The sequence below is a fragment of the Algoriphagus sp. AK58 genome (genome assembly GCF_014324365.1).
Classification (GTDB): Bacteria; Bacteroidota; Bacteroidia; order Cytophagales; family Cyclobacteriaceae; genus Algoriphagus.
In genome coordinates this window covers 115,343-230,685 of the sequence record NZ_QEIG01000001.1, presented here as the reverse complement: position 1 = coordinate 230,685, position 115,343 = coordinate 115,343, and the positions used below count along the sequence as shown (strand labels likewise).

Annotated in this window: 98 protein-coding genes and 1 riboswitch (2 of these 99 running past the window's edge); of the genes, 48 read left to right on the top strand and 50 right to left on the bottom strand. The window is 43.5% G+C overall.

Features of this window, described 5'->3' with window-relative positions; genetic code table 11:
- The 7 genes from DDT91_RS00965 to DDT91_RS00935 all read right to left on the bottom strand — a co-directional run.
- Positions 1-283, bottom strand: partial view of a BlaI/MecI/CopY family transcriptional regulator gene (locus tag DDT91_RS00965; protein ID WP_187174242.1) — the 5' portion only. The gene continues 89 nt to the left of window position 1, outside the view; 283 of the gene's 372 nt are visible here — the first part of the coding sequence; the start codon lies at positions 281-283; the stop codon falls past the left edge of the window.
- Between the two features lie 361 nt (positions 284-644).
- Positions 645-1,697: an ACR3 family arsenite efflux transporter gene (gene arsB, locus DDT91_RS00960; RefSeq protein ID WP_187174241.1), complete on the bottom strand. Its 1,053-nt coding sequence runs from the start codon at positions 1,695-1,697 to the stop codon at positions 645-647.
- Positions 1,694-2,317, bottom strand: a complete 624-nt coding sequence (locus tag DDT91_RS00955; protein ID WP_187174240.1) for a protein-tyrosine-phosphatase — start codon at positions 2,315-2,317, stop codon at positions 1,694-1,696. Before DDT91_RS00955 ends, arsB begins: the two co-directional genes overlap by 4 nt.
- A gap of 17 nt (positions 2,318-2,334) precedes the next feature.
- Positions 2,335-2,808: a DUF6428 family protein gene (locus DDT91_RS00950; RefSeq protein ID WP_187174239.1), complete on the bottom strand. Its 474-nt coding sequence runs from the start codon at positions 2,806-2,808 to the stop codon at positions 2,335-2,337.
- 46 nt (positions 2,809-2,854) lie between these two features.
- The gene (locus DDT91_RS00945) at positions 2,855-3,193 is read right to left on the bottom strand and encodes a helix-turn-helix transcriptional regulator (RefSeq protein ID WP_187174238.1); all 339 of its coding nucleotides are present in this window, start codon (positions 3,191-3,193) and stop codon (positions 2,855-2,857) included.
- A 74-nt stretch (positions 3,194-3,267) separates the two neighbouring features.
- Positions 3,268-4,104 carry a DUF4249 domain-containing protein gene (locus DDT91_RS00940; RefSeq protein ID WP_187174237.1) on the bottom strand — a complete coding sequence of 279 codons (837 nt, stop codon included), beginning with the start codon at positions 4,102-4,104 and terminating at the stop codon, positions 3,268-3,270.
- A complete protein-coding gene (locus DDT91_RS00935; RefSeq protein ID WP_187174236.1) occupies positions 4,104-6,491 on the bottom strand; it encodes a TonB-dependent receptor in 2,388 nt (795 codons plus the stop codon). The genes DDT91_RS00940 and DDT91_RS00935 overlap by 1 nt, the downstream gene beginning before the upstream one ends.
- A 142-nt stretch (positions 6,492-6,633) precedes the next feature.
- On the opposite strand from DDT91_RS00935, the gene DDT91_RS00930 reads away from it, so the two are divergent.
- The 4 genes from DDT91_RS00930 (at position 6,634) to DDT91_RS00915 (ending at position 10,113) form a co-directional block, all read left to right on the top strand.
- On the top strand, positions 6,634-7,599 hold the full coding sequence (locus DDT91_RS00930) for a VWA domain-containing protein (RefSeq protein ID WP_187174235.1): 966 nt from the start codon (positions 6,634-6,636) through the stop codon (positions 7,597-7,599).
- Positions 7,599-8,243 carry a hypothetical protein gene (locus tag DDT91_RS00925; protein WP_187174234.1) on the top strand — a complete coding sequence of 215 codons (645 nt, stop codon included), beginning with the start codon at positions 7,599-7,601 and terminating at the stop codon, positions 8,241-8,243. Before DDT91_RS00930 ends, DDT91_RS00925 begins: the two co-directional genes overlap by 1 nt.
- Positions 8,233-8,841 carry a hypothetical protein gene (locus tag DDT91_RS00920; protein WP_187174233.1) on the top strand — a complete coding sequence of 203 codons (609 nt, stop codon included), beginning with the start codon at positions 8,233-8,235 and terminating at the stop codon, positions 8,839-8,841. Before DDT91_RS00925 ends, DDT91_RS00920 begins: the two co-directional genes overlap by 11 nt.
- Positions 8,842-8,931: 90 nt before the next feature.
- The gene (locus DDT91_RS00915; protein ID WP_187174232.1) at positions 8,932-10,113 is read left to right on the top strand and encodes an acetyl-CoA C-acyltransferase; all 1,182 of its coding nucleotides are present in this window, start codon (positions 8,932-8,934) and stop codon (positions 10,111-10,113) included.
- Positions 10,114-10,201: 88 nt separating this feature from the next.
- On the opposite strand, the gene DDT91_RS00910 is transcribed toward DDT91_RS00915, so the two are convergent.
- On the bottom strand, positions 10,202-11,221 hold the full coding sequence (locus tag DDT91_RS00910) for an FAD:protein FMN transferase (RefSeq protein ID WP_187174231.1): 1,020 nt from the start codon (positions 11,219-11,221) through the stop codon (positions 10,202-10,204).
- Positions 11,222-11,335: 114 nt separating this feature from the next.
- Between DDT91_RS00910 and DDT91_RS00905 the strand changes: the two genes are divergently transcribed.
- From DDT91_RS00905 to dprA, 9 genes are all read left to right on the top strand, one after another.
- Entirely contained in the window at positions 11,336-12,463 is a 1,128-nt protein-coding gene (locus tag DDT91_RS00905; RefSeq protein ID WP_187174230.1) for a toxin-antitoxin system YwqK family antitoxin, read from the top strand.
- A gap of 58 nt (positions 12,464-12,521) precedes the next feature.
- On the top strand, positions 12,522-13,463 hold the full coding sequence (locus DDT91_RS00900; RefSeq protein ID WP_187174229.1) for a phosphoribosylaminoimidazolesuccinocarboxamide synthase: 942 nt from the start codon (positions 12,522-12,524) through the stop codon (positions 13,461-13,463).
- A 16-nt stretch (positions 13,464-13,479) separates the two neighbouring features.
- Entirely contained in the window at positions 13,480-13,857 is a 378-nt protein-coding gene (locus tag DDT91_RS00895) for an STAS domain-containing protein (protein ID WP_187174228.1), read from the top strand.
- Entirely contained in the window at positions 13,854-14,786 is a 933-nt protein-coding gene (locus DDT91_RS00890) for a ribonuclease Z (protein ID WP_187174227.1), read from the top strand. The genes DDT91_RS00895 and DDT91_RS00890 overlap by 4 nt, the downstream gene beginning before the upstream one ends.
- On the top strand, positions 14,779-15,570 hold the full coding sequence (locus DDT91_RS00885) for a queuosine precursor transporter (RefSeq protein WP_187174226.1): 792 nt from the start codon (positions 14,779-14,781) through the stop codon (positions 15,568-15,570). The genes DDT91_RS00890 and DDT91_RS00885 overlap by 8 nt, the downstream gene beginning before the upstream one ends.
- Before the next feature lie 243 nt (positions 15,571-15,813).
- On the top strand, positions 15,814-17,622 hold the full coding sequence (locus DDT91_RS00880) for a DEAD/DEAH box helicase (RefSeq protein WP_187174225.1): 1,809 nt from the start codon (positions 15,814-15,816) through the stop codon (positions 17,620-17,622).
- 79 nt (positions 17,623-17,701) lie between these two features.
- The gene (locus DDT91_RS00875; RefSeq protein ID WP_187174224.1) at positions 17,702-18,406 is read left to right on the top strand and encodes a 16S rRNA (uracil(1498)-N(3))-methyltransferase; all 705 of its coding nucleotides are present in this window, start codon (positions 17,702-17,704) and stop codon (positions 18,404-18,406) included.
- A gap of 130 nt (positions 18,407-18,536) precedes the next feature.
- A complete protein-coding gene (locus DDT91_RS00870) occupies positions 18,537-18,890 on the top strand; it encodes a MerR family transcriptional regulator (protein WP_187174223.1) in 354 nt (117 codons plus the stop codon).
- A complete protein-coding gene (gene dprA / locus DDT91_RS00865) occupies positions 18,862-19,989 on the top strand; it encodes a DNA-processing protein DprA (protein WP_222718569.1) in 1,128 nt (375 codons plus the stop codon). The genes DDT91_RS00870 and dprA overlap by 29 nt, the downstream gene beginning before the upstream one ends.
- A 1-nt stretch (position 19,990) precedes the next feature.
- Here dprA and DDT91_RS00860 read toward each other — a convergent pair whose 3' ends face one another.
- From DDT91_RS00860 to DDT91_RS00830, 7 genes are all read right to left on the bottom strand, one after another.
- The gene (locus DDT91_RS00860) at positions 19,991-20,542 is read right to left on the bottom strand and encodes a PepSY-associated TM helix domain-containing protein (RefSeq protein ID WP_187174222.1); all 552 of its coding nucleotides are present in this window, start codon (positions 20,540-20,542) and stop codon (positions 19,991-19,993) included.
- 3 nt (positions 20,543-20,545) lie between these two features.
- Positions 20,546-21,397 (bottom strand): hydroxymethylglutaryl-CoA lyase, encoded by an 852-nt coding sequence (locus DDT91_RS00855; RefSeq protein ID WP_187174221.1) that lies wholly within the window; start codon positions 21,395-21,397, stop codon positions 20,546-20,548.
- 132 nt (positions 21,398-21,529) lie between these two features.
- A complete protein-coding gene (metF, locus tag DDT91_RS00850) occupies positions 21,530-22,480 on the bottom strand; it encodes a methylenetetrahydrofolate reductase [NAD(P)H] (RefSeq protein WP_187174220.1) in 951 nt (316 codons plus the stop codon).
- Positions 22,477-25,179, bottom strand: coding sequence for a methionine synthase (metH, locus tag DDT91_RS00845; protein WP_187174219.1), 2,703 nt, complete (start codon positions 25,177-25,179; stop codon positions 22,477-22,479). Before metH ends, metF begins: the two co-directional genes overlap by 4 nt.
- A complete protein-coding gene (locus DDT91_RS00840; RefSeq protein ID WP_187174271.1) occupies positions 25,172-26,227 on the bottom strand; it encodes a homocysteine S-methyltransferase family protein in 1,056 nt (351 codons plus the stop codon). Before DDT91_RS00840 ends, metH begins: the two co-directional genes overlap by 8 nt.
- Before the next feature lie 67 nt (positions 26,228-26,294).
- Positions 26,295-26,394, bottom strand: a riboswitch (SAM riboswitch).
- Between the two features lie 101 nt (positions 26,395-26,495).
- Positions 26,496-27,812, bottom strand: coding sequence for a hypothetical protein (locus tag DDT91_RS00835; protein WP_255501985.1), 1,317 nt, complete (start codon positions 27,810-27,812; stop codon positions 26,496-26,498).
- 55 nt (positions 27,813-27,867) lie between these two features.
- A complete protein-coding gene (locus DDT91_RS00830; RefSeq protein WP_187174218.1) occupies positions 27,868-32,193 on the bottom strand; it encodes a PAS domain S-box protein in 4,326 nt (1,441 codons plus the stop codon).
- A 198-nt stretch (positions 32,194-32,391) separates the two neighbouring features.
- Here DDT91_RS00830 and DDT91_RS00825 point away from each other — a divergent pair, with 198 nt between their 5' ends.
- The gene (locus DDT91_RS00825) at positions 32,392-32,712 is read left to right on the top strand and encodes a YbjQ family protein (protein WP_187174217.1); all 321 of its coding nucleotides are present in this window, start codon (positions 32,392-32,394) and stop codon (positions 32,710-32,712) included.
- Positions 32,713-32,729: 17 nt separating this feature from the next.
- Here DDT91_RS00825 and DDT91_RS00820 read toward each other — a convergent pair whose 3' ends face one another.
- The 4 genes from DDT91_RS00820 to DDT91_RS00805 form a co-directional block, all read right to left on the bottom strand.
- The gene (locus DDT91_RS00820) at positions 32,730-32,972 is read right to left on the bottom strand and encodes a (2Fe-2S) ferredoxin domain-containing protein (RefSeq protein WP_187174216.1); all 243 of its coding nucleotides are present in this window, start codon (positions 32,970-32,972) and stop codon (positions 32,730-32,732) included.
- Entirely contained in the window at positions 32,972-34,225 is a 1,254-nt protein-coding gene (locus DDT91_RS00815; RefSeq protein ID WP_187174215.1) for a DUF819 domain-containing protein, read from the bottom strand. Before DDT91_RS00815 ends, DDT91_RS00820 begins: the two co-directional genes overlap by 1 nt.
- A 58-nt stretch (positions 34,226-34,283) precedes the next feature.
- Positions 34,284-34,823, bottom strand: a complete 540-nt coding sequence (locus tag DDT91_RS00810; RefSeq protein ID WP_255501984.1) for a CoA pyrophosphatase — start codon at positions 34,821-34,823, stop codon at positions 34,284-34,286.
- 88 nt (positions 34,824-34,911) lie between these two features.
- Positions 34,912-35,592 (bottom strand): bifunctional isocitrate dehydrogenase kinase/phosphatase, encoded by a 681-nt coding sequence (locus DDT91_RS00805; protein ID WP_187174213.1) that lies wholly within the window; start codon positions 35,590-35,592, stop codon positions 34,912-34,914.
- Positions 35,593-36,034: 442 nt separating this feature from the next.
- Between DDT91_RS00805 and aceK the strand changes: the two genes are divergently transcribed.
- From aceK to DDT91_RS00785, 4 genes are all read left to right on the top strand, one after another.
- On the top strand, positions 36,035-37,759 hold the full coding sequence (gene aceK / locus DDT91_RS00800; RefSeq protein ID WP_187174212.1) for a bifunctional isocitrate dehydrogenase kinase/phosphatase: 1,725 nt from the start codon (positions 36,035-36,037) through the stop codon (positions 37,757-37,759).
- Positions 37,760-37,835: 76 nt separating this feature from the next.
- On the top strand, positions 37,836-38,960 hold the full coding sequence (locus DDT91_RS00795; protein ID WP_187174211.1) for an alpha/beta hydrolase: 1,125 nt from the start codon (positions 37,836-37,838) through the stop codon (positions 38,958-38,960).
- Between the two features lie 18 nt (positions 38,961-38,978).
- Entirely contained in the window at positions 38,979-40,400 is a 1,422-nt protein-coding gene (locus tag DDT91_RS00790; protein WP_187174210.1) for a M17 family metallopeptidase, read from the top strand.
- A gap of 67 nt (positions 40,401-40,467) precedes the next feature.
- Positions 40,468-41,682: an acetyl-CoA carboxylase biotin carboxylase subunit family protein gene (locus tag DDT91_RS00785; RefSeq protein ID WP_187174209.1), complete on the top strand. Its 1,215-nt coding sequence runs from the start codon at positions 40,468-40,470 to the stop codon at positions 41,680-41,682.
- A 235-nt stretch (positions 41,683-41,917) separates the two neighbouring features.
- Here the strand turns inward: DDT91_RS00785 and DDT91_RS00780 are convergent, their stop codons facing one another.
- The 3 genes from DDT91_RS00780 to DDT91_RS00770 form a co-directional block, all read right to left on the bottom strand.
- Positions 41,918-42,685 carry a TIGR02757 family protein gene (locus DDT91_RS00780; protein ID WP_187174208.1) on the bottom strand — a complete coding sequence of 256 codons (768 nt, stop codon included), beginning with the start codon at positions 42,683-42,685 and terminating at the stop codon, positions 41,918-41,920.
- Complete coding sequence (locus DDT91_RS00775) at positions 42,685-43,239, bottom strand: hypothetical protein (protein WP_187174207.1); 555 nt, start codon at positions 43,237-43,239, stop codon at positions 42,685-42,687. Before DDT91_RS00775 ends, DDT91_RS00780 begins: the two co-directional genes overlap by 1 nt.
- Positions 43,240-43,377: 138 nt before the next feature.
- Positions 43,378-44,568, bottom strand: coding sequence for a LysM peptidoglycan-binding domain-containing protein (locus DDT91_RS00770; RefSeq protein ID WP_187174206.1), 1,191 nt, complete (start codon positions 44,566-44,568; stop codon positions 43,378-43,380).
- 241 nt (positions 44,569-44,809) lie between these two features.
- Here DDT91_RS00770 and DDT91_RS00765 point away from each other — a divergent pair, with 241 nt between their 5' ends.
- From DDT91_RS00765 to DDT91_RS00715, 11 genes are all read left to right on the top strand, one after another.
- Positions 44,810-46,156 carry a nodulation protein NfeD gene (locus tag DDT91_RS00765; RefSeq protein WP_187174205.1) on the top strand — a complete coding sequence of 449 codons (1,347 nt, stop codon included), beginning with the start codon at positions 44,810-44,812 and terminating at the stop codon, positions 46,154-46,156.
- A 27-nt stretch (positions 46,157-46,183) separates the two neighbouring features.
- The gene (locus DDT91_RS00760; RefSeq protein WP_187174204.1) at positions 46,184-46,558 is read left to right on the top strand and encodes a cyanoglobin; all 375 of its coding nucleotides are present in this window, start codon (positions 46,184-46,186) and stop codon (positions 46,556-46,558) included.
- Positions 46,551-47,303 carry a 1-acyl-sn-glycerol-3-phosphate acyltransferase gene (locus DDT91_RS00755; RefSeq protein WP_187174203.1) on the top strand — a complete coding sequence of 251 codons (753 nt, stop codon included), beginning with the start codon at positions 46,551-46,553 and terminating at the stop codon, positions 47,301-47,303. The genes DDT91_RS00760 and DDT91_RS00755 overlap by 8 nt, the downstream gene beginning before the upstream one ends.
- 43 nt (positions 47,304-47,346) lie before the next feature.
- Positions 47,347-47,634 carry an Asp-tRNA(Asn)/Glu-tRNA(Gln) amidotransferase subunit GatC gene (gene gatC / locus DDT91_RS00750; protein WP_187174202.1) on the top strand — a complete coding sequence of 96 codons (288 nt, stop codon included), beginning with the start codon at positions 47,347-47,349 and terminating at the stop codon, positions 47,632-47,634.
- 1 nt (position 47,635) lies between these two features.
- Complete coding sequence (locus tag DDT91_RS00745) at positions 47,636-50,401, top strand: M48 family metallopeptidase (protein WP_187174201.1); 2,766 nt, start codon at positions 47,636-47,638, stop codon at positions 50,399-50,401.
- Positions 50,402-50,478: 77 nt separating this feature from the next.
- Positions 50,479-51,195 carry an ABC transporter ATP-binding protein gene (locus DDT91_RS00740; RefSeq protein ID WP_187174200.1) on the top strand — a complete coding sequence of 239 codons (717 nt, stop codon included), beginning with the start codon at positions 50,479-50,481 and terminating at the stop codon, positions 51,193-51,195.
- A 60-nt stretch (positions 51,196-51,255) separates the two neighbouring features.
- Positions 51,256-51,804, top strand: coding sequence for a cob(I)yrinic acid a,c-diamide adenosyltransferase (locus DDT91_RS00735; protein ID WP_187174199.1), 549 nt, complete (start codon positions 51,256-51,258; stop codon positions 51,802-51,804).
- Positions 51,805-51,880: 76 nt separating this feature from the next.
- Positions 51,881-52,948, top strand: a complete 1,068-nt coding sequence (locus DDT91_RS00730; protein ID WP_187174198.1) for a branched-chain amino acid aminotransferase — start codon at positions 51,881-51,883, stop codon at positions 52,946-52,948.
- 46 nt (positions 52,949-52,994) lie between these two features.
- Entirely contained in the window at positions 52,995-53,507 is a 513-nt protein-coding gene (locus tag DDT91_RS00725; protein WP_187174197.1) for a hypothetical protein, read from the top strand.
- Positions 53,508-53,573: 66 nt separating this feature from the next.
- Positions 53,574-54,678, top strand: a protein-coding gene (gene prfB / locus DDT91_RS00720; protein ID WP_187174196.1) for a peptide chain release factor 2 whose coding sequence is annotated in 2 segments (ribosomal slippage) — positions 53,574-53,633 and positions 53,635-54,678 — 1,104 coding nt in all. Because the reading frame shifts where the segments join, the coding sequence is not laid out codon by codon here.
- Positions 54,679-54,739: 61 nt separating this feature from the next.
- Entirely contained in the window at positions 54,740-55,924 is a 1,185-nt protein-coding gene (locus DDT91_RS00715) for an MFS transporter (RefSeq protein ID WP_187174195.1), read from the top strand.
- Here DDT91_RS00715 and DDT91_RS00710 read toward each other — a convergent pair.
- The 5 genes from DDT91_RS00710 to DDT91_RS00690 all read right to left on the bottom strand — a co-directional run bounded on the left by DDT91_RS00710 (position 55,918) and on the right by DDT91_RS00690 (position 61,129).
- Complete coding sequence (locus tag DDT91_RS00710; RefSeq protein ID WP_187174194.1) at positions 55,918-57,267, bottom strand: M24 family metallopeptidase; 1,350 nt, start codon at positions 57,265-57,267, stop codon at positions 55,918-55,920. The genes DDT91_RS00715 and DDT91_RS00710 overlap by 7 nt on opposite strands.
- 68 nt (positions 57,268-57,335) lie before the next feature.
- Positions 57,336-58,694 carry an MATE family efflux transporter gene (locus tag DDT91_RS00705; protein ID WP_187174193.1) on the bottom strand — a complete coding sequence of 453 codons (1,359 nt, stop codon included), beginning with the start codon at positions 58,692-58,694 and terminating at the stop codon, positions 57,336-57,338.
- Between the two features lie 4 nt (positions 58,695-58,698).
- Positions 58,699-59,241 carry an NUDIX hydrolase gene (locus tag DDT91_RS00700; RefSeq protein ID WP_187174192.1) on the bottom strand — a complete coding sequence of 181 codons (543 nt, stop codon included), beginning with the start codon at positions 59,239-59,241 and terminating at the stop codon, positions 58,699-58,701.
- Positions 59,242-59,296: 55 nt separating this feature from the next.
- On the bottom strand, positions 59,297-59,779 hold the full coding sequence (locus DDT91_RS00695; protein WP_187174191.1) for an Lrp/AsnC family transcriptional regulator: 483 nt from the start codon (positions 59,777-59,779) through the stop codon (positions 59,297-59,299).
- Positions 59,780-59,989: 210 nt separating this feature from the next.
- The gene (locus DDT91_RS00690; RefSeq protein WP_255501987.1) at positions 59,990-61,129 is read right to left on the bottom strand and encodes a lipopolysaccharide assembly protein LapB; all 1,140 of its coding nucleotides are present in this window, start codon (positions 61,127-61,129) and stop codon (positions 59,990-59,992) included.
- A gap of 136 nt (positions 61,130-61,265) precedes the next feature.
- Here DDT91_RS00690 and DDT91_RS00685 point away from each other — a divergent pair, with 136 nt between their 5' ends.
- The gene (locus DDT91_RS00685; protein WP_187174189.1) at positions 61,266-61,913 is read left to right on the top strand and encodes a sulfate ABC transporter permease; all 648 of its coding nucleotides are present in this window, start codon (positions 61,266-61,268) and stop codon (positions 61,911-61,913) included.
- Here DDT91_RS00685 and DDT91_RS00680 read toward each other — a convergent pair.
- Complete coding sequence (locus tag DDT91_RS00680; protein WP_187174188.1) at positions 61,910-62,056, bottom strand: DUF2256 domain-containing protein; 147 nt, start codon at positions 62,054-62,056, stop codon at positions 61,910-61,912. The genes DDT91_RS00685 and DDT91_RS00680 overlap by 4 nt on opposite strands.
- Before the next feature lies 1 nt (position 62,057).
- Positions 62,058-63,524: a deoxyribodipyrimidine photo-lyase gene (locus tag DDT91_RS00675; RefSeq protein WP_187174187.1), complete on the bottom strand. Its 1,467-nt coding sequence runs from the start codon at positions 63,522-63,524 to the stop codon at positions 62,058-62,060.
- A 41-nt stretch (positions 63,525-63,565) separates the two neighbouring features.
- On the opposite strand from DDT91_RS00675, the gene DDT91_RS00670 reads away from it, so the two are divergent.
- The gene (locus tag DDT91_RS00670) at positions 63,566-63,850 is read left to right on the top strand and encodes a TIGR03643 family protein (RefSeq protein WP_187174186.1); all 285 of its coding nucleotides are present in this window, start codon (positions 63,566-63,568) and stop codon (positions 63,848-63,850) included.
- A 54-nt stretch (positions 63,851-63,904) separates the two neighbouring features.
- Here the strand turns inward: DDT91_RS00670 and DDT91_RS00665 are convergent, their stop codons facing one another.
- The 5 genes from DDT91_RS00665 to DDT91_RS00645 all read right to left on the bottom strand — a co-directional run bounded on the left by DDT91_RS00665 (position 63,905) and on the right by DDT91_RS00645 (position 67,895).
- Entirely contained in the window at positions 63,905-65,416 is a 1,512-nt protein-coding gene (locus tag DDT91_RS00665; protein WP_187174185.1) for a DUF4394 domain-containing protein, read from the bottom strand.
- A gap of 140 nt (positions 65,417-65,556) precedes the next feature.
- Positions 65,557-65,892 (bottom strand): rhodanese-like domain-containing protein, encoded by a 336-nt coding sequence (locus DDT91_RS00660; protein WP_187174184.1) that lies wholly within the window; start codon positions 65,890-65,892, stop codon positions 65,557-65,559.
- Between the two features lie 78 nt (positions 65,893-65,970).
- Positions 65,971-66,228: a hypothetical protein gene (locus DDT91_RS00655; RefSeq protein WP_187174183.1), complete on the bottom strand. Its 258-nt coding sequence runs from the start codon at positions 66,226-66,228 to the stop codon at positions 65,971-65,973.
- Positions 66,210-67,085 carry a sterol desaturase family protein gene (locus DDT91_RS00650; protein WP_222718568.1) on the bottom strand — a complete coding sequence of 292 codons (876 nt, stop codon included), beginning with the start codon at positions 67,083-67,085 and terminating at the stop codon, positions 66,210-66,212. The genes DDT91_RS00655 and DDT91_RS00650 overlap by 19 nt, the downstream gene beginning before the upstream one ends.
- A 3-nt stretch (positions 67,086-67,088) precedes the next feature.
- Positions 67,089-67,895: a sulfite exporter TauE/SafE family protein gene (locus tag DDT91_RS00645; RefSeq protein ID WP_187174182.1), complete on the bottom strand. Its 807-nt coding sequence runs from the start codon at positions 67,893-67,895 to the stop codon at positions 67,089-67,091.
- 190 nt (positions 67,896-68,085) lie between these two features.
- Here DDT91_RS00645 and DDT91_RS00640 point away from each other — a divergent pair, with 190 nt between their 5' ends.
- Positions 68,086-68,889: a universal stress protein gene (locus tag DDT91_RS00640; RefSeq protein ID WP_187174181.1), complete on the top strand. Its 804-nt coding sequence runs from the start codon at positions 68,086-68,088 to the stop codon at positions 68,887-68,889.
- On the opposite strand, the gene DDT91_RS00635 is transcribed toward DDT91_RS00640, so the two are convergent.
- A complete protein-coding gene (locus tag DDT91_RS00635; RefSeq protein WP_187174180.1) occupies positions 68,890-69,546 on the bottom strand; it encodes a Crp/Fnr family transcriptional regulator in 657 nt (218 codons plus the stop codon).
- 187 nt (positions 69,547-69,733) lie between these two features.
- On the opposite strand from DDT91_RS00635, the gene DDT91_RS00630 reads away from it, so the two are divergent.
- Positions 69,734-70,996: an FAD/NAD(P)-binding oxidoreductase gene (locus tag DDT91_RS00630; protein ID WP_187174179.1), complete on the top strand. Its 1,263-nt coding sequence runs from the start codon at positions 69,734-69,736 to the stop codon at positions 70,994-70,996.
- Positions 70,997-71,077: 81 nt separating this feature from the next.
- On the opposite strand, the gene DDT91_RS00625 is transcribed toward DDT91_RS00630, so the two are convergent.
- Together DDT91_RS00625 and DDT91_RS00620 are read right to left on the bottom strand one after the other, a co-directional pair.
- A complete protein-coding gene (locus DDT91_RS00625; RefSeq protein ID WP_187174178.1) occupies positions 71,078-75,289 on the bottom strand; it encodes a hypothetical protein in 4,212 nt (1,403 codons plus the stop codon).
- A 28-nt stretch (positions 75,290-75,317) separates the two neighbouring features.
- Positions 75,318-80,621, bottom strand: coding sequence for a hypothetical protein (locus tag DDT91_RS00620; RefSeq protein WP_187174177.1), 5,304 nt, complete (start codon positions 80,619-80,621; stop codon positions 75,318-75,320).
- Positions 80,622-80,935: 314 nt separating this feature from the next.
- On the opposite strand from DDT91_RS00620, the gene DDT91_RS00615 reads away from it, so the two are divergent.
- The 9 genes from DDT91_RS00615 (at position 80,936) to DDT91_RS00575 (ending at position 91,077) form a co-directional block, all read left to right on the top strand.
- Positions 80,936-83,347 carry a TonB-dependent receptor domain-containing protein gene (locus tag DDT91_RS00615; protein ID WP_187174176.1) on the top strand — a complete coding sequence of 804 codons (2,412 nt, stop codon included), beginning with the start codon at positions 80,936-80,938 and terminating at the stop codon, positions 83,345-83,347.
- Between the two features lie 196 nt (positions 83,348-83,543).
- Positions 83,544-84,047, top strand: coding sequence for a hypothetical protein (locus DDT91_RS00610; RefSeq protein WP_187174175.1), 504 nt, complete (start codon positions 83,544-83,546; stop codon positions 84,045-84,047).
- Positions 84,048-84,128: 81 nt separating this feature from the next.
- Positions 84,129-84,350 (top strand): FeoA family protein, encoded by a 222-nt coding sequence (locus tag DDT91_RS00605; RefSeq protein WP_187174174.1) that lies wholly within the window; start codon positions 84,129-84,131, stop codon positions 84,348-84,350.
- 4 nt (positions 84,351-84,354) lie between these two features.
- Entirely contained in the window at positions 84,355-86,487 is a 2,133-nt protein-coding gene (gene feoB, locus DDT91_RS00600; RefSeq protein ID WP_187174173.1) for a ferrous iron transport protein B, read from the top strand.
- A 172-nt stretch (positions 86,488-86,659) separates the two neighbouring features.
- Positions 86,660-88,135 (top strand): lipopolysaccharide biosynthesis protein, encoded by a 1,476-nt coding sequence (locus tag DDT91_RS00595; protein WP_187174172.1) that lies wholly within the window; start codon positions 86,660-86,662, stop codon positions 88,133-88,135.
- A gap of 445 nt (positions 88,136-88,580) precedes the next feature.
- A complete protein-coding gene (locus DDT91_RS00590) occupies positions 88,581-89,504 on the top strand; it encodes a universal stress protein (RefSeq protein ID WP_187174171.1) in 924 nt (307 codons plus the stop codon).
- Positions 89,505-89,696: 192 nt separating this feature from the next.
- Entirely contained in the window at positions 89,697-90,242 is a 546-nt protein-coding gene (locus DDT91_RS00585) for an RNA polymerase sigma factor (RefSeq protein ID WP_187174170.1), read from the top strand.
- A 31-nt stretch (positions 90,243-90,273) separates the two neighbouring features.
- A complete protein-coding gene (locus DDT91_RS00580) occupies positions 90,274-90,627 on the top strand; it encodes a hypothetical protein (RefSeq protein WP_187174169.1) in 354 nt (117 codons plus the stop codon).
- Between the two features lie 12 nt (positions 90,628-90,639).
- Positions 90,640-91,077 carry a Spy/CpxP family protein refolding chaperone gene (locus DDT91_RS00575; RefSeq protein ID WP_187174168.1) on the top strand — a complete coding sequence of 146 codons (438 nt, stop codon included), beginning with the start codon at positions 90,640-90,642 and terminating at the stop codon, positions 91,075-91,077.
- Positions 91,078-91,115: 38 nt separating this feature from the next.
- Here DDT91_RS00575 and mscL read toward each other — a convergent pair whose 3' ends face one another.
- Positions 91,116-91,538 carry a large-conductance mechanosensitive channel protein MscL gene (gene mscL, locus DDT91_RS00570; RefSeq protein WP_187174167.1) on the bottom strand — a complete coding sequence of 141 codons (423 nt, stop codon included), beginning with the start codon at positions 91,536-91,538 and terminating at the stop codon, positions 91,116-91,118.
- Positions 91,539-91,734: 196 nt separating this feature from the next.
- Here mscL and DDT91_RS00565 point away from each other — a divergent pair, with 196 nt between their 5' ends.
- The 3 genes from DDT91_RS00565 to pfkA all read left to right on the top strand — a co-directional run bounded on the left by DDT91_RS00565 (position 91,735) and on the right by pfkA (position 95,580).
- On the top strand, positions 91,735-93,777 hold the full coding sequence (locus tag DDT91_RS00565; RefSeq protein ID WP_187174166.1) for a S9 family peptidase: 2,043 nt from the start codon (positions 91,735-91,737) through the stop codon (positions 93,775-93,777).
- A gap of 446 nt (positions 93,778-94,223) precedes the next feature.
- A complete protein-coding gene (locus tag DDT91_RS00560) occupies positions 94,224-94,604 on the top strand; it encodes a methylglyoxal synthase (protein ID WP_187174165.1) in 381 nt (126 codons plus the stop codon).
- Positions 94,594-95,580, top strand: coding sequence for a 6-phosphofructokinase (gene pfkA, locus DDT91_RS00555; protein ID WP_187174164.1), 987 nt, complete (start codon positions 94,594-94,596; stop codon positions 95,578-95,580). The genes DDT91_RS00560 and pfkA overlap by 11 nt, the downstream gene beginning before the upstream one ends.
- A gap of 182 nt (positions 95,581-95,762) precedes the next feature.
- Here the strand turns inward: pfkA and DDT91_RS00550 are convergent, their stop codons facing one another.
- The 12 genes from DDT91_RS00550 to DDT91_RS00500 all read right to left on the bottom strand — a co-directional run bounded on the left by DDT91_RS00550 (position 95,763) and on the right by DDT91_RS00500 (position 111,063).
- A complete protein-coding gene (locus DDT91_RS00550; protein WP_187174163.1) occupies positions 95,763-96,326 on the bottom strand; it encodes a GNAT family N-acetyltransferase in 564 nt (187 codons plus the stop codon).
- Positions 96,327-96,511: 185 nt separating this feature from the next.
- Positions 96,512-97,102 carry a hypothetical protein gene (locus tag DDT91_RS00545; RefSeq protein ID WP_187174162.1) on the bottom strand — a complete coding sequence of 197 codons (591 nt, stop codon included), beginning with the start codon at positions 97,100-97,102 and terminating at the stop codon, positions 96,512-96,514.
- Positions 97,095-101,339, bottom strand: a complete 4,245-nt coding sequence (locus DDT91_RS00540) for a DEAD/DEAH box helicase (RefSeq protein ID WP_187174161.1) — start codon at positions 101,337-101,339, stop codon at positions 97,095-97,097. Before DDT91_RS00540 ends, DDT91_RS00545 begins: the two co-directional genes overlap by 8 nt.
- A 300-nt stretch (positions 101,340-101,639) precedes the next feature.
- Positions 101,640-102,236, bottom strand: coding sequence for a HEPN domain-containing protein (locus DDT91_RS00535; protein ID WP_187174160.1), 597 nt, complete (start codon positions 102,234-102,236; stop codon positions 101,640-101,642).
- Complete coding sequence (locus DDT91_RS00530; protein ID WP_222718567.1) at positions 102,236-103,303, bottom strand: ParA family protein; 1,068 nt, start codon at positions 103,301-103,303, stop codon at positions 102,236-102,238. The genes DDT91_RS00535 and DDT91_RS00530 overlap by 1 nt, the downstream gene beginning before the upstream one ends.
- A 424-nt stretch (positions 103,304-103,727) precedes the next feature.
- Complete coding sequence (locus DDT91_RS00525) at positions 103,728-104,027, bottom strand: helix-turn-helix domain-containing protein (RefSeq protein WP_009033879.1); 300 nt, start codon at positions 104,025-104,027, stop codon at positions 103,728-103,730.
- A 4-nt stretch (positions 104,028-104,031) separates the two neighbouring features.
- Entirely contained in the window at positions 104,032-104,139 is a 108-nt protein-coding gene (locus tag DDT91_RS20550) for a type II toxin-antitoxin system RelE/ParE family toxin (protein ID WP_255501986.1), read from the bottom strand.
- A gap of 10 nt (positions 104,140-104,149) precedes the next feature.
- Complete coding sequence (locus DDT91_RS20545; protein WP_255501983.1) at positions 104,150-104,368, bottom strand: hypothetical protein; 219 nt, start codon at positions 104,366-104,368, stop codon at positions 104,150-104,152.
- A gap of 65 nt (positions 104,369-104,433) precedes the next feature.
- Positions 104,434-105,984 carry an alpha-amylase family glycosyl hydrolase gene (locus DDT91_RS00515; protein ID WP_187174159.1) on the bottom strand — a complete coding sequence of 517 codons (1,551 nt, stop codon included), beginning with the start codon at positions 105,982-105,984 and terminating at the stop codon, positions 104,434-104,436.
- 70 nt (positions 105,985-106,054) lie between these two features.
- Positions 106,055-107,116, bottom strand: coding sequence for a class II fructose-bisphosphate aldolase (gene fbaA, locus DDT91_RS00510; protein ID WP_187174158.1), 1,062 nt, complete (start codon positions 107,114-107,116; stop codon positions 106,055-106,057).
- A gap of 18 nt (positions 107,117-107,134) precedes the next feature.
- Positions 107,135-109,936, bottom strand: a complete 2,802-nt coding sequence (locus DDT91_RS00505) for an alpha-amylase family glycosyl hydrolase (RefSeq protein WP_187174157.1) — start codon at positions 109,934-109,936, stop codon at positions 107,135-107,137.
- 89 nt (positions 109,937-110,025) lie between these two features.
- Complete coding sequence (locus tag DDT91_RS00500; RefSeq protein WP_187174156.1) at positions 110,026-111,063, bottom strand: SusE domain-containing protein; 1,038 nt, start codon at positions 111,061-111,063, stop codon at positions 110,026-110,028.
- 345 nt (positions 111,064-111,408) lie between these two features.
- Between DDT91_RS00500 and DDT91_RS00495 the strand changes: the two genes are divergently transcribed.
- From DDT91_RS00495 to DDT91_RS00485, 3 genes are all read left to right on the top strand, one after another.
- Complete coding sequence (locus tag DDT91_RS00495; protein WP_187174155.1) at positions 111,409-112,443, top strand: LacI family DNA-binding transcriptional regulator; 1,035 nt, start codon at positions 111,409-111,411, stop codon at positions 112,441-112,443.
- Positions 112,444-112,628: 185 nt separating this feature from the next.
- Entirely contained in the window at positions 112,629-115,067 is a 2,439-nt protein-coding gene (locus tag DDT91_RS00490; RefSeq protein WP_187174154.1) for a glycoside hydrolase family 31 protein, read from the top strand.
- 32 nt (positions 115,068-115,099) lie between these two features.
- On the top strand, positions 115,100-115,343 hold the beginning of the coding sequence (locus DDT91_RS00485; RefSeq protein WP_255501982.1) for an MFS transporter. It continues 1,082 nt past the right edge of the window; 244 of the gene's 1,326 nt are visible here — the first part of the coding sequence; its start codon is at positions 115,100-115,102; the stop codon falls past the right edge of the window.

The window sequence follows — 115,343 nt, the reverse complement described above, 5'->3', positions numbered from 1 at the left end:
AGAGAAAATTCCCCACCGAACCCCCAAAGAAGGTTGAAACCAATCGATTGATGCTTTTTTTGCTGTAGTCTTCCTGATTGACTATCGGCTTGTAGATATTCACCGTGCCATACATACGGTGACTGAGATACCCCTTACGCTCCAAATTCCGAATGGTGGAGGCCAAGGTAGTGTAGGGTGGTTTTGGATCTGCCAACTGATCTAAAACATCCCGTATTAAAAGCTCTCCTTGCTTCCAAAACAAGCTCATGATTTCTTCTTCATGCTGATTTAACTCTTCCATAGGTGATACTTTAAGTGGTTTTCTTGCTATTACGAATATTTAGTAATTCTACGGTTTTGATTTTTCAATTGCAAGAAGTTTTAAAAAAAAATTATGGATATACGGAACTTTGCCAGTAGCTTTCTTCTAAGGTCAATTGAACCCATAAAAGCCAATTCTTTGATTTCTTCGGACTTCCGTCACTCGTGCTGAGCTTGTCAAAGTATCGGAGGCTCTGCTGAGCGTAGTCGAATCATCACCCCCAAAATCAGGGAAATATTCGTCTACTGGCAGAATAGCGTACAATCAGAAAAAAATTATAGCCATCTACTAAAAAAAAACTGAAAATCTCAACCGGCTTTAAGAATTCGATGAGGGAGAATCATTTTTTGATGTTAACGGGGTAAAACCTCTCCTTCCATCGAAATGCAACCTTAACCAAAAAGATTAAGGCCGGAACTTCGACCAAGGGACCAATAACACCTGCAAAAGCCTGTCCTGAATTCAAGCCAAAAACGGCAATAGACACTGCGATAGCCAATTCAAAGTTATTTCCCGCCGCAGTAAAGGAAATGGCTGCATTCTGATCATAAGTTGCTCCCATGGCTTTGCTGAAAAAGAAACCAAGTACAAACATGACCAAGAAATAAACCAACAAAGGCAGGGCAATCCTCAATACATCTCCGGGTATCTGTACGATCAACTCTCCTTTCAGTGAAAACATTACCATAATGGTAAACAACAATGCCAATAAGGTAACTGGCCCTATTTTGGGTAAAAACACCTGCTTATACCAAGTTTCGCTTTTAAGCTTTGGCAATATCAACCTGCTTCCTAATCCAGCCAAGAAAGGAATTCCCAAGTAAATCGCAACACTTTCGGCAATGGTTTCTATGGAAACATCAATGATAGCCCCCTCAAAGCCAAACAAAGGAGGTAGTTTGGTGATAAAAAGCCAGGCATAAAAGCTATATCCAAACACTTGAAAAATACTGTTGAGTGCAACCAAACCTGCGCCATATTCTGAACTGCCTTCTGCCAGATCATTCCAGACCAATACCATGGCAATACACCTCGCCAAACCGATCAAAATCAATCCTACCATATACTCCGGGTAATCACGAAGGAAAATAATGGCCAAGGCAAACATCAACAGGGGACCTACCACCCAATTAAGGATCAAAGAAATGCTCAGAATCTTGACGTTTTTAAACACTTTGGGCAAAAGCCGATAGTCCACCTTTGCCAAAGGTGGATACATCATCAATATCAGGCCAATTGCAATCGGAATATTGGTAGTCCCGCTGCTAAAGGAATCAATTTGGTCAGCAAAAGAAGGGAAGAAGTAGCCTATTCCTACCCCGATACCCATGGCTAAAAATATCCACAGCGTAAGATTCCGATCCAGAAATCCCAATTTCTTCTTTTTACTCATAACGCCTCTTTGACTTTTTGGAAAATCAGAAAAAGCTCAGCTCCAATCTGATGTGAGCGCTCGGAATACATCTTTTCCTCCAGATCGGTACCATCAAACGCTTTGGGATCCTCGAAACGCAAGGGTATTCTTACCTCAGCTCCTGGAATAAAAGGACAGTTTTCGTCTGCATGATCACAGGTCATCACTGCTGCAAATCCTTTTTGAGCATTGATCGCATCATCATAAACTTTTGAGAAAGTAATGATAGGATCCGATTCTTCACCATGAAACACAAAATAGACAGGATTACCTTCTCCTTTTTGCACTACTTTGAACCCATCTCTTCGAATGGCCGACACAGCACGCTCATTGAACGCGGTCACCTCCACTCCTCCTGAGTAGCAGAAAGCCTCTATTCCATAATAATCCGCTGCAGTCTGCGCCCAAATCTGAGAGAATTGACTTCTCCGACTGTTGTGTGTGCAGATAAAATTCAAGCGAAGTTCCTCCCCGTTTTTGATTTTGTCTAAAATATAAGCCACCATGCTTTCAATCACAGGCATTCGTTCGGCAGGAATCGATGCTATGGGCAAAGCCTCAATCGTCTTCTGCAGAGCAGGGAAAAATGATTTTTTCATAGAAACGAGGTTAAAAATTAACAACAGCCTGAATTTGGAGTGCAGCCACCTGCTGCAGCTGCCTGCATATCTGAAAGTCTGATTTTTGGTTTCTGAGCAGGAATCCCGCATTTATCCTTAGCAAGACAATCCGTCATTTTTTTGGTTAACACAAAGGCTTCACCGTTAAATTCAAGACCATATTTCCCGATGGTATCCCCTTGGTATTCTACCTCGACGTCCAAATCTTCCAGTCCTAACACCCGCTCAGAGAGCTCAATGATATCCAATAGTTTCTTGGCCCCCAATCGGTGATCATAGTCTCCATCCTCCCAAAGCTGGAAATTGATGGATTTTTCATCACGGAGAGTTCCTCCGCAATCGATGAATCTTTTATTCACCTGGCCGATTTCTGTAATGTGGAAATGTGCGGGTACAGAAGTACCATCAGGCAATAAGAAGGTCAATTGGCTCAAGGCCGGAAGCTGGGATTTGATTTGAGAAAGTTTCATAAGGATTGAATTATTGCAATATTACGATTGATTTGAATAAATTTTTTTAGCAGCATTCTCCGGAGGAACAGGACTGAGTAAGCTGGTCAAAAAGACCATTAAAATAGCCCCTGACTTCCTCCCATTTTTCTTCATTAAGACAATAATTAATGGAAACCCCTTCAATGGACCCTTTGATCAACCCCAACTCTTTCAATTCTCTTAAATGTTGGGAAATGGTGGCTTGAGCAAGACCTAGCTCCTGAACCAAAGTCCCGTTGATACAAGATTTGGACTTTGCCAAATACTGCAAAATGGCAATCCTCGCCGGATGGGCAAAGGCTTTTGCCAGTTGAGCCAATTCATTTTGCTCTGAGGTGAAAAGATCTGTTTTTGTGATCCCCATAATTACATTGCAATATTACGATGAATAAAAATAAGTATCCAAACACATTCGATGTTTTTTTATTATTTTATTCCTCAATCGTATTTTGCTTGAATCACTATTGTTCTGCTCAACACGGGAGATACCACAAAATATCCTAGAACTTGAGAATCCCCTTGAACCACTTTGATGTTGGACTCGGGATTTTGAGGAGGTGGACTAAACAAGCCTCCGTCATTGAAAAGTAAATTCACGAGCTGATTGAGGTAATCAAAAGCATCCCTGTTTAACCGGTAAAGCTCGAGCCTGACGCGATCATTTTCCTGAAACGCATAGCCCAACTCCAATCCCTCTTCAAAAAACCTCAGACCAAAGGTATCATCGAAAAGTAAGTAATCCTCTCTCTGATTTTTCAAAGTATCATTTTCGATGACCCGGATTCGATAGTTGTTATTTTCGGTAAAAGGAATTTTCCCATACACCTTGATGTAATATCCTTCCTCTCTGAACAATCGTTCCTCTTCAAACTTCCAGGTGACGCTATCCACAATGGGAGCTTCCAACATCACACCTGAGGATTGATATACCTGATCCTGCCATAAGACATTTAGTTCATAAGTCTCCCCTACTCTTGCTCTTTCGGATGGATTTGGCCGGTAGGAGTTTGATGAATCGATGTAACGAAAAGGAATGATCCTTCCGGAGCTTTTCACACGGACAAAAACCTGAGCATCTTTGATGATCTCCTGATCAAGGGAATCATAATAGTTTTTGGAAAGTGCTATTTTCACTTCATTGTAAATGCCTTGATCCGTCCACAAAGCCTCTATCACAGGTATCCTTTGATCCTTCTGGTCCAATGGCAAAAAGACTTCTTCCTGACAGGAAAAGTAGAGCAAACTCAAAAGCAAAAAGGTCCAACTTTTTCTCATCAGAATTGAAAATTGTAAGTAATAGATGGCAGAAAGGTAAATAGGTAAGTCATCACTACTCCGGGGCGGGCGGAAGTAATTTCTCCGTCCGAAATAGAGAAGTTGATGTCGTTATTAAAAATGGTTCGGAACTCATAGGCGAAAGGATTTTTCCTTCCGTACAAATTATAAATGCTAAAATTCCAGCTCCCTCTCCATTTTCTGCCTTTATCGGGATTTTTCCAAGTGACAGAAGCGTCCATCCGGTGATAATCAGGGAAGCGGTTGGTGTTTCTGAAATCAGAATATAAGGGTACCGTCTGATTATCTACCATATAAGATCCTACCGGAAATGAAACGGCCTGACCGATGGTATAAACGAACGTCAAACCTGCCGTCCAAGAGGGAGAAAACTCATGATTGAGCACCAAGGTCACATCATGTGGGCGATCAAAGCGAGGATTGTAAGGTTGGTTGAGACTGATTCCATCAATCTGCCTCCAAGCCCTTGACCAAGTATAAGCCAACCATCCCGTCGTCTTTCCGATATTTTTTCGAAGTAAAAATTCAAGCCCATACGCCCAGCCATTTCCAGTCAAAATTTCAGTTTCCACCTGATCGGTAAATAGCACTTGGGCACCATTTCTTAAGTCAATTACATTTCTAAGGTCTTTGTAATATCCCTCCAAGGAAACTTCCCAGCGGTTTTGATCAAAATTATGAAACAAACCCAGTGAAATCTGATCACTTCGAATCGGCTTCACGTATTTACCGGCCAGTATCCAGCGGTCGATAGGTAGCCCTGCCGAACTGTTGGATGCAATCTGTACATACTGAAAGTTTCGATTGAAAGCCAATTTCATGGAAAACTCCGGATTGATCAGGTATCGAAAGGCAATTCTGGGTTCAAGTCCCTGATAAAATTGCATGTTTTCAAATGAAGCAAAAGCAACCGAATCCACGGCATCTATATCACGGTCAGGAAGGTTGTCCGGATAAAGGTATTGAGTCCCTTTACCCACCTGATTGAAAAGTCCCCATCGAAGCCCAGTTTCCGTGCTTAGGCGGGGTGAAATTTCATAACTGATTCCTGCAAAGAGATTATTCAGGATTCCTTGTACTGGACTGGTAGTAATCGGTGAGATAGCGCTTCCCTCCGCTGGAATAAGGTCTATTGGCGCAAACCGATAAAATTGACTGTGAAATCCCCAATTGACTGTCGCCTTTTTGTCCAAGATCCTAGTCCAATCCGCTTTCAAGCCCGATTCTGAGAGTGCATTTTTCCACTCAAACCCGTTGTCTGGATCCACCAAATCCACTCGGTATTGATATCGGGAGTGATAGGCCTGCAAGTCAAAAAAAGAGGTTTCCGAATTCACCCGATTCCAATTGAGTGCACTTACCCAATTGGTCCAGCCCAAACCGAATTGGTCATCCAGCCCCAGAAAATCACTCCCCTGATAGGTACTCACAGAAAGCTTGTCTTTTTCTCCTAACACAAATGAAAATTTTCCGCTTAAATCATGAAAATTCAGTTTGTTGTTGTTGAGGTTGGGATCAGAGGAAAGCTTCAAAAACAAATCTGCATAGGTCCTTCGGGCACTGACGATGAAACTGGAGTTTTTCCCAAAAAGTGGCCCGTCCAAAGTCAGTCTTGAAGAAATGCTACCAATACCTCCCTCTCCGTGGATTTGATTTTTTCCTCCTTCGCGGAGGCTGACATCGATCAGGGAAGAAGCTCTTCCTCCAAATCGGGATGGCATATTTCCTTTGTACAAGTCCACATTTTTTAAAGCATCCGGATTGAATACTGAAAAAATCCCAAAAAAGTGGGAGGCATTATATACTGGAGCTCCGTCCAGCTGAACGAGATTTTGATCAGCGGAACCGCCCCTTACGAAGAGTCCGGTCGTCCCCTCGCCCGCCGTTTGCACACCTGGAAGAAGTTGAAGACTTCGGAGTAAGTCAACTTCCCCAAAGAGTGCCGGGATATTTTTGATGGTCTCAATAGGGACAGAGGCCTTCCCAATTTCCAGATTTTTTACCTGTTCATCAGGTCTTCGCTCTTGAATGATGACTTCCTGGAGAGAAAGCTCCTCTGGTTTTAAAAAAAATTTAAGTGGTTTATCGGCCTCTTTTGGGTTGATGATCCGCTCGGACCTTTCATATCCCACATAAGAAATGATAAGCTTGGAGGGTAAAACCGTTGATTCAATCTGAAATTTTCCTTCGATATCTGTAATCGATCCTTTTGAGATTTGTCCTTCCCAGTAGACACTTGCTCCGATCAGCGGTTCAGAGTTGACCGCATCCAAAACCTGTCCTTGCACGATTTTCCCTGATTGTGAAAATGCCTGAATTCCAAAGGAAAAGGAAACTAACAAGGTCAAAACTCGCAAAAAAGGCATGAATTGGGTTTTTAATGAGACACAGAAGCCGAACGGCAAAAGGAAATTAATGTTTGTTAATTCTTCTATTTCTTTGGGATGAGAGGAGCCTCTTTGCAGAATTGAGGCTTTCAAAGTTAGGTTTATTTCCTAATTTCAGGCCATGATTTGGGCATACCCTGACCTCAAACTCACCCTTTTGTTTGCCGGGATTTTTATCCTGCTGTACTTCGTTTACATCACTCGCTTTTGGGCCATCAACCGCCGGCTCAAAGTGGAGAAGCAGCGCCTGTTCACCAAGCTGATCGTAAGAACCAGTTATTTTATTCTTTTCCTCATTGCCTTTGCTGGACCTTCGATCGGGAATTCCTTCAAAGAAGTAAAAGAAGAGGGAAAAGACATCTTCATCGCTGTGGACCTTTCCCAGTCAATGGTCGCTACAGACATTGCTCCAAACCGGCTGAGAAGAATTCAATTTGAGCTGAAAGAGTTGCTCAAGTCCTTCCCCTCTGACCGAATCGGATTGATCATTTTCTCCACAGAAGCCTTCTTGCAGCTTCCATTGACCTATGATCAAGCGGTAGCCAACCTTTACATCGACGGACTCAATATCGGTTTGGTACCCAACTTAGGAACTGATCTCAACACTCCTTTAAAAATGGCCTTGGATCGGTTTCAGAATGACCAAAGCCAAGAATTAAAGTCCAGATCAGTAGTCTTAATCTCTGACGGCGAACATTTCGGAGATGATCTGGACGGAATAGCTGAGCAACTGATAGAAAACGGAATTAAGGTATTTTCCATCGGTATCGGTACAGACCAAGGCGGACAGATGCCAAGAGGAAACGGTGTAGTTATTGATCCACAGACAGGAAAACCTGCCCTCACGAAACTCAATCGGGAACCACTTCAATACATCGCCAGTGAAACAGGCGGTCAATACTTTGAAATATCCGATCAAGCACAAGAAATGGGAGGACTCATTTCTGCAATAGAAAACCTGGAAGGTGGTGTAGCCAATACCCGTGTGGTAGAGGCCAGTTCAAACAAGTATTTCTATTTTCTCCTTGCTGCCTTAGGATTGGCACTGTTGGATATGATTTTACCCATCAAAACCATCAAACTCTGATGAGCTGGAGCAAACTGATCCTAGTGACTTTACTTTTTATCCCCTCCTCTTGGACCAGGGTGTCACGATTGAACAATGCGATCAAAACGGCAGAAAAAAGCTATTCAGAGGCTCGCTATGAGGATGCGGTTAGAGATCATCAAGTTCTGATCGATGAGTTTCAGTACGGCTCTTTCGCATTGGATTTTGATCTTGGTCTCAGCAATCACTATGCAGAAAAGACAGAGGAGGCGTTGGCCTTTTATGACCAGGTCACCCAAAGTCCTGATAAAAAACTGGCCTCATTTGCCTATAACCAAGCCGGTGTGATTCTGGGCAATAAGAAAGAGTACCAAGCTGCCTTAAGCAAGTTTCAGTCTGCACTGATCCAAGACCCTCTCAATGAGCAAGCCAGGTACAATTATGAATTACTGGCCCGTTGGCTTAAGAGAGATGAAGAACGAAAGCAACAGGAACAAAACAAGCCCGAGCCTTCAGAATTTGCCAAAAGAAAAAAAGCAGAAGCTGATCGATTGGTGGAACAATTCCGCTTCAAAGATGCTTTGAACCTTATGGAAGAAGCACTTGCTCAGGACTCCACTGTGGCCGCTTACCAAGATTTTATGACCAGCTTAAAAGACGTGGTAGAAATCGATGAAAAATAAACTAATTGGAATCGTAATCGTCTTGGCCTTTCTCTTCACAGAAAAGGTCAGCGCTCAAAGTGCGGGCGACTTCTTCAATCGGGCGGCACGCTCTTATGTCAAAACCGAAAAAGAACAGGCGCTTCGTGAAGTCAACGACGGATTGAGTAAATTCCCCAATGATGCCAAGCTGAAAGCACTAAAGGAAAAACTGGAAAAAGAACAGGAAGAAGAGCAACAGCAAAATCCTCAGGATCAGCAGCAGCAAAACCAGCAAAATCAAAACCAGCAAAGCGAAGGCGAACAGGGAGACTCCAAATCTGAGCAAAAGGACGGAGAGCAAACCAACGAAGACAAAGCTAAAGAAGGCCAAAAAGGGGGAAATCCTTCCCAACAAAGCGAAGAGGCCGGCGAAAATGCGAATGACCAACTAGACGCCAATCTGGCTGACCGCCAAAAGAAATTGGAAGAGATGAGAGAAAGATTGAAGTCCATGAATCTGACTCCTGAACAAGCCTCTCAAATCCTGGAGTCACTCAATGCCGCTGAACTACGATACATTCAGGAAAACAAAAAGAAGCCGACTCAGCGACCTAAAAAAGGATTGCCGGATTGGTAAAAAATTGACCAATGACCGATGCTCGATGTCAGATGAATCATCGGTCACCGGACATCAGACATCAAGCATCAACTAAACCCAAATAGTAACATGAACAAGGAAGTATTTATCGTCTCCGCAGTCAGAACTCCCCTGGGAAGTTTTGGAGGAAAACTCTCCGGAATGACTGCGATAGAACTGGGAAGCATTGCCATCCGTGGCGCATTGGCGAAGTCCGGTGTGAAATCCGATCAAGTCAATGAGGTGTTTATGGGCAATGTGATCTCCGCCAACCTGGGTCAGGCCCCTGCCCGTCAGGCTGCAATCGGAGCGGGAATCGGATACCATGTACCTTGCACCACAGTCAATAAAGTGTGTGCCTCCGGTATGAAAGCCGTGATGCTCGCAGCGCAATCGATCATGCTGGGCATCAATGACGTGGTGGTAGCCGGCGGTATGGAAAGCATGTCCAATGTGCCTTACTATGTGCCAAAGGCAAGATTTGGATACAAATACGGAAACGCCGAACTGATCGATGGATTGGTGAAAGACGGACTTTTTGAAGTGTACTATAAATTCCCAATGGGAAACTGCGCGGAAAATACCGCCAAAGAAATGAACATCACCCGCGAGCAGCAGGATGAGTATGCTATCCAATCCTACAAAAGAGCCGCTGCAGCTTGGGAAGCAGGCATGTTTAAGGATGAAATCGTACCGGTGGAAATGACCGGCCGAAAGGGAGAAACGATCCTGATGGAAGAAGACGAGGAATTCAGAAACGTGATGTTTGACAAAATCCCTTCCTTGAAGCCTGTATTCGACAAAAATGGAACCGTCACTGCCGCCAATGCATCCACCATGAATGACGGCGCTTCGGCTTTGGTCTTGATGAGTAAGGAAAAAATGGAGGAACTTGGGCTGACTCCAGTTGCCAAAATCAGAGGATTTGCAGATGCGGCTACCGATCCGCTTTGGTTCACTACTGCTCCGGCTTTGGCCATTCCAAAGGCCTTGAAACATGCCGGAGTTTCTTCAGACGAGGTTTCCTATTACGAAATCAACGAAGCTTTTGCAGCGGTAGCTATCGCCAATCAGCGTCAGCTTCACTTGGACAATGACCGCCTGAATGTATTTGGAGGAGCTGTTTCATTGGGCCATCCCCTAGGCGCTTCCGGTGCCAGAATCATCACGACGCTCAACTCTGTCCTTCACAAAAAATCCGGTGATATCGGTGTTGCCGGTATCTGCAACGGGGGCGGAGGCGCTTCAGCGATTGTGATTGAGAAGGTTTAATTAAAGCCAAAATTGAGGTCAAAAGACCCTACTTATTAAAAAAAGCCCAAGACTTATCATCTTGGGCTTTTCGATTTGGCTGGAAAACCTATTCAGACTTCTTATTTTCCTTAGTCCTAGGAAAACCCGAGGTAAAGTCCAATTCCAACTTTTCTTTTCCTCCGATCACAAACATGGCTTCCACACCGGGAAGCTTTTCTGCCAAGGCTTTGGCTCGCTCAGATCCCATCGCCATAAAGGCCGTAGCCAAAGCGTCAGCCTCCGTAGCAGACGGAGCCAACACCGAGACCGAAACCATCGAATGATTCACTGGAAACCCGGTAAACGGATCGATCAGATGAGGACGTCTGTTTCCGTCTTCGTCGATGTAAAATTTTCGATAGTTCCCTGAACTGCTGATCGCTCTTCCGTCCAGTTCTACTTTGGTCAGCATAGAGCTACTTACGCCCAATTCTGCCTGCTGAGGATCTTCCACGCCTATAGTCCATACGGTTCCACGAGGGTTCTGACCTTTGGCTTTCATTTCTCCTCCGATTTCCACCATATAATTTTTCACTCCGGCAACTTCCAACACCTCCGCAAGCTTGTCGATGGCATAGCCTTCTCCTATCCCGGTGATATCCAGTTTGACTCCTTCTTCAGCAGCTACATAGCCGGAATCAGAAACAGCGATTTTGGATTCAAAACCCACCAATTTGCGGAGCTCGGCCACTTTCAGGGAGTCCATTTTTTCTCTCTCTTCAAAGGAAAAACCCCATGCTTTCAACAAAGGAAAAAGTGTGGGTTCGTAGAACCCTTCACTCAGACGATGGTACTTCATCGAGGAATCCATCATATCTCTGAAGGTAAAAGAAGGCTGAAGCAACTCACCCGTATTGTTAAAATCAGACACCTCGGATTCTTGGATGTAAGAATTGGATGCCTTATTGATCAGCGCGAAAACCGAATCAAACTGCGGTTGAAAATCTCTTTCAAACTCACCAACCTGAATTCGATAGTAAGTCCCAAAAATCTCCCCCTCATAGGTTTTGAATTCGATCGCTTTTTCCTGAGTGCAGGAAAAAATAAAAATCAGGCTTAACAATAAATAAATAGGCTTAATTGACATAAGATGTGGAATTTGGCAAACCTTGAAAATTAAGATTTGGATATTTTTTGCCCAAAAATAGTCAATTTGACTCCCTTGCTCGTTAATTTTCCAAAATCTTACCAAAGCCTTTTTATGGTATTATTTCTTAGGGTCACCCAACTTCTTAACGAAAAATTCAAATTCCTTACACTGCTGATGCTGTCTGGAATTTTTATATCCGCTTCTTTTTCTCAAGACACTATTCGAACCTATTATGATGAAGAACAAACCCGCATCAAGGAGGTCTTGACCAAAATAAACGGAAAAGCAGAAGGGCCGGTATGGCTGTATGATATCGATGGAAAATTGATCTTGATCGGAAACCTCAAAAATGACAAGCGAAACGGTGCTTTTTATGATTTGGACCCAGAAACGGGTGACACGCTCAGAATCGTCACGTTTAAGGACAATCAGCGGGAAGGGAAAGCCATCAGCTACTTTCCAGGAGGAAAAATCAGTCAGGAATCCTCCTTTGTCAACAATCAACTCGAGGGTGAGGTCATTTCCTATTTCGAAGACGGAAAAATCCAGGACAAAACCACTTTCAAAAGCAATAAACCGGAAGGTGCTTCATTGGCCTTTTTTCCCAATGGAAACCCCAAATCCAAAATCAATTTTCTTGCCGGTCAGTACCATGGAAGTTTTGAGGAATGGGATGAATCTGGCAATCTTTTGTACAAGGCCATTTACAGTAAAGGTGTCCTGAACGGTCCCGAAATCAGCTATTACCCGGATGGGCAACTCAAATCCCAAAGGCAATTTATAATGGGGTCTTTGGATGGTCCTTATGTAAACAACTATCCGGATGGGAAACCGGAGCGAAAAGGAATATTCAAAAAAGGCAGTCCGGAAGGTGAAATGCTCGAATATTTTCCAAGCGGTAGTACCAAAATGAAGGCGGTGTATTCTAAGGGAATTCCTACACAGCCTACCCTGTATTTTCATGAAAATGAAACCCTAAGGCAACGGATCACTTTTGATACCAAAGGCGATAAACTACGGGAAGAAAATTTCTACCCATCTGGCAAGCCTTATTCCATCGTCAACTTTGTCAACGGAGTGGAAGAGGGTGAAGTGAAAATCTATTACGAAAACGGTAACCCTCAGGAAATCAGAAATTACTCCAAAGGAAGGCTCCACGGCAAGCGGGACTATTTCAATGAAAATGGAGAATTAGTCCGCTCAGAAACCTATGAGTTCGGAAATATTATCAATAAATAAAACTTGAGTCTGAGGCTGGGGAAATAGGTTTTTCTATTTTTGCCAAAACGAATTTGAAATGAGCAAGGCCATCAAAGAAACCCACTTTACTTTCCCCGGACAGGTGGGATTTTATAAAGGAAAAGTAAGGGACGTTTATATTTTCGAAGAGGAACTGGTGGTGGTTGCATCAGATAGAATCTCAGCCTTTGATGTTGTTCTTCCCCGTCCGATTCCTTTCAAGGGTCAAGTGCTTAACCAAATCGCGGCAGGTTTTCTGAAAGCCACCGCTGACATCGTACCCAACTGGGTGACGTCCACCCCCGATCCCAATGTCACGATTGGTAAGCGATGTGAACCTTTCAAAGTGGAAATGGTCATCCGCGGCTATCTGGCAGGGCATGCTGCAAGGGAATATAAGGCTGGAAAGCGAGTTCTCTGCGGAGTGGCGATGCCAGAAGGATTGAGAGAAAACGATCCCTTCCCGGAGCCGATCATCACTCCTACCACCAAGGCCGCAGAAGGTCACGACGAAGATATTTCCAGAGAAGACATCCTTGCCAAAGGAATAGTAAGCGAATCAGACTATGTGGTGTTGGAAAAGTACACCAGAGCCTTATTCAAAAAAGGACAGGAAATGGCCCGTGAAAAGGGCTTGATCCTCGTGGATACCAAGTATGAATTTGGAAAATTCGGAGACCAAATCCTTCTGATTGATGAAATCCATACTCCGGACTCCTCCCGATATTTCTATGCAGAAGGCTATGAGGAAAATCAGGAAAAAGGTCTTCCACAGAAACAATTGTCCAAGGAATTTGTGAGACAATGGCTGATCGCTAATGGTTTCCAAGGGAAAGAAGGACAATCTGTACCGGAAATGACCGATGAAATTGTAGATGGTATCTCCGATCGCTATATTGAACTTTTTGAAAACATTATGGGAGAAAAGTTCGTCAAAGCTGAAACATCCGATATCCAATCAAGAATAGAAAAAGCAATTTTGGCTCATCTGGCCAAGTAACCAACTTTAAATGACTATGAAATATACCATTGATAAAAAAGAGCAGTATGTAGTTTTCTCCCCGATGGAAGAAAAAATTGATTCTTTGCTCGCTCCAAAACTGAAGTCAGAGCTCTTGACCATCCATGCCGAAGGATATTCCAACATCGTCTTGGATATGAGTGCTGTAAAATATGTAGACTCCAGCGGATTGAGCGCATTGCTGGTTGGGGATCGTGAATTTGGACGAAACGGCGGGATTTTCTTGATCTCGGGTGTTCAGGAGCATGTCATGAAGCTTTTGAAAATCTCCATGCTGGACAAAAAACTTAACTTGGTGAACAGTCTGGAAGAGGCTGGAGAAGCCATATTTATGCACGAAATCGACGGAGGCGAAGACGAGGAGGAAGCTTGATTCCGGAATTTGAAGTAACAATTCTGGGAAACACCTCTTCCATCCCCGTGCATGGAAGAAATCACACTGCCCAAGTCGTCAGATTTGGGCAGGAGTGTTTATTGCTGGATTGTGGGGAGGCCACACAGATACAGATGCGTAAATTCAAAATCAAATCCTCCAGAATTTCTCACATTTTTATCTCACACCTTCATGGTGATCATTACCTGGGATTGATTGGGGTGCTTTCGAGCTATCATCTTTCCAAGAGAACCCAACCGCTCAAAATTTTTGGTCCTAAAGGACTGGATGAAATCATCACTACCCATTTTCGCTGGAGTAACACACGACTTTCTTATCCTCTTGAATTTGTCCAAACAAATCCCGACGGGCTAAACCTTCTTCTAGATCACCCTAAATTTTCGGTTTATAGTTTTCCTTTGCTTCACAGGATTCCAACCACAGGTTTTTTGATACGGGAAAAAGAAGGACTCAGAAGCTTGATCAAAGAAAAACTTCAGGAAAAGAAAATCCCTTTGGAAGCAATTCACGAGTTGAGATTTGGAAGAAACTATACAGATTCGGACGGTATCACTTACCAAGTAGCAGACTATGCCCATCCCCATCCTCCTTTGAGAAGTTATGCCTTCTGTTCAGACACAATTTTCCATCCTGAAATTTCAAAGTTTATCCTAGGCACGGATTTGTTGTACCATGAATCGACTTTTATGGAGGTGGATTCACAGCGAGCTAAAGATGCCTTTCATTGCACGGCATCACAGGCCGCTGAAATCGCAAAAATGAGCGGTGTAAAAAGACTCCTGTTAGGCCATTTTTCATCCCGATATGTGGACCTAAACGAAATGTTGGCCGAAGCCCAAACAGTTTTCCCCAATTCTGTCTTAAGCGAAGAGGGAAACACCTACCCTATCCTTTCTAGCTATGAATGAAATCCAACACAGTAAAAAAACCAACCTTTTTCTAATTCTGGGTTCCATCTTTTTGACCAATGCCATTTTGGCCGAAATCATCGGGGTTAAGATTTTTTCCGGAGAAAAAACGTTAGGATTCGAACCGGTCAACTGGACATTCTTTGGGGAATATGTGCTTGACTTTAACCTAACAGCCGGAGCAGTAATCTGGCCCATTGTATTCATTACCACAGATATCATCAATGAATATTTTGGAAAAAAAGGAGTCCGAAAGATCAGTTTCATAACGGCAGGACTAATTGCGTACGTATTTCTTATCATCAGTTTGGTTACCGTTTTGGTCCCTGCTGATTTTTGGTTGGATGTCAATTCTACTACTCCTGATGGCTCAAGTTTCAATATCGACTACGCCTTCAATACCATTTTCAGACAGGGTTTGGGCATTATCATTGGCTCTTTGACAGCCTTTTTGCTGGGGCAGTTGATAGACGTATTTGTATTCCAAAAGCTCAGGGCGGTTACCGGCCCAAAAATGATCTGGCTCCGAGCAACAGGCTCCACCCTGGTGTCCCAGTTTATCGATTCTTTTGTGGTGTTGGGGATTGCCTTTTATGTGTTTGGCAATTGGAGCGTGAGTCAGATCATTGCGGTAGGGCTGATCAATTACATTTACAAATTCACCGTAGCAGTCCTTCTTACTCCTGTTTTGTATGTGGGACATAGTTTGATTGACCGTTATTTAGGTAAAGAACTTGCCGAAAAAATGGCAAAGGAGGCTTCGGCTGATCGGTCGTTTTTATGATAGTTTGGAGATTAAAACAGAAAATTTAAATGATTCAAAAAATGAAAACCAAATATTTTTCGCTTTAAACCCCTGATTTTTACAGAATATTCTAAAAACTTTTGAAGAGGGTTTGCTTTTCGGAATTTTTAATTCTACTTTTGCATCGTCAATTTTGACGTAGCTATTTTTCGAGCCGTGAATCCTTACTGTCGCTTGTCTGGGATTTAGGAGTACATGGCAAGAAAAAGTAAGGAAACATTCATGGAAAACACAATTAAATTCTCAGACCTGGGGATTTCTGAAGAAATCTTGCGGGCCGTGGAAGAGATGGGTTACACTCAACCTTCCCCCATTCAATCACAAGCCATTCCTTTCGTACTTGAAGGACGCGATGTCATCGGTCAGGCGCAAACCGGCACCGGAAAGACTGCAGCTTTTGCCATTCCAATCATCGATCTGGTAGATCCTGAATTCAACAGACCTCAGGCCATCATCCTTTGTCCTACCCGTGAACTCGCGGTGCAGGTAGAAGGAGAAATCCAGAAATTGGCTAAGTATCACAAAAAAATCAGTTCTGTGGCCATCTATGGTGGCGAATCTATCGACAAGCAGATTCGCACCCTGAAGAAAGGCGTTCAGATCGTAGTAGGTACTCCGGGCCGTGTGCAAGATCACATGGATCGTGGCACACTAAGGCTGGAAGATGCCGGTATCATTGTCCTTGACGAAGCAGATGAAATGTTGGACATGGGCTTCAGAGATGATATCGAAGCGATCCTACAGGAAATGCCTGAAGAAAGACAGACTGTCTTCTTCTCTGCTACGATGGCTAAGCCAATCATGGACTTGACCAGAAAGTATCAGACCAACCCTGAAATCATTAAAGTCGCTAAAAACGAACTTACCGTTTCCAAAATCGAGCAGGTTTACTACGAAGTAAAGCCTTCCCTGAAAATGGAATTGATGGTTCGTTTGATGAATATCAATAACTATGCACTTAGCGTTGTCTTCTGTAACACCAAGCGAATGACCGACGAGGTGACTGAAGCATTGGGTGCTAGAGGAATTTTGGCTGAAGCGCTTCACGGAGACCTTTCTCAGGCACAGCGTGACAAGGTCATGGGCAAGTTTAGAAAAGGACTTTGCACCGTATTGGTAGCGACAGACGTGGCTGCCAGAGGTATCGACGTGGACAATGTAGAAGCTGTGTTCAACTTCGACATTCCATTGGACGAAGAATATTACGTACACCGAATCGGTAGAACCGGCCGCGCCGGCAAATCCGGAACAGCCATCACGTTTATCACCGGACGTAGAGAATCGATGAAATTGAGAGACTTGGAGCGTTATACCAAGGCTACCATCAATAAAATGACTCCTCCTTCAGTCACTGAACTGGTTGAGTTGAAAAAAGCTCAATTGGTGAAGGACGTTTATCGCGTTCTCAGCAAAGAAGACGACAATCAAATCTTCGAAGCTACTATTCAGCAAATGATCTCTGAAGGCTTGACTGCGGAGCAAATTTCCCTTGGCCTGATGAAAATGGTCATGGGCGATGCCGTGAAGGAATTGAAAGATCAAGATTTTGGTTTGGAAAATTCCTACGCTGACAGAAGAAGAGAAGGCGGACGTGATGGAGGTCGTGAAGGTAGATTTGGAGACCGAAGAGAAGGTGGAAGATCCGATCGATTTGGACGTGGTGAAGGTAGAGGAGATCGTTTTGAAAGAGGCCCTAGAAGTGGTGGAGACCGTTTCGAAAGAGGAAGCCGTTTCGGTGATAGAAAAGAAGGCGGAAGAGACTTCGCTCCAAGAACCGAGCGTACTCGTGATGCCAACATGACTCGTCTATTCCTCAATTTGGGAAATAAAGACAGAATCCGTCCGAATGATATTGTAGGTGCAATCGCCGGAGAAACAGGCGTACCAGGCAAAAGCATCGGCGGCATCGACATATTTGACAACTTCTCTTTCGTGGATGTGCCTCAGAAAGATGCTGAGCACGTAATCCGAGTGATGAAAAACAACACCATCAAAGGAAAGACCGTCAACATGGAAATTTCTAAAGGTTAATTTGGTTATAGGTTAATTTGGTTTAAAGGCACATTTCTGATAGGAATGTGCTTTTTTTGTGTCCACATTCAATCAGGTTATGCAGCTTTTTTTTCAAGACCAGGTTACCGAACCCATTTCCACGCTCACGGAAGAAGAATCCAAGCATTTGATCCGTGTGCTTCGCAAAAAGCAGGGAGATGCCATCACACTGACTGATGGAAAAGGGATGGTCTACGAATCGGTGATTTTGGATGCAAACCCCAAAAAGGCAAGCCTTAAAATTCTAAATAAAACCGAAGCAGAAGAAGATAACTTTTATATCCATTTAGCCATTGCACCTACCAAAAACCCGGATCGTATGGAATGGATGGTAGAAAAAATCACTGAAATCGGATTTCATGAATTGACCTTGATCGAAACCATGAACTCAGAGCGCTCCTATCTCAAAACGGACCGCCTCCAGAAAAAAATCATCTCAGCCTGCAAACAAAGCATCAAGTTTAGAACCCCAGTTCTCAACACCATCACAAAATTCGATGATTTAATCAAATCAAACGAATTCAATGATTTTCAGAAATTTATCGCCTATGTTGATGAGCATCACAGGCACCATTTGATGGACTTGGCAAGACCGGGAAGCAACTACCTGATTTTAATAGGTCCCGAAGGAGACTTTGATCCTAAGGAAATTCAACGAGCCTTTGATGCTGGCTTTCAGGCAGTTTCTTTGGGCAAAAGCAGACTCAGAACAGAGACGGCAGGACTCTCAGCAGTACAGATGCTCCAAAGCATCAACCGATAAATTCACCGTTTTTTTATGTGCTTTGCTTCAAGTGAAGCTTGAACTGATGTACGATTTTCCTATTTTAGTTCGTTTTTAGTATTTACCGGAATCCAGGTGCTTTGTCAACCTATTAAAAATCAATCCTGCTGTGCCTTACAAAGAGCGAGAAATTGAGAAGAAATATTATTCCATCGGAGAAGTGGCTGATATGTTTAAAGTAGCTGCCTCCCTGATTCGCTATTGGGAGGGAGAATTTGATATTATCCGGCCTAAAAAGGACAAAAAAGGAAACCGTCGCTACACCAAAGACGATATCCAAAAAATAAGGTATGTCTATCACCTGGTAAAAGAAAAGGGCTATACGCTTCAGGGTGCTCAGGAAGTGATTGCTTCTGGAAAGCAGCAAGGTTTTGACAAAGTGGCAGCCGTACAGAAACTTCAGGAAATCAAGGACTTTTTAATCAATCTGAAGCATGAACTTAATTCTAGATCCGGATCATGAGCAACTCCGATATCATGTTGCATTAGCGCTTGCACCCAAGGTTGGGCCTACACTTTTTAAAGCCATCGTCGCTTATAGTGGTTCCCCCCAGCACTTTTTCAAGCTTACCAAAGGAAAAGCTTCCAAAATACCCCGAGTGGGCGAAAAACTTCTTGAACTTCAAAAACAAGAATTTTCACTGTTAAAAACTGCGGACGAGGTAATCGAAACCTGCAACAAAAAAGGGTTCCAGATTCACATCTCCTCTTCTTCGCAGTTTCCTCAGCGGCTAAAATCCATCGAAGATGCGCCAGTAATTCTTTTCACACAAGGAAAAGGTGATCTGAACTTTGACCGGAGTATCGGCATCGTAGGGACAAGGAATGCTACGAGTTATGGCAAAACCATTACCAAGAAAATCGTAGAAGACCTCCTTCCTTATCAGCCGGTCATCATCTCAGGATTGGCCTATGGTATCGATATCGAGGCGCACAGGGCTGCTCTCCAAGCAGGCCTCCCCACCATAGCAATTATGGGTTCCCCATTGGATTACATTTATCCTGCTGCCCATAGAAAGACAGCCGAACAACTACAAGAAACCGGACTGCTTATGTCAGAGTATGCACCGGGAAGTAAGATGGTTCCCGGTAATTTCCCCGCCCGAAATCGAATTATTGCGGGGCTTTCGGATGCATTGATTGTGGTGGAAGCCGCAGAAAAAGGAGGCGCTTTGATCACCGCTGAGATTGCCTACAGTTATGATAAAGAAGTTTTTGCTGTGCCAGGAAATTTACAATCCACTTTTTCGGAAGGATGCAATCAGCTGATCAAAAAGATGAAAGCTTCTATCTACACTGGTCCTGGAGACATCGCAGAGGCATTATTTTGGTCTAAGCCTGGAGAGGAAAAGGTGAGCAAACCCACCTTGGATTTGTCAGGAAGAGATGAAGAGGAAAAAGCCATTCTTTGCCATCTGCAGGAAAAAGGTGAATCCGAAATTGATCTTATCTCTTACGCGACGGAAATTCCAATTGGAATCCTTTCCTCCAAACTCCTTTCTTTGGAATTTGAAGGAATCGTCAAATCTCTTCCCGGGAAAAAATTTAAGCTTTTGGTTTAGCCTATTTCCCCTTCAACTTTCTGACCACCTTGGGATAATACCAGAGGTAAAACCCGCTGATTGCCAAAAAGATCAAACCAATAGAAACTAGGGTAGAATAAGTCAACTTGGCCCCTTCGTCTCCGGAGGTATAATAGTCAATTATACTGCCATCATGAACTTTCTCAATCCAGTCAGAATGTCGCGTACCGACAGAAAGGACTTCTCCTGAAAAACCATCCACCTGTACTTCGGTAAAATGGGTTTTAAAGGTCACTTTGGCGGTTCCTTTGTCAGGGCGAATATCAATTCGGTCCACCTCCGGATCTTTTCCAAGCTTTTTCATCTCCTCCTCCCCGATACGGACCATTTCAGAAGGCAAAATCCAAGTTCCGTTTTCAACTTTTGATTCTAAGGTAGGAGGCAAAAGTTCTGCCTTCTTTTTCCAAGCCAGCAAAATGGAAGTAATCCCGATCAATAAGAAAAATACAATCAATGGAATCCCCAGCCATTTGTGGATGCTGCGCAACCATCGAAGTGCCTTGACTTTACTTTGAACCTTAATATCAGACATCAATCAGGAATTAAAGACAAAACGGGCAAGCTTCAAAGATTCAGCAAGTTCTGACTTATTCAATCGAAGCTCAAAACCTTGCTTTTCCAAAGCGTTCACCATGACTTCAGTGGCCATGTTTCCCACAAGTTCATCCTTGGCCATCGGACAACCACCAAATCCTTGGAGTGCTCCATCAAACCTTCGGCAGCCACCTTTCAATGCTGCAATTACTTTTTCCTCTATAGAATCCAATCGACTATGTAAATGTGCTCCAAACTGAATCTGGGGAAATGCCTGGGTCTGCACTTCAAAAAGCTGAGTAATTAATTCAGGAGTAGCCAGACCGATGGTGTCAGAAAGTGAAACCGTCTCAATCTGCAATTGGGCCAATTTTTCCACAAACTCTGCGATCAATTCCGGAGAATAGGGATCACCGTAAGGATTTCCAAAGCCCATACTGAGATATACCACCTGCTTTTTTCCTTTGGCTTCACACAGGTTTTGAATCGCTTCTACGGTCTTTAGCGCCTCTTCAATACTGGCATTCGTATTTCGGTGCTGAAAGGTCTCAGAAACCGAAAGAGGAAAACCCAGATAATCGATTTCCTGAAATTGAAGGGCATCGTCTGCTCCTCTAACATTGGCAACGATCGCCAAAAGCTTGGATTTGGACTTATGCAAATCGAGCATTTCCAACACCTCGGCTGTATCCCGCATCTGTGGAATCGCCTTGGGGCTCACAAAGCTCCCAAAATCAATTGTGTGAAAACCCACCTCTAACAGCTGATTGATGTAAGCTGCCTTGATGGCTGTATCTATAAATTCAGGGATTCCCTGCATGGCATCCCTAGGACATTCGATCAACTGAATCATGCCCGAAGATAGGCAGAATAGAGAAAATGCTCAGAAAAATAGGAAGAGTGGTCAGAACCTTTGGACTTTCGAAAACCCCAAAGGTTCCACTTAATGAACTAAACCTCCGAGGCCATGAAGACCTCAAAGGTTTTAAAAGACCTCTTTAGCCACTTTGTAAGTCGCATCCGCCTTACTCATGGTGTAGAAATGCAAAGAGGGCACTTTTGCATCCACCAGTTCTTTACATTGCTGAATGGCCCATGCAATTCCCACTTCTTTCACCTCTGCATTGGTTTTGCACTTTTCGAGTTCATCCGTCAGGGCATCCGGAAGATCCAAAAAGAAAGTTCTCGGAAGCATGGTAATCTGACTCAACGTGGTAATAGGTTTAATTCCCGGTATGACGGGAACATCAATACCTGCTTCGCGGACTTTGGCCACATAATCGAAGTACTTTTGATTGTCAAAAAACATCTGAGTCACGATGTACTCTGCCCCTTTGTCGATTTTTTCTTTCAAATACTTCAGATCAAACTTAAGGGAAGGAGCCTCAAAGTGCTTCTCCGGATAACCGGCTACACCAACACAAAAATCCGTATGAAAGCTGTTTTCAGTTTCTTCGTGCAGATATTTCCCCTGATTCATTTTGACAATCTGCTCCACCAATTCGCTGGCATAACTATGCCCTGCGGGTTCCGGAGTAAAACGCTCAGCCTTTGGTGCATCACCTCGAAGAGCCAACACGTTATCAACTCCGATAAAATTCAAATCAATCAACGCGTTCTCTGTTTCTTCTTTTGTAAATCCTCCACAGAGCAAATGAGGTACTGCATCCACATGAAATCGGTTCATGATTGCCGCACATATTCCGACTGTTCCCGGGCGCTTTTTGGTACTTACTTTTTCCAAAAGCCCATTTGGATGCTTCTTATAGATATACTCTTCCCTATGGTAGGTCACATCCACAAAGGGAGGTTTGAATTCCATCAAAGGGGCTATTCCTTCCAAAAGTTCCCTGAGACTTTGCCCCTTCAATGGAGGCAATATTTCAAATGAAAAAAGTGTGGATTTTGCGTTTTTCAGGTGTTCGGTAATCTTCATACAGTTTGATTCGCTAATAGGTTGGATGGCGTGTAAGCCAAATTGGGGGATAGCAATCGTTCGGCCTTCTCAATGGAAATTCCCTTTCTCATAGCGTAGCTGGCCACTTGGTCTTCGGCGATTTTGCCCAACCCAAAGTATTTTGACTCAGGGTGACCAAAGTAAAATCCGGAAACAGAACTGGTCGGATACATCGCATAGCTGGATGTAAGGGTGATTCCAACCGTGTTTTCCAAATCTAACAGCTTGGCAATGGTTTCCTTTTCTGAATGTTCTGGACAAGCCGGATATCCCGGCGCAGGCCGGATCCCGAGGTATTCTTCTCGGATCAAGGAATCGTTATCCAAACTTTCTTCTTTGGAATAACCCCAATAATCCTTTCTCACCACCTCATGGACGTATTCTGCAGCTGCTTCTGCCAATCGATCTGCCAATGCTTTGAATAGGATATCATTGTAATCATCACCAGAGGTTTGGAATTCAGCAAGCTTCGCCTCCATACCCAAACCTGCAGTAACAGCAAAACAGCCTAAATAATCTGTTTTTTCAGGGTGCAGGTAGTCTGCTAAGGATCTATTAGGCACTCCCTTTCCTTTTTTGCCTTGCTGACGCAAAAAGTGGAATCTGGCTACTTCCACATTCTCATCATTGGGTTCCAATACCACGGCATCGTCATGGATTCGCTTCACCGGTGAAAGTGTAAACACCGCTTTAGCTGAAAGCCAACGCTCGGCTATGATTCGGTCAAGCATGGTTTGTGCATCTGAGAAAAGACGTTTTGCCTCCTCTCCTACAATCGGATCTTCCAAGATTTTGGGATATTTCCCACTAAGCATCCATGTGCTGAAAAAAGGTGTCCAGTCGATGTATTTCCTCAGCACGGTCAAGTCTAGGTCTTCCAAGACCGTTCTTCCTAACTTATTGGGCTCAACTGGCTCAAAGGAACTCCAGTCAATTTCCACCGGATTGGCTTTGGCTTCCTCATAGCTGACCAGCTGCTTCACGGATTGCTTTGCCTCGTGTTCTTCACGAAGCAAACGGTATGTTTCTTTGATTTCCTTATGGAAAGTCTCTTTGGTTTCTTCGGATATAGCCTCACCTGCGATCGGTACTGACTTACTTGCATCTGTGACATGAACCACCGTTCCGGAGTAGACCGGATCAATTTTTACAGCCGTGTGAATTCTGGAAGTGGTAGCCCCGCCGATCAACAATGGAATCTTTAAGCCCTGGCGCTCCATTTCGGAAGCCACATTGACCATTTCGTCCAATGATGGTGTAATGAGTCCACTCAATCCGATGATATCTACCTTGTTCTTGATCGCTTCGTCAATGATTTTCTGGGCATCGACCATTACGCCAAGGTCAATGATCTGATAGCTATTACAGGCCAACACGACTCCGACGATATTTTTTCCGATATCATGCACGTCGCCTTTTACGGTGGCAAGCAGGATCTTTTTCAAGGAAGAAGCTTCCTGTCCTTCCTCCGGTAAAGGCATAAAGGGCTCAAGATACGCCACTGCCTTTTTCATTACGCGGGCAGATTTCACCACTTGAGGAAGAAACATTTTTCCTTCTCCAAACAAATCACCCACTACGTTCATTCCGTCCATCAAGGGTCCTTCGATGACTTTAAGTGGGTTGACCAGTTCCTGACGGGCTACTTCGGTATCTTCGATGATGTAGTCCAAGATCCCCTTTACCAGCGCATGTTCGATTCGTTTGGCAACAGGCTGTGACCTCCAGGCTTCGTTGACAGCTTCTTTTTTACCGGAAGATTTCACGGTTTCTGCAAAATCCAAAAGTCGCTCTGTGGCATCTTCCCTACGGTCAAAAAGCACATCCTCCACACGTTCCAGCAAATCTTTTGGAATATCGTCATACACCTCCAGCATCGTTGGATTGACAATACCCATGTCCATACCATGATGAATGGCATGGTAAAGGAAGGCAGCATGCATAGCTTCCCTCACCCGGTCATTGCCTCGAAAGGAAAAGGAGACGTTACTAACTCCTCCACTTACCTTAGCTCCTGGAAGGTTTTCCTTGATCCATTTAGTAGCAAGGAAAAAGTCCAGGGCATTTCTGCGATGCTCCTCCATCCCTGTGGCAACGGGGAAAATGTTCGGGTCAAAAATGATGTCCTGTGGATTGAATTTAACTCGATCCACCAGGATACGGTAGCTGCGTTCGCAAATTTGGATTCTTCTCTCGTAGGTGTCCGCCTGACCTTTTTCGTCAAAGGCCATTACGACTACGGCTGCACCAAATTTCTTGATGGTCTTCGCCTGTTGGATAAATTCCTCTTCCCCATTCTTGAGAGAAATTGAGTTGACGATCCCTTTTCCCTGCACACACTTAAGGCCTGCAAGGATAATGCTCCACTTGGAACTGTCGATCATGATAGGAATCCGGCTGATTTCCGGTTCTGAAGCAATCAAATTAAGAAATCTGACCATTGCAAATTCCCCATCGAGCATCCCCTCATCCATACAGACGTCCAATACCTGGGCTCCACCACGAACTTGATCTAAGGCAATTTCCAGCGCATCATCATAGTTGCCACTTAAGATAAGGCGGGCAAATTTCTTAGAACCGGTAATATTTGTCCGCTCACCGATATTAACAAAATTGATTGTCGGGGTGAAAACCAAAGGCTCAAGGCCTGAAAGTTTCAAATAATCTTGCTTAGGCATTGCTTTCCTCCTCTTCTAATTCCTCTTCGATTTTTCTGGGCTGAAATTCAGCTGCCATTTTTGCTAATGCCCGAATATGTTCCGGAGTAGTGCCGCAGCAACCACCAAGAATATTCAGCATCCTTTCCCTTAAGAATTCCCTTACTTGATCCGCCATTTCATTGGCTCCTTGGTCATAAGCGCCAAACTCGTTGGGCAAGCCGGCATTGGGATAAGCAGAGACATAGAAAGGAGATTTCTGAGAAAGAACCTTGAGATAAGGTCTCAATTCTTTGGCTCCCAAAGCACAATTCAAGCCTACTGAAAGCAAAGGCACATGCGAAACTGAAATCAAAAAAGCTTCCGTGGTCTGACCGGATAGAGTCCTGCCTGATGCATCGGTAATCGTTCCCGAAATCATAATCGGCACCCCACCTTCTTTTGGATCCAATGGTATTCCTCTTTCTTCATACACTTCCTGCACAGCAAAAAGCGCGGCCTTGGCATTGAGCGTATCAAAGATGGTTTCAATCAAAATGATATCTGATCCTCCATCCAGCAATCCTCTTACCTGCTCTGAATAAGCCTCCGCCAGTTGGTCAAAAGTAATCGCCCTATATCCGGGATCATTGACATCTGGAGAAATGGAGGCTGTTCGGTTAGTCGGACCAACTGCCCCTGCCACAAATCGTGGTTTGGAGGAATCTTTTGCAGTAAATGCATCGGCCACTTCTCGTGCAAGCTTGGCAGATTCAAAATTGATCTGATAGGCCAAATGAGAAAGCCCATAATCTTCTTGGGCAACGGTCGTAGCGGAAAAGGTATTGGTTTCAATGATATCTGCCCCTGCTTCCAAATATTCCTTATGGATTGCTTTGATGATATCGGGACGGCTTAGAGAAAGGAGATCATTATTCCCTTTCAGTGCCTTGGGATGATCCTGAAGAGCTGGAGTCCTGAAATCTTCCTCAGACAACGTGTAACGCTGAATCATGGTACCCATGGCCCCGTCAAGAATCAATATCCTATGTTGAATAGCTTGGAGTAGGGTTTCCGTTCTGTTTTGCATCTTTTTTATAGTCAATTCAAAAAGCCAATCGAGCAAAACACGGAGAAAAGTACGTGGGTATTCTTTCCGCTCATCTTTTTCCGGCATTTCCGGAACGGGAGTTAGCACCTTGTGTACAGGTTGCTAAGACGTCACAGGGCCCTTCCCTCGGTCTTTCTCGATAAGCCAATCCAAAAGTAATATCAAATCTTCAATAAACAGGGAATTAATCGAATAAAATGAAAATCTTTGACACGACTTTTCAAAAAATTCTTAAATGGAAAGGAAGTTAGGGTCTAACACCTATTCCTAAAGTCAAAAATGGCGCTGATAAATAATCACTCATGGATATTTCCCCTAATTTATAGCTTGGAAAAGCTGCTTCATATCCAGCAGTTGCGGTAAATACCAAGTCGAAAAATTTCCTTTTAGTCATGGGAAGGCCATACTCAAAGAGAATCTCCGGCTTCAGCATAAGACCAGAAGATCTTAAATATCCATCGAAATTCCTTTGCTCGAACAACTCTGGAAAATCAGGCTTTTCTTTGCTTGAAAGCGTGTAACGGATATTTCCATAACCTAAGCCACCCATTGCCCCTATGGCGAAATTTTTAATTTGGAAAAATTTAATTCCGGCATTCCCATAAACCCGAAGGCTGTTCAGGCTGTGATTTTGAGAATTGGTAGCTTGACCTTTCATGGATAAATTAAACACATCTACCCCATAAAGAAGTCCGTCTGTTTCTCCTAGTATTCTCAGTCCCCAGTTGGACGGCCTTCCCTCTAAAGGTTGATAACCATAGTCGGAAAGCACCTTATTGAAATTCTCCGGGCTTGAGAAGTGGATTCCGCTGATCAACGAAATACCCACAGAAGCATCTTTATAGAAAAAGTTCCGGTCTGGAAGGGAAATTCCGGCTCCTACTCTAAAAAAAGCCCCAGCTTGGGCATTGTCAAAGGCAATACCGTTCATGGTCCAACTACCTTCAAAAGGGCTGAAGGAATAGCCTACTTTGGCCAGGATTTCAAGAGATTCTTTTCTGCCGGGAAGATCAAAATCATAACTGGCCTGGAAGCCAATCTCGGTAAGAAAATCTCCAAAATACTGGGTGCCTTTTTGGATGTCGTTTTTCCTTAGTATGAATCCTTCTTTTGGTTCCAAAAGAAACAACTCCAAATTCTTGCTTTGTTCCTCCGGCAACATTTGGAAATTCATATACCCCATTCCCAGTGACATGTAGTGGATCAGTTGGAATTTACCTTCCTCGGTAAGAGAATACCCCACATTTAACAAAGCCCTGGAGGTGCGGTATTTGATCTGAAAGTCATCCAATTCGCTGGATTTGCTTTGATGCTGCGACAGTTCAAATCCTACCAAAAAGTCATTGATTCTTGCCTGATAACCTAGACCATACGACCTGTATCGACTTCTTAGAGGTGAAAGTCCCCTTTCTTCGAGCATTTGATTAAACTGCCGGATATTCGCTCCGGAAGTTCCGGTAAATCCATAGAAAGAGGAACGCTTTTCTATCAGTTTTTGGGCATGAACCGAAACCACTTCCAATGCCAAGAAAAAAATCAGAAGAAGTCTTTTAAGATAAATCATGGTAATTTTTAGGATGGAGAACCCTTAAGGCTGAATCCCATCGGCAAAATTAATGCTAAACCAAAATTTCACCCGGATCTTTTGGGTTTAGAACCTTAATAATTTTTTCATAAAGGATCTCCGGAGAAAATGGCTTTGGAATAAAGTCGTCAATCCCTGCTTTCATCAATTCATCTTTAACTTCATTGTATGAAGCAGCGGTAAGGGCAAGGATAGGGACATTGGCCTTCTGAACAGATTGGTTTTCCCTGATTTTCAAGGCTACTTCAAACCCATCCAATTCAGGCATTTGAAGGTCCAAAAGAACTAAATCAAAATCCTGTTGACCGAATAAGTCCAGCGCCTCTTTCCCATCTCCGGCTATCACCAAATTTCCAGCGTTCCATTTGGTAAGGAATTTTCTGATCAAAATCTGATTCACTATATTGTCTTCGGCCACAAGAATGGAGGCTTTTTCCAATGACTTTGAAATAGTTTGAGCAGCTTTCTCAGCCTCAAGCGCTTTTTGATCGATAAACTCAAAAGGCAAAATAAATTCAAAAACACTCCCCCCTCCTTTTCGGTCGTGGAGTTCAATTTCTCCCCCATGGAGTTCCACCAATCTTTTTACAATGGCTAATCCTAGGCCGGTTCCTCCGTATTTCCTGCTGGTGGAAGAAGAAGCCTGTGTGAAGGCTTCGAAAATACTTTTCTTCTTTTGGTCAGGAATTCCAATTCCCGAATCCTCAAACAAAAAACGGATTTCTGTGAGACCGTTTGCTGTATATTCTCTAAATAAGGAGATACGTACAAAACCCCTGTCAGTGAATTTTACTGCGTTGGACACTAGGTTATTGACAATTTGTCCCAGTCGCAGGGAATCCCCAATCAAGGTTTCAGGAATCGCTTCGTCTATTTCACAGCTGAGTCTAAGGTTCTTTTCATTGGCCTGAAAGCTATGGGAATGGACAATCCTGTGCACCACATTTCTCACATCAAAGGGAGCTTTCTCCAATTCGACTTTTCCAGAGTCTATTTTGTTAAAATCCAAAATATCGTTGATCAGAGCCATCAGATTCTCTGCTGAAAACTGAAGGGTTTTCAAATTTTCCAATTGATCAGGTCTTGGATTTTCTTCCATAAGAAAATGAGCCAAACCGATTACCGCATTCATAGGCGTGCGGATCTCATGACTCATGACGGACAAAAACTGGGATTTCACCAATGAAGCTTGCTCGGCTTTTTCTTTGGCGATTCGCAATTCCTGCTCAGCTTCTTTTAACTTGGAAATATCCCTTGCCACTCCTGTGTAGTACCTGTGGGTTCCGTCCCGGTCAAAAATCAGTCTTCCATTTGAACTAAACACCCGATAAGTGCCGTCCTTGTGCCGGAGACGGAATTCCAAAAACTGTGTGGTGGAAAGAATATCTTTTTTCTCATTCAGCATGATTCTAAACTGATCCAAATCATCCGGATTTAGAAAATCAAAAATGCTTCTTCCGATCACTTCTTCTGAATCATAATCAAGAAACTGCTTCACATTGGGTGACACATAGTTGATCAAAAAAGTCTCTGTAAGAGAAAAAATAATCTCGGTGGATTCTTCGACTAACCTTCTGTACTTTTCCTCTGAATTGATCAAATCCTGCTTAGCCCTATACTCATCCTCGACATCCCTGATAATACTCAGCGCATATTCCACCCTTTCATTCTCAATGATGGGACGAATAACACGATGGTATCTTCTTCCATTTATAGAAAATTCCGATTCTACAATTTCCTGATCAAAAAATACCCTGTCCAAAATCTGATTGACTTCCTCGAAAGGAGTCAGGTAAAAATCGCGCAAATGTTTACCCTCAAAGTCTTCTCTTTTAAGCCCCCAAAATTCAAAATTTGTTCCTTCGGCTAAGATATACCTGCGCTGAGAGTCCAAAAGGAAAATGTTTGTCCTAGGAATATTAGAAGCAAGGATTCTGTATTGTTTATCGCGTTCTTTTTGAATGATTTCCAGCCTTTTCCGGTCCGTGATATCCTGAAACAAGCCTTCATGGAGAATAATATGTCCCTCCTCATTTTCTACATCGGAAGTCCGGTCTTCTACCCAAACAAACGTCCCGTCCGTCTTACGGATCCGATATTCCCCTGAAAACGAACGAATCCCCTCCTTCACGGTTTGCTTTCTAGCGAGGTCCAAAATTAAGGCCCGGTCTTCCGGGTGAACCAAATCCAAGAAGGGAGTTTCATTCTGAATCAGATGAGAGGCATCGTAACCAAACCTGCTGATGTTCTCAGAAATATATTTGATCCGGTATTGGTCACTCGGATCCACTCTGAACAGGATCACCGGACTGTTTTCTACAATCAGTTTGGCTCGTCTGGCTATTTGTTCAGACCTATATTTTTGTTCCAAACTGTGTAAGATTAAGGAGTAGCCTATTTTCTCCTCTTCCTCTGCTTGGATGGGCTGGAGGGTGACTTCAAAGGGAGAAAAGGGAGTGTGACGAGTTTGGATAAACTGTTCAGATTTCCAAACTTGCCCCAAGTCCATCCTGTCTGCTATTTCTTTAAGGTTTTCATTGTTCTTCCAAGAAACGGTCAACAATTCCTCCAAATAACCTCTAAAGCCTCTGGCAGTCTCAGGACTGCAAAGCTGTATGGCAGATTCATTCAGATAAATGACTTCCAAAGACAGGTTGGTGACGATAATGGGATCGCTGACTTGGGCCAGTATTTGTGACTGAAGCCTCAGGTAGCCATCCGTAGCTCTTTTATGGGTGATATCCGTGCAAAACCCGAAGATTTCCAACCCCTGGCTCAAAAAGTCCTTTTTCCCTTCAATTTCGTAGCTGATAAACCGAGTCTTGTGCTCTGCATCGGTGATGGTAAATTCTCCGGATGTCCTTACCAACTGGCTTGATGCCTGTCTGAGATTCCTGATAAAATCAGCACGATGGCTTTTATCAATTTTGTAAATCAGAGAAGTAAAATCCGCCAATATTGGCTGATCTCCCATCCCCAAAAGTCTGGAAAGCCCGCCTGAAAAATGAAAGCGGTTTTGATGGGCTCCAAATCTCCAAGAACCTGAATTGGCAAGGAGCTCGGTATTGGCAAGAAGGTTTTCATTCCTCTGAAGCCTGCTCATCATTTGGCTTCCCAAATAGGCCCCGGCCAGGATATCACCCAATTGCTTGAATACTTGGATTTCCTTCTCGGAATAAGAAAATCTTCCGGATTCAAATTCAAACTGAATGATTCCCAGTAACTTATGAGAGGAAATCAAAGGAATAATCAAAAGCTGCAATTCTGTCCTATATTCATTTCCTTTAATCGATCTGACAGGAATATGAACCTGCTTCACCTTTCCTTTTTCCAAATCTTTCCGGATAGAATTTATTAGAGAGAAGTATCTAGCGCCGTATTCAAAAAAAGAACTGGTGTCACTTACTTTTGACCAGCTATTGAGAATTTCCAATTCTTTGGTATCCCGATTGAAAATTAGAATTTTTGAACCCTCAGCACCCAGCATTTTCCCAAGCTGAATCAAAGTCTTATCGAATTCATCCTCCAGATTGGACCATTTCCCGTTGATCAATTGGGCGGAGATAAGATTGATCAGGTTTTCGATTTCATACCTTCTTTGCAAAGATTGGGAGGTAAGAATGAAATCCGTGATATCTCTTGAACTGAATAGAATTCCCTGAATCTGCGGATGATCGAGCAGGTTTTTGGCAAAACTTTCCAAATAAATCCGACTCCCTGTGGATCTATTAATCCAAAAATCCAAGGCTACTTCTTGCTTTGTATGAAGAATCTCTTCAAAGCTACCTTTGACTATTTCAAAAACTCCTGACTCTACAAATTCCCTGTAATTCCTGCCAAGGAGCTGAGCCACAGGAATTCCTATTTTCTGCTCGACAGACTTGCTGACATACCGATAGTTTCCGTCACGGTCAAAAATGGCAATCAGATCATGACTGTTGTTCAAAATGCTCTGCATGTAGCGGAGCTCTTCGGTGATAGCTCCTTCCGGTTTCAGCAAAACCTCCGGGATATCCTGAATTTCAGAATTGATTTTATTGCCTTTGACAATTAAAAACCGCTCGGTATAACTCGAGGGCAGGTTGATAAAAACCCATTCAAAGGGTACTTTTTGACCGCTATGACCCGTCAGCGATTTGATGAACCGGGATTTTGGAAGTTCTCCTGAAGAAAAAAAGCGGCCCAACTCAGTTTGCAAGTCTTCATGATTCAAAAATTCTCTCCATCTCTCTCCAATCAATTGAAAATGATTTTGGAAATAGTGATTAAAAAATATGATTTCTTCAGAATCCATCAGAAATAGTGGCTCTTGGATTTCATTCAAAAAATCTGAGATGTCGAATTGCTGAAATTGATTCATGGCATACAATTGATCCCAATAGAATATCAGAGGATATTTTCAAGGAGGCCCAATATTTAAAAAGTTTTTAGTAAACACAACATCCTACCCTCCTTTTGTAATTGTCCTACCTGGATTTACCCCATATCGAAAGTATATCTTGAATTTTGAAAACCTTACTCAGTTTAATTTCGTCGGGATTTTATAATTTCAAATTCTATGATCGTCACAACAACAAACAACTTAGAAGGATATCAAATCGACCAATACTTGGGTATCGTATCCGGAGAAACTATCATCGGGGCCAACATTTTCAAAGACTTTTTTGCCAGCATCACCGACATTGTCGGAGGCAGGTCATCCGCCTATGAGCAGGTGCTAAGAGAGGCAAAAGCAACTGCCATGGCCGAAATGGAAATGCAAGCCCGGCAGTTTGGAGCCAACGCTATCATTGGAATTGATTTGGACTACGAAACCATCCGGGAGGGAATGCTGATGGTGACCGTAAGTGGAACAGCGGTAAAAACAAGTAAAATCTAACAATAAGACCCTGAAATTCAGGGCTTTTTCAATTCGTTAAAAACTTTTTCCAACGTGGCTTTTTTACAAAAATGATCGCCCACAATCACTACCGGAGCAGACTTGCACATGTCCATGCATTTGGTCTGGATAAGCTTGACCAAGCCTTTTATCTCTCCATTTTTTGCTGCTTCTTTTAGTTCCTTTCGGATGGACTTGCCTCCGGACTTTTTACAATCCGATCCGGTACAGCAAAAAACCAATTTTCTTGGATGCTTCATCACATGCTATAGATCCACTGCATCATCAATCCACTTAGGTAAGCTCCATAGGTACCCACAGCGTAACCCAAAACTGCCAAGAGAACTCCCACAGGAGCCAAAGAAGCATCAAATGCCGAAGCCACAATCGGTGCTGAGGCTGCGCCACCCACATTGGCCTGTGAGCCCACGGCCACGTAAAAAAACGGTGCCTTGATCAGCCAAGCCACCAAAGTCATGATTAGAATATGAAAAAGGATCCACAGAATTCCGATCAAAAAGAAAATTGGATTGTCTAGCACTGCTCCCAAATCCATTTGCATTCCGATAGTAGCCACCAAAACATACAGCAGAACTGACCCCATTCGTGAGGCACCGGCCCCCTCCAATTCCCTGGCTTTGGTAAAAGAAAGAAGCAGGCCTAAAGTGGTAGCGATGACAACTATCCAGAAGAAGGCTGAATTCAACGAGTATTGATCCAATTCGGGGAAATTGGTCCCAAACCAAGGGGCAAGAAAATCCGCAGCGAGATGAGAAACCCCGGTCACTCCAAATCCAATCCCAAAAATCAGCATGGAGTCTTTGAGACTTGGAATTTTCATGATTCCTTCCCGAAACTTTGCGATCCTGTCCCTCAGCTCATAAATCGCTGAAGTGTCTGCTTTTAAAAATCTATCAAGTTTCTCCGGTTTTGCCGCCCAATACAGCAAAAAAGCCATCCAAAGGTTGGCCACCAAAACATCCACCGCGATCATTTGCCCAAACAGTACCGGACTGGCACCAAACACTTCCAACATGGCCGTCTGATTGGCTCCTCCGCCTATCCAGCTTCCCGCTATGGTAGACAGGCCTCTCCAAAGCTCATCAGGACCAGTACCCGAATAAATATCCGGTTGGACCAATCCCACAGTGATCAAGGCAAGCGGTCCTCCCAACATGATTCCCAGTGTACCGGCCAAAAACATCGTTAAAGCTTTTGGTCCCAATCTTAAAATCCCCTTCAGATCAATACTGATGGTGAATAAAACCAAAGAAGCCGGCAATAAATATCGGGAAGCTACTTTGTATAGATTGGAGGATTCTCCCGAAATCAATCCCAAAGAATTGAACACCGCAGGGATAAAATAGCAAAGCAACACCGTGGGTACATAGGTGTAAAACTTCACCCAAAAAGGATGCTTACTGGCCGAAGTGGCAAAAACAAAGGCCAAAGTAGCCATCAAAAGGCCAAATACCACTGCATCGTTGGTCAGTAAAGGCGTGCTTTCTTCCATAGTTTGGGTTTAATATCTGATTACAACAATACCAACAAAAGCCCAAAAAGACCAATCCTCACCCCTTCTTCTCTTCCAAGAGATCACGCAACTCACTTAAAATCATGGCAGTGGCTCCCCAGACAATCTCCCCATCGATATCAAAATAAGGGGTTTCCAAGCGCACTCCTCCTCCTAATTCCAAGTGAGTTCGCTTAATAATTTCTTGCTGAAAAATAGTCTGGACTCCTGTGGTGATAATTCTGGAAACTTCTTTTTCTTCAGGTACAAATCGAGGGCTCTCCTCTATAAAACCTACCACCGGTGAGACCAAAAAATTACTGGTGGGAATATACAAGTCCGAAAGCCGACCCAATACTTCCACCTTTCCCGCATCGATTCCTATTTCCTCTTCTGCCTCCCGAAGCGCGGTAAAAATGACATCAGGATCTCCAGGTTCGAACTTTCCTCCCGGCAAAGCCACCTGACCACTATGCACTCCGGGATAGACTGGACGCTTGATCAAAGGAAAAAAACTTTTCCCCATTTGTGGATAAAACAGCAACAAGACCCCGCTTTTTCGATGATTCTCCGGGGTTTTTGGTGAGAATCTTCGCATATCTACAGGTTGGGGCGACATCTTAAGATGGGCCTCCTTTCCTGGAAGTGATTGCTGCAGGGCTTGGTGAAGTAGCTCTTTTAACTTTTCAATTTCCATTGGAGGACAAGTCCACGGATTTTAGCTTTTTATTGAGATAAGATTCGGGGGTGTAAGAAATCGAGGTTTTATTGAGTTTGTATTGGCTCAGTTGATGAGAATCAGTGTTAATCAACCATATCATGGGCCGAAAGCCTTCTTCTTCCTGAAAATAGCCCATCACTAAAAACTCACTCGGGCTTAACCATAATCCCTCCTCAAACATTCCCGATGGTCCGATAAACAGGAGTCTTTCTTTCATCCCGTCTGCACGATACCAGATCACTTCAGAATCAGGATTAAGGTAGGGCTTGTCCAATCCATCCTGAGCTTCCACTTTATACGAATAGACATCCATGGTACCATTGCCTTCAGGATGAGGCAACTGATAAGGAAAAAGAGGATCATTTTCCAAAATGGGGTTTTTCTCCGGCATTTCCATGGGATCAATCGAATCGGTAAACATCCATTCGAAATCCTCTACACTAAAATCGCCCAAGACCGTAGCCCAGTGGGATTTCCATGCAGGCTTTTGCCCCATTCCCAGTTCCATTTTCTGAAAGGCTGATTCAGGTGCATTTAGCGCTTGGACTCCGTCTGTTTCCTGCTCATTTTTTGATTCTTGGGTACCACAAGAAGCCAATACTAGGGCAATCAGGAGATAGAAATAAGATTTTTGAATAGACTTCATTGGAAAAATTAAGAGCTATGAAGCTATTGAAAGGGAAGGAAAAAACAAATTTCAGAGGATAGAAATGCCTTTGAGAAAAGTCAAATCATCAAGGGAATGCATGGTCAGATTGTTCCATTTACCCAAAAAACGGCTTGTAGGTAAGTTAAGGATTGAAAGAAAAATAATGGAGATGTTCAAATTAAAAAAGGCCGGGCTATCACCCGACCTTTTCCTGCTCTCAAACCTATTAAACCTATTGTAGATATTCAATTCATGAATACAGTCGAAAAGTAGAAAATGTTTTTTTTCTCTCCAAACAATCGATTGCGAAAAATTTTCAAAATTTTCTTCGGCACTTGACATCCCTTTCTAATTCTCAGAAAATCAAGCTCTTTCCTATAAAAAAAATTTAAGGAATTCATCAAAAAGTCCTTTTTTTACCTTTACTGCCAAATTTCCTATGCCAAACAGAGCCCTACCTCTCGCTACCAAGATCTTTGAAGGCTATTTGACCTACATCGAAACCTTCAATACGTACACCCGCCTGGCTCCACTCTACTTTGCCCAGCGAAACTGGCAGGCCACCCAACTCAATCATAGACAGAGACTTAGACTATATAAGGATTTACTATTCCAACTCGTAAAAGTTTTTCAGGAAATCCTTGGAACGGACAGCACCAATCGAGAAATCTGGAAATTGATCCGAAAAGAATACCAGGAAATGATCAGGGAACGTCCTGATGTAGAACTGGCAGAAACATTTTTCAACTCGGTTTTTAGGAAGACTTTCCCCAACAATCCCCTCGATGAGGAGCTCATGTATGTGATGGAAGGCTACAATTCCTGCGAAATACGGGAAAACTCCGACCTACTTCTCACCTATCCGGCTTCCATGGGATTGGAAAATATCATCCGTCAGATCTTGGAGGATTTCGACTTTGGAGTTCCATTTATGGACAAGGAGCAGGATGTGCAATTCTTGGTAAAGGGAGTAAAAGACGTGATCCTTACCCGCTATCAAGTAGAAGTCGGTACAAAAACCCAGCTGCTCAAGCCTGTTTTCTACCGAAACAAGGCAGCCTACCTGATTGGCCGAACCTATGTAGGCAAAAAATGGATGCCTTTTATCATTCCAATCCTCAATGGCCCAAAAGGAATTTATGTGGACACCCTGATTTTTGATCCCAACCTGATGAGCCATTTGTTTAGTTTTACCCGATCGTATTTTATGGTAGAGGCTGAGGTTCCCTCCCAGATCGTAGGGTTTCTGTACTCCGTCATTTCCCACAAAAAAATCCACGAACTCTACAATGCCATCGGGTTTAACAAACATGGAAAAACACTTTTCTATAGGGATTTTCTCCACCACCTCGCTCACAGCTCCGACCAGTTTGTAGTAGCTCCGGGGATCAAAGGCATGGTGATGACGGTGTTTACTTTACCCTCTTTAAACATTGTCTTTAAGTTGATCAAAGACCACTTTGAGCCTCCTAAAAACATGACAAGGCAGGAAGTACGGGAAAAATACAAACTCGTTTCTCTGCACGACCGAGTGGGACGAATGGCCGATACCCATGAGTTTGAGTATTTCCGGATTCCCCTTCACCGGGTTAGCCCTGAGTTGATGAAAGAATTACGAAACACCACCAATTCCCTATTGCGAGTCGTGGGGGATCAGTTGATTATCAAGCATCTTTACACCGAGCGCAGGATGATTCCTCTCAATATTTTCCTCGAAACCTGCTCCACCCGAGAAGGACTCAAAGTAATTGAAGACTACGGCCGCGCTATCCTACAATTGGCCCAGGCAAATATTTTTCCAGGTGACATGATGACCAAGAATTTTGGACTTACACGTCAAAAACGGGTGATCTTTTATGACTATGACGAGATTGAACTCTTGGAGGACATGAATTTCAGAGAAAAGCCAAAGCCTGAAACCTACGAACAGATCTATGCGGCTGAGCCTTGGTACGAAATTGGAAAACATGATGTGTTTCCGGAAGATTTTAAGCGCTGGATGATAGGAAGGGCCGATTTGAAGCCTCATTTTTTATCGTATCACAGAGATTTATTTGATGCTGCCTTTTGGAAAGGTATTCAAAAAAGGATTCAGGATGGGGAGCTGATCCATGCGATCCCCTATCCGGAGGAGATCCGATTTAGGCCGGGAGAGCCAGATTGAGGTTTAGGATTTCTTTCTTCACCAGTTAAAACTTATTTTTGAAACTTCGGGTTTATCCTAGAATCCACCCCAGCCCATGGTTTCAGAAACTACAGTAATGCTTTCCACCCGAACTCAAACAAAAAAAATCATTCTCCACGCAGAGGAGGATGACAACAGACCTGTATTTCTGTCGGGAAACTTTAACAATTGGGCCACTCAGGATGCCCGATTTAAAATGCAGAAAACAGAGGAGGGCGTCTATGAATATGCATTTCCGGCAGGACCGGAGTTTGAGGGAGAGCTGATTTACAAATTCACCAAGGGTGATTGGTCGGAAGTAGAAATCGATCAACACGGGAACCGTACTCCAAATCGTCACTGGAACGACCACAAAACTGTAAAAGTGGAAAAGGTGGCCAAATGGAGAAAAAACTGGCTCCCCTACCGTCCTTCACAGCTCCCTCAGATTCATCTGATCTCAGAGGAATTTGAAATCCCCCAGCTCAACAAGACCCGGAAAATCTGGGCACTTCTGCCGCACGATTACGATACCAGTACCGAGCATTATCCGGTCCTTTACCTTCAGGATGCTCAGAATCTTTTTAATGAAAATGCAGAATTTGGAAACTGGCAAATCGATAAAAAGCTTGCCGTCATGTCAGACTATGGCATCGGCAAAATCATCATCATCGCCGTAGAGCATGGTGAATCCGAACGGGTACAAGAATACAACGTAGGCAAAACCCTCCTGGGAAAAGGTCAAGGAAAACAATACATCCGCTTCATTACCGATACGCTGAAGCCTTTTGTAGACAGGACTTTTCGTACCAAACCGGATCGAGATCATACCGGCATTGGAGGAAGTTCCATGGGAGGTCTGGTAAGTATCTTTTCAGGACTGATGTATCCGGAGGTTTTTGGCAAGCTGATGATTTTCTCCCCATCCTTGTGGGTGATTCCTAAAATCAAGTTGGGTTTTTTGGATTTTTTCGAGCCGATGGATACCCGGATTTACCTCTATGCCGGAGGTGATGAAAGTGAAACCATGGTAGACCATGTGACAAAATTCCGCAAACGACTCATCAAACGTGAAAGTCTCCAGGGCAAAATGAAAGTCCGGCTTTCCATCAACGAACACGGAAAACACAACGAATCCTACTGGAGCGATGAGTTTCCAAAAGCCATCGAATGGCTATTTTTTAGTGAAAAACCTGAGTAAAATCCTAACTACCATACTATGCAGTTTAAAATAAATCCCAAAACCCCTTCTTCCACCGGATTAAGGGTGATTCCTGTTTTTGAAAACCAGGTCAATGCTGTTTTGACAGAAAAAAATCTTCAAAAAAACATTCCTTCTCCGCTTTTTTCAGCAAAAAAAGACTCTCAGTTCAGCTTTCAGGCAGAAGGCCAATTGGTCCTTCTTTTGGGTTTGGGAGAAAGTCCTGAATATAAAAGCATCGAGAACAGCTTTAGAAGGGTGCTTTCCAAGCATTCATCTTTGATTGAAAAGGAGGTGCTTTTGGATTTTCCGGCCGGGATGGATGCCAGCCAAATAGAAGCCGCATTGGTAGGTTTCCAGTTGGGGGCTTACTCCATTGGATTTTACAAAAAAGAGAAACCGAAAGATTACAGCAAACTCAAAGTGGAAGTAATTTCTTCCCTGAAAAAGTCAAAAGACTTGGCCGAACGAGCGGAAAAAATTGCCTTGGCAAAAATGGAAGCTTTCAAGCTAGTCGACCTTCCTCCCAACAAAATCACTCCGGAAAACCTAGGGGACTGGGCAAAAAACCTTGGGAAAAAGCTTGGGCTGAATGTTAAAGTTTGGGATTCCAAAAAAGCCAAATCGGAAAAACTGGAAGCTTTCTTGGCAGTCGGAAGAGGTTCTGCTAAGGACCCTCGCTTCATTATCATCGAATACCGTCATCCCAAAGCCTCCAAGCATATTGGCTTAGTGGGTAAAGGAGTCACTTTTGATACAGGGGGACTCAATGTCAAAACCCAAGGCATGCATCACATGAAGTCCGACATGGGCGGTGCCGCAGCGGTCTTGGCGACCACACAGCTGGTAGCAGATTTGGGCTTACACATCAATCTGACCACGATTGTTCCAGCCGTAGAGAATGCGATCGACAAGGACGCCTATCTGCCTTCAGAAGTCATCAGCAGCCATGCAGGTATAAGTATAGAGGTGATTGATACCGATGCGGAAGGTCGCTTGATCTTAGCAGACGGACTTTCCTATCTGATTAAAAATTACTCTCCTGATCAGGTCATCGATTTGGCCACACTTACCGGTAGTGCAATAGGCACCTTTGGATATGAGTGCGCAGCTTTATTTTCAAATGATGGTACGCTCTCCCATGGATTACAGTCTGTTGGGGAAGAAATCGGAGAAAAATCCTGGCCACTTCCACTATGGGACGCCTATGGAAAAGAAATGGACTCCGAAATCGCCGATATCAAAAACTACCACGGGAAACCTTTTGCAGGTGCCATTACCGCGGCAAAGTTCCTTCAAGCCTTCACTCATGAGCATCCGGCTTGGGCCCATTTGGATATTGCTGGGGTTGCTTTTTCAGACACTGAATTTGCCAAAACAAAAACCGGAACAGCCTATGGCGTCAGTTTATTGCTGAGATATTTCGAAAGTATTCTTTAAAAAAATTCCGGCAGTCTTCTGATTTGCCGGATTTTTTTTGATTTTAAGATCAAAATTCCTCCATACTATGAGTGCCTCCAAGACTTTTCTCTGCATCTCTAATTATTTCAAAGGCAACGCCTTTTTGACTGCCCTCAAAAAACAAGGAAACCGGGTTTTTTTGGTGACTACTGAGCAACTTCGCGAGAAACCTTGGGCCTTTGAATACATCGATGAAGTGTTTTTCATGCCCGGTCAAGATTTAGAATGGGACATGGATTTGTTGCTGAGAGGTGTGGGCGGATTGATGAAAGAGCATAAAATCGATGCTATCATCGCTCTGGATGATTATGATGTGGAGAAAGCGGCATTTTTGCGTGAAAACTTCCGGATCTCCGGCATGGGACAGACCACGGGACGCTACTTCCGGGATAAGCTCGCTATGCGAATCAAGGCAAAAGAAGCCGGAATCCGAGTTCCTGCATTTTCTTCTCTCTTTCACAACGAGGATATCAACCATTTTGCTGATACCGTAGCAGCTCCATGGGTACTCAAGCCGCGCTCAGAAGCTTCTGCTCATGGGATTATCAAAGTGTATGACAAGGAATCCCTTTGGAGGCATTTGGATGAATTGGGCGACAACAGGATCTATTACCTCATCGAGCAGTTCAAGCCCGGGGATGTCTACCATGCCGATGGCCTTCAACTGGATGGGAAAAACTTGTTTCTGACCGTTTCACGCTACTTGGCTACACCAATGGAAATTTCCCAAGGTGGGGGAATTTTCCGTTCTGCCAATATTCTCTATGGCTCAGAGGATGACAAAAAAATCAAAAAGGTCAACGAAGCCATCATGAAGGCTTTTGGACTAAAAAACGGGGCTTCCCATACCGAATTCATCAAGTCGCGGGAAGATGGAGAAATCTACTTTTTGGAGACCGCCTCTCGGGTAGGAGGAGCACATTTGGCCGAAATGGTAGAGGCCGCCACGGACATCAATCTTTGGGCTGAATGGGCCAAAATTGAAGATGCTGTGGCAAAAAACAAAAAATACGAACTCCCTAAAGTGGCCAAAAATTACGCAGGCATCGTTCTGACACTTTCCAAATACGAACACCCTGATCTTAGCAGCTTTGACGATCCTGAGGTGTGCTTCCGCGTGCCTTTGGAATACCATGCAGGATTGATCGTAAAGTCACCCAAACAGGAACGAATTATGCAGCTGCTGGATCACTATGCAGAGCGATTTGCCTCGGAACTATCTGCCACTGCAGAAGCTCCCGAAGTGAAAAAATTCCATTGATAGCTGAAAATCAATTCTAAAGATATTGGACAAGCTTGTTTGTCAGAAAGACTAATCCAGCCTGTTCGAGATTTGGCGTTCGACGTTCGTTGTTCAGCGTTCGACGTTAATTGCTTCAAAAGAAAATTGGTTGACGTCCCGAACTTCCTAAATCAACCTTTCCAAAGTTCCAAACTTTGGAAAAGTTATCGAATCTAGAATCTTGTCTCTTGCGTCTTGTCTCTAAAACCTAGCCTCAAAACTTCTCTTCCACTCCCAATCCAAACAATGCAAAATCATATTTCACCGGGTCGATTGGATCAAACTCCCGAAGTCTCTCGGTGAGTTCTATAGCGGTCTGCCAGTCGGTCTGCTTTCGGGTAATCAACCCCAATTTTCTTGCCACCCGATCCACATGAAGATCACAGGGACAAATTAGCTGAGCAGGTTTAATCCTATTCCAAAGCCCAAAATCCACTCCTTTGTCATCGTCCCTTACCATCCAGCGGAGAAACATGTTGATGCGCTTGCAGGCCGCTTTTCTGGCCGGTGTGGCGATATGCTTTTTGGTGCGGGAGGGAGCATCCGGAAGGCAGAAAAAATACTCATGAAAGCGAATCAGGATGGACTCCATGCTGTCTACTTTACCCGTTTGACCGATCAAAAAGGCATCTTCCAAGCTTTCTTTCTGCCTGTAATACCAAGAAAGGAAATGGATAAAATAAAGCGTGTCTACTTCATTAAAAGTTCTGTGCTTGAAGTTCAAAAGTGCTTTCAAATCCTCTTCCTTATGATGAAGGAGAAAATCATGTGGAGCATTGTCCATAAGAGAAAACAACTCCAAACACTTATTGATAATGGTTTTTCGCTGACCCCAGGCTAGGATGGCCGCGAAGAAACCTGAGATTTCAATGTCTTGTTTTTTGGAAAATCGGTGAGGAATAGAAATCGGATCCAGATTGATAAATCCGGGCTGATTGTACTGAATGACCTTTTCATCCAAAAAATCCTTGATTGCACTCATTACAAAGCCACTTTCACTTCCCCTCCCTGTGTACCGTCAAACCACTTGAAGGAAAGCTCTTGCTCGGTTTTCTCAGACACATGCCAGTCAAAGCATTTGATATTGGTCAATGAACGTAGACTGTCTTCATCCGGATTGTAAAGACAGATGTCAAAATCAGGCATCTCTTTGGAATCGAGCGTATTCCACTTTTCAAGAATAAATCCTTCCTCAAGTACACGGACCTTTTTGCCAAACACAAAATCACTCAAGACAGAAGGAACTCCGTCTTTTCTCCTCAACTGAAACCCGGAAGGGCCAAACATAATCTGTTTGATCAATTTGGCTTCAAGCAGGTCGTTTGAATAAGGCAGCGTTTCCCAATCAGACTCCTTAAAAACCACCTTTTTTCCTTCAGGTCTCAATCGTGTCAGGAGTAGAGAAAGTTTGGAAAAAAGGAAAGTCAGTCCGATAAAAATCAATCCAAAACTTGCCAGAATAGGATAGGAAATGATGAAAATAGCATTCCAGATAAATCTGAACAGGTGATGGAAGAAAAGCTGGACTTGATTCATAAGAGGGTACTCTAGACACAAAGGTACCCTCCTCCTTCAACAATCCCAAAGAAAGCTTCTTTGAGATGGATTCTTAGCAGTCACAATAAACACAAAAAGGCCCTCAAGTGGCCTTCTTTAGATTTTACCTGAGTAAAATCAATATAAAATTTCTACAGGGAATCTTGGATTGACAGCCTTAAGCTGATCATAGGCAGCCTGGGAAAGTTTGATAATCAGTTTGGAATTGTCACCGGTATCAGGCAGAGTCCCTACTACCCTAGCAAAAATAGTAAGGTCATTTTCTTCATTTTTCACCCGAATTACACTTCCGACCGGTGCAGTTCTGTGGAGCACGAGATATTTCTTGTGTCCTCCTGTGCCCTCAATCAATTCTGCCTGACCGGTCTCTTTGATGTTTTTGAAACCTCCTGATGTATTCTCGGGAGTGGGTTCTACTTTCATTTCAGAACTTGATGCTGCCACTTTTGGAGTACCAATGACAGGCACTTTGCTAGGACCTTCCGGTGTACGGCCAACTTTGATGACTTGTCCGGACCTGAGGTTATTTGAACTAAGGGCATTCCACTTAATCAAATCTTCTACAGTGCTTCCATACTGGGAGGAAAGAGAAAAAAGTGTTTCCCCTGATTGGACAGTATGAGAAATCCATTCTCCAGGAACGATAGGCGTGGAATTACCCGGATTTGGGCCCGAAGCCTTGGTAGATTCTGATTGAGTTTTTACAGGCTCAGTTCTGGCCTTTGGAGCTTCGGTTTTTTTCTCAGGTGCTTTAGAAGGTTCTTTGACCGGTGTAGGTTCAGATGACCTGGTGACGGCGGCTCCAGAGGATGCTGAGGTCGTCGATGCAGGTGCAGGAGTCACAGCCGGAGTGGTATTTTGTGCCAAAGCAGGCTGTTGAATAATCAACGCCTGACCTACACTGAGATCATTACCCAAGAGTTTATTCCATTCCTTTAGGGAGTCTACCGTAACGCCATATTTCTTGGAAATGGAAAAAAGAGTCTCACCGGAAGCCACTTTGTGCATGGTAGAACCTGCTGGTGCAGAACCCTTGTCCACATAAGGTATTCGGATGGTTTGACCGATTTTCAGGCCTTGCTTCAAGACTTCATTGGCATTTTGAATATCTCCTACTGACACTTGATACCTTCTTGAAATGGCAAAAAGCGTCTCCTGAGGAGTAACCTTGTGAAGGATGTAAGTTTTGTCCCCTACTCGCTCTACCCCAATAGAATCTCCCGCTACGAGTACAGAAGCTTCTGCATGATAATAGGACACTAAAAGAAGGAACAAACTCAGGAAAGCAATTTTGGGTCTGAAATTCATATACTTAGTAATATATTAATGGTCAAAGAATTCAAGCATGCAAGAATTTTAAACATTTAGCAAGAATGATGCTAAAAAGAGCCGGATTCATTAAGTGAAAAGGGAATCATGAGAAATTAGGGATAAGGGATAAAGGTGTATCAGTCGAATCCAAAACCCAATTCAAAAAAGGTTCACAATGAATACTCGTGATTAAGCATGTCCTTTCTATTTGCTATCTTTTGGGTCAGAATACATTCCCATGAAGAAGTCACTGATTTTATTTTTATCCGTCTTTTCTTTTTTCTCCTGTTTTACTGCAGCTCAGGAGAATCCAAAAAAGGTCTATACTTTCAAAATAGACAACAACATCGATCCTGCAATGAACCGGAGGGTGAAGATGGCAATGGAGGAAGCCGAAAAGCTCGAATCAGAACTGATTGTTATCGAGATGGATACCTATGGCGGGGCAGTAACCGATGCTGATGAAATCAGGACAAGAATACTGGAATCCAAAATCCCGGTGTATGTTTTTATCAACAAAGACGCCGCCTCGGCGGGGGCCCTGATTTCTATTGCCTGTGATAGCATCTATATGGCACCCGGGGCAAGCATCGGTGCCGCCACGGTAGTTAACGGAGTGGATGGAGCAGCAGCCCCAGATAAATACCAATCCTATATGCGTTCCATGATGAGGAGCACTGCCGAAGCCAAAGGCAGAGACCCAAAAATCGCGGAAGCCATGGTGGATGAAAAAATAGAAATCGAAGGGATATCAGAGGCTGGTTCAGTGATCACTTTTTCTGTCTCTGAAGCCATTAAATACGGTTTTTGTGAAGGAGAATATGGCTCCTTGGAGGAAATTCTTCAGGCTAATGGATATAATGATACCGAGCTGATCACGTATCAGGAAGATTCAGTGGACAAAATCATCTCTTTCTTTCTCAGCCCAGCCATCAGTGGAGTACTTATCCTGATTATCATAGGAGGGATTTATTTTGAATTGCAAACGCCCGGAGTTGGCTTCCCGCTTTTGGCTGCGATTATCGCTACTCTACTCTATTTCATCCCCTACTATCTAAATGGACTGGCTGACAATTGGGAGATTCTGGTGTTTGTCATTGGAGTCATCCTACTTGCTGTGGAGCTTTTCATCATCCCTGGCTTTGGAATTTTTGGAGTCTTGGGGATAGTAATGATCCTTGGAGGCCTGGTCCTTGGTATGCTTCCCAATCAGGATTTCAACTTTGACTTTGTACCAGCATCCCAACTTTTCGGAGCTCTACTTACGGTAATTTTAGCTGCTTTAGGTTCAGTGGGTTTGGTGTTTTGGCTCACACCCAAAGTCAATGAGTGGGGAGCATTCCGAACCATCACCTTAGCCACAACTCAAGATCGCGCCCAAGGATATACCTCCAGTTTATATTCACAGGAGCTAAAAGGGAAAATCGGAACGGTGCACTCCAGACTTCGGCCCAGCGGAAAAGTGGAAATCGAAGGGGAGATCTATGATGCCTATTCCAGAGGGGAGTTTTTGGAACAGGGAGAAAAAATCGTGGTGATTTCGACAGAAGGCACTTCGCTTCGAGTCAAAAAATCCGAAGCCTGATTTCCAAGATTTGGCTAGTTTTGCGGCATGAACCCATTTCAGTCCATTTACGAGCTGATCGGTGAGGAAAAAATCTCACTTCTCGTCAGGTACTTTTACGAAGAAGTGGAAAAAACTCCCCAGTTGAGAAAACTCTATCCCGAGGACTTGATTCCGGCCGAACGCCGTCTTTTTTTATTTCTCCTACAAGTCTTCGGTGGACCTACAACCTACTCTGAAGAACGGGGTCATCCAAGACTAAGAATGCGGCATTTCGAATGGCAAATAGACCCGACCATGCGTGATCATTGGCTCAACGCCATGCTCACTGCTTTGGATCGATTGAAGCCCGATCAGCAGGTGAAAGAACTCATGATGGGATATTTTATCAAGGTAGCCAACCACATGATCAATCATGAATAAGCTCCTTAGAATCCTGTACACCTACTACTCAGGTCTCCTGTTTGTGCTCACCTTTTTGGTGATTTTTCCCTTTTTTCTGATTTGCATTTGGATGCCCGGATGGCAAAAATTCGGAAGAAAAATCAATCAATATTGGGCCAAGGCCTATTTCTCCATGATTTTCATGCCCGTACATGTAGAAAACAAAGCAAGACTTGAGAAAAACAAACCCTATATTTTCTTAGCCAATCACTTCAGCTATCTGGATGTGGCCATGATGGGATTTGTACCTGGAGATGTGCTGTTTGTAGGAAAAGCCTCCATACGAAAAGCCCCTCTTTTCGGCTATTATTTCAAAAAACTACACATTGCAGTAGACAGGAGCAAAGTGACAAGTCGGGCAGAGACCATGCGTCGTGCCGGGAAGGCCTTAGAACATGGAAGTGGAATCGTACTTTTCCCTGAAGGCGGAATTTACACACACCATCCTCCCAAAATGGTTCATTTCAAAAATGGAGCATTCCGATTGGCCATGGAGAAACAAATCCCAGTTGTTCCTGTCACATTATCTTTTAATCACCTAATTTTACCCGACGACGGCAAGCTGCTCTTGAGAAGAAGGCCTGCCAAAATGGTGCTTCACGAAATTTTAGATCCCAAAGATTTTGATTCTGATGAGGCAATCAGAGAAAAATGCTTTGAGGTGATCCAAAGCCAGCTATTCGAAGACAACGGAATAAAAATCGGGAACGAGAAATTGGTATAAAACGGTTTGATTTCGCAATCATCTCTCTTGTTTACTGACACTTATGAAAATAGATAAAGAGTCCATCAAAAAAATTGCCCATTTGGCCAGATTGGAATTTGATGAAAGTTCTGCCGAGAAAATTTCCAAAGACATGTCTCTAATTCTGGACTGGGTCGAGCAACTCAACGAAGTAGATACTACCGGGGTGGAACCTCTGACGACCATGTCTTCTGAGATAAATGTGATGAGAGAGGATAAAGTCGGAAATCACATGAGTCATGAGGACGCTTTGAAAAATGCTCCAAAAAGCGATTCAGACTACTTTAGAGTTCCAAAAGTACTGGAATAGCATGCAACAAGTAAAAGCAAGAAACATCGGATTAGCACAGATTTTAGCCCTCCTGCTCCTAGTGTCGGGAGGGCTTTTTGCGATCATTTCTTTGATCCTTTCTCCATGGGCTTTTCCCAATATTCAGCCCGCTGCGTTTTTGGATACGGTAGCGGTTCCTTTTAACTCCGTCGAAATAGGCGATTTGAAAATCCCCATCAAACTGGATAACTACCTGGTATTCCAGGATTTTCATTCTTTACCTGCCCGAATTACCCTTTGGGAAAGTTATCTATTTGGAGGAGTTGTACTATTGAGTTCAGTTTCTGCACTGGCACTGGTCAGCCAGTTTAAAAAGTTCCCCTTTCTGGGAGCTGGTGTGGCTTGGATTCTTCTCCTGACACTTTCCAATGTCAACGGATTGAATATAGGAGGACCAAGTGCCAATGTACCTTTAATCATCCTTTTGGCTGGAACTGTACTACCTACCGTGTTTTTCCACATCTGGGCTCCAAAAGGGAAATTTTGGATAAAGTGGATCATATTATTTTTCAGCGTTTCAGCCACTCTATTTGTCCTCATCCGACTGAGTACTATTCCCAATCCTGCGCTCTACCTATCCGAGCAGAGCTTGATTATTGGTTTAGGTCTAGGTGTTTCCTGGATTTTCTGGCAGGGACACGGGATGCTTTCGGGTGTTTTTGTGCTTCTATCCAAAGCCAATGAAAACCTTTCCACAAAGGTTTCAGTACAAGTTTTTCTTTTGGCACTGGTTTATTTCTTTACCATGATCTTCTTGCTATTGGATCTAAGAGGAGAGGTTAATTTGCCATTTCCCACCTTTTCACCTATCTATCTTCTCTTTCCATTAGGAATCTTCAGCTGGTTTTCCATTCAGGAAAAAATCAACCAAAGCAGCGATTTGGCAGGCAGTGAAAATACGCTCAAAGCCTTGTTTATCCTTGGTTTTGCCATGATCCTCTGGACAGTTTGGAAGTTGGAAGTATCTGCCAATCAGCCCGCTGAAGAACTTGTGAAACACCTGTTGGTCTATTCCCAAATCGGTTTTTCCCTTTTCTTTTTCATTTACCTGATGAGCAACTTCCTTGGCGTGATGAATTCCGGAAAAGGGGCACATCGAATCATGTACAAGCCCTATTCTTTGCCCTATTATCACTTAAGAATTGGAGGAATCATTTCCATGTTGGTGATCACCATCTACATGGAAGCTATTGTGGCAGCCCAAGCTAACTCTTTGACCAACAATATTCTTGGCGATTATTACTACCAAACTGACCAAAAGCTTGAGGCCAGCATTCTCTATGAAAACAGCTGGGATAGATATCGATATAATCCCAAAGCCAAGAACCTGACTGCACACCTGCTTTTCCAACTCAACCAACCCACGCTGGCCAAAGAGCACCTGGAACAGAGTTTTGCAGAAGCTCCTCAAGTGGACAATATCCTTCTGGTGAGTGAACGACTCCAGCGGGAAAATAAGCTTTTTGAAGCGGTTTATTATTTGGAAAACGGACTAAAACGCTTTCCGGGCAATCCCTATCTGGTGAACAATCTGGCACTTTTTTACACGCTCAGCCAACGCTACGAAGAAGCTGCCTTGTTGCTTAAAGAGTCTTCAAATGTAAGCGAAATCACCGCTTCCAACTGGACAGCACTTCAGTCCAAACTTGGACTTGTATCCGAAACCAGCGAATTGGGTAATGATTTGATCAGTCAAATCAATAACCTGGCTGCGAAAAGAAAAAAGGGCGAGCAACCCGAAGAGAGCGAATTAGAATCCCTTCGAAACCAACTCGAAAAAGAAAAGTCTCCGATGCTCATCCATGCAGGGTACCGAAATCTTGTCACCGAGATCAATACGGAAGATCCAAGTGAGGAAATCCGTATTTTGGATTCTTTGGCAAAGGAAGAGTCCTTTTTGGACTTTACCATGCAGCTGCAGGAAACGGCTATTTTGAGAAGCTTGGGAGCGGGAAGAATTAATGAGGCTGTGAAAAATCTAAATGGACTGGCTTTCAGAAATCCCGGAGACGCCGCCTATTATCTGAATCTGACTGGCCTGATACAGGCTCAACAACTGGATTTTCAAAAAGCCTCCAAAGATTTCATGGTTGCCGATGAGAAAGGATTCAAGGCAATTGAACCCCATCATTTGGCCATTTTTGAACTTGGAGGATTTACCGAAAAAGCAGCCGAACTGGCATTGAAATTCCCGGAAAAGGCAACACTTGAAGTATCGGAAGAACTGGCTTTGTTTGGAAACTTCAATCAGCAACTTCCGGATAAATTATTTGAAACTTGGAAGAGCATTTCCAATCCAGCATACCAAGTTGCCTTTGGTCTAAAGTTATTGAGCCACAAAGCTCATGGATTAACCAAAATTCAACTTTCAGAAATAGGCAAATCCCTGGAAGGAAAGGTAAATGCTGAAAACGAACTCCAGACTTTCCTCCAAAATCCGGATTGGACAGATGCCAATTCTCTCGGAGCTTTTACCAGATTTCTGGGGCTCAATGATGAATTGACAGCCAATCCCTATTTCACTCCTCTGGTGCTGAGTGCAGCGGATCGGGCAGGCGATCCCTTGCTGGCTTATGAAATCATCAACTCGGCCAGTGACTTCAACCAAGACCCATTACTTTGGATTCGAAAAGTCCAAGCCGCCAAACGAATCGGTCTGGACAACTATGCCACGGCTGCCATCCAAGAAATGAGCAAATGGATGACTTGGGATGAAATTGAAAAGTTGCAAATGGCTAACTATTGACAGTTTTTCACGTATTTTGACACATTGGTCTTCCAAATAAAAAACCTAAACCACTAACTTAACCGAAATTTTCTACCATGAGCAGAGTCATTGAAACCCACGAAATAAACAAAACCTACAAAATGGGATCTGAAATCATTCAGGCCCTCAAATCGGTCAGCATTACCGTAGATCGTGGGGAGTATGTAGCATTTATGGGACCATCTGGTTCTGGTAAATCCACATTGATGAATATCATCGGCTGTCTGGACTCCCCTACCGCTGGCACTTACATTTTGGCCGGGAAGGATGTCAGCGACATGAGCGAAAATGAGCTAGCTGAGATCAGGAACAAAGAGATCGGCTTCGTTTTCCAAACGTTTAACCTCCTTCCAAGAGCTACTTGCCTGGATAATGTGGCCCTGCCTCTGGTTTACGCAGGCTACTCTAAAGCAGAACGAGAAGCCATGGCATTTAAGGCCTTGGAAAATGTAGGTCTTGGTGAAAGAACCAAACACAAACCCAATGAACTTTCAGGCGGTCAACGTCAAAGGGTGGCTATCGCCCGAGCTTTGGTGAATAATCCAAGTATCATTTTGGCGGATGAACCTACGGGTAACCTGGATTCAAAAACCTCACACGACATCATGGAACTTTTCCATGAACTTCATGCCAAAGGCAATACCATCATCATGGTTACCCACGAGGATGATATTGCTCACTATGCGCATCGGATCGTCAGACTCAGGGATGGATTGATCGAATCGGATAAAGTCAATCCAAACCCAACCCGGGGAGTAGCAATGCATGCCTGATTTATCCCAATCTTTTCGAAATAGATTCTTATTTTTGCGCTCGAAAGAAACGAGGGAGAGATGAAGATCTATACCAAAACAGGTGACCAGGGAATTACCTCCCTATTGGGGGGAGTAAGAGTGCCGAAATCCGATTTGAGAATTGACGCCTACGGCACAATTGACGAGTTGAATTCCTATTTGGGATTGCTGCGAGACCAGGAAGTGAACAAAAAAAGGGCTGATTTTCTGAAGGAAATTCAAGATCGTCTGTTTACGATTGGAGCTGATTTAGCCACTGTCCCGGGTAAAGACAAAGTCAAAAAGCCTGATTTGCATAAAGAAGACGTGGAGCATTTGGAGCAGGAAATGGACATCATGGATGCCCAGCTTCCGATGTTGACCGCTTTTATTCTTCCAGGTGGTCATCAATCCGTATCCTTCTGTCACCTTGCCAGGACTGTCTGCCGAAGGTCGGAAAGAATAGTGGTAGAGTTGGCCTCACTCGAACCCGTTTCAGACCTGGTGATCCAATACCTCAATCGCCTCTCAGATTATCTTTTTGTCCTTGGACGTAAAATGGCTCAGGAACTCGAAGTCGAAGAGGTAACTTGGAAACCAAGACTTTAATCCAACTTTACAGGCAAGAAATACATCCTGCCTTCAAAAAATTAAGAACCAGGCTTTGCCTACAAAAGAAAAGAGTATGAAAACCTCTCTTGCCATTCCGGTAACCAAAACTTCCCATTCGAAACTAGCTGAAACCGATTTTTCCAACTTAGTCTTTGGCAAAGTCATTTCTGACCACATGTTTGTGGCAGATTACAAAAATGGAGAGTGGACTGATCTTAGAATTGAGCCCTATGCGCCGATGGAAATCCATCCCGCCAACGCTGCCATACACTATGGACAGTCGATTTTTGAAGGGATGAAAGCCTACAAAAATGAACTGGGGGAAATCCTGATTTTCCGTGGAGATGCCAATGCCCGAAGAATGAATGAATCCGCTGAAAGGATGTGCATGCCGGCTATACCTGAAGAAATTTTCTTGGAAGGGCTTTCTCAATTAGTGGATTTGGACCGTGATTGGGTACCTACGGGCAAAGGTTCTAGCTTGTATATCCGTCCTTTCATGTTTGCGATGGATAATTACATTGGAGTGAAACCTTCGGAAAATTACCGATTTATCATTTTCACTTGTCCGGTAGGAGCTTATTACAACAAACCAGTTTCGGTAAAGGTAGAAACTACGTTTACCCGAGCCACTGAAGGGGGTACGGGTGCGGCCAAAACCGCCGGCAACTATGCAGCTTCACTATATCCTGCACTGCAAGCGCAAAAAGCCGGTTACGATCAGTTGCTTTGGACAGATGGAAAGTCCCACAGCAAAATCGAAGAAAGCGGTACTATGAACGTCATGTTCAAAATCAACGGTACTTTGATTACAGCTCCTGTAAATACAGGAACTATTCTCAAAGGGATCACCAGAGACTCCGTGATCCAGTTGGCAAAAGACTGGAACGAACCGCTTGAGGAACGATTCTTAACTGTAGAAGAACTTCAGGAATCTCTTGAAAATGGCACCCTTCAAGAAGCATTCGGAGTGGGTACAGCGGCTACCATTGCTTTCATCAATAAAATCCACGTAAACGGAAAAGATTACAGTCTTCCTGAAAGCTCAGAAAACTCCTTCGGAAAGAGAATTCTAAAAGAACTGGACGGCATCAAATATGGAGAAATAGCCGATCCCCATCATTGGATCATCAAAATCTGATTAAAGGCGGGAAGGTAACTTCCCGTTTTTTGTTACTTTTCAGTTTATGAAAAAAATAATTCTCTTTCTTTTTATGGCTATGCTGCTACAAGTGGCTTATGCCCAAAATCAGCCCAAGGATTTCATTTTGCTGAAGCGGGGAAGTAATCAAAAAAGCCAGATTCGTTTTTACCCCGGTGAATCCATAACCTATAAAAGTAAAAAGTTGGGGTACTTCATTACTGACAAAATCGTCAACCTGGATACAGACTTTATCTACTTAACTGAAAATATCCTAAGTCCTGCTGATATCGAGGAAATTGATATCCGAAACAAAGACCCCAGAAACCGAACTTTACGAAACCTTACAGCCCTTTTCATCGGTGCAGGTGGGCTTTTATTGACTGTGGACGGAGTCAATAGCATTTACCAAGAAGGAAATCTAAACATTGATTCAGGCATTGCCACGACCTCGGGCATTTTGATTGGAACAGGCTTGGTCCTTCTTCCTTTACGCTACAAAACGTTTAAGCAAAAGGGAAACAATCGAATTCAGGTAATTATCATGCGCATCGATTAATAGATCTCTTCTGGCAAAAGCGGGATTTTTTTCAGACTTTTGCAGCTCAAATTTTCACTTAGACAGATGACTTCAGAACAACTGAAAGACTTGAAAGCCCGTACTTCGGCTTTGAGGAGGTATCTTTGACTACGATCGTAAGAAAGTAGAAATCCAAGATCTTGAGGCCGTTTCGGCCCAGCCGGACTTTTGGAATGACCCGGAAGAGGCTGAAAAAACCATGAAACAAATCCAAGCCCGAAAAGGCTGGACCACTGCTTTTGAAAATCTGGATCAAAAAATCCAGGATTTGGAGGTGTTGTATGAATTCTTTTCCGCAGGAGAAGTGTCGGAAGAAGAACTGAAGGCAGATTACCTCAAAGCAAAAGAAGCCGTAGAAGAGCTAGAACTGAAAAAAATGCTTTCTGCGGAGGAGGATCAACTCAATGCCGTACTGGAAATCAATCCCGGTGCGGGAGGTACAGAAAGTAACGACTGGGCTTCCATCCTGATGCGAATGTACATCATGTGGGGGGAAAAGAACGGATATAAAGTCCGTGAAGTAGACGTACAGCCCGGTGAAGTAGCAGGAATTAAATCAGCCACGCTGGAATTTGAAGGTCCGTTAGCTTACGGATTTTTGAAATCCGAAACAGGCGTACACCGATTGGTCAGAATCTCTCCCTTTGACTCTGGAGGAAGGAGACACACTTCATTTGCGTCGGTATATGCTTATCCGGAAGTGGATGATTCGATCGAAATCGAAATTAACCCTGCGGATGTGGAACTTCATACTTCCCGTTCGGGTGGTGCAGGTGGGCAAAACGTAAACAAGGTGGAGACCAAAGTGCAACTGACCCACAAGCCAACAGGAATTGTGGTGGTCTGCCAGGTAGAACGCTCCCAGCTTGCCAACCGGGAAAAAGCAATGCAGATGCTAAAATCCAGACTCTATCAAATGGAGTTGGAAAAGCGAAATGCGGAAATTGCCAAAATCGAATCTTCCAAACTTCGGGTAGACTTTGGCTCTCAGATCCGTAATTATGTCCTTCACCCCTACAAATTGGTGAAAGACAATAGAACAGGACACGAGACTTCGGATGCTCAGGGGGTATTGGATGGAGGCTTGAATGAATTTATGAAAGCATACCTCCTTGCTCAGAGCGAAGAAGAAGCGAACAAAGACAATTAAAAAAACAACGCTAAGGCCGGATATTTTTTCCGGCCTTTTCCATTAAACCATCGATTGGGGAATGCGACTCCTACCCTCCTTTTTTACACTGGATTTCTTTCTGCTCTGCATGAGCAGTTTTTTGTTTTTCTCCAGTTTCAACATGATCATTCCTGAGCTTCCTGCCTATTTGACCTCATTAGGAGGAGAAGATTACAAAGGATTGATTATTGCCTTATTCACCCTTTCTGCCGGGCTTTCCAGGCCTTTCAGCGGCAAACTCGCCGACAAAGTGGGCAGAATCCCCGTCATGATGTTTGGGGCAGGGGTGTGTTTTGTAGTAGGACTGCTCTATCCACTTTTAAGTTTTGTTGGAGGATTTCTTTTTCTCCGATTTGCGCATGGATTTTCGGCTGGCTTTACCCCTACTGGTGCTTCGGCCTACGTGGCAGATATAGTACCTTTTCAGAAAAGAGGGGAAGCCATGGGAATCCAATCCCTTTTTGGATCTTTGGGGATGGCTGCCGGACCTGCTATTGGAGGTTGGATAGCAAGTATATGGCCTATCGAGATCTTGTTTTATAGTGCGGCCTTCACGGCTATTTTTTCCATTTTGATCTTGTTGCGGCTCAAGGAAACCCTTGAAGAAAAAGAACCGCTGAGGCTCGGCCTCTTCAAGCTTGACCGCACTGAGATCATAGAAAAAAGAGTCCTTTTGCCATCGATTATCCTTTTTCTGTCTGTGTTTTCTTTTGGAGTGGTCTTGACCATCGTTCCTGATCTTTCTGCACACCTTGGCATCAAGAACAAAGGATTGTTTTTCGCAGTATTCACCCTTTCTTCCTTGGGTATCAGATTGCTTGCAGGAAGGACATCAGATCGACATGGACGTGTTGCTGTGATGCGGGTAGCCAGTGCGGTGATGGTGTTGGCGATGTGTGCTGTAGCTTTTGCGGAAAGCAAAACGATATTGCTGGGATCCGGCGTGCTTTTTGGCGCAGCCGTGGGGATGTATAGTCCGACCACCACTGCCTGGGTAGTGGACCGCTCCCTCGACCGATTTCGAGGGAGGGCCTTGGCTACCATGTATATTTTTCTAGAAAGTGGAATCGGTGTGGGTGCCGTGGTTTCGGGGTGGCTATACGCCAACAATCCTGAAAACTTCCGGCTGGTATTTCTCTCTTCAGGTGCAATCGCCTTTTTGGGATTTTTAATCCTGATTTTTATCAAGCGAGACCGAAAGAGCTACCATCCGCACCATCAATAGCCCAAGTAATTGCTCACTCGAGGGATTGCCAAGATGGACTTTTGACGTCCATTGTAATAGGTCACTTTTTCACCATCGAAGAAGGCTCCTTCCTCCAGCATGACTCTCACATCTTTATTCCATTCTTTGACAAATACCACTGCATTCAACTCAATGGCATAACCCGTATTAGCATGAAGCGGAAAATCTCCTGCTCCGGGAGTATCCCCTTGATTATCCCACATACCGATCGTGGGTCCAGCAGAGTGGCCATAAAAACCAAGAGGGTGAGTGTAGATGCTTCCTCGAATGCCTTCCTTTTCCATTTGCTGACGAGAAGCTCTCAAAATTTCATTTCCGGTCCGCCCCGCCACATAGTTAGAAGTCAATATATCCTGAAGACGATTTCCTACCGCTAAGGCATCTTGAAGGTATTTAGGCACTTCAGTTTCTCCTGCTTTCAGGACATAAGCCAATTCCTGGGTGTCTGTATTTAGTCTGAGGTAAGTGATTCCAAAATCAATATGCAGCAAGTCGCCAGGCATAATCACTTCCTCGCTTGGTCTCACTGCAAACGAACGGGAAGCCTCCTGAGAATTGGGATCGGGACGCTGAATGTCCACTGTAGGGTGAAACCAAGTATCCAGCTTCATTTCCTTGATTTTTTCTCTGTAAAACCACACCACATCTTCGGTGGTCGTCACACCCGGAGTGATCACCCGATCGGAAAGTCCTTCGGCAATGATGTAATGCGCCAACTCCTGGATATGCTTGTAAGCTGCCATTTCCGCAGCAGTCCTGGTCTCTAGCCAACGAACAGCCAAAGTCTGAGCAGAAACTACTTTGGATTGATACGCCTGAGGAAGGTTTTTCATAAACTCCTCGTAATCAAAATGAGTCAAGCCATCTGCATGACCATAATCTTTGGCGTAATTGAGTCCTATCTTCTTTGGATTTTTGGCTTGAATGATCTCCATGAGTGCTTTCCACTGATCAGGCTGGGCTTCGGGATCCCAAGCTTTTTTGAAAGATTTACCCACATCGTATCGAGCTACGGCAAAAGCCTCCACTTTGGCATTGGGACTGGGCTGATACATCACCAGAATGGTGCGACGTCGGGCAGCATGCCAGGTAGCAGGCAGAAGCGTTCGGATGACCGGATCCTCATTGTATTCTCTGGACATTACGATCCACATGTCGATGCCTGTCTCAGTCATCAGGCTGGGAAGGAGATTCTGCATTCGATCCTCCAGCCAGGAGTCGATCACCTCGGCTTGTTTCCTTACGGAAAGAACCGCAGGTTCTTGGGCAAAAGCTGGGCAAATCAAAAGGGCAAAAGAAAGAGCTAGTAAAAGTCGTTTCATGGGTTTCAGGTTGATTGAAAACCAAGATACTTCTTCACCCCGAAATGCTCACGATCTTTTTGGGGAAATTAATCCTGAATGATCTGAATGGATTGCTGACTGATTTTCTTTTTACTCAACTGATGGAAACGATAGAATAGCATCACGGCAGTAATCGTCAATCCAGTCAATAAACCAATCCAAACGCCCTTTTCTGCCCATCCAAATTCAAAGGCCATCACATAGCCCAATGGCAATCCCAGAACCCAATATGCCATCAAGGTCACAAGGGTGGGCACTTTGACATCCTCCAATCCTCGCAATACTCCGAGCCCTACAACTTGAACTCCATCGGACAATTGGAAGAATCCTGCAATAATCAACAGAGAAGCCGACAGTGCTACCACTTCAGGATCGTCGATATATAGGGTGGGAAGGAAAAATCGAAACGCAAAGAATAATACCGCACAGACAAACATAAAGGCGATGACCATCCCAAAGACGACCATTCCTGCTTCCCGCATACCTTTGAGATTTCCTTTTCCAATCTGATTGCTTACACGGATCATACCCGCTGTGGAGAGTCCTGTCGCCATCATATAGCTGATCGATGCCAGATTCAACGCAATCTGATGACCTGCCAAGGCATTGACACCAATCCAGCCCATCATGATCGCAGCGGTACTGAAAGCAGAAACCTCAAAGATGAACTGGAATCCAGTGGGAATACCAATTTTCAGAATTCGGCTTACCATAGGAAAACTGGCTTTTGGAAAGGCTAATCGAAGGTGAAAGATCTTGTATCGTTGGGAATACAAAATATATCCTCCCATCATAGCCATCATCAAAACTCTGGAGATCAAGGTCGCCCAACCGGCACCATTCAAGCCCAATTCCGGAAAACCCCAGACCCCCCAAATCAAAACCCAGTTCAAAAAGACATTGACCAAGTTGGCAAAAATGGTGATATACATCGCCTGCCTCGTTTGTGAAAGCCCTTCTGCCAGCTGCTTAAAGGTTTGAAATACCATTAAAGGGATAAGGGAAGCGGTGATAATCAATAAGTAGGGAACAGCTAAAACTACCACTTCCTCTGGCTGATTAAGAAAATGTAATCCTTGTGACAACCCTAAGACTATCAAAGTCAAAACTAATCCGGTGGCCATATTGATCCAAAGACCGTGGCTGAACAGGCGAGAAATACGTTTTCGTTTCCCTTTTCCATCAGCTACAGAAACCAAAGGGGTTATACCCATGGAAACACCTATTCCAAACATCATAATGACAAAAAATATACTGTTGCCTAAGGAAGCAGCAGCAAGAGGGATAGCCCCCAACCTACCCACCATCATACTGTCTGCCACCCCAACAGACACCTGTCCCAGTTGGCTTAGCATCACAGGATAGGCTAGGTTAAATGTAGTTTTAAAATGATCTCTTAAAGTCATGGTGTTAATAGCCTAAAATTCTGGCAGCCTTGAGGATTCCTGCCACGCTTATCGAATCGGTAATTTTGCCCTCCATAACCCAATCCAAGGCTTCCTTGAAAGGAAGTTTTTTGACTTGGATGATTTCAGTTTCTTCAAATTCCGTCTCTCCCTCTGTGAGTTCCTCAGCCATGTAGACGAACCCAACCTCATCAGTAACCGAATTCGAAGTATGGATTTTCATGATCTCAGTCCACTTTCCAGCAGTGAGACCTGTTTCTTCCTTTAATTCCCGTTTTGCAGATTCAAGCAAATCCAAACCTATTGGTCCGCCTCCCATGGGAACCTCCCAAGAATATTCGTCCGGAGTGTATCTGTATTGCCCCACTAGCCAAGTAAACCCATTTTGATCTATGGGGATGATCGCCAAGGCTCTGTTTTTGAAATGTACTTTTCCATAAACCCCTTCCTTTCCGGCGGGATTGATAATATCATGGTGCTCTACTCTGATCCAGGGATTTTCATAGACCGTACGAACACTTTGAGTTTTCCAGGGATTTTCGATCATTTTTTCTCAAAAAAAAAGGGTGGCAGAGCCACCCTAACTAGTATATAAATCCTGATTAAGCAGGGATAGGCAGCACTTTTGAATCCTTAAAGGTAGATAGAATTACCATGGACTGCATGGAATCTACTTCTTTGATTTCAGACACTTTTTCAAGCATCAATTTTTGATAAGCGGTAATGTCCTTGGCAATGATTTTCAGAATAAAGTCGCCTGTACCCGTGATGTGATGGCATTCGATAACTTCCTGAATCTCATTAATCTCCTTCATAAAAGCATCGATATTTCCTTTGTTATGACCGATCAAGCTAACCAATACAAAGGTACTTACTCCCAAACCAATCTTCTCTGGGTCAAGTTTTGCATGATAACTTTTAATGATTCCAGACTGCTCCAGCTTTTTTACCCTTTCCAAAGTTGGCGCAGGAGATAGCCCTATGTCTTTGGACAACTGTGCATTGGTGATTTTAGCATTGCCCTGAAGGATTTCAAGAATCCTGCGGTCTATTTTATCGAATTTGATTCTAACGCTATTGTCCATGATATTTCGCTTTTACAAAATTTTATGTTGCGCAAATTTAATATAATTGACGAAAGTTTTAAATCGCTTGATAAGTTTTTGATGAATGGAATTCGAAATTTTGTTAAAGATTCTATCAGATTAAGCAAAGAATACTTTCTATTTCAAACAATCCATCAAAAAAATTCAAATTATCTCTTGAGCTGAGCTTTACAAACGTGAGAATTTGAATTAAAGTTTATTCTTTTTGATAAAATCTCTGGCTTCCTTGTGAGCAGGGTGTTTTCGTTTGGCATATTTCTTCACCGTATCAAAGTACTTCCTAGCCTGAGCCTTGTTTTTGTCTGCAGTTGCCATTTTTCCCAACTGGATTAATGCGTGAAGATAATATCCGCTTTCTTGGGACTCAGACTCCTCTCCATAGGCAATTGTTTTCAGGTAGTATTTTTTGGCCTCATTACGATCACCTATCCTATAATGGTATTCTGCAAGATAAAATGCGGCATACCTCCCGCTATTGGCCTCATAACCGTACTGTTTTTGATCAATCCGGTCCAAAATTTCATACGACTGCTCCACTGATTCGGTCCATCTTCCAACCGTGTAAAGATGCCTTGCATACGACCTGTGGAAATAAGGGTTATTCGGAAATTTTGAATGAAGGTATTCAGAAATTCTCAGGGCATCATAAGGACGTTTTTCTTCGGAGGCATAAAGTCGGAATAGGAAATACTGTGCTTCTACACGGGTATAAAATGCAGTTGATGCCACAGTTTCCAATTGCTGAAGCCCCAACTGTTTACTGCCTTTTGGGAAAAGAGCCATTACCGGTTTTAGGAGAGGATAGTTTTCAGGAATCCAAACAGAGAAATAGTTAAATAATGCGTCCCCCAGCAGAAGTTCCGGATTAAATTCCTCCTCACCCCTACTCATATCCATGTATTTCAAGGCATTTTTGCCGGCAAAAGCCGCCTTTGTCCAGCTCTGTCGCTCACTGTATAACCTACCTTGAAATCCATATCCAGCAGCTAGGAAAAATGCTGCTTCCTTATTCTTAGGATTTTCTTTCAGCATTTTTTCCGCTTTTTCATTTGCCCGATCGAGATAACGAATGAAAATGTCATCAAATCTCGTATTGGTCACATCTACTTCTATCCTCCACCAATACCCCAGAGCCATCAAAAAATCGGGTAAAGGGTGAGTAGGATACTGATACATGATCACTGCAAAATCCCGCTCTGCTGTAGGGAAATCGAAGTTATACATGCTATTGATTGATTTGGTAATGCGGTATTGAAGACCTTTGTCCAAAAGCAAATACTCAGAATTGGACTTAGGAGTGACCGGATCTGCAGCTTGGGAAAAAACCATTTGGATTGTTCCCAGCCAAAGACCTATAAAAACAACAACACTGACTCCTTTACTCATTACTTTCATTTCGATTCTGCTGCAAAGCTACGTTGAATTCCAAACAATCGTTTAGATTTACCAACTTTAACAAGTGAAAATGGCAAAACCAGCTTCTCCTCTTGCCCAACGAATAAATGAGGCAATTGATTTCGACAAACGCATATTTTTTCTTTTTCTAGTCCTGACTTTTCTGGTTATCAGATACCTTACCAATACCCTGATTCTGGAAGCCATCCCCGAATCCGACCGTTTAGATGCACAGGGTGACCTGATGTTTTTTCACATTTTTAATACATTAAACTACATCTGGACTCCGTTTGCCTTACTTTGGAAATTTACGGTCATCGCATTCTTGTTTTGGTCCATTGGACTGATGGTCGGATACAAAGCCAATTTCAAGGAGCTTTGGAAATTCGCCTTGGTTGCCGAAGTGGTTTTCATCTTTCCGGAACTGCTCAGGCTTTTGGTATACATGAATCCATCAGGAAATATCAGTTACCTGGATATTCAAAATTTCGAACCTCTTTCTGCCCTTTGGATCGTAGGTCCCAGCAACATTGACGAGAAGTTTCACTATCCCTTATCTGTATTGAATATTTTCGAACTGATCTACGGCGCATTTTGGGTCTTGGGATTTCATTCCATCAGCCGAAGAACACTGGAAGAAAGTACATTGGTAGTCTTATTGGCTTATTTCCTTCCTCTTCTGATCTGGCTGGGATTCTACATCGGAGCTTATCGCTAAGTTTTTTTGGTCTTTTTTGCATCTCCCCGGCATCGGTCGGAGCAATACTTGACTTCATCCCAGTTTTTTTCCCACTTCTTTCTCCAGGTGAATGGCCTGTTGCAAACTGGGCAGACTTTGGTAGGCAGGTGTTGTTTTTTCATTTTAGGCCCATCTTTTAGATAAGGTATGTCTGGCCAAAACACGCTCGGCATCTTGGATTACATCCGGAAGTTTCTGAGCAGACCAAATTCGATCTCGGGCTTCAGCACCGGATTTTTCTGAATCTACCAGGGGAAATGGATAGTCTTTGCCCAACTCGAAACCCAGCTCTTGCTGCTCCAAAAGCGTCAATCCCCATGGAGTATGGATCAGTGAATCAGGCAATTTGCTCAGTTCAGGCACCCATTTTCTGATAAAAATCCCATCCGGATCGTGATCTTGGGATTGCTTCACGGGATTGTAAATCCTCACAGTGTTGATACCGGTGACTCCAGCCTGCATCTGAAGTTGAGGATAGTGAATCCCCGGCTCAAAATCCAAAAACATTTTGGCCAGGTGATTGGAGCCCGATTTCCAGTTTTGACCGAGATGATGAGTAAGAAAAGACACCACCATGGCACGCATTCTGAAATTGAGGTAGCCCGTAGCGGAAAGACAACGCATACAGGCATCTACCAGCGGAAAGCCTGTTCTTCCCTCTTCCCAGGCTTTGATCCAGTCAGGATTTGTGGCGTAGGAGAAACCCAAGAAACCCCTGTTGATGGGTTCAAACTCCATTCTGGACTCCATTTCAAATTTTTGAATAAAATGACAATGCCACTTCAGCCTGGATTGAAAATTGGAAATGTTTCTTGATTGAAAGCCTTGTTGGGATTTTTCTGAAGAAAGCTGATACACTTCCCGCAGCGAAAGACATCCCCACGCCAAGTAAGGCGAAAGACGACTGCAGCCTTTCCGACTTAATTCAGGCTTACTGATGTGTTTATTGTAATTTTTTACCCGGTCATCCAGAAAACTTCTGAGGTATTTTCTTCCTGTTGATTCTCCTCCGGGTTGCATCATTGGGTCTGGACGTTGCCATTTTTCAGGAATGCTTTGCTGAGGAAATTTCTCCCAGAAACCCCTGGAAAGACTCACCCATTGGGCTTTTTTCAAATCAGGTTGCTTGAGTGAAGAACTCATCAATCCAAACCACAGATTGTTCCATTTGTGCCTGTTTTTCCTCCCTCGCTCCACTCCTTGCTGAAAAAATTCCTTCCACTCGATGCTCTTTGATTGGAAGAATTCCGCCATTCTCAAATCCCTGTCAAAGGTGATTTTTATGCCTGTTTCCTGATGTGAGTAGACCCTTTGAATTTCAAATTCCTCTGAGAGTGCCTGAAAGACCTTTGGCACTTCTTCATAAAAAACCATCACCCTTGCTTGTAACGGGTTCAACTGGCTCTGAAGATCCTGAAGACTTTCCCATACAAATCTCCAGTGCCGATCGCTACTTTGCGGAGCGGCTACCAAACTCGGCTCAAATACATATAAAAGCAAAACCGGAAGACCTGCCTGAATGGCTTCCATCAAAGGCTCATGATCCCTCAGCCTCAAATCTCTCTTTAGCCAAACAACAGAAATTTTCATCGGTAAAGAAAACTTTCCAAAGCCTCCAAAGTTTGCACTTCATGAAGAAATTCAAGGAACTCACTGAACAGGAAATAGATCGAATTGTGGAGATGGCATGGGAGGACAGAACACCCTTTGACGCAATTAAGGCTCAATTCGGAATCAGCGAAGGTGAAACAATCGAGATCATGCGCCGAACCATGAAGCGAAGTTCCTTCAAAATGTGGCGTGCCAGAGTGCAGGGAAGAGCGACAAAACACGCCCAAAAAAGCCCGGATGACATGACAACCTTCCGCTCAAGAATGCAAAGGGGAATTGCTCTCAACAAAATCTCCAAGAGATAAAAAAAGCGGATCTACTGACCCGCTTTTTTTCGTTTAACTAACCCTATTTACCCATTAAAATCCAAGACCAACCGCCATTGCTGTCGGTGAAAATGGTAGATCGGCCGTCTTTGTAGCACTTCCTGTCATCAAATTGATGCGATACACTGCGTTGGCACTTCCTACACGAAGCACAGCAAAGGCAGCATTGGATCTACCGCCAATGTCAAAGCCATTATCTCCTGTAACATCTATGCCCAATGCTCCTAGAGGAACCAAAACACCCTCATTTGGAGGAGTTTGAGTATACACCATATCCGTCTCATGGTCGATGACATATAAAGTCGTGGAGGTCGTGCCAGCAAAATTATTGGTATAGGCAGCGGCAGAGACTTTAGGCATACCGGGATTCAGATTGCCATCGGTGGCTACCACAGTACCTAGCTCGGGATGAAGTCTTAGGTTTTGACCTGAATCAGTCACCAATCGAATTCGGTCTACAGTAGGATTAAAATCAAAACCTATCAGATTTCCTTGAATCATGGGATTGAGCGAATTACCAATTTTGGACAGCATCCCGTTGGAAGGATTGACGGAATAGAGCTGACTTAGATTGGAAATCGCAAGCAACTGTCCATTCACAGGCCGGAAATCAAGGCCTACAATCACCTCTCCCATAGCCAATCCCTGAAAGTCTACCATAGATGGCTGAGGCATCATGGGGTTGAATCTGTAGAGTTTTCCATTGGCATCTGCGGCATAGGCCACGGGATTGGTTTTGAAAGAAATACTAAGGATAGGCTGAGAAAAAACCCCTACCCAAGAGGCCTTTCCTGTATTCAGGTCAATGGAATAAAGTCTGGATTCATTGGCTGATCTTCCTACCGCCAATGCTTGTGAATTGTCCGGATTGATATCAAAGTCGACTGCTCCCTCCAAGTCCACTCCCAAGCTTCCTACTTCCTCCAATCCACCATCATTTGGAGGATTTTGCTTATACAGTTTGTCCTGTGAAATATCAATATCATAGAGCGTGGTCGAGGTAGCACCCGAGACACTGTTGGTGTAGGCAATTGCTGCTATCTTGGGACTCATACCACCATTGATCCTTCCATCCGTAGCTACCACTGCGCCGGTTTCGGGGTGTAGGCGAAGATTTTGTCCCGACTCGGAGACCAAGCGAATACGGTCTACAGTCGGATTGAAATCCAGTGAAGCCATACCCTCTATGGCCGGAGTAAAAGGGCCCGCACCAAGTGGAGTAGCCACTCCGGAATTTTCATTGATCAGGTACAATCTACTCGAAGACCCTAAAGCGTAAAGTTGTCCAGTGGCCGGACGATAGTCTATCGAAAGGATCATTTCCCCGGATGGCAACCCGGAAATCGCCTGCATACTGGCTGGGGCGGTAAGATTACCTTCTTCGAAAAAATAAAGCTGATTCCCTTCCGCTAAGGCTGTAAAACTTACCATTGGCGTCATGCCGGGAGTTTCGATGACGGGATCAGTGTCGTCATTGCAAGACACCAATGCGAATGCGACCAGAAGTAATGCCTGTCCGGTGGAAAATAATTTGTTTTTTTTCATGGTAGATTAAAATTGATTTGGACAGAAGTACGAAGCGAGTTCTCCAACTGGATTTTGAAAAATGAAAAAAAGAAAAGCCGGACTCAACTGAATCCGGCTTTTCTGATAACCCAAACCTTTAATCCAAATTCTATTTTCAATTAGACGGTCTCAAAAGGCCATCTCATAATGCCTCCTGCGAGGTTTTTTAAATTTTCAAATCCTAGGTCCGCCATGATCTCACAGGCTTGACCGCTTCTGTTTCCGCTGCGGCAATAGACCAGGTAAGTTTTGTCTTTAGGAAGGTTTTTCACCTGATTGACAAAATTGGGAGACATGATGTCGATGTTTCTTGCTCCTCGGATTTTACCTCCCGCAAATTCTCCTGCCGTTCTTACATCAAGAATTACGGTGTTTGGCTGGAGTGACAAATCATGAAATGGTCCTGCAGGAATGTCTTCGTACTTTTTGGTTGTTGTGCTAAAGAAGTTGAACATGGTTGTTGTTTTTTTTAATGGAACAAAATTACAAGCAACCACACCCTAGAATCAGTGCCAAAAGTCACGTGAGTCTAATCAGGCTTTTGCAGACTTCATTCTGCTTTTGAGTTCGATAATTCCAAGTCGGATGAGGAGTACCCAAGGCGCTCCATGCATGAAAAAGTCTCCCCAATCGATCAGTTTCATTCCCACAGCTCCACCGGCGATCCATCGGATTTTACCCCAGATGTGTGGTTCGCCCAAGATAGGCGCCAATCCCAGTGCAATAGTCAACACGATGACAAAGCTCCAGCTATTGTAAGGCATTCGGCGGTTTAATTCTTTTTGTTCCATGGATAGGTGATTTGTTGCCAGAAGGTTTTAGGAAACTCTTCTACATGATCAAAGCCCAAAGGCTCATTTTCGTTTTCATTAGGGATGTAAGCGGTACCAAAAAGGTAATCCCAAAGACTGAGAGATATTCCATAATTGACTCCATGACTTCCTTCCGGAAGGTGTTTGGCATGGTGCCAAAGGTGCATCACTGGGTTATTCAGGACGTATTTGAGAGGCCCATAGGTGATCTTGACATTGGCGTGGTTCAGATGTCCAATGATTATGGTGACTATGTGAAGGATGAAGAAATCATCCAAACCAAATCCAATCATGGCCAAGGGAATGTATTGCACTGATTTATAGACCACCGTTTCCATCCAATGGTATCTGAGGTGTGCCGCAAAACCCATTTGCTCTACAGAATGGTGGACTTTATGAAACTCCCATAACCAAGGGCTGCGGTGAAGCCAGCGGTGCACATTCCATTGGATGAAATCCGCCACTAAAAACATCAAAAGAAATTGCGCCCAAACTGGCCAATTTGCCACTTGAATCGCCACCAAGTTTTCTATTCCAAACCATCCCAGAAAGTCATTAAAAGCCTCCACTGCGACGTTTGAAACCGAGTTGTAAACAATCAGAGAAAAAAGGAAAAAGTTGAAGAACATGTAAAAGCCATCCAGCCAGAAATCCTCACGGATCGCTGGCTGGTTTTTTCTCCAGGGGAAAATCAACTCCAACATCCAAACGGCAACGGAAATCCCAACCAACCACCAGAAGTAATTGTGCCAAGAGGGATAGAGAATTTCCGTAGTGAGGTAATTCCAGTACCCGTAGTACCCGTTGATAAAAATGTTGAAATACTCCTGAATCATAATTTATATTGACATTAATTCTTTTACGATGATGTAAATACCCATAACTAACACAAACCAACCGAAGCCTGTTTTCAGAGCTTTTTCATTGATCTTTTTGGACAGTGCACTTCCAATGAAAATACCTACAATAGAAAGTCCTGTAAAGATCAACAGCATTTGCCAGTCAATGGTCTGAGTAGCCACATCACCCAAAAATCCGATCAAGGATTTAGCAGCAATGATCAAAAGAGAGGTACCTACGGCCATTTTCATCGGCAGACGGGCTAAAATCACCAAGGCCGGAATGATCAAAAATCCTCCTCCCGCTCCCACAATCCCAGTAATGACTCCGACCACAGACCCCTCTAAAGCGATCATGGGAAAATTGAATTTCACAGGCTCATTCTCATCACAATCCACACATTTTTTATTTCGGATCATCGAAAAGGAAGCTGCCAACATAATAATAGCAAAGAATACCATGATCCCAATATTCTTGGTTACGATAGCTTCGCCCACAGAGAAAAGGGGATCAGGAAGTGCAGGAACCAGATATTTTCTTGTCAGGAAAACGGCGATAAAGGAAGGAATGGCAAAGACAATTGCAGTCTTATAATTCACCAGGCCCTTCTTCATATAAGTACCCGCGCCCACTAAAGAAGTACTGCCTACAACAAATAGGGAATATGCTGTAGCCAAAACAGGATCCACACCCAAGATGTAGACAAGCACAGGCACTGTGAGGATAGAGCCCCCCCCGCCGATTAGTCCCAAGCTCACTCCAATCAAAATTGCTGCGGCAAAACCTATTAGGATTACTATGTCCATTTTCTTTTCGTTTTATTTTTTATGCCACAAAATTAACCCCACCAAACAGGGGGAAGCGGTGACAAATGTTACATGATACCCTTAGATCCGCCAATAAGTATATACTCCAAGTTTAATTTTAAGTTAAATCAAAAAGATTAACCTGCATTTTTATCTGAATTGGATTAATTTCCAGTAAAAATCCATCTCTATGAAAATCATTGTTCCTTTAGATTTTTCAGAAAACTCCATTAAAGCCTTGGAATTTGCTTTAGCCTTGGCCGACAAAAAACATGGAAAAATCACCCTTGTCCATGTGGTGGAAATGATCTACGATTTTGCTTCTCAGTCAGCATTGGCATTAGATTCCATGTTTGCCAATGCTGAAAATTTGATGAATAAAACCTTGGAGAAATACAAGGCCAGCGGGATTACGATGGATTACCAAGTAGTTGAAGGCACCCCTTCGGTTAGTATTGCCCGAATTGCAGATGAAATGGAAGCTACCTTGATAGTAATGAGCACACAGGGGGCAAGCGGCATCAAAAAATCCCTGATGGGAACCCATACCGTCAATCTAATCCGTGAAGCCAATTGCCCTGTTTTGGTGGTTCCTTCGGAAGCTAAGGTTACTGAAATAAGAAAAGTAACCCTCGCACTGGAGTTTGCCAATCATGAAGAAGAATTTCTCGACTGGATGGTGGATATGTCAAAAAAGTGGGGGCTGGGGTTTGAAATCTTGCATGTTCAAACCAGCCAAGGGTTTAAGGAAGAACTTACCGTTTTGGGCATTGAGGGGTATTTGGCTAAAAAATATCCGGGCTTTCGCGCCAAAATCCACACGTTTTATGCAGAGACCGCCTTAGAAGGCATCGAAATGCATATGGAGGAACATGATGACATGATCTTGGTGATGTGTCATGAGCACAGAAACCTTTGGGATCAAATCCTCAAAAAAAGCCACTCTATCCGAATGGCTTATCACACACATATTCCCTTGCTGATTCTGGTTTGATTATTTACTGATCAATTCTTCGAAATCATCGCGAATGTAAATCACGTTTCGCCCAAGTTCGATCCATTTCTTTTTTTCCAGCTGTTTTAACAATCTGGAGATTACCTCCCGGGATGTTCCCAATTCATTGGCTATTTCCTGATGGGTGATGTAGAGTTCATTGGCTTTTAGTTGCTTCATCTTAGTCACAATGTACCGCATCAAGCGTTCATCCATCCTTTTGAAAGCCACCGCATCCAAGGCTATAAGCATTTCATGAAATCGTTGCTGATAGGTGCTGGAGACAAAGTCTTTCCATTGTTTGAACTCATCTGTCCATTGTTCATGAAATTGAATCGGCACAAATACAAGGGTAGCTTTTTCTTCCACCACGGCTTTGATTTCACTGGGTTTGGCCGCAGAACAACAAGTCAAAGATAGGGCACAGGTCTCACCCGGCTCCAGGTAGTAAAGAAACAATTCTTTTCCTTCCTCGTCCATTCTCATGATTTTGATCGAGCCATCGATAACCAAAGGAACCGCCTTAATAAACATACCAGGTTCCATCAAAACCTTTCCGGGATCCAAAGTCATCACCTGACCTTTTTCAAGAATGGCTTGTAAAAGTTTCGGATCAGTAAGATTGGGTAGTGCTTGCTTGAGTTTTTCTAAAGTCATGGTTTTTATAATTCCTTGCAAAAATGGGCTCGTTCCAAAAATTAATTTAGTGATTAAAATCACAACCACTCCACATTTAGAATGAATTTTTATCCTTATTGCATCCTACATCCTAAGGTGACTAATATCACTTTTATTCTAGCTCAACCTCACTAGATTGTTCACAATTTAAAGAACCCTTTGTAAGATGAAACATTATCAGATCCTAATTATCGGTGGTGGAACTGCCGGAATTACCATAGCTGCCCAACTCAAAAGAAAAGATGCCTCTCTTCAAATTGGCCTGATCGAGCCCTCAGACAAACATTATTACCAACCTGCATGGACATTGGTGGGTGCCGGAGCATTTGATTTCAAGGAAACCGAAAGAAACGAGGGGGATTATATTCCCAAAGGCGTAGATTGGATAAAAGATAAGGCCACGGCGATCGATCCAGATAAAAATGAGGTGAGCACAGCCTCCTCAGGATCATTTACCTATGATTTTTTAGTGCCCGTTCCCGGTTTGGTGATGGCACCGGAGTTGCTTCCAGGCTTGCCTGAAGCTTTGGACAAAGGCGTAGTCTGCTCCAACTACACCAATCCGGAGCATACTTGGGAAGTACTTCAGAATTTTAAAGGAGGAAATGCTGTATTTACACAGCCCACTACCCCAATCAAATGTGGCGGAGCTCCACAAAAAATCATGTACTTGGCAGAGGATTACTTAAGAAAGAATGGAATCCGAGATAAAACAAACGTACTTTTCGCCACTCCCGGAACGACGATTTTTGGAGTACCGGAATTTGCGAAAACACTGAATAAAATTATTCACGATAGAAATATCATTTTCAAGCCATTCTATGCTCCGGTGAAAATAGATGGGGAAAAACAGGAAATCACCTTCCGATACTCCAAACCGGGTGAAAGTAGTTGTACCATCATGGAAGGGAATCCATTAGGAGAAGAACTGGTAGGAGCTCTCGAAATCAAAGTTCACTACGACATGTTGCATTTGGCGCCTCCCCAAGCTGCTCCCAAATTCATTCAAGACTCAAAAATTTCGATCCAGGAAGGCCCCGGCAAAGGATGGGTAGATGTGGACATCCATACCATGCAGCATAAGCGCTATCCAAATATTTTCTCTATCGGCGACGTGGCCCACTTGCCCACAGCGAAAACCGGTGCGGCTATCCGAAAGCAAGCACCTGTTTTAGTCGAAAATATTCTGACCCTGATCAAATCCGGAAATGTGGGGCAAAAATCATATGAAGGATATTCTTCCTGCCCTATCGTAACCGGATATGGAAAAATGCTTCTGTGCGAATTCAAATACGATAACGTCAAAGACAGTGATCCGATGATTTCGACTTTTGTGGATACCACCAAAGAACAGTATAGTATGTGGTTACTGAAAAAATATGGCCTGCCCTTCATGTATTGGAATCTGATGCTGAAAGGTCTAGCCTAATCAACAATCAAAACCCTGATCTGCCCCCAAAAAGTGAGACGCTTCTTGGGGGCATTTCTATGAGCCGGGGTTTAATTTTCCCTATTCACAAGTCGGGCAGCATACAAACGGCACTTTGGTCAAAGGTGAGGTCCGCAAAATCCTGAAGTGACCAAGTCCTCTGCTTAGTGGCCGAATTTCTCCTGAAGTAAATTTTTCAGGAGGATTCCCTCTAGCCACTCTCTCTCTTATGCTTTGGAACTCAGAGTTATATTTTTCTTGAAGTAATCCCATTACATCTATGTGGTCAAAAATATTGGTGATGTTTCCAAAGACCTCCACTACCAACACACTCAATGGGCTATCCTCAGGAAGACCGAAAAGCTGAAGTCTCTGAGCAATCTCCTGAGATGAAAACTTTGCCGTGCCCACCGGATGCGTTTCTTTGATCTTGGCGATCAGATTACCCACAGATGCTTTTTCAAGGTTCATTTGGATTGATTTTGAAACCTTCTTTGGAGTTGAATTTGGATAATAACTCTGTTGAACTAATTCCATGAATCGGTCCTGCTCTTTTTCTTTTTCCCTGATTTTCACCCCTATTTTCATTTCCCGCTCTCCCAGAAGGATATTCCTAAAATCCAATCCATCTGCCTGATAGACCTGGGCATAAAGCACTGCCCACAAGCTGGTTCTTGGAGGTTTGGAGGTGACATTCTTTCCGTTGAAAACCGCCTTGGAAAAAGGTGCCGACACATACATTTCTTCTGAATTTCGATTCAGCGAGCAAAGCAAAGTAGGGGCAGGATGCTGAACCCCCGTTACCCTGATGGGTCTTCCAAATCTCCCCTGAGCGGTAGACCATAAATTGCCCTTAGGCTGAGGATTGGATCCGGAAATCTGAACCAAAGGATTGAATGTGGCCCAATTAATTTCCTTGTCCACCTGTTCTCTATCCACAAAATGAGCATGTCCCACACGAAATTCATAAGTGAAAAAACCAAAAAGTTCAGGACTTTCGGCATGCATTCCCGGAGGCAAAGGAAGAATAAAGTGGCGGTCAGAATCTGTAGAAGGAATCATCTGCTGCATGGCATTGAGACCGGAGAGATCGTTACTCTGACCCGGTGTTATTATCCGCGTCAATTCAGGATCCAGATTGATTGGACTTTCTTCAGGAGCTACGAACTGATCAAAAGCATTGTTGGAAATCAATTGATCCGGAGCATTGGCCAACACTCGGCAGAAATACAGATCATCCGGATTTTCCAAGGGCTCCTCAAACTCAACCCAAAGATGTCTTCTTCTTACCTCTGTAGAACTGTAATCCTCTGATCGTTGATAGGGAGAAAAGGCAATTCCCACACTTTTTATCTTTGGAACCTGCGATGGAGGCAAAACAGTAGGCAAAGCAAGCCAAGGAGTGGAAATAGCTTTGACTTTGGAATGGTTTGGCTTGAATATGGGCTCGATGGAATACTCCGCCCAGATTTCATCCGGAAACCGGGGTTGCCCGTTATGCAAAAGATCATTTTTGGGTTCCAAAGCATCTAAAAACAACAGTCTTGTAAATCCCCGGTTGACCTGACCGTACCTGTCATCCTGGATGGCTTCAAAGGAAACGGTATGCTTAAGCTCAATTTCACCTACCACCAAGTCCTTTCTCCACTCATTGGAAGAGTCATTTCTAAACTTATGGGTCTTCCGGATGACAAACGAATCATTCTCCAGGCAATCCCATGTCCAGTCTCTTTTCAGCTGGTAACTCAAAGCACCAATCCAATGATTTTGAAGCTCGGCATTGGAAGCAAAAGTGATGCTGCTCCCATCGGGAGCTAGGGAATGTCGGATCCTTGAACTGCAGCCAAATGCAATCCGCTGACCTTTGGGGGCCAATAGGGTCATTCCTTTGGACTCACATCCCAAAGCATCCGCCAAACGTTTTACCACATCAGATTCATTGATTTCCGAAACTCTCTGAATGAGCATGCTGAATGGATTCTTTTTTGTCGTCGGAACTTGGTCTGGTTTCAAATAAATCCCCTGTAGCTCCGGAATCCTTCCAAAAGGCCCCAGGAAAGGAAGCTGCTCCTCAAAAGGAGGATGATAAAAACTCAACTGGGTGACTTTGCCGTATCGGGAATCTTTATCAGGATCATCATCGATTTCTCCCCAATATTCTTCTAGGTCAATCTCCGAATCCCCTACTGCACGCAAAGTGATTCGGACTTGTCTTCCTGTGGGCAAAATCAATTCTTGCATTTGATCCAAGTCGGAACTCTTTAGGTTGTCAATCAAAAAGGGATTTGCTTCATTTCCCAAATTCAAAACCGGCACATCAATGAAATTGACAGGAATCTCAAGCCCCTTAAAATAATCATCCGAAAAATTGCGAGTGGTTTGGTAAAGGGTAATGTACCCGTCCGTTCCATTCTGACTGAGCGCATTATCCATTCGAAGGGATTTCACCTCCACTCGTACATATACTTTATGGACATCCGGGTCAGGAAGTCCGGGCTTGACGTTTCGGTCAGGAAAGCTCATGCTTTTCAACCTATCCACTGCATCGGGATATTTTTTGGTAAAAATTACAGCAGGATATTCCAGCTTGGGCCTTTCGATTCTCAAGACAGGGCTTGACTCAAACTCTAATTCTTTCTCGTTTTTCGCATTAAAAATCTGTGCTTTTTGCTGTAAAAGATGAGGAGGTTTCTCTACTGAAAGCAATCCGGGATTTACAAATCGTCGAAATGAAACCTTCGTATTGGGATTGGGAGAATCGTTTGATGGATCAAAGGAAACCCGGGGTCCTCCCCCGCTGATATCAGATAGCCTAACTCTGAATTCATAGGTACCTCCATATCTAAGATCAGTTTCCAAAGGTGCCGGCTCCAGAGTAGAATTGACCTTTACCCCTTGTTTTCCCGGAGCCACCTGAGTGGTATCCAGGGCACTTTCCGAATAATTCTGATCTGTTTTATAAATGGCAATGGCATCTTTATCCTCGGTGACCAGATTTTTCCCTATCCAAGAAGCATAATACATCGGCATCCAAAAATGCTCATCTGTCGGACCTGATATTTTATTTGGATATACCTGATATGGTAGCTCTGTTTGAGTATCCGACAACCGGCTGACCATCGGGTGGTTTTTATTCAATTGTACCGCATTTAGGCTTTCCCATTTTTTCCCGGGCTCGCGCACGTCGATATGATAACCCGTCACGCAAAGCGGTGCGTCGATTCTTTTCCCTGATTCCTGAGGATTTTCAGCCAATTGTCGGATATACCAAATCAGTATCTGCTCATCGTCCCAACCCAGACGAATTCCGGTTTCGGACTGAGGAGCAAAACCATCGGGCTTTTCTACCAGCATGTTTCCACTGATGGGCTGATTGGCGTGAACCACTTTGGCAAAACCATCATCGTAGGCTCTGGCTTCCAGAAACAATTCGTCCCAGGGCGCTTTGGGAATTTCCGCTTGAGGTTCACTTGGCTTTTTGTAAATGACCGGAAAAGTGATCGCAGAGAAAACGGACCTTTCTTCTCCCTTTTTCAACACTGGAATTCTGGCTGCATATCGCTTTATCAACGGTCCATTAGCGGCATAGGAATCTGATTCCAGTGACTTACCCTGAGCTGTGGAAAAAGGATCATTGACAATGTTGACATATAAGAATCCCCCCTTTTCAAACCATTTCTCGTCCACCTTGACCGAAACGGAGTAAATCATTCCACAGGCCTTGGCCAAAAGCGGTTGTCTTAGGATATGGGCAAATACTTTACCCCAGCTTAATTTTCCTTTTGGAGGAAGGGGGGCTACTGGCTTTTGTTCCCGGATCGCACATTCGTAGCTGTCGTCGGTGACGGCATTGGGGTGCCTGGGTTGGGTAAAGTTGAAACTGCTCCTGTATGAAACAGGAAGGTATTTTTTGATAGTTTTGGAAACATGAGTGGGGGCCGGCATTACGTCTAAATCATCTCCTATCGGAAGATTGAAGCTCTCAGCCACTTGCTTGATCAGCTGAGCTTTGTGAATCGCCTGATCCACCGAGACCGGGACTGCTATTGGGGTAAACGCAGGATTTCCGGGTGCCTCTATGGGAAATTCGGATGTCCCTTTGACAATGGACAGTGAAAATTCCGGATGAAAATTGGAGAATCCCGGCACTTGGATGGTCGATCCCTGAAGTGTGACACTCCAATTGTCTTCCGGATTGGCATTTCGTGGTATGACCACAATATTGATTTTGAGATTTACCCCATCAAACTCCTGAGGAAGAGCCATTAGGGTCAAAAGTCTGTTTGGTTCCATAATAGAGGATGGTTTTAAAAGTGATTGATCAGGCGATCTGACGGGTTTCCTGCCAGGTTTCTTCAAAACTGATGTTGATGACAAAGCAAATGCTGATGTCCAAGCCAAAGGTGACCGAAGCCGTACAGTTGGTTTTATCCTGTGCAGGAATTCGTTCTACACTACCGCTTGCCTCGATGTAAATCGTCACACTGACCAATCCCCCAGCGAGGGAAGCTCTCCCTTTGAAAAGCATATAGGCAGTGACTGTGATTTTTTCCAGGCTGGCGTAGAGCTCACAGCCCACTATGTAGGTCACCGAAAGGGTACCGATCACCGGAAGACCTACCGCAATGGAAGCTCCAAATCCAAATTTCATCGCCAGACTAGGGCCGATTTTGGTATCACAGGCTAGCTTCAGCACCACCTCTCCTACTGCAAAAATGGTCCCCGCACCTATGGATGCGCACATCACTTGCAAGCCACCCCTGAATTGAATGTAAGCTCCTGCCGTGGGAAGAAGTTGCTTGGGGTCGGTAGTTACCTTGAGCGCTGCATTGAAATAAACCCCCAATTCAAGCCCGGCTTCAAGTTTTAATGGAGTGGTGGGAGCATCGTAGAGATTTTGCTCCGGAGGGAATCTTACCAGCGGAATCTCCTTTTTGGCCTCAAACTTATATTCCCAGATTTCTCCGGCATTACTCATGGCTATCTCGAGGCCTTTCTTCATCACATCGCCATAGCGGCCTTCATTGAGAGAAGCCAACATTTGAAGAATATCAATGACGGGCTGGAGGGAATCATGAAACTCGATTTCCGGAGTAGGATAGCCCAAGGATGGAAAATCGGAATCCTTTTCTCCTGGAAATCCTGCCTCTTTGCCTTTTTGGGCATCAAAGTTTCCTTTGATCCGCATTAATCCCTCAAAGGAGCCCAAGTCCACCACCATGGATAGGTTATTGAGTCTGCTTTTCCAGGTTTTGGCTGCATCATTGGCAAATGAATTGATATCGAAATTCAGTTTCCCATCGACGTAGGAAGCGTCCTTCTGTGTCTTTTTGGTGACATACTCTATGTAGATTTTCAAGGCCTCCATATCTACCAGATAGGTCTTGAATGGAGGTAAATCGAAAGCCAAAGCTTTGTTGAGTTGTTGGTTGGCCTTGCCTGCAAGAAGTTCAAATCCTTGGTCCACAATAGACTGTCCCTGCTTTTGCACTTCGATGGACATCAATTCCAACACATTGGAACCCAGGTCATCGATATCGTTTCTCTCCAGAAAAGCATTGAACTTGTTTTTAGCATTATCTACCCCGGTAAGCAAGGGGAAAGCCTTTCCAAATTCATCAATGGCATTTCCGGCATTTGGGAAAATGCTGTTTCCCGACATCAGGCTGTACGCATCTGCAAATAACAGAGGGGTTTTACTGAATAATTTCTTCTCTCCTTTGTGAAAACTTGGAGTCAATACCAAGGCCTTTTGTGTAGAGGTGGTCTGTAAAATCCCAAAATTGACGGTGTTTGAAACAGGATAACGGAGAAGCTCAGATGGAGCAGCCATTCTGATCAACTTATTGCTTTCTCCTAAAGAAACTGTGTAAAAATCAGGAGTCCACTTCCCATCTCTTACCAGCGGTATTGGGATATGGTTGGGCAATTGGGTCACTTCCCCAGTTCCTACGTTGTGCTGCACCATGCTCCAGCTTCCGGTTTTTGGAAGAATGGCACTTCCTCGGGCGGCTGCGACAAAAATGGTTTTGGAATTCTTATCGTCCCAAGCATGGGAAAAATCAAACCGAGTCAATCGGATCTGCTGCCCGGATTTGTTGATATCCATGATGCAGTCAATATCTCCGCCAATCAGTCCCCCTTGCAGATCGAGTAATTGCTTGAATCGCTGAGGAGTCAGTGTGAAGCCTGTCGGAGCGAGTTGAACATAGCCCAGGATTTTCTTGGCGGGAGTTCGGTTGTTTTTATGGCCTTGGACGAGATTTTCCAGTTCCACATCGGCATCAAACCATACCGGCCTACAGAAGATTGGGATTTCCTTATCCTGATCCTTGTTGTGAAGAACCATTTCACCCATCACATTAATGAAAGGTGAACCTTTTTTCACATAGTCTGTCGCCTGAAAATCAGCCAAACTGGCATCTTCTTTTATGTTTTTGATATTAAAGAGTCCCTTTAACACACCGGGATAAATGTCATAAGGTTCAACTATTATAAATTTTTTGGGAGAAACTGTGGTATCCCAATAGTTATATCTAAAATCAAATCTTCCATCTGACTCAGGCTGCCAACCGGAGTCCATTCGATAGATAAATCCCGAACTGGCCCTGAACAAAGTAATGGTTCTTACTACCCTGATTGCCCAAGGGTAGACTATACTTTTCACCTGGATGATTTCATGGGCTGTTCTTCCCAGAAACACATCGAATTTGGCCTGACTGGTGGAAGCAATCGCCGCGGTCGGACTTAGCCAATTGCTAAAGACACTTGCCCCATAGCCTGTAAAATCGATGGTGGTGACCGGAACTCCTTTAGGGTCTCCTGTCAATCCGGCAAACTCTCCATTGAATATCCTCGTGACCGAATCCCCTAGATTACTGGCTTTCGTGGGGTTTCCAAAGAGGTCCAGGATGTTGTTCAGCTGGAACGTAAATCCCTTAAACATTGGGAAGTCATTGAGCTTTGGATTGGGATCTTCCTTACCGCTATCCCCTCCTATGGCACGGATCTGGATCCCTCCTATCAACCCATCGGAAAAACTGGGCGCGTTGAATTCCAGCTTAGGCTTAATCGTTCGATAGTCATCGGAATGATCCAAAAGACCTACGGATTTTAACCCAAATGGCAGCGTAAATTGTGTAATCAAATCAGTCTTCTGCTGCTGGAATTTCTCTACTAAAAACTGTGTCAGAGGAATTGGCGCCAAGGTCACTTTTTCCACAGAAGAGTTTAGAATCCGTGACGGACCTCCATCATTGGGGTAATAATTAAACCCTTCATGGGGATCCATGGGGTACTCCTTTTTAGCCGTATTCCAGGTAGGCTCCCAAGCCACCTGAGGAAGCAAAAATACACGTGCATAATGGCCCGGTACTTTCACTTGCATCCCATCTATGGTGATGATTTCCTCTTGGTTGGACTGGATTGTTGCCTGCCCCTCTCCGGTTATTCTTGCCACTCCGGTTGTCTCTCGGATGGGCTTCCTTCGAACCGGATTCATTCCCATACTCACCCCCATTTGGTTGGCATTGGAACTGACATCTATCAAGGCAAAAAAATCGGAGTCTAGAACAGAAGCCTTCTTCGAATACTCTTCTTCATAATCAGGTATATTTTCCCGAATGGCCTGCGTGATGGTTTTCAGTGTGCTGACCGGTATTTCCGGCAAGGAGGCGGAAGCAATTTTGGAAGACATTTCAGACAAATTACCTGAGGAAGTCGAACTCCTCGTGGCAATCGAAGCATTGGAGGTTTGCGCAGTACCCTGTCCAAAATGAAAGCTTACCTTTACCTCATCTTCCTGATCCAACACTGATTTTTGGATTATCCTGCAAAACATCCACTGCGTGATCTGATCAAAGCTGCCACCCTTAGTACCCAACCTTCCAAAAATTCCAAAATTTGCCAGGTAGGGATCCGGCAATGTGGGTAAATAGCTAAGTAAGCCGAAAGCTAAAAAAGTCTGACTATCGGTAATTTTCTTCCATTCCTTATCACATTTTCCAAAAATCATCACCCCATTGACAGGTGAAACAGTGAATAAGGCGTTTTCTAAAGCAAGTGCAATATTTTTAAACTTTGGCACTTTGTCAAATGGCAACTTATTATCCCACAGCACATTATCATCAATCAGGTAAAGTAAATTTGCCTTATCACTTGCTGCAAAAAGCACCAGACTATCCTTGGTTTTGACGGCTACGGCATGCCCATTGACCTGCTTGGGTCGATCTATCTGTACATCTGAATGACAGTTGGAGATAATTACCTCCACTCCCTCGGCAGTGGAGTTGTAGAGAAAACCCAAATGCGAGGGGTAGCTCAGCAGTACTTGTGTCCCATAGGGATTCAAGTGATCCTTCCAATGCTCAAATTTCTGAAAGCTATCCAACGAAGATCCTTGCAGGGCGGTGATGGCAATTCGACCGGGATCTACCAAAATCTGAGCATTTCCAAGAGAAACGGGATTTCCTTCCATGCCTTTCCAGCTTGCCTTTACTCCGGTCTGAAAATCCTGGACTAAGCCTCCGGCACCTGCCGCTTCAAGAGGTGCGTTGATATCCAAGGTGGCTGCCGGGATTCCCCACCAGCTTTGAGTGACTTGCCCCTCACCTTCCAAAGACACGAGAGGACTCTGAACCTTGGGGAGTTTGAAAATACTTTCATTACAGTGATAGGGAATTAAAACCCGATTCAGCTGCGGAGAAAACGTGGGTAATTTGTTTCCCTGAAATGAAAAGTTCGCGGGCTTACCGTAAATATTCCATGAGGCATTTCCGGCAGCGTTGATTTTTTGAGCAGAGGCACCACCAATGACAAAACTCAAATTCCCGGGCGTAGCAAGAGTGGCTTCATGGGCATCAATTCCATGTTTGTTTTTTGGAATGGATGTGGCAGCCGTGGGCTGAATTTCCAAATGAGTGGTTACCGAAGTAGAATTGGCAACAATCAGATGCTGGCCCTGTAAGGTAGGAGGCGCTGATAGCTTGATTTCACCTGATTTTACATGAAGGCCTATGTACCTGTCATTAGGAGCATTGGAGGCTAGCAAACTTGCCTTGATCCAAACACTTCCTTGGACCACCTTGTACGTGTCAGTGATCTCCACCGGAGCGGCTCCCACCTTTTTTATTCTGGGTTCTGAGAATTGAGCTTTGAATAAAATCAAAGGTTCATTGGTTCCTTGTTTTCTTAAGGCAACCAGCTTGACAACCCTGTAGACATCCAAAAACACCTGCCGACCATCTACCCGGGTCAAAGGACCAATCGTTCTTTCCACCTTTGCCCCTTGGCCCCAAGCCGGCACGGAGCCTTCGATTTGAGTAGATCTGATGGGTGTCTCTCGGATAAAAACCCGGGTATCCGATTCCTTTATTTCTTCTTTGGCAACCTCAGCTGTGATTTTCTCAATTTGCAAAAGCTGAGTCTTCGGCAGTTTGGACTGAAAGAAAAAATCAGCAGACTGTATGGTCAGTTTCCTGGGATTTACTGACTCGGGACTCTGAAATTGAATTGCACGTGCAAATTCTTTCAGTCCTTCATCAAAAGATTTTTTTTCTTGGGAAGATTCAGCTTGAAGTTGTCCGAACACTTGCGCCAAAAGCGATTGAATCATGTCCTGTTCCATAATGAAAAATTAAGGTTAAAAGAAGACTCATTTCTCCAGAAAAAACTGATTCCCCTTCCTCACAAAAAATCCCAAAATACAATCAGCGAAACCCGAAAAAACTTATCAAAAGCTAAGCAAAAAAAATAACTTATGTCCAGCATTTAACAAATTAATTGCCTGAAAATCTTACAATTAACTTAATAATAGGTGAGACACTTTAGGTTTGTCTACGAATAGTTAAAAATGCTCAAGAATAATCCAAAAAACCGCTTATCTATTTTTACTTCTCCTTTTGAACCTCCAATGCATTACTTTGTAGATTGCTTCTCAAGATGGAATTCAGAACCTTCGTTTTACTCTTTATTTCACTGCTGACCGCCTTACCTGGAGCAGCCCAGGTTATCAGCATACAGGATTCAGAGTTCAAACAAGCCCTTCCCGGAGTACTGATTTATTGCTCTGATCCAGGTCTAACCGTTTCGACCAATTCTCTGGGAAAAGCCGATATATCTGCATTTGCAGGGAAAAAGACCCTAATGCTTCAGCTTCTTGGCTTCCAATCGATTAGTATTTCCTGGGAGGAGATCGAACAGAAAAATTTCCAAATCGAACTTTCACCCAGTCCGATTACCCTGGATATCGCGGTGATTTCAGCCTCTCGATGGAACCAAAACTCCCAAGAGGTAGCCGGCAAGGTCAGGTATTTGGATCCCAAATTAATCACCCTCAGAAATCCAAGTAATACCGCAGACTGGCTGGGATCATCCGGAGAGGTTTTTGTCCAAAAAAGCCAATTGGGAGGAGGAAGTCCCATGATTCGTGGCTTTTCCTCAAATCGTCTCCTGTATTCAGTGGATGGGGTACGGATGAACACGGCCATTTTCAGAAGCGGAAATCTTCAAAATGTCATTTCACTTGACCCATTTGCGTTGAAAAATACCGAAGTTCTATTCGGACCGGGCTCTGTGATGTACGGATCGGATGCGATCGGAGGAGTTATGGTTTTTGAAACCCTCAGTCCGGAACTTGAAAACCAAAAATTGAAAGGAAATATCATCACCCGCCTATCTTCCGCGTATTCGGAAGAGACCTTTCACGGATACTTCGCTTACGGGAAGGGAAAATGGAGTTTTTTGAGCAGTGCGACCTTTTTTAACTATGGAGATCTAAAAATGGGAACTCAAAATGGGCAGGATTCCTATCTCCGCGATGTAATTGCCATCAGAGAAAATAACTCCGATATCCAAATCAACAATCCCAATCCACGGGTACAAGTAGGCAGCGGATACACTCAGGTAAACCTGATGCAGAAAGTGAAATATGAAGCAAAAAATCATTCCACCTTGGAATATGGCTTTCACTTTTCCAACTCAGGAAATATTCCAAGATATGATCGTCTGATAGAAAAAAGGGATGGAAACCTTCGCTTTGCACGCTGGGATTATGGCCCTCAAAAGTGGGTCATGAACAACCTGAAGTGGAATTACCGAAAACAAACCAGATGGTTTGACCAAATCCGGCTCATTGGAGCCTATCAGTTTTTTGAAGAAAGTCGCATTGACAGAAGATTCGGAAATCAAACCGAATTTAATCGACTGGAACAGGTGCAGGCTTATTCCCTTAATGCCGATCTCTTGAAAAATTTCAAGGGGGAGAATTTTCTCAGTTATGGATTTGAGGGGGTCTTCAATCAGGTGGAGTCCCGGGGACAATCCCTCCATATTTCTACCGGCCAAGTCGGAAAAGCTTCTGCTCGCTATCCCAATTCCACCTGGAGTTCTTTGGCCCTGTATGGAAGCTATCAGCATAAACTGAGCGAAAAATGGAAGTTCCAGACGGCTTACCGGTATAATTTCAATGCGATCAAGGCAGATTTTTCCAATAATCTGGATTTTTATCCCCTGCCTTTCACCACTTCGCAAAACCAATTTCATTCTCTGACCGGGAACTTGGGAGTGATTTTCTATCCGGAACCAAGTTTCTCTATTGGGCCATTTTTTTCGACCGGATTCCGAGCGCCCAACGTGGATGATATCGGGAAAATTTTTGATTCAGAGCCTGGTTCTGTCCTGGTTCCTAATCCGAATCTAAGTCCGGAATACGCTTACAATGCAGAGATCAATCTGAACAAACATTTTAAAAACCGGATAAAAATCGACTTGACGGGATTCTACACCTGGTTGGATCATGCCATGGTTCGAAGACCTTTTATGCTCAATGGCCAATCCGAAATCATCTATGATGGAGAATTGAGCAGTGTCTTGGCGATTCAGAATGCTGCTTTTGCGGAGATATTCGGAATCCAAGCCGGTCTCGAAATTGCCATAACCAAGCGTCTTCTCCTGACTTCCAAATACAATTGGCAGAAAGGAACTGAAGAACTGGACGATGCGACTACGAGCCCATCCAGACATGCAGCGCCGGCATTTGGACTGACCAGGCTAAGCTACTTGACTCAGCGATTCAAATTTGAACTGAGCTCCCAATACAGTGCGGAAGTTCCTTTTGAGAAAATGCCACTCGAGGAAAAGTCAAAGCCTGCCATTTACGCCACAGATTCTGAAGGAAATCCTTATTCGCCCTCATGGTTGATTTTCAATTTTAGCTCCAGCATTCAGATCCTTCCGTTTTTACAGGTGAGCGCAGGCATTGAAAATATAAGCGATCAGAGGTATCGGAGTTATAGCTCGGGAATTGTAGCACCCGGACGTAATTTCACGCTGAGTCTAAAAGGAAGTTTTTAAGGAAGATTTCTTTCTTTCAAATCCCCTAACTTTCTGATTGTAATCTTGTTATTTACCAAAAAATCAAATGAAGTTTTACCTTAAGTCAATTGGACTGACCTTGTTCATGTTTGCTTTTCTTGCCCTTATTCCCATGAGTTGCGGAATCTTGTGCGAGGATTCATGTGGATGTAGTCCAAGCTTTCCTCAACAGGAAATGATCATCAGGTCAATGGAAGTTCTCACCATAGCGGGAGATGGTCAACGAATTAGTCCCACGAACAGCCAGCCTTACAATCAGGTTGTCAAAGCGTTTCGGGTAAAAGAGTTTGATCTCGTTACCCAGTCTCAAGCCCATTCCGGGAGTCAGACCTCATTTGGGTCTGTCCTAGCTTGCAGCCCACTTCCTATCGTCTCCAAAGAAGACCTCAAACAGTTGCAAATCATTAATTTGCAAGAGGTTACTTTAGGAGACGGGACCGTTTTGACGGTCGGGGAAGACATCACTGCCTATTTTGGGATGAATTATTTTTTTACACAAAGTCTTGAATCAGTTCCTCAATTTCTGGGACAGGGAAAACCCTTCTTGCAAGATGATTTTTTCAAAATCGGTTTTACAAAAGATCCCGGAAGGCCTGTGGTTCTTGAGTTTAATCTCAGAATTGTTCTGGAAAACGGTAAAGAGTTCGTATTCAATAATCAAATCCACAGTATCCAATAAACGACTGACAAAAAACTTATTTATTTTTCTTTAGATTCATTCCAAAGAGCGTTACTTTTGCGCCTAGGTGAATATAACCCAATGACCGCAGACCAACTACCACTGAACAAATCCGGTAAAATCGTCGAGGTAACCTCCTCGCCATTGAAGATCAACCTGATGGAGCTTGGGTTCCTTCCCGGAAAATACATCACCCTTCACCACAAAGCTCCTGCAGGAGGTCCCATGGCCTTTCAGATGGATGAAACCTTATTGGCTCTTCGTAAAAATGAAGCTGCTCTGATCCGAATCGAACTACTCTGATTTCATGGCCGAGACTATCTTATCCAATCCTACCCAGACCACCCGGATTGCCATCATCGGTAATCCAAACGTAGGTAAATCGACCATTTTCAATTACCTCACCGGACTCAATCAAAAAATCGGGAACTACCCAGGGGTCACCGTGGACAAGAAAACCGGTTCCCTTCAGATCAACGGGGAGCAGTTTGAAATTTTGGATCTTCCCGGTACGTACAGCCTCTTCCCGAATTCTGAAGATGAAATCATTGCCCATAGGGTACTGAACCAAACTCAGCTTGAAAAAAGACCCGACTACGTGTTGATGGTGATCGATTCGACACAGCTTTCACGGGGACTTTTTTTGGCTACCCAGTTGATCGACTTGGGAATCAACCTCGCCATCATTCTCAACATGGCGGATGTGGCGGAGAAGAAAAACATTGAAATCAGAACCTTCGAGCTTTTTAAAAATCTGGGGGTGCCGATTTTGCAGACGGACGCACGAAATCAAAAGGGGATGGATCAGATCAAAAACCTGATCAGCCAACGCAATTTTGCCAAAGCGCCTCAGTTTGTCGATATCCTCGATGTCCTACCTGCATCCTTAATACAGAAAGTTAAAAGCAAATTCTCCCTGGAAAAGGATTACCAAGCGTATCAAATGATCCGCTTCGGTACCAAAGACAAGGCGATCGATGAGGCAGACAGGTCTTGGTTGAACCAACTGATTACTAAGGAGGGATTTAACCTGGAAGAAGCCCAACTCGAGGAAACCAAAATCCGGTACAAGAAAATCACCGACTTGGTCAACCGATCCCTGTTCAAAAAAGCAGAACCCAAACCCAAATCAAATCTGGATAAAGTTTTCCTTCATCCGGTTTGGGGCTACGTGATTTTTCTGGGGATTTTGCTGGTTATTTTCCAGGCGATTTTCTCTTGGGCTTCCTACCCCATGGACTGGATCGACGGCTTCTTTGCGGATTTGGGAGGTTGGATCCAATCTTCCCTACCCGACGGCCCACTGACACGGCTTTTAGCCGAAGGAGTCATTCCGGGTATTGGTGGCGTAGTGATTTTCATTCCTCAAATCGCCCTCCTTTTCGGGTTTCTGGCGATTTTGGAAGATACCGGGTATATGTCTAGGGTCGTTTTCTTATTGGACCGATGGATGAGGCCTTTTGGACTGCATGGCAAAAGCATCGTTCCCTTGGTTTCCGGAGTTGCTTGTGCGATTCCCGGTGTCATGGCCGCCCGTAATATTTCCAACTGGAAGGAAAAGATGATTACCATTTTGGTAACCCCTTTGATGAGCTGTTCTGCCCGACTTCCGGTTTACATCATTTTGATTGGATTGACTGTACCGGATGAAGTGGTTTTGGGATTTGTCAATCTCCAGGCCATGGCGCTGTTAGGCCTTTATCTTTTGGGTATTTTGGGAGTTTTATTCACGGCATTTTTATTGAAAAACATCCTCAAAACCGAAGAAAAGAGCTTCCTGATCTCAGAACTTCCTTCCTATCGGATTCCAAGATGGGGAGACGTGGGAATCACCATGGTAGAAAAAGCCAAGACTTTTGTTTTTGAAGCGGGTAAAGTGATCCTTGCCATTTCCATTATCTTGTGGGTACTGGCTTCTTATGGCCCACCATCCAAGATGGATCAAATCCGAATGGAAGGAGAAGCCAAATTGGAAAACATCACAGATGAAGCCCAAATCGCAGAGATCGAAGCTGAAACCAATTCGCTATTGCTGGAAAACTCCTTCATCGGTATCATGGGGCAAGCGATCGAACCGGTCATCAAGCCTTTGGGGTACGACTGGAAAATCGGTATTGCTCTGATCACCTCCTTTGCCGCACGTGAAGTGTTTATTTCTACCATGGCTACGATCTACAGTATCGGAGGAGATGTGGAAGATGACCAGACTATCCGCCAAAAACTCGATCAGCAGATCAATGCCAACACAGGCGAAAAGACCTTCAATACCGCCACAGCCTTTTCACTGATGGTATTTTACGTATTTGCCATGCAATGCATGAGTACCCTGGCCGTAGTGAAGCGGGAAACCAAAGGCTGGAAGTGGCCGTTGATTCAGACGGTGTATATGAGTGGATTGGCTTATCTGATGGCTTTTATCACCTATCAATTGTTTTCATAAGATGTGGCAGGAACTGATCGTCGGAATTATGCTTATCGGTGCCGGTTGGTACTTGGTAAAGAAGTTATTTCTAAAGCCCAAAACCCAACCCGGCTGCGACAAATGCGCCAAACCTTAAAACAAGCACTCGGGAATTCATTGAATTCCCGATTTTTTTGATGAATATTCGTCCATGAGTAAAATAGCCCGGCAAAGCATTCAAACCACGATTTTTTCCTATATCGGGGTGGTTTTGGGCTACATCAATGTCCTTTGGCTCTATCCTTTTGCGCTCAATACCACCGAACTGGGCACCTTCAGAACTATTCAGGATTTGGGCTTATTGTTTGTTCCTTTTGCCCAGTTGGGCGTAGGACATGGAATTACCCGGTATTTTCCGAAGCTGGAGAAAAGTCAATCCGCCTTTCTGACCTATAGTCTAGCCTTTTCTCTTTTGGGATTCATGGCAGTCTGCCTGATTTTTTTTGGATTGAAAAAAGAAATCATCGGGCTCTTTGCGGCAAATTCCCCCGAAGTGGTTGATTTTTTGGGAATAGTCCTTTTGATCACCTTGTTTGCTTTATTGAGCAGCGTCCTCGATGCCTATGCCCGATCCTATGTCAAAGTAGCCATCCCTACTTTTTTCCGGGAGGTTTTTCTGAGATTGCTGACCTCGATTTTGGTAGCCATTTATCTTTTGAAATGGATCAGCTTTGAGCAGGTGATGCAAGGCCTGGTGATGGTCTATGGCCTGGCCCTGGCGGGAGTCTGGGTATATTTGATTTGGCTGAAAGTTTTCAAGTTGGATTTTGACTGGAATCATTTCCCCAAAGGATTCAGGAGTTCATTTCTGAGATTCAGCCTGATCACCTTTTTGGCTACGGCAGCCTCCACCCTGATCATGAAGATCGACTCCATCATGGTCAGCTCGATGGTAAGCTTGGAGGCAAATGCCATCTATTCCATCGCTTTCTACATGGCTTTGGTGATCGAACTTCCCCGAAGAGCTATTTCCCAGGTCTCTATGCCTTTGATCGCAGATCATTTTGCAAACAACAGAATCCCGGAGATCAATCACCTCTACCGACAAATCTCTAACCGCCAACTCTACATCTGCTTATTGCTTTTTGCTTTGATCTGGGCAAGTATAGATCAGATTTACCATTTCGTACCCAACAGGGAAATTTATCAGGCCGGAAAATGGGTAGTTTTTTACATCGCATTGGGGAAAATCTTCGATGTGGCTTTTTCAGTAAACAGCGAGATTTTGGTTTTCTCCAAGTACTATCGGTTCAATTTGGTTTTGACGATAGGAATGAGTGTGTTAATTATTGTGGCAAACTATTGGCTCATTCCTGTTTTTGGCATCGAAGGGGCAGCTATAGGATCTGCAGCCGTAATGCTGACCTTCAACTTGATCAAATACGGTTATCTCAAGGTCCGCCTTCAGGTAGATCCATTTAGCTTTGAAACCCTGAAAATTTTGTTTGTTGGGATTTTGGCATTTTTGCCAATGTTCATCCGATTGGAAGAGGTATCCCCTATGGTATTGCTGGTCTTAAAATCCTTAGCGGTACTTGGATTATTTGTGATGGGCTCTTTGGTGAGCGGTGTCGGTAAGGAAGAATGGACTTGGATCCAAAGCAAGATTAAAAAATCCGGGCCTTAGAGTGTTACGAAACCTCTTTTATTGACAAGATTTGAGCTGCTTGGATTCCGCAAACTTCCACTGTTATCCTGCTTTTTGTGCGAGGCCCCGATCCCGATAGCTATCGGGACGGGGTGAGGCCTGTTTTTGGAAAGAGCTTCACTCGGGATTGTTTTTAAATTGTGAAGTTCGAACATGTCGGCGGCCCGGACACTGCAAATATACGAGATCAACACCGGTGGGGTTGAAAATAGTAGAAAATAAAAAAGTCCTGGACTCTTGTCTTTTTTGACACTCACGGCTAAAAACCCAAACCTGCCAAATTTTATTTTACAAAAAATAACCGAAAACTTCCCGTTTTCCACAATTTGAGGAAAGCCTTATCAAAAATCAGAATTTTATTTTGAACTTTTCTCAGTAGTTTACTAAGCTCATTTTAACTTTGCATGGACAAATCCCAGTCATTATGTATCTGATTAAAAAATTGATTGTTTGTCTGGATCAGACCCCCCTGGATCAGACCTTGATTGAGTACGCAGCTTTTATCGCTAAAGTCAACCAGACCAAAAAAATCTACTTCGCCAATGTGATCAAGAACCTCTCGATCCCAAAAGAAGTCTTGGACGAATTTCCCAATCTGATCGAAAACATGATCAATGAGCGAAAAGAAGCCATGGAAAAACTGGTGAATGAACACTTTCCTGAAATCAAAGGATTGACGATCAGTTACGTGGTAAAAGAAGGGAACCTATCCAAGAAAATCCTCAAACTGGCAGAAGAAAAATCAGCGGATATGATTTTGATTGGAAGGAAAGTGGATCTTCCCGGCACCGGGGTTGCCTCTCAGCGACTTGCCAGAAGAGCTTCCTGCTCCCTCTTGATTGTGCCTGAAGGAGCCAAGCCACGGTTAAACAGATTATTGGTTCCAAGTGATTTCTCCGATTATTCTAAGGACGCGCTGGAAGAAGCGATTATGATTGTCGAAAAGCACGGAAGAACAGCCGAGATCGTCTGTCAAAATGTGTTTACTGTTCCCTCGGGATATCATTTCACAGGAAAGAGCCTCGAGGAATTTACAGACATCATGCAAATGCACGCAGAGATTAATTACAAAAAGTTTATCCGAAAGATTGATACCAAAGGAGTAAAGATAACCCCAATCTACACCAAGGACGACGATGATGATCCCGTGCAGGAAATTGTATCCAAAGCACTCGAAATTGAGGCAGATGGGATTATTATCGGTGCCAAAGGAAGAACTGCCGCCACTGCTCTTTTCATCGGAAGTATGGCCGAACGACTCATCCAATACAATGACAGTTTACCCTTACTGGTCACTCGACCCAAAGGCAAGAACGCAGGTATTTTGGACTACATCCTGGAGATTTGATTTTTCCCTAGGATTTCTTTCCATTAAAGGGCTTTCATTTTCGAATGAAGCCCCTTTTTTTTGAACCCCATCCCATCGGACTAATTTTAAGAAGGCCCTCGCTCCTTCACGACAATAAATGGAGAATTCTGTTCAATTCTTTTTTTACATTCACTTAAACCCTCCGAGTCCACTCAGGTCTAACGCTGGTAAATGAAAGAAAGCGACCAACATATTCTAGAGCTGATCCAGTCTCCCTTCACCAAAGAGATTGGGTACCGGAAGTTGATCGAATCGTATCAGAAAAAAGTCTATCATGTCATCCGTAGGATGGTCATCATCCATGAGGACGCCGATGACCTGACTCAAAATACCTTCATCAAGGCATTCAAAAACCTGGAAAAATTCGAAAGAAATTCTTCCCTGTTCACTTGGCTATATCGCATAGCCACCAATGAGTCCCTGACTTTCTTGGAAAAAAAGAAAAAAAGGTATTTCTTCTCTCTTGATGACCATCAGGAAAAAATGGAATCCTACCTGGACCAACCCGGTAGTCTGGATGGGGATCAGATTCAGATCCGATTCCAAAAAGCCTTACTCAAATTGCCGGATAAGCAACGGCTGGTATTTCATCTGAAATATCAGGAAGAACTCAGCTACGAAGAAATGGCAGAAATCACCGGTACGAGTGTGGGAGCACTGAAGGCAAGCTATCACCACGCCGTAAAAAAAATTGAACAATTTGTACTCAACGAATAAACTTACCGGCCTTGGCCCAGTCTAACTTGCAATGGAAAACTTACCCAAACTCAAAGAATTCACCCCACCGGAAGGCTATTTCGAATCCCTTCCCGAGGAAATTCTAAGGAAAGCCAATCGGAAAGATTCCCATTCCTACCTCAAATATGCCGCAGCAGCCATCCTTCTGCTTGCCTTAGGACTCTGGCAACTGGGAGAATTTGCCAATCCCCCTGAGCAGCTGAGCCTTGAGGAGGAAGCCTTGCTCTACATAGAAAGCAATCAATGGACCGCCGAAGATGTCCTCAGCCTCTCGGAAAATCCGAATGATATTCTTGACTCGATCATTGAAGAAGAATTTGGACAAACCGAGCCTTTGTGGACGGAGGAGGACAATTGGTTTTAACAGAATAGAATCATGAATAAAATAGCACTGTATTTCATTTTCATTTTCGCACTTTGTGCCGGAAATGCCTTGGCCCAAAGGCCAACCCAAAACATCGATCCTGAGAAACTTCAGGCCGCAAGAATCGCTTTTATCACTTCCCGTATTGATCTGAAACCCGAGCAGGCAGAAAAATTCTGGCCTATCTTCAATCAGTACACCGAACAAAGGGAAGCTACCATGAAGTCCATGTCCGGGCTAAACCGGGGAATAGAAAGTATTTCAGAAGAAGAGGCCAAATCCAGGATTCAAAAGCGGCTGCAATTGCAGCAAAAGATGCTGGATGACGAAAAAGCTTTCATCAATGAGGTTTCGAAAGTGATCACTTCCAAACAGGTCCTGATGCTGAATAATATCGCTAGGGATTTCAATCGGCATATTTACCAACGGCAACGAGGTTCAACTAACTAGAAAAAGCCCCGAAAATTTAATTTTTCGGGGCTTTTTCATTATTTCTTCAGCAAGTCTCTGATTTCCTCCAACAGCTTTTCGCTAGGAGTCGGAGCTGGTGGTGGTGGCGGAGGTGCAGGGGCTTCTTCCTTCTTTTTGTTCATCTTATTGATGCCTTTGATGGCCATAAAGATCACAAATGCGATGATGGTAAAGTCTACTACATTTTGAATAAACATACCATAATTGAGAGTAACTGCGGCTATAGCTTCCCCAGTCTCATTGGTCGTAGCATCTTTGAGCACCAAGTTTAAATCCTTAAAGTCCACACCGCCTACCAGCAATCCGATGGGTGGCATCACCACGTCATTGACAAAGGACGAAACAATTTTCCCAAAAGCTCCACCGATAATCACACCGACTGCGAGATCGATGACATTGCCCTTGACGGCAAATTCTTTAAATTCTTGAAGTAATCCCATAAAGTATAAGGTTGGTTGTTGAATAACTGAATATTCTGAAAAATCTTCTGAAAACCAACACTTTTCCTTTGACCCCCCATAAAAAAGTGGGCAATTCAGGGTCTGATCAAGAAAAAGTCCCCCATTCGGCTCACTCAGGACGGAACCAAGGTCAGCATTTTTTGATTATGCTTGTATTCAAAAATACTCAGAGTACATGTCCGCACCCCTTGCGCCTAAGAAACCACAACTTTTAGAGACCCACGGTCACCAACGCATCGACCACTACTATTGGATGAATGATCGGGAGGATCCAGCCGTCATTCAATACCTGGAGTCAGAAAATGCCTACTTGAAGGAAGTAATGAAGCCCACGGAAGGGTTTCAGCAAATGCTTTTCGAAGAAATGAAAGGCAGAATCAAGGAGGATGATCAGAGTGTCCCCTATTTCAAATCCGGGTACCATTGGTATGTCCGATACGAAAAAGGAGAAGAATATCCCATTTATTGCAGGAAAAGGGGCTCTATGGATGCTCCGGAAGAGATCATTCTTAACGTCAACGAACTCGCCAAAGGAAAATCGTACTACCAAGTAGGAGGCACTTCGACCACACCTGATCAAAAAATTCTGGCCTTCGCCGCAGATGAAGTGGGAAGGAGAATTTATACGATCTATTTCAAAAACCTGGAAACCGGGGAAATCCTGGAAGACCGGATTCCTGAAATTACCGGGAATTTTGTGTGGGCAGCAGACAACAAGACCCTCTTCTATTCCAAGCAAGACCCTGAAACCCTTCGTTCCCACAGGATTTTCAGGCATTCCTTGGGAACACCAAGCTCCGAAGACAAGCTCATCTTTGAAGAAACCGACGAGGAATTCAGCTGCGTGGTCCACAAGACCAAATCAGAGAAATACATCCTGATTCATTCAGAAAGCACCATTTCCTCAGAAGTTCGATTCATAGCTGCTGCACTGCCCGATTCTGATTTCAAATTGATACAGGAACGAATTCCCCACTTGGAATATGCGGCTGATCATTATGGAGAACACTTTTATATCCGCACCAATGACCAGGCTCAAAACTTCAAATTGGTCAAAGCCCCGGTTTTGTCCCCGGCCAAAGAAAATTGGATCGACGTGATTCCTCACCGCTCAGAGGTTTTGCTGGAGGACTTTGATCTATTTTCCCGGTATCTGGTCACTCAGGAGAGAACCAATGGCCTCACCCAAATCCAGATTAAACCTTGGGAGGGTGAAGGACATTCCCTGAAGTTCGATGACGAAACCTACACCGCCTGGATCAGCACCAATCCGGAGTTTGACACCGATCTGTTGAGATTTGGCTACAATTCACTCACCACCCCAAGTTCGGTGTATGATTATCACCTGATTTCAAAAGAAAAAACCCTTCTCAAGCAGCAGGAAGTGGTCGGAGGATATGACGCTTCCGAATTTCATTCCGAGCGGATTTGGGCAAAAGCCAAGGACGGGGTAATGGTTCCGATCTCTCTGGTGTACAAGAAATCGCTCTTCTCAAAAACCGGAAAAAATCCCCTCCTGCTCTACTCCTATGGATCGTATGGCTATAGCATGGATGCTTATTTCTCCTCCAATCGCCTTAGCCTGTTAAATCGGGGATTTGTGTTTGCGATTGCACATATCCGAGGTGGAGAAGACCTGGGCAGGCATTGGTATGAGGATGGAAAAATGCTCAAAAAGAAAAACACCTTCACCGACTTTATCGCATGTGCCGAGTACCTGATTGCCGAGAACTACACTGCTCCTGAGCACCTCTATGCCATGGGGGGAAGCGCCGGAGGACTGCTAATGGGTGCCGTCATCAATATGAAACCCGAACTTTTCCACGGTGTCATCGCCAACGTACCTTTCGTGGATGTGGTCACTACCATGCTGGACGAAAGCATTCCCTTGACCACGGGGGAGTTTCAGGAATGGGGGAATCCCAAACACCAAGAATACTACGAATACATGCTCTCCTACTCTCCCTATGACAATGTGGAAGCCAAGGCTTATCCAAACTTGCTGGTGACCTCAGGCCTGCATGACTCACAGGTCCAATATTGGGAACCTACCAAATGGGTGGCCAAACTTCGTGAACTCAAGACCGACTCCAATCTGCTCCTGCTTTATACCAATATGGAAGCCGGACATGGAGGAGCTTCGGGAAGATTCAATGCCCTGAAGGAATTGGCTTTGGAGTATGCGTTCCTCCTGATGCTGGAAGGAAAGGCAGAGTAGAAAACGGGATAAAATTGGTTTTCGACCATTAATTCACGAATTTCTTAAGAATTAGCGATGAAAGAGCAAAGGCAACTTGCTTCGGTCTTTCGACCCGAAAATCAAAGAGAATTTGATCCATCGAACTATTTCAAAAACTTAGGAAAAAGAAAAAGGAACTATGCATATACGGAACTTTGCCAGTAACTTATTTCAAAGGTCAAATGACCCAATAAATGCCAATTCTTCTCCTTCTTCGGTCTTCCGTCATCGGTCTTCCATCCCCAAATCAGGAGAATATTCGTCTACTGGCAGAATAGCGTATAATCAGAAAGGAATTAAACCATATTCGCTTCAGGAGGTTAAACCCTAGGTAAATCTGACAGTTTATTGACAATAAAATCCTGCCAAGAAGGGGAAAAGCAAAATTTCTCTAACTTTGGCGCCAAACCTATTCAATCCAATTCATGAAAATCGCCTTAATAGCCCATGATGGTAAAAAAGCCGACATGGTTCACTTTTTAAGCGGATTCCGTGATGCCTTGCAGAGAGTGGATATTGATCTGGTCGCCACCGGCACCACGGGTTCACACATCGAAAAAGCCGGATTCAAAGTGGAAAGACTCTTGTCCGGCCCCTTGGGCGGTGATGCGCAGATCGCCGCATTGGCAGCCGAAAAGAAGCTCGCCGCAGTCATTTTCTTCAGAGACCCTTTGGATAAACACCCCCACGAACCAGATGTACAAATGCTGATGAGGATTTGTGATGTGCACAATATTCCCCTGGCTACCAATCCTGCTTCGGCCGCATTAATGATTCAAGCCTTGACACAAACCTATGGAACCTAAGAATATCAAAAAAATTGGCGTACTCACCTCCGGTGGGGATTCCCCCGGCATGAACGCAGCCATTCGGGCTGCTGTCAGAGCGGGGTTTTATTACGGACTGGAAATGTACGGGATCTACCGAGGCTACGAGGGTATGATCCAAAACGACATCAAAAAACTTGACTCCAAAAACATCACCCACGTATTGGAGCGGGGCGGAACATTCCTAAAGTCGGCCCGAAGTGAAGAGTTCAGAACACCCGAAGGGCGCAAAAAGGCCTATGACAACCTGATGAGCCATGGCATCGACGCATTGGTGGTGATCGGTGGTGACGGTTCCCTGACCGGTGCACACCTGTTTTACCAGGAATATGGCATTCCGGCTATCGGACTTCCCGGCACAATCGACAACGACCTTTCCGGTACCGATCTGACCATCGGCTTTGATACCGCCTGCAATACGGCCATCGAAGCCATCGACAAAATCAGAGACACGGCCACCTCTCACGACCGTTTGTTCTTTGTCGAGGTGATGGGCAGAGACGCAGGATTCATCGCCATCAATGCCGGTATCGGCAGTGCAGCTGCGGCTATCCTGATCCCTGAACGCAAAACCCCCATCGAAACCTTGGTGGAAAAGCTCAAAACCAGAACCAAAGCCAAAAAATCCTCCAACATCGTGATTGTGGCAGAAGGTGGAAAAAGCGGTTCCGCTCAGGAAATCGCCGACAAAGTAAAAAAACACCTCCCCTATTACGACATCAAAGTCACCATCCTCGGCCACTTGCAGCGGGGCGGAGCCCCTACTTCCTTTGACCGACTTCTCGCCTCCAAGCTGGGCGTGGCAGCAGTGGAAGGACTGATGCAGGGCAAGTACGACGTGATGGCCGGAATGATCAACAATAAGATCGTCTATACCCCTATCGTCAAAGCCATCGTGGATGACAAGGAAGTGGATGACGAGGACTTAAGGGTAGCGAATATTCTTTCTACCTGATGGAAAATCAGCACCATAAAACCAAAAGAGGCTCGATAATTCGGGCCTCTTTTGGTTTGGGTTTGTAAGAATTAGGATAGGATTGGATTAAGCTAAAATTATAGCTCTTTTGCAAAACTTGTTTTTAGCGTCGGCATGTTTGGTTTTCAAATGCGCCGCCAAATAGGAAATTGGTTTTTTATTTAAATTTCTTTGAAGTTTATGTCAAATTGGACTTTAGGCATTGTAATTCGTTTGACGTAAGTGCATCCAAAGTCATTCTCTAAAATTTTAATAAATCCACATTTTATTAAAACCTTCTCGCTAGCCGGGTTATTACCTTTGATGTAGGCTGGAATGATATTGAAACCCAATTCCTCGAATCTCTCTATTCTAAAATTTAATGCATTTGTCATTAGTCCCTTATTTCTAAACCTTTCTATTATTCCGTAAGTTAATAAGGTCTGAAATCCTGAAAAATTAAATTCTGTGAAGCTTCCTTCGTTTACAGAGATAAAACCAACAAGAACGCTATTTGAATTATCATAATAATCTTGATCGTTAAGGTTAAAAGCTAATTTTATAAAACAAAAATCAGAGTTGGGATTTTCCTCAAAATTCATGATAATATTTTTCAATAATTGTTTACTCCCATCCAATGTTATATTCTTCAAATTAGAAAATTCCCTTTGAATCATTAAATCCTGGTTCATCTTGTGAAATTCTATTAGATCATTTTGGTGCGGAGGTGTAAGTACTAAATGCATATTAATAATAAATTATGTTAATATTTCAAATTGACTCAAAGATAAGATTTGACACTTTTTGTTGTCATTTAATTTATTTCATCAATAGCAAGTTACAGCAGAAGGGAGTACTTGCGACCATCTCTAAGGCTAACATTCTACTCTTATAGGGGTGTTTATTAAATCAATTTTTATAGTGATGTGATTTATTTGATAAATGCCACAACTATGCTTATTACAACAAGACCACAGATTACAAACAATACCATTTTTAAAAGTTTGATTTCCTTGTCTTGCTGGTCAAGTCGTTGCACTAGAAATGTATGGTTCTCTTTTTGTTTGTTCTCTATTGACTGCTTGGCTTCATTCAACGCTGAATTTACCGCTTGAATACTTTTATCAATAGTGGAAAGTCTTGATGGAAAATCAACTGACTCCAATGTTTTTACCAAACTGTCGGTTGATTCAACAATCTTTTTGTACTGTTCTAAAAGTCGTTTTGTTTCAACAAGTTTTTCCTTGTTTGTTGTGTCTATCTTATTGCCAGTAGTTTCAAACTTTAAAACTCCATCATTGATTTGTATTTCAGTATTCTTCTTTAGGTCATCTACATATTGTTTATAGAGGTTGAAAATTTTGTCTGTATAAACTGCATAATTCTGTTGGACTTTCTCAAGCTCAGCAATAATACTTATTGAATTTTCTTTAGCACCGTCAATATAGTCGGTTACTGTTTTTAATCGTGACAGTTCCTTTTGAAGCAACCCAAGTTGCTCATTAATTTGTTGGTCAAGCATATGTTACTGCAAATTTGTTATTAAAATCTGTTAGCCAATTTGAATGCAAATTGAGATATAAAGCACTCTCTACTTCCTCAATTTTTTCTACTGCCTCTAAATCAAACCCGTTTATCTTTTGTTTAAATATATCCACCTTCTGTATTAGCGAATGTATATCCTCTTTTGTTGTTTCTCGTACTTTTAAAAAGCCGTTTATGAAATCTGTTTGTGCTTCTTCAATAAAATCTTGATTCCCCTTTTCAATTATTAGAACTGAAAATGATTTAAGAAGAATAAAAACAAAGTTATCTGGACGTTGCACTAAAAGCCTTGTGGTAGCTCCGCGTAAATGTTTGAAATTATTAATTTCACCTACTTCTTTTCTTACTAAATCCATATATTTTTCTACAATTGAAAAATCTGCTTTTAAGCCTTTATCGGTGTCCGAAGGTAAATATTCAGGTCTTGCATATTTTGAGTTCATATACAAGTCAATAAATTCTTTGAATTTTTGACTTCCACTTTCTTCAAGACCAATTACACAGGCTTCTTCCATTGCGTCAATGGCTGCCTTTCGCTGGATGGCAGTTTCTTCATAAACAAACTTTATCAAAAACCCCAAACACTTTTGTATTTCTGTATTGCCTTTATAAAATGGCAGGCGTTCTAACTTTTCTTCTGTTTTTTCGGGGCTGTTGTATTGCAATAAATACTCTTTCAGTTTTTGAGTGTAATGCCCTTGTGGCTTTTTGGTAATTGTTGCCGCAATGGTTTTTGAATTGTAATCAACTGTATAATCATCTAAAACTCCAATAATAGAAAGTCTGTAAATTGCTTTGTAGGTATCTTCTTCGTTTCTTATTTGAGTAAATAAATTGTGAATAGTGGGTTTAAGATTTTCGGGTATTGTAATTTGCTGCCTATCATTGGCTTTCTCAAATTGCTTTTCTAAGTTCGTAATAAATTCAGCTTTGTCATTACAAAAGTTTTGAGCCTCTTTGACCATTCTTTCAGTAAACGCAATTCCGTTATCTGTAAGGTATTTTGCAATTCGTTCAATCACATTGTTCGTAAATGGAATGATTACTTGAAAATCATTTTTTGATTTAGTGTCTTCTAGTAATTTTTCTATGCCAGGCTGGGCATCTGCTGGTGTAAATTGAGTAAGCCACGAGAAAACAGATAATCCTGTTGGCTTTTCTGTGAGTATTATATTTTGAATGAAGTTCGCAATTTTACTTGCTTCGGGCTGAGGGTTTTGGGCAGGATAGAAAGGCAGGTTATCTCTATCTAAATAGATACTTCCAAAGTTTTGATTTATAAATAAAATTTGCCTGCTGTTTGCATTAGTAACGGCATTGAGCCGAATAGCAATAGAAAATTCCTCAAAAACTAGCTCCTCTATGTAATTTGTTATTTTGTAAGAAGGAAACTTTATTTCTGTCAGTAGTTCAGCTAAAAGGCGTTTTTCTTTTGCAATACCTTTAAAGTTGTTTCTATGGAAACTTTGTAAAATATCCTTGTCAATAGAAGCTGTTCTTTCTTCTATTACTTCTGTTATCTCTCCGTCTTCCGATACGGCTTCTGTTTTTTCTGAAGTTGTAACTTCCTGTTTGTTGAATAAAATCAATCCTAAAGCCAATTTTCTATCTCGACCACCACGACCTGCTTCCTGATAGTAGCTCTCAATAGAACTCGGATAATTGAAATGGACAACATAACGAATATTTGGTTTGTCAATCCCCATTCCAAACGCTTTGGTTGCTACTAACAAATCTAAATCGTTATTTACAAAAGCAGATTGGCTTTTTTCGTTTTCATTATCCCGCTCTTTTACTCCATCACTTCCTAAGAAAGTTCCGATTTTTAAATTTTCAAAATGGTCGGTAATGTTTGAGGCGTTATTCATTACACCGAAATACCAATTTCTATGTGGACAGAAAACCAACCCTGCATTGCTTTCCCTGCCTTGTTGCTGATAAAATGATTGAGGATTGAAATTTGGCAATCGAATATCCTTTCCGTTAAAAACCTTCTTGGCTTCTTCTATTATTGTTTCATTATTGGAAAACTCCTTGTAATACTCGGGTATCTTGTTAAGCTGTTGAATTAGTTGATACTGTTTTGCTTCGCCCAATGCTTGTTTATTACCCCAACTCAAACCATCCTCAGGTTTTATGTCAGCAGTTACATCAACAATTTTAAATTGAATTTCGGGACGGTCTAATTTTTCAAGCCTTACAATAGCTGTTTCTTCGGGAATACCAAGTTCTCGTTGAATGTCAGAAAGAACATCATACGATGCGGTAGCAGTTAAGGCGAAAAACGGCAAATGTTCTCTATCTTTTGCAATACAATAATTTCTAGCGTTGTCGCCCAAACGCAAATAAGATGTTCTAAAATCGTGTCCCCATTCCGAAACACAATGTGCCTCATCAATTACACAATAACTGAAATAATGACTGTTTAGATTGCTTGTTTCCAAAAGTTCTTTTCTAAATGTATTGTCCTGCAATCTTTCAGGAGAAACAAAGGCAAAAATGGTTTGTGCTTTTCTGATTTTCTCTAATGCGATTTTTCTTTGCTTTTGATTTAAGGATGAATTGATGTAAACTGCTCCGTCAATTCCGTTTTTTAAAAGTCCTTCAAATTGGTCTTTCATTAACGACTTTATCGGATCAATGATTATAGTCATTCCTGGTTGCAACAATGATGTTAGTTGGTAAGTTAAAGACTTACCTGAACCTGTTGGCAACAATCCGATTACACTAAGCCCTTGAATTGCTCGGTTAATTATTTCAACTTGTCCCGGTCTAAATCCTGTTTTTCTGAAAATGTTTTGAACAAATACCTCTAAAGCTTCAACTTGTATTTTGTCTTCTACGAATATGTTTTTCTGGGCGTTCTTTTTTCCAAGTGCTTTATAAGAAATTAAACTTGTTGTTTTAAAGTTTCTGACAGTTTTTGGTGAATGAGTAGAACGGATTAAGACCTTTGTTATCGCATTAACACTGTCATTTATTTTTGTCAAACCGCTTCTTTGAAGAATAGAAATATCAATCAGCAAATCGTAATTCTTGCTTCTGTCAATGTTAGATATAGAACGAAGATTTGCGCCAGAAAATCTTTCGTTTCTTTCAACAAACACGTTGATTTTAGGTAATTTTTCTGTATCACCTTTTAATTTAAGAAGGGATTTTATCAATTGCTCAAAATCTTCCAATGCTAACTTGCCGCAAGGAATGTCTTGTTCAATTATGGCGATGTTCCATTGTTCTACATTGATGCTTAGCTTGCCCTCAAAAAGTAAATGAATAAGTGTTTTTTGTATTCGGGAAACTGCAAAAGGAATAAGGGATAACTGCAAAGCATTTAGTCCCTCTTTTTCATAATAAAGAGGGTTTTCAAAATTTTGCTTTATCAATCTAAAAAATTGTTCCTTTTCAAATTGTTTGATTGGGCTTATTTTGTTTTCAATATTTTTCCAATCGTTTGTTTTAATTCTTATTGCCTTTCCCCATTTTGCTTTTTCTGTTGCATTATCTCTATCACTATCAATAAGATTTTGCGGATGATTTTCGTGTTGGCTTCCGTCTATTTCAACTACAAATCCTCTCTGTTCATTTATTTTATAAGGGAACTCAATAGAAAAATCTAAACGTTGTTCATTGAAAATTTTAATTGTTCCGTTTAGGTATTTTTCTACTTCATCTTCTGTTGTGGTAGAAAAGCGTAAAACATTTTCTAATTCTCTTTGTGTTTCAAGTAACTGTACCCAAATAGGCGAAGCGTATTTGGGTAATTGCTCATACAAAAAGTTTTCTTCATAGGAACTCCCTAAATTTTCCCAAGTATTTATCTTCTGTTTTGAAATGTTGCTGTCTTTCAAATTAGGGTCAATGACGTGTAATGCCCGAAAGAGTTTTTCAATTAGCGTTTCATCAGCTTTTAAAATTTGTCGTATAGTTCCAATATCAAGCAGTTTTTCGTCTTTTTGTGTCAAATCAAATGCTTGCAGGATATTGTTTTCCAACCAAAGTGTTGGTCTTGTTGGCAAACCTCTTGAAATGATGTTATGAGCAACTGAAAGAATTTGTTCAAAGTTCGAGTTGTCTTTATGTTCAGCAGTTGAGTTTACTTCAATGTCAAAATACGAAAGCTGCGTCAAAAGTCCTTCAACTTCTGTCGGCTTGTATTTCGTTTCTAATGTTTCTTTTACGCAATCAAGTATGTATCCTGCTTGTAACTGTATCATTTATCAATATTCCTAATTATGCAGTTGTTTAAAAGCAAATATTGTGCAACTAAGTCGGCTTGTGCTGCGCGTTACAGCTCTTTTGATTTTGCTGAAGCGGTGGCTTGTTTTTCAATTTTCTATCCGTTTTATGTCGGGCTTGTTGTCTTTTAGGATGATTTCAAACGGTTTGGCCCTTGGCGCAGAGGCGGATTTCGGAGCACAAAACTGTCAATACACCACAAAAGTTTATGCGAGGTAGAATGCTCTATTAACCACGTTACACGCCATTGAGCCAAACGCCTGTTAGCGGTCGGGCATTTACTTCACAAGGTTATAAATTATCGTTCCTAATTTTTCAATAAAATCTATAGTTCCTGCAACGTCTGCATTACTTATTGTTCTTTTCGTTTTGTAAACTGGTTCAATATCCGCTTCGTGAGCAATCATATTTCGTCTATCAACAATCAGGTTTAAACGGTTTTTAATATTTTGTTCTGTGTCTGCCATTGTTAGTGAAACTTGTTGCCAAAGTTGTATTGAGTTGAATAAAGCAATAGCGTCTTTAATTTTGTCTGGCCTTTGAAATGTTTGCCACCCAAGTCTTCTTCTAATTTCTGATTCAAATGTAACAAGAGGTGGAACAGCGAAAATTGAACTCATAAATCCTAATGTAACATTGAAGTCATTATACTTGGTTGTTACAACTCTTGTTCCATTGAAAATTTCGCACATTCCAATAATTGCAAGCTCGTGAATTAAGTGGTCAATGGCACTTACGCTTAATACGATACAAGAACGGAGAATTGGGCTTGTATCAACAATAGAAGATGTAGGCACATTAATACTTGTTGAAATCAGGTGCGTTTTTCTAACTTCTTCTATGTTCGTCAAAAATTGTAAAAATGCCTGATTCATTAATTCGTCATATTTTCAACGTCATCTGCAAGAGTGTTGAACACCACTAAAAATCTATCACGAATAATCTTGTATTGTTCTAATACAGTACCAACGCCAAGCATATTGTCAGGGACTTCATAAACAGGAATTCTTCCTCTTTGTGAACGCGGAATAAGCCCTGAAAAGCTTGGGATTTTTGCTAAACAGTAACCTTCCGTTGCTTGGTTTGCTTTGTATTTACTTGCATCTAGCAACATACCCTCTAGTGAAATAGCGGGAATAAGTGATGTGGTAACTGCGGTTGCAACTTCGTCAATCCATTTTTGAAATGCTTCAGATGGTTCTCCATTCCTAATTGTAAAATTTTGCACAATTGTTCCTAAAAACTTTGTTGATGTTGTGGGGAAAGGATATGAGCTATCGCTAAATGCAACCCTCGCCATTTTCGCCCATTTTTCCCATTTAGGCAAAACACCGCTTAATGAGTTAATTGCCATTACTGAAAAATAATCGGGTGAGGTTGGAACCAAAAAATAATCAGATAGACAAAAAAGGTTTTGATTTATTGAACTCAGGCTTGGGTTCATATCAATAATTAAATAATCAGCATTGTATTTTGCAGATACCAATTCAAAAAAACTATTCATTGCGCCAGGCAAATTCTTTAAAGTAGGTATTGTATTTGAAAGTTGATGCGCAATACTCAGTGGCACTTCATATTCAGACAAAGCAATATGTCCTGCAACTAAATACAAATTTTCATTTTCAGGTATTTGATAACAATCAATTGGTGCCAATGGAATTGGTGTCGCTTCAAATGCAGGGGCAATTCCCGCTTTTAAATTGTCATTTGGTCTGTTGATATAATAATTGTCAAAATCCTCACCTAATACCAATCCCGTTAAGTTACATTGCGGATCAGCGTCAACCATTATTACTTTTTTCCCGGTTCTTGCAAGTTTCCAAGCAAGATTGTATGACGTTGTTGTCTTACTAACTCCACCTTTATGATTGAATAAACAGATTTTTTTTGTCATTGTAGTTTTATTTAATTCGTTTTTATTGTCGTTTATGGACTTACTCATTTGCCTGAACGCCAACGTTTGTGCTTACGCAATTACTGCGTAAGGCAAGCCCATTTGTATGCCTTACGCAGTAGTGGCGGGTATTTCTGAATTGATTTTTGCTCATGGTAAAAATTTGCTTTAAAGAATTTCGATTGGCTGATCAGCCCTGGGCCTACCCGGAAAATCCCAAAAATTCGCCACCCTGCCTTTTTCCTTTTGCCCTTGTCTTAAATCTAAAAAAGTTCGGCGAATCAACTAAATCAAACAGCAACTTTTCCGAAAAAAAATAAAAAAGAGGCTGTCTCATCAAGGGGCATTCATGTGACAAACAGTCCTTTTAAGACAGCCTCTTCCTATTTTTACTTGTTCAACACCACACTCGAATTAGCTCCAAATCGATACTTTTAAAATAGTGATTTTGGCAGATTCAATCTTTCCGAGATTAAAGGAAGGTTAATCCAATTCTTTTGTTCAATCCTTGCTCAAAAATCCGGATCAAGGTTGACAATTGGATATTTCCTTTTCCATTTTCCAATTTTGAGATATAGCTTTTCTTTGTTCCTGCTTTCTCCGCTAATTGCTCTTGGGTCAGATTTGCTTCCTTTCTTGCCTCTTTCAGCATTTCGCTGATGATGAACATTTGGGCATTTTCTTCATACTTATTCCTGCTTTCACTACCTATTTTCCCATGCTCCAGCTCAATCAGCTCATCAAATGTTTTGACTTTGCTATAATCCTTCATGATCTTATTGCTTTGATTGTAAATATTCCTTCATTAATCTTTCTGCTTTCTCTAGTTCATTTTTTGGAGTCTTTTGGGTCTTTTTTTGAAATCCATTGAAAAGAACTACCAGCCTTCCTTCATCAAAGCAGCAGATCCCGATAGATATCGGGACTATAAATATTTGATTGGTATTCCACTCTTATTTCAAACAACCCTTCTGTTCCTTCCAAATGCTTAAGGAACTTCTCCGGCACCCTCTCCACTTGTTTTATCAATTCAAAAACGTATTGAATCTTAGTCTTTACCTTATCATCCTGATTTTGGTAAAATTCAAACTCGTGTTTCTTGTTTTTTCGCATGAAAATGCCCCCATAAAGTGTCTAACTTTTTGGGGGCACATCACAACATCGGGCCTCTTCTGTTTTTACTTGCTCAAAACTATACTGGAATTCGCTCCCAGGTTCAGTTTCCCGGATTGAACTTCTCCTTTCCCCAAGGTGAAAAATGCAGTATCAAATCCCTCGGGAAGGTCGATTTCAGACCCAGTCCCTCCGACGTTGTGAACGATGAAGAGTTCCTGTTCGGCAGTCTTTCGGTGATAGGCCATGATCTCCTTGGGATAGGCTGTCTCGCTCAGTACCAAGCTGCCCACCGCCAAGGCGGGATAGGAATTCCTGAGCGCAATCAGGCTTTTGTAATGGTTGAAATAGCTGTTCGGATCCTTTCGCTGTGCTTCAAGTGGAGTCACCGTGGCATCCGTGCTGTATTTGGATTCGATCCAGGACGCTCTACCCCCGTCTTTCTCTTTCACCTCCCAAAGAAATGGCTCCCGGATATGCTCGTCCGGCTTCAATCCCAACATCCCGATTTCTTCCCCATAATAGAGGTAAGGCGCTCCGGGCATGGTCAGCAGGATGGCACTGGCCTGTTTGTATTTGGCTGGATCTTCCTTCAGGTCATTCAGCAATCTGGGTTGATCGTGATTGGAAGAAAAAGTCGCATCGATAAAGTTGGGCGTGATGCCTTGGTAAAAGTCCAAGACCTCTTTTTGCTTTTGCAACAGCAACTGCCCATCGGCAGAATTCAGGGATTCGATCAGGGTGTAGTGAAAGTCGAAGTTAAACAAGGCAGGCAGTCCGGGCAGATAGGGCGCCACGATTTCCTTTTTGTCATAGACCTCACCTACCAAGTACACATCGGGCTTGATGGCTTCCATCTTCTGACGGAATTCCTTCCAGAAGGCATGATTGTCCAAGGGTCGGTCATCCGGAAAAATATGCTTGGCCGCATCCAATCGGAACCCGTCTACGCCTACCTCTTCCAGCCAAAACCGGCCAATCTCGTAGATTTCTTCCCTCACTTTGGGATGGTCAAAGTTCAAATCTGGCATGCCACCCCAGAAAAAGCCATAGTAGTAATCCTCCCCCTGTCCCGGGTCATGCCACTGACGGATATTGTCTGAGTCGAGGGTTATGACTTTTTTGTCCAGAAAGGCCGCGATGGTATCCTTTTGAGCCCATACGTAGTAATCCCGAAACTCATTGTCACGACCGGATTTGGAGGCTTGAAACCAGGGATGCTCCGTGGAAGTGTGATTGATGATCATGTCGATCACGATCTTGATGTCCCGCTTGTGGGCTTCCTCAAGTAGTTTTTTGAAATCATCCATCGTACCATAGTCCGGATGCACGGCCTTGTAGTCGGTCACATCGTACTTGTGATAGGTTGGGGAAGGCATGATGGGCATAAACCAGATCGCATTGGCGCCGAGCTCTTTGATGTAATCCAGCTTTTGGGTCACGCCATTGAAGTCACCGATTCCGTCTCCATTCGAATCATGAAAGGATTGAACAAAGATCTCGTAGGTGATCCCGGCTTGAGGCCAGTAGTTTTTGACTTCAGGAGTAGGTTTGGACTGGCAGGCAGCCAAAATTGACAGGGTTGCCAAAGTACTTGCGATCAGGGTTTTGTTCATGTTTATTCTGGGAAAAGAAAAAGTCACCCATGACAAGTGACTTTTTCAGGTTGGGTAAATGGTAAGCAACTTAGTTTCTTCCCACGGCATTGAGCATGTCAAAGGCGAGTTCGAGACGCTTCACAAAGTTCTCTTCGCCTTTTCTCAACCACACGCGTGGATCGTAATATTTCTTATTTGGACTATCAGGACCTTCCGGATTTCCCAATTGGCCTTGCAGATAGGCTTCATTTTTCTTGTAGTAGTTCAGGATGCCTTCCCACATCGCCCATTGCATGTCGGTGTCGATGTTCATCTTGATCGAACCATAGCTGTTGGCCTCCCTGATTTCTTCTACAGAAGAACCGGAACCTCCGTGGAACACAAAGTTCAAGGGCTTGCCGGTAGTACCGAATTTCTCATTCACATAGTCCTGAGAATTCTTCAGAATAATTGGCTTCAGACTTACGTTTCCTGGCTTATACACGCCGTGAACGTTACCAAACGAAGCTGCAATGGTAAACAGGTCTCCGATTTTCTTCAGGTGCTCGTAGGCGTATGCCACCTCAGAAGGCTGGGTATATAGTCTGGAAGAATCCACGTCGGTATTGTCCACCCCGTCTTCTTCCCCACCGGTCACGCCGAGTTCGATCTCGATGGCCATGTCCAGCTTGGTGAATTCGGTGAAATACTTGGCAGAAATCTCGATATTCTCTTGAAGCGGTTCTTCAGAGAGGTCTAGCATGTGCGAACTGAAGAGCGGTCTTTTGTGCACGGCATAGAATGCTTTACCAGCTTCCAGCAAACCATCGATCCAAGGAAGTAATTTCAAGGCCGCATGGTCGGTGTGCAAAATTACCGGAACCCCATAAGCTTCTGCCATCTGATGTACATGGTGTGCACCGGAAATACCCCCGGCTATACTTGCCTGCTGCTTGTCGTTAGGTAGGCTTTTGCCAGCGAAAAACTGAGCGCCTCCATTTGAAAATTGAATAATGACAGGAGAGTTTACTTTTTTGGCAGTTTCCAACACCGCATTTACCGAATTGGTACCGATCACATTGACTGCCGGATAAGCGAATTCATTCTCTTTTGCATAGGCATAAAGATCTCTGAGCTCTTCCCCGTACTTTACTCCAGGTTTAAATTTCATAGTTTGAGTTAGGTTTGGTTATCTCTTAATAAAGCGCTGATGCAGCACCCGCTTGTTGTCAAACGCCTCAAAGATATAAATCCCTGCCTTAATTCCGCTTAGGTCAAATCCTAAAATCTGATCTTCTATCCTGCCCTGTCCGTCAAACACCACTCTTCCTGCCATATCCACCACCCTGTAATTGGCCTCGGTCATTCCTTTGGGTAGCTCCACGGTAAGCGAATGTGTGGCTGGATTAGGATAGATTTTAAAATCTCCGGCAGGTTCCACTTCAGGAATCGAGGTCACAAAGTCTTCCTGCAAAATGCCTTTTTCCGGAACAGGAAGCTTTTTGCTGGTAAAAAGGACCAATTCGTTGGGCCTGAAGCTCATGGAATAACTCGTACTTGACACGGTGATTTCTTCGCCTGTAAAGTAGTTGTACCATTTGCCCGTTTTGGAGAAGGTTACTGTCACATTACTGGCTGTATTCAACCCAAAATTACCGTGCATCACCACGTCCAAATCGGGGTGCTCCAAGAGGATGGATTTGATGGCTGCGCTGAGATTCAAGGTAGTCTTCTCCGGATTGTTGAATACCGCATGCTCTTTTTTCAGCTTGATCATCTGCTGGTAGAGTTTGAACAATCGTTGACGCTCTGGATTGTCCAGGTAATTCCAGCGGGTAGGCTTGATGCCCAATCGATCATTGTTTAGCTCCAAGTCGTAACCAAACTCCCCGAATTGCCAGAGCATTTTGGGTCCCGGAATTCCGAAATAAAATGCGGTGAGCAGTTGATTTCTGTTGACCGCATTTTCCAGGTTCTTGAGATTGACCGGAGAGGTGGCACCAAAATTCAACGTCTCCCACATCACCCGCTCTTCATCATGAGACTCCATGTAGGCGATAAGGCCATTTTTGGCCCAAGACCTGGTTTTGTAATAGGCGTAGTCAAAATTCTTGTTTTGACCCTTAGCCATTTCCCGGAAATCAAAATTGATATTTCCCCAAAGCATCATGCCATAGTCAGCCAATTCCTTCTCTTCATCGTTGGCTGAAAGATGCTCCAGGATCACATAGGCTTCAGGGTGGTTGGCTTTGATCCGATCATAGATGTGTTTCCAGATTTTAATTCTGGAGGGGTCATATTGGGACCAAAAATTCACATTGTCCCCTGAATTTACCTGGGTAAATCCTTTGGAAAGGTCAAATCGGAAGCCATCGACCTTGTATTCCGTCAACCAATAATTATTGACTGAATCCACAAACGCCTGAGTGTATTTGCTCTCGTGATTGAAATCATAGCCCACATTGAAGGGATGCTTCGCCACCCGATTAAACCATGGATTGTCTTCCGTCGGAGCACCGTAATCTCCATCGTTGTAGAGCCTCACCATGGGATTTTGTCCAAAGGCATGGTTGAGCACCATGTCCAGGATCACCACCATCCCCTTTCCGTGGGCTTCATCGATCAGTCTTTTGAGGTCATTCTTGGTGCCGTAATATTTGTCAGGAGCAAAGAAAAAAGAAGGATTGTATCCCCAGGAAAGGTTTCCTTCAAACTCGCCTACCGGCATCAATTCGATGGCATTGATGCCTAATTCTTTTAGGTAATCAAGCCGATCAATGACTGCCTGATAGGTTCTTTTTTCATCGAAATCACGAACCAACAGCTCATAAACCACCAATTCCTCCGGTTTGGGTCTGGTATAGGTTGGATTTTTCCAAGCGTAGGGAGTCTGTCCTGTCTGCAAGTAGGTAGCCTGAAATTCTGTTTTTCCGGCGGGATAAGGCTTCAGTCCGGGATAACGGTTTTGGGTGATGATTTCCTGATCGTTGAACGGGTCGGAAGTCTTATCCGCATACGGATCACCGATACGGATGTCTCCATCGACCAAGTATTGAAAAATATATTCCTGCCGGGCTACGAGACCGGAAATTTTCAGCCAAAAAATCTCTTTATCCGGAGTTCGTTTCATTTGGTACTCGGGCAGCACCTTCCAGTCATTGAAATCACCGATCACATGAACGATGCTTTTTCCGGGCGCCTGAAGGGCTAAAATCACTTCGGTATCCGAGAGGTAATTGATTCCCAATCGGGCACCAGCAGGCAAAGCGGCGGTCTCCGACGGCGCAAAAACCACAATGGAAAGGGACTGAGTATCTTCATTGTCTCCTTTTACCGCTTTTGCCACAAGGTTAAAGTTCCCTGCTTGAGTCGCTGAAAAGGTATAATTGATGGCTTGGGTATTTTTTGCCTCAGCTACTTTTACCCCATCCAATTCAAAACTCAAGTCGGCTGCCTCAGAGGAAGCTGCCTTAAATTCATACGTCTCTCCCACTGCCAGGGACACTGAACCTGTGCCTTGGGGAGCAGTAAATGAGATGTCAAATCCTTGGGCTAAATCAACAAAAAAGTCTGAATTGGTACCGGTTTTTCCTTCCTTACTGCCATCGGCATTTCTGAAGACCATTCCCAATCGATAGATCGTCAGATTGTTGGGATTATTGAAAAAGGTGTTGGGTGTGAGTTCGAAGGTATAAATATTGGGCTGTCCCGTCACAGGGGTCATTTTCGCAGCCGAGTTGGCGGTGCCCCATTGAAACGGCACTATCGTCCACGTGGTAGAGGTAGGACCTCCCGTAACTGCACCAATGTGAATGTACACATCACAGTTACAATCCCTGAGGCCGGTGGTTCCTTTGGATGCATCGTAAATGATCTTGACCGGGGCCCCTGCATTTGGAATTGCCGGTTCGGTAGTAACCTGTGCTCCAGCTTGGAAAACGAAAAATATTCCAAAAACCAGGCTTAAGAAAAACAGTGGATTTTTTTTCATAGGGACTTAGTTATGAAAACAACCGGAATTTGGCACATCTCCAAATACCGGCTGTCTCCATCAAGGATGAATCTAAGTGTGATTCAAAACTAGTTTTTCACCAAAGTGTAAGTTGCTATTCCTTCCGGACCAAAGAAAAGCGTAATGGTATAGTTACCTGCGGAGGCTACTGCAATGTTTGGACCGCCTGCGGTTAATTCACCATTGCTTCCTCCAAAGTTATTATCCCAATTGTTGTTGGCTCTAAATTTAAACTCACCGGCTTTGAGATCTGTGGTGATTTTGAGCGAATTGGTAGCCTTGTCAAATGCATTCATTGGAGTATCGGCATCCCAACCACCTGCAGTGGCACTTCCTACTATTCCCCATCGCTTCACTGCACCGATGGTGTAGGTTTTGGCCGTCAAGTCCACATTGATTTCGTAGGTTCCGTCAGCAGCTACTTTGATATTGTCTCCATCACGATCAAGGGTATTGTTAGCTCCGGTATCTCCATAGTTGACATCCCAGTTTGGACCTTCCGTAAACTTGAACTCTCTGGAGCCTCCAATGATATGAACAACCCCCTTAAACTTATTGTCAAAGTTTTCGGAATAAAGAACGGTCATAAGATTGGAAGGATCCCAACCCTGATAGTCTCCCGGAACATGCATCACGGGGAAGGCCACGGTGGCATCGTATGGAGTAACTTTCAAGGTCAAGGTCTCTCCATAAATAGGTGACATCGGCTGATCAAAGGTAGCTTTCACGCGAAAAGCCACGTCTGAGGCGACCTCAAAAGCAAGACCTTTGGCCAACAAAGCCTCATTCAATTCGGCGACGTTTACTTCAATAAAATTAGTGTCAGTCTCCCCGAGCTTTACCGGTGCGGAAAAATTGGCTGCAGGAAGATCCATCTCCAATTCATATTTGGATACTCCCTCCGTACCAAAATCTGCCGCAGTCAGCGTAAATTCAAGGGTGGCTTCTTCTGCACCGTCTTTTTCTAGGACAATAGCTGTACCATTGGCAGGATTGGTAATGTTAGAACCAGTCTGTGGGATAATCGGTGGCATCTCGTAGTTGTCACAGGCAAAAACCGCGGGAAGGATTGCGGCTACCCATCCCAAGTGTCGAAATTTTTTCATAGTGTTTTGAGTTTACTTGAGTTGTTGTTTTAATTGAAATAGTTTTATTTATTGTTTGATAAATACAATAATATTCTTCACCATGTCGAAAAAACCGAAATGAATCAGAACTATTTCAAGTCAACATATAAACCTAAGTCAAGGGATGCAATACTCGAAAACGAGCCTATTAAGAAAAATTTAATGCAGACGTTTGCGGTAACGTTTGCATTTAAAAACTTTTTTTAACCATTAATCCTTTCTTTGTCATTAAATTGAAAAAGTAGATTTAAAATCGATTGCGCTCCCTGTAAAGAGCCATTCCAAATACCATTATAGTTCATTCTAGGAAAAGTATAATTTTTAATGAAGCTAGAACAAGCCACCATCAAGGATATAGCGAGGGAACTCAATGTCTCCTCCTCCACTGTTTCAAGAGCACTCAAGGATTACCCTGGAATCAGTGAAGAGACCAAAAAGAAGGTGAAAGAGATGGCGGATAAGCTAAATTACCGCCCAAATGCCATTGCCCTTTCTCTCAGAAAGAGCCGCTCATTTACGATAGGCGTAATCATTCCCGAAGTGGTTCATTTTTTCTTTTCCACAGTCATCAGTGGGATCGAAGAAGTGGCCTTTGCCAGAGGATATAACGTCATTCTCACGCAGACCAATGAGAAACTGGCCAGGGAAAAATCCAGTATCGACACCATGCTGGCCAATCAAATCGACGGTTTTTTGGTGAGCTATTCCAAAGAGACTACCGATTTTGAACATTTTTCCACGCTTCTGGATCGGGGCTACCCGATCGTGTTTTTCGATCGGGTTCCCGAGATCGATGGTGCCATCCATGTAGTGGTGGACGATTATTCCGGTGCGTATGAAGCCACCAAACACCTGATTCTACAGGGATATTCCCGTATTGTCCACCTGGCAGGACCGTCCAACCTGAAGATTTCTCAGGAGCGGATCAGGGGATATAAGGATGCATTAACCCAATATGGTATCGAAATTAATCCCGACTACATCGTGGAAAGCCGTACCGATGAGGAGGCTCAGAAAATTACCACCCATCTCTTAAATACCCTTTCTCCCAAGCCGGATGCATTTTTCGGTAACAATGACATGGCGGCAGTCGGAGCTATGATGGCCTGCAAAGCCGCCGGACTGAAAGTCCCGGATCAGATCGGAATTGTGGGATTCAGCAATTGGCAGTTTTGCTCGATGATCGATCCAAGCTTGACTTCCGTAGCACAACCGGGCTTCCGGATTGGCGCAAAAGCCACGGACATTTTGCTGGATCTGATCGAGAAAAAAATCAACCCGGAAGATTTTAACAAGTCCGTCGTACTGGAAACCGAGCTTTTGGTTAGAAAATCTTCGGTCAGATTAGAAAAAGTTTGATTTTTTTTGAGATTTGGAGCCTTTTGATTGCAAACGTTTGAATAGGGCAAATTTTAAAATTCAAAGGGTTTTACTTCTTCACCCTTTAGAAAACTGGCCTCCTGCTTCATTTTGAGGGATTTTTAAGATTCACTTTCGTTCCTAATTTAGCGGGGTTCCTTAGGGAATTTTCAACCAAGCAGAGAATGAATCACGCTAATCCGGCTTCCAAAAACACCAAAAATTCTTCTCGGAATACTTCTTTAGGAGAAGTTCTCGAGTGGAAATCCAACCGATCGGGAATTGAGGGAAAAACCACCTTAGGGAATTTCAGATTGACCGTTTATCAGGATGGAATCATCCGAGTACAAGCAAGCCTTCATGAGCAATTTGAATCCAATCCCTATTCAGTTATCTCCTCTCCCCTTTCCACCAAATTCGATATCTCAGAAGCAGGAAATATCCTCGCCGTTACCACGGCCTTGATCCGATTGGAGGTAGATCTGGAAAGATTTTGTCTTTCATTTTTTGATAAAAAAGGCAATCTCCTTAATCGGGATGACTCCATGGGAATCTCTTGGATCGGAACCGAAGTGACCGCCTACAAGGAAGTACAGAAAAATGAGAAATTCGTGGGACTGGGAGAGAAAACCGGAAATCTCAACCGATTCGGAAAAGCCTATACCAACTGGAACACAGACTATTTTGCTTATGGAGTCGGAGATGATCCACTTTACATGAGTATTCCTTTTTACTTGGGAACCCATGATCAAGGCAGTTATGGGATCTTTTTTGACAATACCCACAAGACCGTATTCAATTTCGGGGCATCAACCAATCGCTTTATATACTTCAGTGCTGAGGATGGGGACATGGATTATTACTTTTTCCATCAACCGACTATGGCCGAAATCATCTCTTCCTACACTTGGCTGACAGGACGCATGCAAATGCCTCCCAAATGGGCCTTAGGCTTTCAGCAATGCCGCTATTCTTACTACCCGGAATCAGAAGTCTATGCGGTAGCACAGGGATTCCGTGACAAAAAGATGCCCGCAGACGTCATCTATCTGGACATTCACCATATGGAGGCATATAAGGTATTCACCTTTGACGGCGAAAAATTCCCCAATGCCAAAGCCATGATCTCCCGACTCAAAGAAAAAGGATTCAAAGTGGTCGTAATCATGGATCCGGGGATCAAAACCCAAAAAGGGTACCTTCCTTACGAAGAAGGAATGGAAAAGGGACTTTTCGTCAACTATCCCGATGGAAAAACTTACGAAGCCCAAGTGTGGCCGGGCTGGTGCGCCTTTCCTGACTTTACCAAAGCCGAAACCAGAACCTGGTGGGCCGAAAAAATGGCCTTTTACACCGAAGCAGGAGTCGATGGCTTCTGGACAGATATGAACGAGCCGGCTTCTTGGGGACAGTTTACGCCCAACCTGATCGAGTTTGACTACGATGGCGAAGGAGCTTCCCATAGGAAAGCCCGAAACATCTATGGAATGCAGATGGCACGCAGTGCTCAGGAAGGGGCAGCCTTGCAAAATCCTGATAAAAGGCCTTTTGTATTGACCCGCTCAGGTTTTTCCGGAATCCAACGCTATGCAGCAGCCTGGACCGGGGATAATGTAGCGTCGGAAGAGCACATGATGGCCGGTATCCGCCTAGTCAATAGTTTGGGATTAAGCGGTGTTTCCTTTGCAGGATACGATGTGGGAGGCTTTGCAGGGGAAGCCAGTAAAAGCCTATTTGCCCGATGGATGAGTATCGGTGCCTTTGCACCCTTTTACCGTGCCCACTCCATGATCAACAGCAACGATGCCGAACCTTGGGCATTTGGAGAAGAAGTAGAGGAAATCAGCCGAAATTACATGAAGCTGAGATACAGGCTACTTCCTACGATTTACAGCAAGTTTTACTCCAGCACCCAGAGCGGTCTTCCTATCTCTGCTTCTCTGGCTGTTCACTATCCAAAAGAGGACTCCATCTACCAAAGTGCCTTTCAAAATGAGTATTTGTTTTGTGACGCTTTTTTGGTAGCGCCTGTAGAGAGCTATAAAGAAATCACCAAAGTCTACCTGCCCCAAGGCGATTGGTACTACCTGTACTCGGATCAAAAGCACCAGGGAAATCAGGTGATTTATCAGGATTCTCCTTTAAATTATTTGCCTGTCTATGTGAAAGCCGGGGAGGTTTTCGCCATGCAATCTGACGTAGAGCACACCGAAGATAATCACGATGGAGTGCTGCGCCTGCATGTGTACAAGGGGAACGCCGGCTCCGAATTCCTTTACTATGAAGATGCGGGAGAGGGATGGGAATACCTTAAGGATGAATACTTCAGAAGAAGCATTCGCTACAAAGCTGATTCGGAATCCCTGATCTTGGAAAAAGCCTCAGGGACTTTGGCCAGTCACTATTCCAAACTGAGAATCTATTTCCATGGATTTGAAAATCACGCGGTTCAGGTCAATGGAAAATCCCATGCCCTACAGCATGGCAACTATGCGTTTTTGGATAAACTCACCGAATTTGATCCCTTGCCTGAGCATCACCACCCATACTTTGAAATCAAGAATTTGCCCTATCTTGAGTTGCCTCATACCGCTGAGGAACTGGTGATCACCCATCTGTTTTAATCTATCCCTCACTTTTATCCTAACCACCCAAAATGACCCAAGAAAAAAAGCGATTGAGTTTCTGGCAGATCTGGAACATGAGTTTCGGGTTTCTGGGAATTCAGTTTGGATTTGCCCTGCAGGGCGGATTCATGTCCAGAATCTTTCAGACGCTAGGTGCAGACAAGGATGCCATCCCCTTTTTGTGGATTGCAGCACCTCTGACCGGCTTGCTTGTGCAACCCATCGTCGGCTATTTGAGTGATCGAACCTGGCATCCCCGATTTGGGAGAAGAA

Excerpts from the sequence above, each read along its gene's own strand:
- arsB (WP_187174241.1), bottom strand. The coding sequence starts at position 1,697 with ATGAGTAAAAAGAAGAAATTGGGATTTCTGGATCGGAATCTTACGCTG.
- DDT91_RS00955 (WP_187174240.1), bottom strand. The coding sequence starts at position 2,317 with ATGAAAAAATCATTTTTCCCTGCTCTGCAGAAGACGATTGAGGCTTTG.
- DDT91_RS00950 (WP_187174239.1), bottom strand. The coding sequence starts at position 2,808 with ATGAAACTTTCTCAAATCAAATCCCAGCTTCCGGCCTTGAGCCAATTG.
- DDT91_RS00945 (WP_187174238.1), bottom strand. The coding sequence starts at position 3,193 with ATGGGGATCACAAAAACAGATCTTTTCACCTCAGAGCAAAATGAATTG.
- DDT91_RS00940 (WP_187174237.1), bottom strand. The coding sequence starts at position 4,104 with ATGAGAAAAAGTTGGACCTTTTTGCTTTTGAGTTTGCTCTACTTTTCC.
- DDT91_RS00935 (WP_187174236.1), bottom strand. The coding sequence starts at position 6,491 with ATGCCTTTTTTGCGAGTTTTGACCTTGTTAGTTTCCTTTTCCTTTGGA.
- DDT91_RS00930 (WP_187174235.1), top strand. The coding sequence starts at position 6,634 with ATGATTTGGGCATACCCTGACCTCAAACTCACCCTTTTGTTTGCCGGG.
- DDT91_RS00925 (WP_187174234.1), top strand. The coding sequence starts at position 7,599 with ATGAGCTGGAGCAAACTGATCCTAGTGACTTTACTTTTTATCCCCTCC.
- DDT91_RS00920 (WP_187174233.1), top strand. The coding sequence starts at position 8,233 with ATGAAAAATAAACTAATTGGAATCGTAATCGTCTTGGCCTTTCTCTTC.
- DDT91_RS00915 (WP_187174232.1), top strand. The coding sequence starts at position 8,932 with ATGAACAAGGAAGTATTTATCGTCTCCGCAGTCAGAACTCCCCTGGGA.
- DDT91_RS00910 (WP_187174231.1), bottom strand. The coding sequence starts at position 11,221 with ATGTCAATTAAGCCTATTTATTTATTGTTAAGCCTGATTTTTATTTTT.
- DDT91_RS00905 (WP_187174230.1), top strand. The coding sequence starts at position 11,336 with ATGGTATTATTTCTTAGGGTCACCCAACTTCTTAACGAAAAATTCAAA.
- DDT91_RS00900 (WP_187174229.1), top strand. The coding sequence starts at position 12,522 with ATGAGCAAGGCCATCAAAGAAACCCACTTTACTTTCCCCGGACAGGTG.
- DDT91_RS00895 (WP_187174228.1), top strand. The coding sequence starts at position 13,480 with ATGAAATATACCATTGATAAAAAAGAGCAGTATGTAGTTTTCTCCCCG.
- DDT91_RS00885 (WP_187174226.1), top strand. The coding sequence starts at position 14,779 with ATGAATGAAATCCAACACAGTAAAAAAACCAACCTTTTTCTAATTCTG.
- DDT91_RS00880 (WP_187174225.1), top strand. The coding sequence starts at position 15,814 with ATGGAAAACACAATTAAATTCTCAGACCTGGGGATTTCTGAAGAAATC.
- DDT91_RS00875 (WP_187174224.1), top strand. The coding sequence starts at position 17,702 with ATGCAGCTTTTTTTTCAAGACCAGGTTACCGAACCCATTTCCACGCTC.
- dprA (WP_222718569.1), top strand. The coding sequence starts at position 18,862 with ATGAACTTAATTCTAGATCCGGATCATGAGCAACTCCGATATCATGTT.
- DDT91_RS00860 (WP_187174222.1), bottom strand. The coding sequence starts at position 20,542 with ATGTCTGATATTAAGGTTCAAAGTAAAGTCAAGGCACTTCGATGGTTG.
- DDT91_RS00855 (WP_187174221.1), bottom strand. The coding sequence starts at position 21,397 with ATGATTCAGTTGATCGAATGTCCTAGGGATGCCATGCAGGGAATCCCT.
- metF (WP_187174220.1), bottom strand. The coding sequence starts at position 22,480 with ATGAAGATTACCGAACACCTGAAAAACGCAAAATCCACACTTTTTTCA.
- metH (WP_187174219.1), bottom strand. The coding sequence starts at position 25,179 with ATGCCTAAGCAAGATTATTTGAAACTTTCAGGCCTTGAGCCTTTGGTT.
- DDT91_RS00840 (WP_187174271.1), bottom strand. The coding sequence starts at position 26,227 with ATGCAAAACAGAACGGAAACCCTACTCCAAGCTATTCAACATAGGATA.
- DDT91_RS00835 (WP_255501985.1), bottom strand. The coding sequence starts at position 27,812 with ATGATTTATCTTAAAAGACTTCTTCTGATTTTTTTCTTGGCATTGGAA.
- DDT91_RS00830 (WP_187174218.1), bottom strand. The coding sequence starts at position 32,193 with ATGAATCAATTTCAGCAATTCGACATCTCAGATTTTTTGAATGAAATC.
- DDT91_RS00825 (WP_187174217.1), top strand. The coding sequence starts at position 32,392 with ATGATCGTCACAACAACAAACAACTTAGAAGGATATCAAATCGACCAA.
- DDT91_RS00820 (WP_187174216.1), bottom strand. The coding sequence starts at position 32,972 with ATGAAGCATCCAAGAAAATTGGTTTTTTGCTGTACCGGATCGGATTGT.
- DDT91_RS00815 (WP_187174215.1), bottom strand. The coding sequence starts at position 34,225 with ATGGAAGAAAGCACGCCTTTACTGACCAACGATGCAGTGGTATTTGGC.
- DDT91_RS00810 (WP_255501984.1), bottom strand. The coding sequence starts at position 34,823 with ATGCGAAGATTCTCACCAAAAACCCCGGAGAATCATCGAAAAAGCGGG.
- DDT91_RS00805 (WP_187174213.1), bottom strand. The coding sequence starts at position 35,592 with ATGAAGTCTATTCAAAAATCTTATTTCTATCTCCTGATTGCCCTAGTA.
- aceK (WP_187174212.1), top strand. The coding sequence starts at position 36,035 with ATGCCAAACAGAGCCCTACCTCTCGCTACCAAGATCTTTGAAGGCTAT.
- DDT91_RS00795 (WP_187174211.1), top strand. The coding sequence starts at position 37,836 with ATGGTTTCAGAAACTACAGTAATGCTTTCCACCCGAACTCAAACAAAA.
- DDT91_RS00790 (WP_187174210.1), top strand. The coding sequence starts at position 38,979 with ATGCAGTTTAAAATAAATCCCAAAACCCCTTCTTCCACCGGATTAAGG.
- DDT91_RS00785 (WP_187174209.1), top strand. The coding sequence starts at position 40,468 with ATGAGTGCCTCCAAGACTTTTCTCTGCATCTCTAATTATTTCAAAGGC.
- DDT91_RS00780 (WP_187174208.1), bottom strand. The coding sequence starts at position 42,685 with ATGAGTGCAATCAAGGATTTTTTGGATGAAAAGGTCATTCAGTACAAT.
- DDT91_RS00775 (WP_187174207.1), bottom strand. The coding sequence starts at position 43,239 with ATGAATCAAGTCCAGCTTTTCTTCCATCACCTGTTCAGATTTATCTGG.
- DDT91_RS00770 (WP_187174206.1), bottom strand. The coding sequence starts at position 44,568 with ATGAATTTCAGACCCAAAATTGCTTTCCTGAGTTTGTTCCTTCTTTTA.
- DDT91_RS00765 (WP_187174205.1), top strand. The coding sequence starts at position 44,810 with ATGAAGAAGTCACTGATTTTATTTTTATCCGTCTTTTCTTTTTTCTCC.
- DDT91_RS00760 (WP_187174204.1), top strand. The coding sequence starts at position 46,184 with ATGAACCCATTTCAGTCCATTTACGAGCTGATCGGTGAGGAAAAAATC.
- DDT91_RS00755 (WP_187174203.1), top strand. The coding sequence starts at position 46,551 with ATGAATAAGCTCCTTAGAATCCTGTACACCTACTACTCAGGTCTCCTG.
- gatC (WP_187174202.1), top strand. The coding sequence starts at position 47,347 with ATGAAAATAGATAAAGAGTCCATCAAAAAAATTGCCCATTTGGCCAGA.
- DDT91_RS00745 (WP_187174201.1), top strand. The coding sequence starts at position 47,636 with ATGCAACAAGTAAAAGCAAGAAACATCGGATTAGCACAGATTTTAGCC.
- DDT91_RS00740 (WP_187174200.1), top strand. The coding sequence starts at position 50,479 with ATGAGCAGAGTCATTGAAACCCACGAAATAAACAAAACCTACAAAATG.
- DDT91_RS00735 (WP_187174199.1), top strand. The coding sequence starts at position 51,256 with ATGAAGATCTATACCAAAACAGGTGACCAGGGAATTACCTCCCTATTG.
- DDT91_RS00730 (WP_187174198.1), top strand. The coding sequence starts at position 51,881 with ATGAAAACCTCTCTTGCCATTCCGGTAACCAAAACTTCCCATTCGAAA.
- DDT91_RS00725 (WP_187174197.1), top strand. The coding sequence starts at position 52,995 with ATGAAAAAAATAATTCTCTTTCTTTTTATGGCTATGCTGCTACAAGTG.
- DDT91_RS00715 (WP_187174195.1), top strand. The coding sequence starts at position 54,740 with ATGCGACTCCTACCCTCCTTTTTTACACTGGATTTCTTTCTGCTCTGC.
- DDT91_RS00710 (WP_187174194.1), bottom strand. The coding sequence starts at position 57,267 with ATGAAACGACTTTTACTAGCTCTTTCTTTTGCCCTTTTGATTTGCCCA.
- DDT91_RS00705 (WP_187174193.1), bottom strand. The coding sequence starts at position 58,694 with ATGACTTTAAGAGATCATTTTAAAACTACATTTAACCTAGCCTATCCT.
- DDT91_RS00700 (WP_187174192.1), bottom strand. The coding sequence starts at position 59,241 with ATGATCGAAAATCCCTGGAAAACTCAAAGTGTTCGTACGGTCTATGAA.
- DDT91_RS00695 (WP_187174191.1), bottom strand. The coding sequence starts at position 59,779 with ATGGACAATAGCGTTAGAATCAAATTCGATAAAATAGACCGCAGGATT.
- DDT91_RS00690 (WP_255501987.1), bottom strand. The coding sequence starts at position 61,129 with ATGGTTTTTTCCCAAGCTGCAGATCCGGTCACTCCTAAGTCCAATTCT.
- DDT91_RS00685 (WP_187174189.1), top strand. The coding sequence starts at position 61,266 with ATGGCAAAACCAGCTTCTCCTCTTGCCCAACGAATAAATGAGGCAATT.
- DDT91_RS00680 (WP_187174188.1), bottom strand. The coding sequence starts at position 62,056 with ATGAAAAAACAACACCTGCCTACCAAAGTCTGCCCAGTTTGCAACAGG.
- DDT91_RS00675 (WP_187174187.1), bottom strand. The coding sequence starts at position 63,524 with ATGAAAATTTCTGTTGTTTGGCTAAAGAGAGATTTGAGGCTGAGGGAT.
- DDT91_RS00670 (WP_187174186.1), top strand. The coding sequence starts at position 63,566 with ATGAAGAAATTCAAGGAACTCACTGAACAGGAAATAGATCGAATTGTG.
- DDT91_RS00665 (WP_187174185.1), bottom strand. The coding sequence starts at position 65,416 with ATGAAAAAAAACAAATTATTTTCCACCGGACAGGCATTACTTCTGGTC.
- DDT91_RS00660 (WP_187174184.1), bottom strand. The coding sequence starts at position 65,892 with ATGTTCAACTTCTTTAGCACAACAACCAAAAAGTACGAAGACATTCCT.
- DDT91_RS00655 (WP_187174183.1), bottom strand. The coding sequence starts at position 66,228 with ATGGAACAAAAAGAATTAAACCGCCGAATGCCTTACAATAGCTGGAGC.
- DDT91_RS00650 (WP_222718568.1), bottom strand. The coding sequence starts at position 67,085 with ATGATTCAGGAGTATTTCAACATTTTTATCAACGGGTACTACGGGTAC.
- DDT91_RS00645 (WP_187174182.1), bottom strand. The coding sequence starts at position 67,895 with ATGGACATAGTAATCCTAATAGGTTTTGCCGCAGCAATTTTGATTGGA.
- DDT91_RS00640 (WP_187174181.1), top strand. The coding sequence starts at position 68,086 with ATGAAAATCATTGTTCCTTTAGATTTTTCAGAAAACTCCATTAAAGCC.
- DDT91_RS00635 (WP_187174180.1), bottom strand. The coding sequence starts at position 69,546 with ATGACTTTAGAAAAACTCAAGCAAGCACTACCCAATCTTACTGATCCG.
- DDT91_RS00630 (WP_187174179.1), top strand. The coding sequence starts at position 69,734 with ATGAAACATTATCAGATCCTAATTATCGGTGGTGGAACTGCCGGAATT.
- DDT91_RS00625 (WP_187174178.1), bottom strand. The coding sequence starts at position 75,289 with ATGGAACCAAACAGACTTTTGACCCTAATGGCTCTTCCTCAGGAGTTT.
- DDT91_RS00620 (WP_187174177.1), bottom strand. The coding sequence starts at position 80,621 with ATGGAACAGGACATGATTCAATCGCTTTTGGCGCAAGTGTTCGGACAA.
- DDT91_RS00615 (WP_187174176.1), top strand. The coding sequence starts at position 80,936 with ATGGAATTCAGAACCTTCGTTTTACTCTTTATTTCACTGCTGACCGCC.
- DDT91_RS00610 (WP_187174175.1), top strand. The coding sequence starts at position 83,544 with ATGATCATCAGGTCAATGGAAGTTCTCACCATAGCGGGAGATGGTCAA.
- DDT91_RS00605 (WP_187174174.1), top strand. The coding sequence starts at position 84,129 with ATGACCGCAGACCAACTACCACTGAACAAATCCGGTAAAATCGTCGAG.
- feoB (WP_187174173.1), top strand. The coding sequence starts at position 84,355 with ATGGCCGAGACTATCTTATCCAATCCTACCCAGACCACCCGGATTGCC.
- DDT91_RS00595 (WP_187174172.1), top strand. The coding sequence starts at position 86,660 with ATGAGTAAAATAGCCCGGCAAAGCATTCAAACCACGATTTTTTCCTAT.
- DDT91_RS00590 (WP_187174171.1), top strand. The coding sequence starts at position 88,581 with ATGTATCTGATTAAAAAATTGATTGTTTGTCTGGATCAGACCCCCCTG.
- DDT91_RS00585 (WP_187174170.1), top strand. The coding sequence starts at position 89,697 with ATGAAAGAAAGCGACCAACATATTCTAGAGCTGATCCAGTCTCCCTTC.
- DDT91_RS00580 (WP_187174169.1), top strand. The coding sequence starts at position 90,274 with ATGGAAAACTTACCCAAACTCAAAGAATTCACCCCACCGGAAGGCTAT.
- DDT91_RS00575 (WP_187174168.1), top strand. The coding sequence starts at position 90,640 with ATGAATAAAATAGCACTGTATTTCATTTTCATTTTCGCACTTTGTGCC.
- mscL (WP_187174167.1), bottom strand. The coding sequence starts at position 91,538 with ATGGGATTACTTCAAGAATTTAAAGAATTTGCCGTCAAGGGCAATGTC.
- DDT91_RS00565 (WP_187174166.1), top strand. The coding sequence starts at position 91,735 with ATGTCCGCACCCCTTGCGCCTAAGAAACCACAACTTTTAGAGACCCAC.
- DDT91_RS00560 (WP_187174165.1), top strand. The coding sequence starts at position 94,224 with ATGAAAATCGCCTTAATAGCCCATGATGGTAAAAAAGCCGACATGGTT.
- pfkA (WP_187174164.1), top strand. The coding sequence starts at position 94,594 with ATGGAACCTAAGAATATCAAAAAAATTGGCGTACTCACCTCCGGTGGG.
- DDT91_RS00550 (WP_187174163.1), bottom strand. The coding sequence starts at position 96,326 with ATGCATTTAGTACTTACACCTCCGCACCAAAATGATCTAATAGAATTT.
- DDT91_RS00545 (WP_187174162.1), bottom strand. The coding sequence starts at position 97,102 with ATGCTTGACCAACAAATTAATGAGCAACTTGGGTTGCTTCAAAAGGAA.
- DDT91_RS00540 (WP_187174161.1), bottom strand. The coding sequence starts at position 101,339 with ATGATACAGTTACAAGCAGGATACATACTTGATTGCGTAAAAGAAACA.
- DDT91_RS00535 (WP_187174160.1), bottom strand. The coding sequence starts at position 102,236 with ATGAATCAGGCATTTTTACAATTTTTGACGAACATAGAAGAAGTTAGA.
- DDT91_RS00530 (WP_222718567.1), bottom strand. The coding sequence starts at position 103,303 with ATGAGTAAGTCCATAAACGACAATAAAAACGAATTAAATAAAACTACA.
- DDT91_RS00525 (WP_009033879.1), bottom strand. The coding sequence starts at position 104,027 with ATGAAGGATTATAGCAAAGTCAAAACATTTGATGAGCTGATTGAGCTG.
- DDT91_RS20545 (WP_255501983.1), bottom strand. The coding sequence starts at position 104,368 with ATGCGAAAAAACAAGAAACACGAGTTTGAATTTTACCAAAATCAGGAT.
- DDT91_RS00515 (WP_187174159.1), bottom strand. The coding sequence starts at position 105,984 with ATGAACAAAACCCTGATCGCAAGTACTTTGGCAACCCTGTCAATTTTG.
- fbaA (WP_187174158.1), bottom strand. The coding sequence starts at position 107,116 with ATGAAATTTAAACCTGGAGTAAAGTACGGGGAAGAGCTCAGAGATCTT.
- DDT91_RS00505 (WP_187174157.1), bottom strand. The coding sequence starts at position 109,936 with ATGAAAAAAAATCCACTGTTTTTCTTAAGCCTGGTTTTTGGAATATTT.
- DDT91_RS00500 (WP_187174156.1), bottom strand. The coding sequence starts at position 111,063 with ATGAAAAAATTTCGACACTTGGGATGGGTAGCCGCAATCCTTCCCGCG.
- DDT91_RS00495 (WP_187174155.1), top strand. The coding sequence starts at position 111,409 with ATGAAGCTAGAACAAGCCACCATCAAGGATATAGCGAGGGAACTCAAT.
- DDT91_RS00490 (WP_187174154.1), top strand. The coding sequence starts at position 112,629 with ATGAATCACGCTAATCCGGCTTCCAAAAACACCAAAAATTCTTCTCGG.